Annotated in this window: 82 protein-coding genes and 2 tRNA genes; 57 read left to right on the top strand and 27 right to left on the bottom strand. The window is 64.5% G+C overall.

The window, feature by feature from the left end; all coding sequences use genetic code 11:
• Nucleotides 1-216: 216 nt before the first annotated feature.
• A complete protein-coding gene (gene ahcY / locus ABFD92_14870; GenBank protein ID MEN6505820.1) occupies nucleotides 217-1,644 on the bottom strand; it encodes an adenosylhomocysteinase in 1,428 nt (475 codons plus the stop codon).
• A gap of 236 nt (nucleotides 1,645-1,880) precedes the next feature.
• Here ahcY and ABFD92_14875 point away from each other — a divergent pair, with 236 nt between their 5' ends.
• The 3 genes from ABFD92_14875 (at nucleotide 1,881) to ABFD92_14885 (ending at nucleotide 4,584) form a co-directional block, all read left to right on the top strand.
• Entirely contained in the window at nucleotides 1,881-3,005 is a 1,125-nt protein-coding gene (locus tag ABFD92_14875; GenBank protein ID MEN6505821.1) for a uroporphyrinogen decarboxylase family protein, read from the top strand.
• Nucleotides 3,006-3,196: 191 nt separating this feature from the next.
• Nucleotides 3,197-3,535: an L-rhamnose mutarotase gene (locus ABFD92_14880; GenBank protein MEN6505822.1), complete on the top strand. Its 339-nt coding sequence runs from the start codon at nucleotides 3,197-3,199 to the stop codon at nucleotides 3,533-3,535.
• Nucleotides 3,532-4,584, top strand: a complete 1,053-nt coding sequence (locus ABFD92_14885; GenBank protein ID MEN6505823.1) for a uroporphyrinogen decarboxylase family protein — start codon at nucleotides 3,532-3,534, stop codon at nucleotides 4,582-4,584. Before ABFD92_14880 ends, ABFD92_14885 begins: the two co-directional genes overlap by 4 nt.
• An 18-nt stretch (nucleotides 4,585-4,602) precedes the next feature.
• On the opposite strand, the gene ABFD92_14890 is transcribed toward ABFD92_14885, so the two are convergent.
• Together ABFD92_14890 and ABFD92_14895 are read right to left on the bottom strand one after the other, a co-directional pair.
• Nucleotides 4,603-5,721, bottom strand: a complete 1,119-nt coding sequence (locus ABFD92_14890; protein MEN6505824.1) for a hypothetical protein — start codon at nucleotides 5,719-5,721, stop codon at nucleotides 4,603-4,605.
• A gap of 32 nt (nucleotides 5,722-5,753) precedes the next feature.
• Entirely contained in the window at nucleotides 5,754-6,854 is a 1,101-nt protein-coding gene (locus tag ABFD92_14895; protein ID MEN6505825.1) for a glycosyltransferase, read from the bottom strand.
• A 256-nt stretch (nucleotides 6,855-7,110) separates the two neighbouring features.
• On the opposite strand from ABFD92_14895, the gene ABFD92_14900 reads away from it, so the two are divergent.
• From ABFD92_14900 to ABFD92_14910, 3 genes are all read left to right on the top strand, one after another.
• Complete coding sequence (locus ABFD92_14900; protein ID MEN6505826.1) at nucleotides 7,111-7,782, top strand: hypothetical protein; 672 nt, start codon at nucleotides 7,111-7,113, stop codon at nucleotides 7,780-7,782.
• Between the two features lie 128 nt (nucleotides 7,783-7,910).
• Nucleotides 7,911-9,027, top strand: a protein-coding gene (prfB, locus tag ABFD92_14905; GenBank protein ID MEN6505827.1) for a peptide chain release factor 2 whose coding sequence is annotated in 2 segments (ribosomal slippage) — nucleotides 7,911-7,988 and nucleotides 7,990-9,027 — 1,116 coding nt in all. Because the reading frame shifts where the segments join, the coding sequence is not laid out codon by codon here.
• A 284-nt stretch (nucleotides 9,028-9,311) separates the two neighbouring features.
• Nucleotides 9,312-11,618: a DUF4159 domain-containing protein gene (locus ABFD92_14910; protein MEN6505828.1), complete on the top strand. Its 2,307-nt coding sequence runs from the start codon at nucleotides 9,312-9,314 to the stop codon at nucleotides 11,616-11,618.
• 117 nt (nucleotides 11,619-11,735) lie between these two features.
• On the opposite strand, the gene ABFD92_14915 is transcribed toward ABFD92_14910, so the two are convergent.
• A complete protein-coding gene (locus tag ABFD92_14915; protein ID MEN6505829.1) occupies nucleotides 11,736-12,914 on the bottom strand; it encodes a hypothetical protein in 1,179 nt (392 codons plus the stop codon).
• Between the two features lie 269 nt (nucleotides 12,915-13,183).
• On the opposite strand from ABFD92_14915, the gene ABFD92_14920 reads away from it, so the two are divergent.
• Entirely contained in the window at nucleotides 13,184-13,828 is a 645-nt protein-coding gene (locus ABFD92_14920) for a tyrosine-protein phosphatase (GenBank protein ID MEN6505830.1), read from the top strand.
• Between the two features lie 68 nt (nucleotides 13,829-13,896).
• On the opposite strand, the gene ABFD92_14925 is transcribed toward ABFD92_14920, so the two are convergent.
• Nucleotides 13,897-15,291 carry a hypothetical protein gene (locus tag ABFD92_14925; GenBank protein MEN6505831.1) on the bottom strand — a complete coding sequence of 465 codons (1,395 nt, stop codon included), beginning with the start codon at nucleotides 15,289-15,291 and terminating at the stop codon, nucleotides 13,897-13,899.
• Between the two features lie 64 nt (nucleotides 15,292-15,355).
• Between ABFD92_14925 and ABFD92_14930 the strand changes: the two genes are divergently transcribed.
• From ABFD92_14930 to ABFD92_14945, 4 genes are all read left to right on the top strand, one after another.
• The gene (locus tag ABFD92_14930; GenBank protein MEN6505832.1) at nucleotides 15,356-15,724 is read left to right on the top strand and encodes a hypothetical protein; all 369 of its coding nucleotides are present in this window, start codon (nucleotides 15,356-15,358) and stop codon (nucleotides 15,722-15,724) included.
• 65 nt (nucleotides 15,725-15,789) lie between these two features.
• On the top strand, nucleotides 15,790-17,148 hold the full coding sequence (locus ABFD92_14935; GenBank protein ID MEN6505833.1) for a hypothetical protein: 1,359 nt from the start codon (nucleotides 15,790-15,792) through the stop codon (nucleotides 17,146-17,148).
• A 54-nt stretch (nucleotides 17,149-17,202) separates the two neighbouring features.
• On the top strand, nucleotides 17,203-20,784 hold the full coding sequence (locus ABFD92_14940; GenBank protein MEN6505834.1) for a glycosyl hydrolase: 3,582 nt from the start codon (nucleotides 17,203-17,205) through the stop codon (nucleotides 20,782-20,784).
• Nucleotides 20,785-20,877: 93 nt separating this feature from the next.
• Nucleotides 20,878-21,564: an SGNH/GDSL hydrolase family protein gene (locus tag ABFD92_14945; GenBank protein ID MEN6505835.1), complete on the top strand. Its 687-nt coding sequence runs from the start codon at nucleotides 20,878-20,880 to the stop codon at nucleotides 21,562-21,564.
• A gap of 6 nt (nucleotides 21,565-21,570) precedes the next feature.
• Here ABFD92_14945 and ABFD92_14950 read toward each other — a convergent pair whose 3' ends face one another.
• The 4 genes from ABFD92_14950 to gdhA all read right to left on the bottom strand — a co-directional run bounded on the left by ABFD92_14950 (nucleotide 21,571) and on the right by gdhA (nucleotide 31,050).
• On the bottom strand, nucleotides 21,571-22,809 hold the full coding sequence (locus ABFD92_14950; GenBank protein ID MEN6505836.1) for a hypothetical protein: 1,239 nt from the start codon (nucleotides 22,807-22,809) through the stop codon (nucleotides 21,571-21,573).
• A 37-nt stretch (nucleotides 22,810-22,846) separates the two neighbouring features.
• Nucleotides 22,847-25,456, bottom strand: coding sequence for a PEP/pyruvate-binding domain-containing protein (locus ABFD92_14955; GenBank protein MEN6505837.1), 2,610 nt, complete (start codon nucleotides 25,454-25,456; stop codon nucleotides 22,847-22,849).
• A 121-nt stretch (nucleotides 25,457-25,577) separates the two neighbouring features.
• Nucleotides 25,578-29,429, bottom strand: a complete 3,852-nt coding sequence (locus ABFD92_14960) for a PQQ-binding-like beta-propeller repeat protein (protein ID MEN6505838.1) — start codon at nucleotides 29,427-29,429, stop codon at nucleotides 25,578-25,580.
• A gap of 283 nt (nucleotides 29,430-29,712) precedes the next feature.
• Nucleotides 29,713-31,050, bottom strand: a complete 1,338-nt coding sequence (gene gdhA / locus ABFD92_14965; protein ID MEN6505839.1) for an NADP-specific glutamate dehydrogenase — start codon at nucleotides 31,048-31,050, stop codon at nucleotides 29,713-29,715.
• Between the two features lie 514 nt (nucleotides 31,051-31,564).
• Here gdhA and ABFD92_14970 point away from each other — a divergent pair.
• The 12 genes from ABFD92_14970 (at nucleotide 31,565) to ABFD92_15025 (ending at nucleotide 51,349) form a co-directional block, all read left to right on the top strand.
• Entirely contained in the window at nucleotides 31,565-32,455 is an 891-nt protein-coding gene (locus ABFD92_14970) for a LysR family transcriptional regulator (protein ID MEN6505840.1), read from the top strand.
• 538 nt (nucleotides 32,456-32,993) lie between these two features.
• Entirely contained in the window at nucleotides 32,994-36,116 is a 3,123-nt protein-coding gene (locus tag ABFD92_14975; GenBank protein MEN6505841.1) for a tetratricopeptide repeat protein, read from the top strand.
• 13 nt (nucleotides 36,117-36,129) lie between these two features.
• Nucleotides 36,130-36,936 (top strand): MotA/TolQ/ExbB proton channel family protein, encoded by an 807-nt coding sequence (locus tag ABFD92_14980; protein ID MEN6505842.1) that lies wholly within the window; start codon nucleotides 36,130-36,132, stop codon nucleotides 36,934-36,936.
• A gap of 10 nt (nucleotides 36,937-36,946) precedes the next feature.
• The gene (locus ABFD92_14985; GenBank protein ID MEN6505843.1) at nucleotides 36,947-37,405 is read left to right on the top strand and encodes a biopolymer transporter ExbD; all 459 of its coding nucleotides are present in this window, start codon (nucleotides 36,947-36,949) and stop codon (nucleotides 37,403-37,405) included.
• Between the two features lie 17 nt (nucleotides 37,406-37,422).
• On the top strand, nucleotides 37,423-42,114 hold the full coding sequence (locus tag ABFD92_14990; protein ID MEN6505844.1) for a hypothetical protein: 4,692 nt from the start codon (nucleotides 37,423-37,425) through the stop codon (nucleotides 42,112-42,114).
• A 206-nt stretch (nucleotides 42,115-42,320) separates the two neighbouring features.
• The gene (locus tag ABFD92_14995) at nucleotides 42,321-43,430 is read left to right on the top strand and encodes a UDP-N-acetylglucosamine--N-acetylmuramyl-(pentapeptide) pyrophosphoryl-undecaprenol N-acetylglucosamine transferase (protein MEN6505845.1); all 1,110 of its coding nucleotides are present in this window, start codon (nucleotides 42,321-42,323) and stop codon (nucleotides 43,428-43,430) included.
• A gap of 334 nt (nucleotides 43,431-43,764) precedes the next feature.
• Nucleotides 43,765-45,186, top strand: a complete 1,422-nt coding sequence (gene murC, locus ABFD92_15000) for a UDP-N-acetylmuramate--L-alanine ligase (protein ID MEN6505846.1) — start codon at nucleotides 43,765-43,767, stop codon at nucleotides 45,184-45,186.
• A complete protein-coding gene (murB, locus tag ABFD92_15005) occupies nucleotides 45,146-46,021 on the top strand; it encodes a UDP-N-acetylmuramate dehydrogenase (protein MEN6505847.1) in 876 nt (291 codons plus the stop codon). The genes murC and murB overlap by 41 nt, the downstream gene beginning before the upstream one ends.
• 131 nt (nucleotides 46,022-46,152) lie before the next feature.
• Entirely contained in the window at nucleotides 46,153-47,073 is a 921-nt protein-coding gene (locus tag ABFD92_15010; GenBank protein MEN6505848.1) for a D-alanine--D-alanine ligase, read from the top strand.
• Nucleotides 47,074-47,085: 12 nt separating this feature from the next.
• The gene (locus tag ABFD92_15015) at nucleotides 47,086-48,252 is read left to right on the top strand and encodes a DnaJ domain-containing protein (protein MEN6505849.1); all 1,167 of its coding nucleotides are present in this window, start codon (nucleotides 47,086-47,088) and stop codon (nucleotides 48,250-48,252) included.
• A complete protein-coding gene (locus ABFD92_15020; protein ID MEN6505850.1) occupies nucleotides 48,236-48,913 on the top strand; it encodes a hypothetical protein in 678 nt (225 codons plus the stop codon). Before ABFD92_15015 ends, ABFD92_15020 begins: the two co-directional genes overlap by 17 nt.
• Nucleotides 48,914-49,036: 123 nt before the next feature.
• Complete coding sequence (locus tag ABFD92_15025) at nucleotides 49,037-51,349, top strand: heavy metal translocating P-type ATPase (protein ID MEN6505851.1); 2,313 nt, start codon at nucleotides 49,037-49,039, stop codon at nucleotides 51,347-51,349.
• Here the strand turns inward: ABFD92_15025 and ABFD92_15030 are convergent.
• The 7 genes from ABFD92_15030 to ABFD92_15060 all read right to left on the bottom strand — a co-directional run bounded on the left by ABFD92_15030 (nucleotide 51,305) and on the right by ABFD92_15060 (nucleotide 56,984).
• The gene (locus ABFD92_15030) at nucleotides 51,305-52,090 is read right to left on the bottom strand and encodes an RsmE family RNA methyltransferase (GenBank protein ID MEN6505852.1); all 786 of its coding nucleotides are present in this window, start codon (nucleotides 52,088-52,090) and stop codon (nucleotides 51,305-51,307) included. The two genes, ABFD92_15025 and ABFD92_15030, sit on opposite strands and share 45 nt — an antisense overlap.
• 5 nt (nucleotides 52,091-52,095) lie before the next feature.
• Nucleotides 52,096-52,689, bottom strand: coding sequence for an imidazoleglycerol-phosphate dehydratase HisB (gene hisB, locus ABFD92_15035; GenBank protein ID MEN6505853.1), 594 nt, complete (start codon nucleotides 52,687-52,689; stop codon nucleotides 52,096-52,098).
• Between the two features lie 24 nt (nucleotides 52,690-52,713).
• Entirely contained in the window at nucleotides 52,714-53,130 is a 417-nt protein-coding gene (locus ABFD92_15040) for a four helix bundle protein (GenBank protein ID MEN6505854.1), read from the bottom strand.
• An 86-nt stretch (nucleotides 53,131-53,216) separates the two neighbouring features.
• Entirely contained in the window at nucleotides 53,217-54,275 is a 1,059-nt protein-coding gene (gene hisC / locus ABFD92_15045; protein MEN6505855.1) for a histidinol-phosphate transaminase, read from the bottom strand.
• Nucleotides 54,276-54,351: 76 nt separating this feature from the next.
• On the bottom strand, nucleotides 54,352-55,749 hold the full coding sequence (hisD, locus tag ABFD92_15050) for a histidinol dehydrogenase (GenBank protein ID MEN6505856.1): 1,398 nt from the start codon (nucleotides 55,747-55,749) through the stop codon (nucleotides 54,352-54,354).
• A 149-nt stretch (nucleotides 55,750-55,898) separates the two neighbouring features.
• Nucleotides 55,899-56,162, bottom strand: a complete 264-nt coding sequence (locus ABFD92_15055) for an Mpo1-like protein (GenBank protein MEN6505857.1) — start codon at nucleotides 56,160-56,162, stop codon at nucleotides 55,899-55,901.
• Between the two features lie 12 nt (nucleotides 56,163-56,174).
• Nucleotides 56,175-56,984 (bottom strand): ABC transporter permease, encoded by an 810-nt coding sequence (locus ABFD92_15060; protein MEN6505858.1) that lies wholly within the window; start codon nucleotides 56,982-56,984, stop codon nucleotides 56,175-56,177.
• Between the two features lie 330 nt (nucleotides 56,985-57,314).
• Between ABFD92_15060 and ABFD92_15065 the strand changes: the two genes are divergently transcribed.
• The 3 genes from ABFD92_15065 to ABFD92_15075 are packed head-to-tail and all read left to right on the top strand — an operon-like array spanning nucleotide 57,315 to nucleotide 60,361.
• Nucleotides 57,315-58,892: an arylsulfatase gene (locus ABFD92_15065; protein ID MEN6505859.1), complete on the top strand. Its 1,578-nt coding sequence runs from the start codon at nucleotides 57,315-57,317 to the stop codon at nucleotides 58,890-58,892.
• Between the two features lie 46 nt (nucleotides 58,893-58,938).
• Nucleotides 58,939-59,085 carry a hypothetical protein gene (locus ABFD92_15070; protein MEN6505860.1) on the top strand — a complete coding sequence of 49 codons (147 nt, stop codon included), beginning with the start codon at nucleotides 58,939-58,941 and terminating at the stop codon, nucleotides 59,083-59,085.
• Nucleotides 59,075-60,361, top strand: a complete 1,287-nt coding sequence (locus ABFD92_15075; protein MEN6505861.1) for a diphosphate--fructose-6-phosphate 1-phosphotransferase — start codon at nucleotides 59,075-59,077, stop codon at nucleotides 60,359-60,361. Before ABFD92_15070 ends, ABFD92_15075 begins: the two co-directional genes overlap by 11 nt.
• A 25-nt stretch (nucleotides 60,362-60,386) precedes the next feature.
• Here ABFD92_15075 and ABFD92_15080 read toward each other — a convergent pair whose 3' ends face one another.
• The 6 genes from ABFD92_15080 to ABFD92_15105 form a co-directional block, all read right to left on the bottom strand.
• Entirely contained in the window at nucleotides 60,387-61,553 is a 1,167-nt protein-coding gene (locus ABFD92_15080; GenBank protein ID MEN6505862.1) for a PDZ domain-containing protein, read from the bottom strand.
• 89 nt (nucleotides 61,554-61,642) lie between these two features.
• Nucleotides 61,643-62,353, bottom strand: a complete 711-nt coding sequence (locus tag ABFD92_15085) for an MgtC/SapB family protein (protein ID MEN6505863.1) — start codon at nucleotides 62,351-62,353, stop codon at nucleotides 61,643-61,645.
• Nucleotides 62,354-62,556: 203 nt separating this feature from the next.
• Nucleotides 62,557-63,594, bottom strand: a complete 1,038-nt coding sequence (locus ABFD92_15090) for a uroporphyrinogen decarboxylase family protein (protein MEN6505864.1) — start codon at nucleotides 63,592-63,594, stop codon at nucleotides 62,557-62,559.
• A 105-nt stretch (nucleotides 63,595-63,699) separates the two neighbouring features.
• Nucleotides 63,700-64,473: a sugar phosphate isomerase/epimerase family protein gene (locus ABFD92_15095; protein ID MEN6505865.1), complete on the bottom strand. Its 774-nt coding sequence runs from the start codon at nucleotides 64,471-64,473 to the stop codon at nucleotides 63,700-63,702.
• A gap of 73 nt (nucleotides 64,474-64,546) precedes the next feature.
• Entirely contained in the window at nucleotides 64,547-68,203 is a 3,657-nt protein-coding gene (locus ABFD92_15100) for a PQQ-binding-like beta-propeller repeat protein (protein ID MEN6505866.1), read from the bottom strand.
• A 129-nt stretch (nucleotides 68,204-68,332) separates the two neighbouring features.
• A complete protein-coding gene (locus tag ABFD92_15105; protein ID MEN6505867.1) occupies nucleotides 68,333-69,448 on the bottom strand; it encodes a glycoside hydrolase family 172 protein in 1,116 nt (371 codons plus the stop codon).
• A 371-nt stretch (nucleotides 69,449-69,819) separates the two neighbouring features.
• Between ABFD92_15105 and ABFD92_15110 the strand changes: the two genes are divergently transcribed.
• From ABFD92_15110 to ABFD92_15150, 9 genes are all read left to right on the top strand, one after another.
• Nucleotides 69,820-71,334 carry a metallophosphoesterase gene (locus ABFD92_15110; GenBank protein ID MEN6505868.1) on the top strand — a complete coding sequence of 505 codons (1,515 nt, stop codon included), beginning with the start codon at nucleotides 69,820-69,822 and terminating at the stop codon, nucleotides 71,332-71,334.
• A gap of 105 nt (nucleotides 71,335-71,439) precedes the next feature.
• The gene (locus ABFD92_15115) at nucleotides 71,440-73,680 is read left to right on the top strand and encodes an ABC transporter substrate-binding protein (GenBank protein ID MEN6505869.1); all 2,241 of its coding nucleotides are present in this window, start codon (nucleotides 71,440-71,442) and stop codon (nucleotides 73,678-73,680) included.
• The gene (locus ABFD92_15120) at nucleotides 73,680-74,867 is read left to right on the top strand and encodes an ABC transporter permease (GenBank protein ID MEN6505870.1); all 1,188 of its coding nucleotides are present in this window, start codon (nucleotides 73,680-73,682) and stop codon (nucleotides 74,865-74,867) included. Before ABFD92_15115 ends, ABFD92_15120 begins: the two co-directional genes overlap by 1 nt.
• Nucleotides 74,868-74,929: 62 nt before the next feature.
• Nucleotides 74,930-76,039: an ABC transporter permease gene (locus tag ABFD92_15125; protein ID MEN6505871.1), complete on the top strand. Its 1,110-nt coding sequence runs from the start codon at nucleotides 74,930-74,932 to the stop codon at nucleotides 76,037-76,039.
• A 220-nt stretch (nucleotides 76,040-76,259) separates the two neighbouring features.
• Nucleotides 76,260-78,134, top strand: coding sequence for an ABC transporter ATP-binding protein (locus tag ABFD92_15130; protein MEN6505872.1), 1,875 nt, complete (start codon nucleotides 76,260-76,262; stop codon nucleotides 78,132-78,134).
• Between the two features lie 86 nt (nucleotides 78,135-78,220).
• The gene (locus ABFD92_15135; protein MEN6505873.1) at nucleotides 78,221-78,412 is read left to right on the top strand and encodes a DUF433 domain-containing protein; all 192 of its coding nucleotides are present in this window, start codon (nucleotides 78,221-78,223) and stop codon (nucleotides 78,410-78,412) included.
• Nucleotides 78,412-79,704, top strand: a complete 1,293-nt coding sequence (locus ABFD92_15140; protein ID MEN6505874.1) for a hypothetical protein — start codon at nucleotides 78,412-78,414, stop codon at nucleotides 79,702-79,704. The genes ABFD92_15135 and ABFD92_15140 overlap by 1 nt, the downstream gene beginning before the upstream one ends.
• Before the next feature lie 184 nt (nucleotides 79,705-79,888).
• Nucleotides 79,889-80,110 carry a type II toxin-antitoxin system Phd/YefM family antitoxin gene (locus tag ABFD92_15145; GenBank protein ID MEN6505875.1) on the top strand — a complete coding sequence of 74 codons (222 nt, stop codon included), beginning with the start codon at nucleotides 79,889-79,891 and terminating at the stop codon, nucleotides 80,108-80,110.
• Nucleotides 80,110-80,487 (top strand): type II toxin-antitoxin system VapC family toxin, encoded by a 378-nt coding sequence (locus tag ABFD92_15150; protein ID MEN6505876.1) that lies wholly within the window; start codon nucleotides 80,110-80,112, stop codon nucleotides 80,485-80,487. The genes ABFD92_15145 and ABFD92_15150 overlap by 1 nt, the downstream gene beginning before the upstream one ends.
• Before the next feature lie 153 nt (nucleotides 80,488-80,640).
• Here the strand turns inward: ABFD92_15150 and ABFD92_15155 are convergent, their stop codons facing one another.
• Nucleotides 80,641-82,353 (bottom strand): alpha-L-fucosidase, encoded by a 1,713-nt coding sequence (locus ABFD92_15155; GenBank protein ID MEN6505877.1) that lies wholly within the window; start codon nucleotides 82,351-82,353, stop codon nucleotides 80,641-80,643.
• A gap of 211 nt (nucleotides 82,354-82,564) precedes the next feature.
• On the opposite strand from ABFD92_15155, the gene ABFD92_15160 reads away from it, so the two are divergent.
• Nucleotides 82,565-84,760 (top strand): DUF4954 family protein, encoded by a 2,196-nt coding sequence (locus ABFD92_15160; GenBank protein ID MEN6505878.1) that lies wholly within the window; start codon nucleotides 82,565-82,567, stop codon nucleotides 84,758-84,760.
• Nucleotides 84,761-84,781: 21 nt separating this feature from the next.
• Here ABFD92_15160 and ABFD92_15165 read toward each other — a convergent pair whose 3' ends face one another.
• Complete coding sequence (locus tag ABFD92_15165; GenBank protein MEN6505879.1) at nucleotides 84,782-86,365, bottom strand: AMMECR1 domain-containing protein; 1,584 nt, start codon at nucleotides 86,363-86,365, stop codon at nucleotides 84,782-84,784.
• 507 nt (nucleotides 86,366-86,872) lie between these two features.
• Here ABFD92_15165 and ABFD92_15170 point away from each other — a divergent pair.
• From ABFD92_15170 to ABFD92_15190, 5 genes are all read left to right on the top strand, one after another.
• Nucleotides 86,873-89,545, top strand: coding sequence for a beta-galactosidase (locus ABFD92_15170; GenBank protein MEN6505880.1), 2,673 nt, complete (start codon nucleotides 86,873-86,875; stop codon nucleotides 89,543-89,545).
• 53 nt (nucleotides 89,546-89,598) lie between these two features.
• Complete coding sequence (locus tag ABFD92_15175; GenBank protein ID MEN6505881.1) at nucleotides 89,599-89,934, top strand: HU family DNA-binding protein; 336 nt, start codon at nucleotides 89,599-89,601, stop codon at nucleotides 89,932-89,934.
• 313 nt (nucleotides 89,935-90,247) lie between these two features.
• Nucleotides 90,248-91,342, top strand: coding sequence for a glycoside hydrolase family 130 protein (locus tag ABFD92_15180; GenBank protein MEN6505882.1), 1,095 nt, complete (start codon nucleotides 90,248-90,250; stop codon nucleotides 91,340-91,342).
• Between the two features lie 25 nt (nucleotides 91,343-91,367).
• Nucleotides 91,368-92,150, top strand: coding sequence for an SDR family oxidoreductase (locus tag ABFD92_15185; protein ID MEN6505883.1), 783 nt, complete (start codon nucleotides 91,368-91,370; stop codon nucleotides 92,148-92,150).
• Nucleotides 92,151-92,346: 196 nt separating this feature from the next.
• Nucleotides 92,347-95,580, top strand: a complete 3,234-nt coding sequence (locus ABFD92_15190; GenBank protein ID MEN6505884.1) for a right-handed parallel beta-helix repeat-containing protein — start codon at nucleotides 92,347-92,349, stop codon at nucleotides 95,578-95,580.
• 104 nt (nucleotides 95,581-95,684) lie between these two features.
• Here ABFD92_15190 and ABFD92_15195 read toward each other — a convergent pair whose 3' ends face one another.
• A complete protein-coding gene (locus tag ABFD92_15195) occupies nucleotides 95,685-96,050 on the bottom strand; it encodes a hypothetical protein (GenBank protein MEN6505885.1) in 366 nt (121 codons plus the stop codon).
• A 208-nt stretch (nucleotides 96,051-96,258) separates the two neighbouring features.
• Here ABFD92_15195 and ABFD92_15200 point away from each other — a divergent pair, with 208 nt between their 5' ends.
• From ABFD92_15200 to ABFD92_15215, 4 genes are all read left to right on the top strand, one after another.
• Nucleotides 96,259-97,965 (top strand): hypothetical protein, encoded by a 1,707-nt coding sequence (locus tag ABFD92_15200; GenBank protein ID MEN6505886.1) that lies wholly within the window; start codon nucleotides 96,259-96,261, stop codon nucleotides 97,963-97,965.
• A gap of 449 nt (nucleotides 97,966-98,414) precedes the next feature.
• Nucleotides 98,415-99,551, top strand: a complete 1,137-nt coding sequence (locus ABFD92_15205; protein MEN6505887.1) for an ABC-three component system protein — start codon at nucleotides 98,415-98,417, stop codon at nucleotides 99,549-99,551.
• Nucleotides 99,548-100,027, top strand: a complete 480-nt coding sequence (locus tag ABFD92_15210) for a three component ABC system middle component (GenBank protein MEN6505888.1) — start codon at nucleotides 99,548-99,550, stop codon at nucleotides 100,025-100,027. The genes ABFD92_15205 and ABFD92_15210 overlap by 4 nt, the downstream gene beginning before the upstream one ends.
• Complete coding sequence (locus ABFD92_15215) at nucleotides 100,024-102,036, top strand: DUF3732 domain-containing protein (protein ID MEN6505889.1); 2,013 nt, start codon at nucleotides 100,024-100,026, stop codon at nucleotides 102,034-102,036. Before ABFD92_15210 ends, ABFD92_15215 begins: the two co-directional genes overlap by 4 nt.
• Before the next feature lie 216 nt (nucleotides 102,037-102,252).
• On the opposite strand, the gene ABFD92_15220 is transcribed toward ABFD92_15215, so the two are convergent.
• A complete protein-coding gene (locus ABFD92_15220; GenBank protein ID MEN6505890.1) occupies nucleotides 102,253-104,514 on the bottom strand; it encodes a DUF5703 domain-containing protein in 2,262 nt (753 codons plus the stop codon).
• 304 nt (nucleotides 104,515-104,818) lie between these two features.
• Between ABFD92_15220 and ABFD92_15225 the strand changes: the two genes are divergently transcribed.
• On the top strand, nucleotides 104,819-106,054 hold the full coding sequence (locus ABFD92_15225; GenBank protein ID MEN6505891.1) for a tRNA guanosine(34) transglycosylase Tgt: 1,236 nt from the start codon (nucleotides 104,819-104,821) through the stop codon (nucleotides 106,052-106,054).
• 159 nt (nucleotides 106,055-106,213) lie between these two features.
• Nucleotides 106,214-106,675: a preprotein translocase subunit YajC gene (gene yajC, locus ABFD92_15230; protein ID MEN6505892.1), complete on the top strand. Its 462-nt coding sequence runs from the start codon at nucleotides 106,214-106,216 to the stop codon at nucleotides 106,673-106,675.
• 169 nt (nucleotides 106,676-106,844) lie between these two features.
• Here the strand turns inward: yajC and ABFD92_15235 are convergent, their stop codons facing one another.
• Nucleotides 106,845-109,790, bottom strand: coding sequence for a PAS domain-containing protein (locus tag ABFD92_15235; protein ID MEN6505893.1), 2,946 nt, complete (start codon nucleotides 109,788-109,790; stop codon nucleotides 106,845-106,847).
• A gap of 219 nt (nucleotides 109,791-110,009) precedes the next feature.
• Here ABFD92_15235 and ABFD92_15240 point away from each other — a divergent pair.
• From ABFD92_15240 to rplL, 10 genes are all read left to right on the top strand, one after another.
• Nucleotides 110,010-110,081: transfer RNA gene (locus ABFD92_15240), tRNA-Thr, on the top strand.
• A gap of 207 nt (nucleotides 110,082-110,288) precedes the next feature.
• Entirely contained in the window at nucleotides 110,289-111,494 is a 1,206-nt protein-coding gene (tuf, locus tag ABFD92_15245; GenBank protein MEN6505894.1) for an elongation factor Tu, read from the top strand.
• 3 nt (nucleotides 111,495-111,497) lie between these two features.
• On the top strand, nucleotides 111,498-111,665 hold the full coding sequence (gene rpmG, locus ABFD92_15250; GenBank protein MEN6505895.1) for a 50S ribosomal protein L33: 168 nt from the start codon (nucleotides 111,498-111,500) through the stop codon (nucleotides 111,663-111,665).
• Nucleotides 111,666-111,741: 76 nt separating this feature from the next.
• A tRNA-Trp gene (locus ABFD92_15255) sits at nucleotides 111,742-111,814 on the top strand.
• A 45-nt stretch (nucleotides 111,815-111,859) separates the two neighbouring features.
• On the top strand, nucleotides 111,860-112,273 hold the full coding sequence (gene secE, locus ABFD92_15260; protein ID MEN6505896.1) for a preprotein translocase subunit SecE: 414 nt from the start codon (nucleotides 111,860-111,862) through the stop codon (nucleotides 112,271-112,273).
• Nucleotides 112,274-112,302: 29 nt separating this feature from the next.
• Nucleotides 112,303-112,857 (top strand): transcription termination/antitermination protein NusG, encoded by a 555-nt coding sequence (gene nusG, locus ABFD92_15265; protein ID MEN6505897.1) that lies wholly within the window; start codon nucleotides 112,303-112,305, stop codon nucleotides 112,855-112,857.
• Between the two features lie 97 nt (nucleotides 112,858-112,954).
• Nucleotides 112,955-113,380: a 50S ribosomal protein L11 gene (rplK, locus tag ABFD92_15270; protein MEN6505898.1), complete on the top strand. Its 426-nt coding sequence runs from the start codon at nucleotides 112,955-112,957 to the stop codon at nucleotides 113,378-113,380.
• 155 nt (nucleotides 113,381-113,535) lie between these two features.
• On the top strand, nucleotides 113,536-114,213 hold the full coding sequence (rplA, locus tag ABFD92_15275) for a 50S ribosomal protein L1 (protein MEN6505899.1): 678 nt from the start codon (nucleotides 113,536-113,538) through the stop codon (nucleotides 114,211-114,213).
• Between the two features lie 7 nt (nucleotides 114,214-114,220).
• Entirely contained in the window at nucleotides 114,221-114,844 is a 624-nt protein-coding gene (rplJ, locus tag ABFD92_15280; protein MEN6505900.1) for a 50S ribosomal protein L10, read from the top strand.
• Between the two features lie 100 nt (nucleotides 114,845-114,944).
• On the top strand, nucleotides 114,945-115,337 hold the full coding sequence (gene rplL, locus ABFD92_15285; GenBank protein MEN6505901.1) for a 50S ribosomal protein L7/L12: 393 nt from the start codon (nucleotides 114,945-114,947) through the stop codon (nucleotides 115,335-115,337).
• Nucleotides 115,338-115,343 lie beyond the last annotated feature (6 nt).

The raw sequence follows: 115,343 nt of genomic DNA on the forward strand, positions 1-115,343 counted from the left end.
CAAGGCATCTTGCGTCAATCCCCCCGTGGGTGAACCACCAACTGGAGAGCCGGATGCGGGAGACCCGCCCGTCCGGTTCGGAGGGAGGGGGAACCGGTTAACAACCGGATCTCCCTACCCCTATACACTGCAAGAAAGAAAACCGGGCGGCGGGAAGTTCGTTCCGCGCCGCCCGGTTTGTTGTTCAATCGGAAATTGAAAATTGTAAATTGGAAATCAATACCGGTAGTGCTCGGCCTTGTACGGGCCTTCGGGCGAGAGGCCCAGGTAGGCGGCCTGCTTGCTGGACAGGCGGGTGAGTTTGCCGCCGAGCTTTTCCACGTGCAGGCGGGCGACTTCTTCGTCGAGCTTCTTGTCCAGGCGGTACACGCCGATGCCTCGCTCGTTCGTCCACAGGTCGATCTGCGCCAGCGTCTGGTTGGTGAACGAGTTGCTCATCACGAAGCTGGGGTGCCCGGTCGCACAGCCGAGGTTCACCAGCCGCCCCTTGGCCAGCATGTAGATGCTGTGCCCGTCGGGGAAGGTGTACATGTCGACGGCCCCGGCCGACTCGGGCTTGATCTGCGTAATTTTGATCTTCGGCCAGTTGTTGAGCTCCTTGACCTGGATCTCATTGTCGAAGTGCCCGATGTTGCAGACGATGGCCTGGTCTTTCATTTTGGCCATGTGCTTTGCGGTGATGACGTCGCAGTTGCCGGTGGTGGTGACATAGATGTCGGCCAGGCCCAGGGTGTCTTCGAGCGTCATCACGGGGAACCCCGCCATGTACGCCTGCAGGGCGCAGATCGGGTCGATCTCGGTGACGATCACGCGGGCCTTGTGGGCCGCCAACGCCTGGGCCGAGCCCTTGCCCACGTCGCCATAGCCGCACACGACGGCGACCTTGCCGGCCACCATCACGTCGGTGGCGCGCTTGATCCCGTCGACGAGGCTCTCGCGGCAGCCGTAGACGTTGTCGAACTTGCTCTTGGTGACCGAGTCGTTGACGTTGATCGCCGGCACGAGCAGCTCGCCGCGCTCCATCATTTGATACAGGCGGTGTACGCCGGTGGTGGTCTCTTCCGAAACGCCCTTCCAGTCGGCGGCGACCTTATGCCAGAACTGCTTGTCCTTCTTGAGCTGCTTTTTCAGCAGGGCGTTGATGAGCTGCAACTCGTGGTTGTCGGTGGGCTCGTCGAGGATGGCCGCGTCGTTCTCGGCCGCAAAGCCTCGGTGAATCAACAGCGTCGCGTCGCCGCCGTCGTCGACGACGAGGTTGGGCCCCTTGCCATTGGGCCAGGTCAGGGCCTTGAGGGTGTAGTCCCAGTATTCTTCGAGGCTCTCGCCCTTGTAGGCGAAGACGGGCACGCCGCTGGCGGCGATGGCCGCGGCAGCGTGGTCCTGCGTCGAGAAGATGTTGCACGAGGCCCACCGCACGTCGGCGCCGAGCTCGACGAGGGTCTCGATGAGCACGGCCGTCTGGATCGTCATGTGCAAACTGCCCATGATGCGGGCGCCGGCGAGGGGCTTCTCGCGGCCGTACTTCTCGCGGCTGGCCATCAGACCGGGCATCTCGTGCTCGGCGATGGAAATTTCCTTGCGACCGAAGTCGGCCAGCTTGATGTCCTTGACCTTGTATTGCGCTGCTGCGACTGCCTTTGGCATAGTGCTCTCCTGAAGCCGGGGTTCGAATGGGGCATTATAATCAGGGCGGTGCGATTTCCAACCGCAATTGTCTGCAGGGCCTTGGCCGTTCTGCTGGGCATGGGTCGGGGAAGCTACGTCCACGAATGTCACGAATGACACGAATGGGAAGAAGCGGAAACGCCGCCATGCATCCGACGCGAAGTCGCATCCATCATTTCTAGACAGGCGTTCGTCTTGGCGGTTACGATGGCGCCATGCACACTGCACGCGACACCATGACGCCGCGCGAACGATGGCTGGCGGCGCTGGACATGGAGGCGGTGGACCGCCTGCCGTTCTGGCCGAAGCTGGGGGGCAACTACTCCGCGGCCCAGAAGGCGCCTTTCCGCGACATGAGCTTGGCGCAGATCCACCAGTGGATCGGCTCGGACTGTCATGAGGGGGTGGGCTTGGGCATCAAGACATCCTTCGACGGCTGGAACGTCCGTGCCGAGGCGGTTGAGCCCGGACCGGATCGCATCGTTCGCCGCAGCTATGGCGGCCCCGGGGGCGTAGAGTTGACGTCGGCGGACCGGTTCGACGAGGCCTCGGGGGCGTGGCACCCGGTCGAGTTTCCCGTCAAGACGCCCGATGACATCGACGCGATGCGAGATTTCTATCTCGCCCATCGTCTCGAGCTGGACGCGCCTTCGGTGGAGATGGCACGCAAGCGCCAGCAGGAAATCGGTCCGGCGGCCAGCACGATGGCCTGCGTCGGCACCAGCGCGTTGATGGAATGGGTGCAGCACCTGGCCGGGGTCGAGAACGCGCACTTCTTTCTGGCCGACTGTCCCGGGCGGGTCGAGGCCTTGTTCGAGGCGATGCAGACCCGTCTCGAAAACGCCATGGAACTGGCTGCCCGCCATTGCCCGGCCGACACGCTGTACCTGATCGAGAACACCTCGACGACGCTGATCTCGCCCGCCCAGTACCGGCGGTACTGCGCCGGGCACATCGGCCGCTGCGCCAGGATCGCCCGTGCCCATGGCAGGCGCCTGGTGCTGCACATGTGCGGGCATTTGAGAGACCTGCTGGACCAGTTGTCCGGCGTAGGGGCGCGGGCGTTCGAGGCGTATAGCCGTCCGCCGCTGGGATCGGCCACGCTGGCGCAGGGGCGTGCGGCGTGTCCGGACGTGTGTTTCATCGGGGGCACCGGCGCGGGGCTGTGGTTGCGCCCGGCCGAGGATATCATCGCCGCGCTGGAGAGCGACCTGGCGGCGCTGCCGCATCATCGCGGGTTGGTGATCACATCGGCCGGCGTTATGCCCCCGGCGGCGACGCCGGAAAAGATCCGCCAGGTGTGCCAGTGGGTGCAGAATTATCCGGCGCGGATGACGTGAGCATCCAGCGGTGGGTGGCTTTTGGCTGGGTGGCATGGCGACACCAGTTTCATCGGGGTCGCCATGGGGCATGGAACGATCATGGCGACCCGCATAAAACAAAAACGCGTGTCGCCATGCCACCCAGGAATGCGCGTGTCGCCATGCCACCCCGGTGCGGGTGGCCATACTATCGCCAAAGGAGCCAAGCGATGCAGCGATACGGTTCAGTAATCGGCGTTAAGGAAGATCAGATCGCCCAGTACAAGAAGCTCCACGCGGCGGTCTGGCCGGACGTGCTGGCGATGATCACCGCCTGCAACATCCGCAACTACTCGATCTACCTGCGTAAGCTGCCCGACGGCAAGCACTACCTGTTTGCGTACTTCGAGTATGTCGGCAGCGACTTCAAGGCCGACATGGCCCGGATGGCGGCAGACGCCACCACGCAAAAATGGTGGAGCGTCTGCATGCCCTGCCAGGAACCCCTGGGCGACCGCGGCGAGGGCAACTGGTGGGCGGACATGGAGGAGGTTTTCCATTGCCCATGACCTCGCGACAGCGCGTGCTGGCGGTTTTCGAGCACCAATTGCCCGATCGCGTGCCGATGTGGTGCGGCGCGTCGCAGGAGTTCTGGGACAAGTGCAAAACCCAGCTCCAACTCGACGACGAGGGCTTGCGACGGCGGTTCCACGACGACTTTCGCCGTGTGCTGGCCCGGTATGCCGGGCCGCCCATGGTGCTCCAGCACAAAGACGCCGTCAGCCGCACCATCTTCGGCGTCGAGCGGCACGGAATGGGCTATGGCCAGCCGCTCGATCATCCCCTGGCCGGGGCGTCGCTGCAGCAGGTGCATGACTATCCCTGGCCGGACCCGGACTGGATGGACATCTCGCACATTCGCAGCGAGGCGGCCGCCTGGGCGGGGCAGTACGCCATCCTCGGCGGCGACTGGTCGCCGTTTTTCCATGACGCCATCGACCTGATGGGCATGGAGGGACTGTACCTGGCGATGTTCGACCACCCGGAAGTGGTCGACGCGATGATGACGCACATGGTCGACTACTATGCCGCCGTCTCGCGGCGCGTCTTTGATGCGGCCGCCGACGTGATCGACGTGTTCTTTATCGCCAACGACCTGGGCAGCATGACCGGCCCGCTGCTGAGCGCGGAGATGTTCAAGCGGTTCATCCTGCCGCACACACGGCGGCTGATCGAGCTGGGGCACGACTACGGCTTGTACGTGCAGATGCACTGCTGCGGGGGGTTCGCCGAGTTGATCCCGCTGCTGGTCGAGGCCGGGCTCGACGCGCTGCATTCAGTCCAGCCCTCGTGCCGCGGTATGGACCTGCGGGCGCTCAAGACCCTCTTCGGCGACAGGATCGTCTTCAACGGGGCGATCGATTCGCACCGGGTGCTGATCGACGGGACGCCCGAGACGGTCATCCGCGACACGCGCGAGGTGCTGGACATCATGATGGGCGGCGGCGGATACATCGGCGGGGCCAGCCACGACACGATCCTGGAACAAACGCCCGTGGAAAACGTCCTGGCGATGTTCGACACCCTCGAAGACTATGGGGTCTACGAGAAAGCGTAGAGGCGCAAAGGCCGGCGCTCAGACGCACCGGTAGACCAGATCGGTGTCGATCCCCATCGCCTTGATCTCGGGCACGATCTGCTGGTAGAAGCGGTTGCCGTCAACGTAATAGCCGGCCGTGGGCTCAAGACCGGCGATGCGCGCGGTCCAGAAGCGGTTGAACAGTTCCATCATGCACTCGCGGATGTACTTGCACAGCATCGACGCCAGCGCCACGCACAGGTGCTGGTCTTCGGCTTCGACCTGGTAGCGGATCTCCGCCACCCGGCCTGACATGGGCGCCCCGTTGTGTGGCATGGGCGTCTCGCCCATGCTCTTGCTTTGTGGCACGGGCGTCCCGCCCGTGCTCCCCGAATCGCGACCATCATGGACACGCACAACGGAGTTGTGCGTGGCACCCGTCTGGCCCTTAATGGGCGAGGCTTCCGTAATTCGGTACGCGCTGAACGTCTCGCTCTCATCGATGACCTTGAACTGCGCCTCGGGGAAAATGCGCTGCAGGCCCTCCAGGTACGACCGCCGCCCGCCCTGGCGGTCGACGTCGATCTGCACCCGCTTGCCGGCTGAAAGCTCCCACACGTGCGCCAACAGCCGCGCCACCAGGTCGCCTACCGTGGTGGCTTTGCTCCGCGTCGCCCGAACCAGGCGATTGTACTGCCCGGCCTCGAGCACCTCGCTGCGCATGCAGAGGCATTTCACCCCCGCCCGCTGCATCGCCGTGCGAAGGGCGGCCGCGGGCAGATCCACGGCCGTCGGCGTCAGGCAGGTCGGCAGGGGCAGGTCCTGCCCGGCGTACCAGGGGTACTCGTCCATGACCTTGAGCATGGCCGGGCAGACAAACGCCAGCAGCCCGCGCAGCGACTGGGGTCTCTGATCCAGCGAGCCAAGGAACGCCAGAGCGCCCAGTTCCAGGTGGTCCAGCGCGCCGGGGCGCTGGCGGTGGTAGAGCTTCTTGCTGTCGCTGACGACGATGCGCTTGCGCGTTCGCGAGACCTTGCGCGACACCGCCAGCGCCAGCGTCTGCCAGAGCGACTTGTCCAGCAGGTCGTCGGGTACCTCAAAGGCCGTCGCCGAGACTACCAGCGGTCCGAGGACCGGTCCCAGCCCCGCCTCGTCTATGCCCGCAATGATTGCCATGATTCTCCCGTAGCATGGGCGAGACGCCCGTGCTACTCCTGCATCGCCAGGTCTCGGTAGACCGCGGCGGTGCGGTCGGCGGCAGCTTCGATGCTGTGGTTCATCCGCACGTACTCCAATCCGCGCGCCGCCTGGGCCTTGGCCGTGGCGGCTGTGCATAACAGCGTGCCCAGCTTGCTATCAAGTTCGTCGCTGTTGCCGGGACGAAAGAGCGAGGCCGTCACGCCGTCGATCAGGAAGTCGCACGCCGGCTGGCGGACGCTCAGGACCGGTGCGGCGGCGGCCAGGGCCTGGAGGCAGTTGAGGTCGACCCCTCCGGGCGAGACGGGGGCGACGTAGAGATCGGCGCTGCTCATGATTCGCCCGATGTACTGCGAGGGCTGCTCGGGCACCATGGTAACCTGGGGCGCCAGGCCCCGCCGCGCCACCGCCCGCCGCAACCTCCGCTGGGCCGCTCCGCCACCGAGCACGAAACAGTGCCACCGTGGACCGTCCTTGAGCACCCGCACAAGACTCTCGATCACGCTCTCGAACGGCTCGCTCTCTTCCATCGGACCCCCGAGCACGATCGCCCGCGGGCGCAGGGCATCGTCGGGACCGTCATCGGCGCGTCCGACCGCCTCGACGCCCGGCCGCGAGAGCACCGCCTGCACGTGCTCGCCCAGCTTTGCGCGCAGGGCGTCGCAAAGCGGCTGCGAGGCGGTCAGCACCGCCGCCAGCGGCAGATTCGCCGGAACCTTCGGGGCCGCCAGGTCGTCGGCTCGGTAGATCGAGACCGCAACCGGTCGCGTCAACCGCCGCCCCAACCGCGTGCTGACGTCGATCGTCGCGCCGTCCAGGCCATGCACGACCTCCACCTTGCAGCGGGCCAGTTGCGTGGCGGCCGCTTCGATCGCGGCCGCGTGCAGCCACCAGACCTTGCGCCATCGCAGCGGGACCAGCGGCAGCGTGGTCGCCAGGGCGCCGGAGGCTGCGGGGTCCTGGCCCAGCAGGGCGATCTCGATGCCCCGCTCGCGCAGGGCGCCGGCCAGCGGGGCCAGGAACGCCCCGAGGCGCACCAGCGTCTGCGGGGCGGCGACCCACACCACGCGCAGGGCTCGCGGGGGATGCTCGATCTGTTCGGGCGGATTCACAGGGGACTATTTAACCACAGCGGGCGGCTTTGAGCTATGCGCTTTCAGCGTTACGCGTATCCCCCAGTTACCAGCGGGGGAAAAGTCGCGGCGGAGGCACTAAATGAAGAAGCAATTCGTTGTGTGAATTACTTCTTCATTTGGTGCCGTGTACCCGTGCCCAGCGCAAGTATTCATCAAAGCCAAACAACGGCTTTGATAAATACTTGGTGCCTCCGCCGCGACTTTTCCCCCGCGGCGGACCGATAACAGAGGTATGCCTACGACCATGCCATCGGCGCCGGATTTCCACCAGATGCTCCAATCGCAATTCGCCGGCGGCGGACCGGGGATGGTGATGCTGGTCCTCTGGGGATTGCTGCTGTGCTTTCTGGGATATCCGCTGCTGAGGATCCAACTGGTGATGGCGGGCCTGGTCGGGGGAATCCTGCTGGGAGCGATTTCCGCCGCGGCCCTGTACACCCAACCGACCGGGACTGACTACCTGATCTTCTGCCTGGCCGGGGCGATCCTGCTGGGACTGTTGAGCTGGTTCCTTTACCGCCTGGTGCTGGGGCTGGCGGTGCTGGCCGGCGCCACCGCACTGACGGCGACGCTGATGAACTACACGCACACATCCTGGATCGTCGGGGGGTTGATCGGACTGGTGTTGGCGCTGCTGGTGTTTGTCTACACGCGGCCGCTCGTGATCGTGCTGACGGGCGTCAGCGGCAGCGTCAACGCGGTGTTGGCCGCGACGCTTCTGGCGGTGGGCGCCGCGGGGCCGGAGGACTTGTGGCAGGTCTTTCGCGGCAACGTGTTGACGGGCATTATCGCCGCCGGGGCGGCTTTCGTTCTGGCGGCTTTGGGGTTATACTGCCAGTTCCGCCTGGCGCGAAAGTATCGGATGTGGATGGCCCCCGAGAAGGAGACCCAGGCCGCAGGATAGAGAATTGCAGATTTCTGATTTGGGATTGCGGATTGATACGGCAGGCGCCAATCCGAAATCCGAAATCCCAAATCCGCAATTGAGGGAACCAAACGCCCTTCCGGGCGTCCTACGTACAGGAGTTGTAAATGGCCGAACGAACCGAGAATCTGCGAGATTCGATCGAAACCCTCAGGGCCCGGATCAAATCCATCCGGGACTCTCTTTGACTTTGCAGGCAAGAAGTCGCGGTTGGGAGAACTTGAGACGCAGATGTCGGCGCAGGGATTCTGGGACAACGCCGAGGCCGCCAAGATCGTCGTCGCCGAGCTCAAGGCCGCCAAGGCCGTCGTCGACCCGATCGCGGCGATGACCAAGCGCGTCGAGGACGCCGCGGCGCTGGAAGAACTGGCACGCGAGGAAGGCTGCGACGAGACGATGGCCGAAGCGTCCGGCGAGGTCGACAAGATCGCCGCCTCGCTGGAGCGACTGGAACTGGCGACGCTGCTGTCGGGCGAACATGACGCCGGATCGTGCTACTTCTCGATTCATGCCGGCGCCGGCGGCACGGAAAGCTGCGACTGGGCGGAGATGCTCATGCGAATGTACATCCGATATTTCCAGCGCAGCGGGTACGCCACCGACGAGATCGACCGCGTCGACGGCGAAGAGGCCGGAATCCGCTCGGTGACCTTCAATGTCCGCGGGCCTTACGCGTACGGGTACCTCTCGGCCGAGCGGGGCGTGCATCGTCTGGTGCGCGTCAGCCCGTTCGATTCGCAGAACCGCCGCCACACGAGCTTCGCCTCGGTGGACGTTCTGCCGGAGCTGGACGACGTGGTGCTGGATATCGACTGGGCCAAGGAAGTGCGCGAAGACATTTTCCGCTCCAGCGGCCCGGGCGGGCAGAACGTCAACAAGGTTTCCAGCGCCATCCGCCTGACGCACCTGGAGACGGGCATCGTCGTGCAGTGCCAGAACGACCGCTCCCAGCACAAGAATCGAGCCGAGGCCCGCAAGATGCTCTCGGCCAAGCTGTACCAGCGCGAGCAGGCCAAGCGCGACGCCGAGTTGAGCAAGCTTTACGGCGAGAAGGGCGAGATCGCCTTCGGCAACCAGATCCGCTCGTACGTGCTGTACCCCTACCAGCTCGTGCGGGACGAGCGGACGGACCTCAAGAGCCCCCACACCGACCGCGTGCTCGACGGCGACATCCAGGAGTTCATCGACGCGGCCCTGCGGCTTCGCGCCGAAAAGGGCCAGTAGCGAAAAAATATTGGGCCACAGAAACACAGAGAACACCGAGAAGAAGTGAATAGTGGAAAGACGAGTTCTTCTTCCACTGAGTTTCTTCCTCTCTGTGAGCTCCGTGCCTCTGTGGCCCAGCCGAGCTGCGAAAAGGACCGGACCGATTACTTGAAAGGATCGGGCAAACCTGACATAATTCGATAAGCGGCTGCTGCGACCGTCGGGGGGGAACCGCCCCGGAGCCGGAGGCAGGCGATGCGGTGCCCACGGCAGTCAAACCGTCGAGGACTCAAGGTGATACCATGCGACGATTAGCCCTGATTCTCCTGTGCGTGACGCTGCTCTTTTCTCTTCTGGCCGCATCCGCCGACGCCAAGCCGCGGCGCAAGGCACGCAAGGGCGCCGAGCCCGCCGCCGAGTTCTCCGACGAGAACGTCGCCAAGGCGATCAAGTCCGCCATCGATTTCCTCTACTCCGCCCAGAACGCCGACGGTAGTTGGCCCGCCCACGGGCAGTTCAAGACCGGCCCGACCGCCATGGCCACCTACGCCTTGCTCTCTGCCGGAATCAACCCCCAGGAAGAGCGGCTCAAGAAGGCCCTGGAGTGGCTCAAGGCCAACGACTCCACGCACACCTACGACCTCGGGCTGCGATGTTACGCCTGGCACCTGGCCAACAACTCCACGCTGGGTCGCTATCGCGAGCAACTGATGAAGGAAGCCGCCCTGCTCGTGGCCTCCACCGCCACCGGCTCGTACGGGTACACCTCCGACGGTAAGCCCGCCGGCGGCGACCACTCCAACAGCCAGTACGGTCTGCTGGGCGTGTGGGCGGCGGCCGCCGACGGCATCGACATCTCCCCGGATTATTGGAACAAGGTCCTCAAGCACTGGGTTGGCGCCCAGTGCGACGACGGTGGATGGCAGTACAGCGGCAAGGCTGCTGTCGGCAAAAACACCATGACCGTCGCGGGCATCGCGACGCTCTACATCTGTTACGACTACTCCGGTCTGGCCGACGCCAATCCCGGAAAGCGGTTCGACGCCATCCAGAAGGGGCTGGACTGGTTGGACAAGAACTTCGCTCCCGGTGGCGACGGATACTACAACTACGGCGTCGAGCGCGTGGGCGTGGCCGCCGGGTACAAGTGGTTCGGCGAGCATGACTGGTACAAGGAAATCGCCAGCACCCTGCTGCGGACACAGGCGCCCAACGGCGCCTGGCCCGGTGGATGGGGCGACGTCCCCAACACCTCGTTCGGTCTGTTGTTCCTCATTCGCGGGCGACAGCCCATCCTCTTCAACAAGCTCCAGCACGGCGGCGACTGGGACCGCCGCAGCCGCGACCTGGCGGCCGTGACGCGCTGGGTGAGCCTGAACCTCGAGTCGGAAGTGAACTGGCAGATCGTGGATTTCAAGCACCCCGTCGACGAGTGGCACGATGCGTCGATTCTGTACATTACCGGCACGAGCGACCCGAAACTGACGCCAGAGCACCTGGAGATGCTCAAGAAATTCGTCGAGGACGGCGGGACGATCTTCACCGTGGTGCAGCAGGGGGGCTCGGCGTTCAACACGGCCATGCAGTACGCCTACAAGATGATGTTCCCGGATTACCCGATCCAGCCGGTTGACGCAAAGGGCGCTTTGTATAGCTCGTACTTCGACATCAAGAAGGCCAGCATGTTCAGCGAAGTCACCAACGGCGCCCGTCCGCTGGTGGTGCATTGCGACGAAGACCTCGCCGCCCGATGGACGTCCAACCGCGCTTTGACCGATCCGAAGAACCGCGAATACCAGTTGGCGTACAATGTGGCCCGCTACGCCTTGGACAAGACCAGCGACCTGCCCGCCCGCGGGCACGTGTTCTGGCCTAAAGACGCCAAGGCCGCCGCCAACGCCAAGAGCATCGAAGTCTACCGCATCAAGTACAAGGGGCGGTGGAATCCCGAGCCCCGCGCCTGGGCCCGCTTCAAGGACATGATGGCCCAGGATGAGAACATCGTCATTACCCTGCCCGAGGCGGTGACGCTGGGCGATCTGCCCGCCGGCGCCAAAGTCGCCCACATGACCGGGTCAGGCGACGGCGAGTTTTCCGACGAAGAGGCCAAGAAGCTCGCCGCCTTCGTCAACGGCGGCGGAACGCTCATCATCGACTCTGCCGGCGGAAACCCCGCCTTCACCGCTTGCGTCGAAAGCCTCCTGCGGCGAGCCTTCCCCGAACCCCGCAACAGCCTGACCTCCCTCTCTGCCGTGGCGCCGATGTTCCTCCTGCCTGACAGGGTGATCGAGAAATGCGGGTTCCGCATGCAGACCTCCGTCAAGGTCGCCGACCGCTCCCCGCAGTTCAAGTGCGTCACCGTCGCCGGCGGGCGCGCGGGCGTCATCTTCAGCCCGCTGGACCTGACCTGCGGGCTCATCGCCTGCCGCGCCGGCACCATCAACGGCTACGACATCGACACCGCCTTCGATCTGATGCGCAACCTGGTGATCTACGCCGACACCGTGCAGGCCGTGCCCGGTTCGGCCGCGTCCCAGCCGGCCGCGCCCGCCGCGCCCGCCGCCAAGCCGGTCGTCCCCGACACCAGCGGCGTCGGCGGAGCATATTGACAGCAGTGGTGTGTTGTGAGTGGTCAGTGGTGAGAAGAACGGGATGCAGTTCCCATGGCCCGACCCCGCTTGCGGTTTGGCGTTTCTTCTTGAATCTCAGATCTCAGATTCAGATTCTCAGACCCGGCGAATCGATGGTTCTGTCCCCCGGCGCATGGTCCTGCCCAGCCACACCGCCCCCGCGGCGCACGCCGCCATCCCCGCCACCCGGAATGTCCGCAGTTGCCACGGTTCCATCGCCCCGGCGCCCGTCGAGGGTTGGCTGGCCGCCAGGTGCTGCATCCCCGCCGCGGCTGTCAGCCCCAGCGCCATCAGACACATGATGAACCACACGCCCAGGGCGGCGCCGTTGCGGGCGTTGCCACGGGCCGCGCGGGCCATGGCGATCTGCGCCAGTCCCGTCACCGCCAGCAACACCAGCATGTGCATCCAGTACCCGCCCAGGTGGAACGGGAAGAAACTCTGTCGCCAAGCCGTCGTCAACGCCAGCGCCGCCGGAAGTAACGCCACGGCCACCACACTGCGCCCCGTCCCGGACAGGAACAGACCGCCGGCCAGCACCGCCGCCACCGGAACGCGCAAGTCGCCCACCACCCGCGTCGGAAGCGGCGCCTGACCGTGACTGAGCACCCACGCCACGCCTCCGCAGGCCGCCAGCGTCCCTGAAATCGCCAGGACCGCCAGAAGGCTCCACCGCCCCGCGACGGCCTTGTCGAGCGGGAGCATACCGTTGAGCAGCAGCGCCAGGACTGCCAGAAAGCATCCGCTGACCAGCACGCGACGCAGACCGTCGCTGTCGAAGCCCGCCGAATGAATCCCGTCCATCGCGCTGGTCTGCACCGCCAGTTCGCGGCCCTGGCCCAGCCACCACGCCGCCAGCACGATCAGCAGGCCCACCAGCAGCGTGATTGCCGGAACCGGACGACGCAGCAGCACCGACATAAGGCCGTTGAAGCCGCCTATTGCCGTCCCGGCCGCCGCCCCCGTCGCAATCACCGCCCAGGCCGCCCATCCGGCGTTCAACGCCGCCGCGGCGACGAGCCCTCCCACGGCCGCCACGGCCCAGACGCTCATGTCGATGGCTCCGCGCCGCATCGCCAGCAGCATCGCCATCGCCGGCGGCAGATACGGCGACGTTGCGCGGTCGGCCAACCAGATCATCGTCTGCAGCGACGACCCCTGCCACCACGGCAGCGTCACCGCCAGCGCCGACAGCGTCAGCAGGCAGTACAGATCCCGCCATACCGGCTTGGGGACCGTGGGGTGGGGCGTGAGTTTGTCTTCCAGCCAGGACAATTGCCTCTCCTTAAGCTCGACAAGTGTACCCGCCGGAGCGTATCCGAACACGCGGTTTTTGTTTATGGATCCTCACCGGCCTTGGGCGTCCCGCCCATGCTCCTGCCGTGTGGCATGGGCGTCTCGCCCATGCTCCCTGTTTTTGCGGTCAGGGACACGCACAACGGAGTTGTGCGTGGCACCCATCCCGCCCGTGCTCCCCGTGCCCATGCAACCCGCGCGGCAACTTCCTTAGCACCGCCTGCCGCCGCTTGGTACAATCTCACACTATGGCAAGACAAACCCGCCGAAGATGGTTCATCGTCGTGCTGCTGCTCGTGCTGGCCGCCGGCGCCGGCGTGCTGGGGCTGCGCGCCTTCGATATCGACCTGCTGGCCCCGCGCAGCGGCAACGACACCGCCTTCCATGCCACCCTCTCGTCCACGAGACCGTGGGCGGCGACCATGTCCAAGCCGGGCCTGCCCAACCTGCACCAGGTCAGCGAGACCCTCTATCGCGGCGCTCAGCCGACCGAGGAGGGCATGAAGCAGCTCAAGGCCATGGGCGTGCGGACGATCGTCAACTTGCGGTCGATGCACAGCGATCGCGATGAGATCGGACGCACCGGCCTGGCGTACGAGCACATTCGCATGAACGCCTGGCACGCCGAAGACGAAGACATCATCCGCTTCCTGCAGATCGTGACCGACCCGGCGCGCCAGCCGGTGTTCGTCCACTGCCAGCACGGCTCCGATCGCACCGGCACTATGTGCGCTGTCTACCGCATCGCCGTGCAAGGCTGGACCAAGGATCAGGCTCTTCAGGAGATGACCGAAGGCGACTTCGGTTTCCACGAAATCTGGCAGAACCTGCTGGTCTACATCAACGCCCTGGACATCGAAAAGATCCGTCTTCAAGCCGGAATTGTGCGTTAACCGGGCATTCCTTTTCCTTGCACTTTGTCCCAGCGAGGACGGCCCCGGTTTTGCCACGGGCGGGCGTTCTATGGTTTCTTCGGCGGATTGAGAACCCGCGCCGAGAAGACCGGGTCGTCAGCAATCGTCACCGCGACCTTATGGGTCGATATCTCGACCTCACGGTCGCTCTCATTGGGGCCTCCACGCTTGATGGCCTTCATGCGCAGGAGGAACTCCCACGATCCCGGGCCAATAACGTAGGGTTCCTGCGGATCGGACGTATCCACCAGGAACGACACCACCAGCATGCCCTCAGCCGTCTTGCGGATCTTGACCTTGTTGCCGTCGGCGTCGTTCTTGTCGCGCGAGGAGTAATTCAGGCCGATGTCCAGAGCCCTGTACCCGCCAGGGTCCAGCGGCTTGATCCAGAGCGTCTCGTCCTTCATGCGTTTGAAGCGCTCGCGGCTGGCGGCGACGGCGTCCTGGCCGGGGTTCTTCTCAAAGCCGATGCTGATCTCGTCGAGGTCCTCGGGCAGCTTGTACGCGCAGGTGATGTAGAACTTCTTGCCCAGGCTGACCTGGGCGGCGCGGCGGTCCTCTTCCGGCGTCTTGCCCAGACTGTCGGCGATCCACCCCTCAAGAAGTCCGACGGCGCCGGCCTCTCCGTCCTTGGCCAACTTTACCTGCGAGCCGAACCCCTTCTTCGCCAGGAGCGCTGCAGCATTACGGGCGATGGCGATGGCCTGCTCCTGGGTGACGGCGCCATCCTCCAAATGGAGGAAGAGCCTCACATGGAACCAGAGCTTGGCGCTGTCGAGCTGGACGTGGACCTGGCAGCCCTTGCCGTTGCTGTTGAGCATGATGAACATGTCGTTGCGGTCGAGTCCGAAACCCAGATCCTCGACGTAGCGGTATTTGTAGTAGGGGCTCTTGGGATTCTTGACCTGCTCGCGCCATCCCTTGGCGTCGCGACCCTTCCACTCGGCGATGGACTTGGCGGTGTACGGGGCGTTGATCGAGGCGAACAGCGTCATGTCCAGCCGCCGCAGGGGGCGGTTGTCCTGGACGGGCTGAGGCTGCTCGGCGTCGGGCGGGGCGTAGCGGTAGTACGCGCTGACGTGGCAGAAATAGGGAGCGCCTTTCTCCAGCGTCGAGCGCCCGGGGCGGTACGTGAAATCGGTCTTGCCGGTCTTCCTGTCGGTCTCCCAATGCCCGGAGATGAATGGGCGCCCGTCCGGCCGGGCGCCGTTGATGTTGTGCGAACACGGGACGCGGCAGAATCCGGCGTGGGGCTGCTTCTTCTGGGGAAACAGGCTACGGAACTCCTCGTCGGTCAGAAACAGCTTGTGTGCCGGCGGGGGGGCGTTTTCCCACGTCAAGTTCTTGTCCAGTGCGGCCGCCGGAGCGGCTGTCAGCAGAATTACGATAATCAGACAACACATCAGCGTCAGGTGCTCCGCCAATCGTCGAGTGGTAGTCATGTGTGGCCGCCTTATAGTCTGTTCATGAAGTGAGTATTGCCTGCTCTGTGTTCAATGCGTCTCTGTGGCCGAAGCAAAAACCGACGACGAGGACGAGGACGACGACGAGGACGATCCGCCCACGATGGCATATTCAACCTTGTTTGCGTTGAATAACGCGAACAACTTTCTGGATTCTTCCTGTGTCTCCATAGAACTGTCGTCTCAGTTGCTCAACGGCTGCGATGCGCTCTTCCGGCGGGCGCGACAGCCAGTACGCCAGGTCTCTGGCGGCTTGCGACTTGTCAGTGACATCGTGTTTGGCGACCACCCGCTCGATCATGATGTATATTATCGTCGAAAACGTGGACGCTCGGAAAGAACAAATCGTCAACCATCCCCCCTCTGCCATGGTTTTATTCTGTCCCAGAATCGCTTACACTTCGCCGCATGAATATTACTGCCGATCTTAGCGTGCGCAAGGCGCGGCCGCGCATTGGGCTGCTTCCTACGGGGCATTTGATCTATTGGGACCAGTTCCCCGGGCTCAAGCAGCGGGGGCTGGATATGTATGAGCGGTACCGCCGGCGGCTGGCGGAGATCGGCGACGTGATCTCGCCGGGCCTGGTGGATACCCCCGAAAAGGCCTGGCAGGCCGGGGCGACGTTCGCGGCCGAAAAGATCGACATCCTGCTGGTGCTGCCGCTGGGGTACACCACGGGCATCGTCGTGCTGCCGGCAGTGCGGGCCGTTGGCGACCGCCTGCCGCTGCGCATCCTCAACACGCACCTGGACGGCTCGTACGACTACAAGTCGGCCGACACGGCGACGTATCTCTATCACGAAGGCCCGTGCTGCATTCCCGAATACGCCGCGGGGCTGGTGAGCATGGGGCGCGAGTTCCGCGTGCGCACCGGGGCGTTTGGCTCGGGGCGGTTCTGGCAGCAGGTATCGGACGATTGCGTCGGGGCGGCCGCCGCTCGGGCGATGGGCGCGCTGAACGTGGGGCTGCTGGGCAACACGTACACCGGCATGGTGGACATGCCCACCGACGAGCATCGCTGGCTGCGTGCCAGCGGCCGCATGATCGTCCGCCCGGAGGTCGAGGAAATCGAGGAAGCGTACCATGCCGTGACGGCCTCGCAGACGCAGGATATGTGCGCCCAGTTCCGCCGCGCGTATGACGTGGACGCGACGGTGAGCGACGAGCACATGGAGTTCTCGGCGCGGGCGGCAGTGGCATACGAGCAGGTCATCCTTCGCCACGACATTTCGGCATTCGGGTACTACTGGTGGGGGCAGAAAGATCTGATCACGCAGTTGCGGGCTCAGTCGAACCTGGCCGTCTCGCGCCTGGCGGCGATGGGCCGCCCCGGCGTCACCGAGGGCGACGTGAAGACCGCCATGGCGATGAAGATCCTTGACCTTCTGGGCGGAGGCGGGATGTTCGTCGAGTTCTTCGCCATCGACTACGATGCGGACTTTCTGCTGATGGGCCACGACGGGCCCAGCAACATCAACATGGCCGCCGGACGGCCGAAGCTCCAGCACCTCCAGGTGCATCACGGCAAGACCGGCCACGGGTTGGGGATCGACTTCGACGTGCGGCAAGGGCCCGCGACGCTGCTTAACGTCAGCCAGTTCGGCACGGGTGAGACGTTCAAGCTGATCGCCGCGCCAGCCGAGGTCGTCGCCGGCGACGTGTTGCAGATCGGCAACCCCAACTGCCGCATCAAGGTCGAGCGCCCGATCGAAGAGTTCTTCGACGCCTGGTGCCGCCAGGGTCCCGCCCACCACATCGCCCTGGGCAGCGGCGACCATCTGGCCGAATTGGAAACCTTCGCCCAGGCGATGGGGTTCGAGTTCGTGAAGATTTGACGCAGGTGATGCCGTGAGTTTCGCAGAATTGCAGAATGACGAGGCGCCGCATTGATGAACCCGGACTACATGCAGTGGGCCTTGGCTGATGGATTGGGGTTTCCCTCCCGCAGCGGCGATCTTGACGTGATGGCCGGATTCCGTGATCCGCCGGCGGGCTATGGCGAGGTGCCGTTCTGGTGGTGGACCGGCGACGTGCTCGACGCGCCTCGGCTGATCGCCCAGATCGAAGAACTGCACGCCAAGGGCGTCAGCGGCGTGCAGGTCAACTACTCGCACTACGACACGCCCAACGACTGGCTGACCGAGCAGGACGAGCCTTCCATCTTCTCGCCGCAGTGGTGGAAGGTTTACACGCAGGTTTCGCAGGCTTGCGCCAAGCTCGACATGGGCATCGGCATGAGCACCTATACGGTGGACTGGCCCGGACCCAAAAACCTCTTCTACCAATTGTTCTACTCCAAGGCGGAGCTCAACGCCTTCGAGCTCGAGGCCGGAGAATCTCGCAAGGCCGCCAGCGGCCAGACCGTCACGATTGACTGCCCTGCCGACCAGATCGCCGCGCGGGCGTATCCCGTCGTGAACGGTCAGCTCCAACGCGGCGGCGTGGACCTGGCGCCACATATAAAGGATGGCACGCTCACCTGGACCGCCCCACAGGGCCAGTGGGATGTCCGCACGTTCCGCAGCGTGCGAAAGGCCGGCACGCTCAACCCGATGATGAGCGGTGCGGGCGAGACCGTGATCGCCGGGTTCTTCCAGAAGTTTCAGGACCACAACGGCGGCTCATCGAAGGGCCTGAACTACTTCTTCAACGACGAGTTGCACGTGGGCATGGGCAAGTTCGCGTGGAACGGCGACTTCACGGCCGAATTCCGCCGCCGCAAGGGCTACGACCTGCTCGAAGTTCTGCCGGCGATGTGGGAGGACATCGGCCCGCTCACGCCGAAGGTTCGCATGGACTACGCCGACGTGCGCATGTCGTTGATGGAGGAGCGGTACTTCCGGCCGATCTTCCACTGGCACGCGTCGCGGGGGATGATCTTCGCCTGCGACAGCGGCGGGCGCGGGCGACATCCCAACGAGTTCGGCGACTACTTCCGCGCCACGCGCTGGTACACCGCGCCCGGACACGACACGCCCGGCGGCAAGGCCGACTTGATCAAGGGCAAGGTCTCGTCGTCCATCGCCAACCTGTACCAGCGGCCGCGCGTGTGGCTCGAGGGCTATCACAGCCTGGGCTGGGGGGCTGCGCCGGAGCTGCTGATGCACGCCACGCGCGAGAACTATCTGTACGGCTGCACGCTGCTGAACCTGCACGGGCTGTACTTCACCACGTACGGTTCGCACTGGGAATGGGCGCCGCCGTGCTATCACTTCCGCATGCCGTACTGGGCGCACATGGGCGTGTTCCTGAAATACTTCGAGCGTCTGTCGTACGTGATGAGCCAGGGCTGCCTTGCCGCCGACGTGGCGGTGGTCTACCCCGTCGCGCCGTACGAAGCCGAGATCGACGCCGACGCGGCGCGCGACACCGCCTTCGAACTGGCCCGCCAGCTCATCGCGGCCGGGATCAACTTCGAGTTCATCGACAACGACTCGCTCGCGCGGGCCTGCGTTGAGAACGGCCGCCTGGTCGTCAAAGACGCCGGCGCGTCATACCAAGCGCTGGTGCTGCCGAACATGAAAGCCGTGCGCTGGGCGACCATCGAGAAAGCGGCCGCATTCGCAGCCGGCGGCGGGAACGTGTACTGCGTCGGCTCGCTACCGATGGCGTCCGATCGCGCCGGGCGCGACGACGCGGAACTGGAGCGGATGAACGCCACGGCGTTTGCCCCGCAGCATCGACTGGCCGATGCAGCGGCGGCCGTCGAGGCCATCCGCGGCACGTTTGTGCAGGACGTGCGAGGCCTCGGCCAAACCGTGCGGGCGATTCACCGCAAGATCGGCCCGCGCGACGTGTACATGGTTCTGGACGCACAGCCGGGCGCCGTCGTCGAGTTCCGCGCCAAAGGCGCCGTCGAACTGCTCGACCCGTGGACCGGCGCGGCGGCGCCGCTGCATGTGGTCGCCCAGACGGCAACCGGCACGCAGGTTGAACTGCCGCTGGAACCTTACGAGGCGCAGGTGGTGGCGTTTACGCCAGGCAAGAAGCACGTGAACCCGGCGGCGAAGGACACCCGCCCCGAAACGGCCAAGCCGCTGCCCCGGACGTGGACCGTCGAGTTCGTGCCCACGATGGACAACGCCAACGGCGATTTCCGAATCCCTGTCACGAGCGACAATAAGATGATTGGAGTCGAAGCTCGCCGTTTCGCATGGGCGGGCGAAACCCAGGCATTGGCCAAGACCGCCATGCTCCCGCAAACCGACGACAGCAGTTGGGCGAGAAATCTGCATGGGTTCGGGACGCAGTTCTACGTGCTGGGCCCGGTGCCTGCCGACGTGGACACCTTGCAGCTTGACGCAAAACTCGCCGCCCTGTCGGCAGTCGATCCGCTCGTGCCCTTGGAAATCTCGGGCAAGAGCTTCACCTGGCGGCCCTACGACTTCTCGTGGCGATATGGCAAGGAAGAGGATCTCGGCCACCAGGGTTATCACGGCCTCAAGCGGACTGTCACCGACGACTTCCTCTGCCTGGGCAAGGCGGTGGACGGTCTCAACGAGACGCGCCACGAACCAGATGGCGGCCGCTACTACCTCTGGACCTCGGCGACCGTCGCGAAGCCGACGACGGCCGCGATCTGCGTCAGCCGCGGCGCCCCGGCCGACAAGAGCCACACCTCGCCGGTCATCACGCCGGCGGCGGTGTGCGTCAACGGCGCGGCTGTAGCGGACCTCGCGCAGGGCGTGGAACTCAAAGCCGGCGCCAATCCGGTTGTGGTGCGATACGATGCCGGCGGGCGCGGGCACTTCGTGATGCGAGACCAAGCCGTCGCCGTTCCGGCTGTGCGGCAGAAGCTGGCGATGCGCTGGTATGGCGACGCCGGCGTGATCCGCTTTGACGTGACGGCCGGTCGGCAAGAGACGCAGTGGCTGCGATTCCTCTCCGCCCCCGGCACCGCTTCCATCTGCGTGCAGGCGCGGGGCAGCGTCACGGCCTGGATGGACGGGCGGCCGATGCTCGCCAAGGGCGACGGCCGATTCGTGCCCGGACGGCCTTGCCCCCGCGCGGCCGTGATTGCCCTTCGCATCAAGAGCGAGACGGGCTGCATCGGCGGCGCGACCGTGCCCGAGCCCGTGACGATCCAGACCGACGGCCGCGGCGAGATGCCGCTGGGCGACTGGTCCAAGATGGGCGTCCTGAACAACTACTCCGGCGGCGTGCGGTACAGCACCAGCGTTACGTTGACTGCCGACGAGGCCCAAGGCGCGATCACGCTGGGCCTGGGCCACGTGGCCGGCACGGCCGAGGTGTACATCAACGGCCAAAGCGCCGGCGTGCGCGTGGCACCGCCGTGGAAGGTCGGTGTCAGCGGCCTGTTCAAAGCCGGCCTGAACACGGTCGAGGTGCTGGTGTACAACACGCTGGCCAATCACTACCAGACCATCCCGTCGCGCTATCGCGGCGAACCGGTCTCAGGCCTGATCGGCCCGGTGCGACTTTTGATCGTAGCACGGGCGTCTCGCCCCTGAGTAGCATGGCCGTCTCGGCCATGTCCTTGCTTTGCACGGGCAAGATGCCCGTGCGACTCATGGGCGAGACGCCCATGCTACTGAGGAGAACAGATGCCCGACTTGGGATACAACTACCGCCTGCCGGAGTTCGCTGCCGGTAGCCGCCTGCTCTTTCAGGGCGACTCGATCACGGATATGCAGTGGGGGCGCAATGAGGCCGACCGCAATCACTACCTCGGCCACAGCTATGTGTTTCTGATCGCGGCGCGGCTGGGGGTGGACATGCCGGCGGCCAAGCTCGAGTTCTTCAACCGCGGCGTCAGCGGCAACACGTTGGGCGACTTGAAGAACCGCTGGCAGAGCGACGCCATCGACATGAAGCCTGACCTGCTGAGCATTCTCGTGGGCGTCAACGACGTCCACCGCGCCGGCGGGGCGGTGGCCTTGCCCGCGTGGGAGGCCGACTACCGCTGCATCCTCCACGCCAGCCGCAAGGCCAATCCCGCCCTGCGGCTGGTCCTGCTGGACCCCTTCGTTCTGCCTTCGGGCAAGCTGGCCGACAAGGACCAGTGGCAGCAATGGCGCGGGCAGGTGGACGCGCTCTGCACCATCGTCGAGCGACTGGCTGTCGACTACCAGGCCGTCCATATCCGCACGCAGGAAATCTTCGACGCCGCCGCGGCCGCCGTCGAGCCCGCGCATTGGATGTGGGACGGCGTCCATCCACTGCCCCAAGGCCACGAATTGATCGCGCGGTATTGGCTGCAGGAAGTCAGTGCCCGCTGGAGCGGGCGGTAGACCGTGCTACTTCAGCAGTTGCCTGCCGATGTTCTGACAGGCCGTAATGAAGCCTCTGAGGCCGGCGGGGGCTTTGTCTTTGGCGGCTTCGCCGCCGTATTCCACCAGGACGGCGGTGAGGAATCCGGTGTCGCTGAAGAGCGGTTCGGCGTCGCCCTTCTTGTCGCGCACGTGGCGGGCGCGGGCGGCTAGCTTCTGGGCGAGCCATTCGTGCTCGGCGCCGCTGGCCGATTTTTCCAGCGACTCGGCGGCCTGCTCGTATTTCCCGTCGGCGGCCAGTCGCTCGCCGGTGAGGAAGACGCTGATCGGGTTATCCGGCCAGGCTCGCATGGCACGGACCACTTCCAGGTCGGCGGACCGCAGGTCGCGTTTAGTGCAGTGATCGTACGCCAGGATCAGGTGGATGGTGCTGAGCAGTTGCGGACCGGTCATGGCGGGATTGGCGTCGCCCGTTGCGGCGCAGTGTTCAACCTCCTGCGCCCCCAGAATCGGCATGCCGTTGGCCGAGAGCGCCACGCCCCGCAACAGGTGATATCCGCACTTGAGCTGAGGGGAGGTTGGATTCGGGTTAAGCATTTCCACCTCGTACAGTGCGGCGTTCATGCTGCCGCTGGAGAGGTGCCCCACGGCCAGAACCACGCCGGTCATGGGCGGTGGCGTGTCGGCCATGGCGTTCATGTCGGTCTCGATGCCTTTCCAGTCGGGCTTGCCCTCTGCCAGCGGTTGGCGCCCGGTCGCCAGTGTGGCCAGTTCGGCGGCGGCATTGGCCAAGTCGCGCACCAGATCGCTCAGGGTGGCGGGATCCTGTTTCCCCGCCTGGGCTGCCGCCAGCGCCAAGCCCTTGAACGTGCTCGTGACGAGCGTGCGGCGCGTGGCCCGGTAGGCCCTGGCCTTCCAGGAGTCAAGCAACGCGATGAGGCGCGCTTCCTCGGCGGCCAGGTCCGCTTCGCGCCGAGCCGCCGCGGCGGCCGCGGCGGTGGCGTCATATGCTGCCGCGTCGGAGGGGGCGGTGGTGGGCTGGGCCAGGAGTTCCTTTGCTGCGTCGGCGGCTTCTGATGCGCGGTTGGCGGCCGCGGCGGCGGCTTTGGGATCTTTAGCTGCGCGTGCGGCGATGGCTTGGGCCAAGGCCTGTGCGGCGACGGCCTGAGCTTCGGCGGTGGTCTTGGGTTTTGAGCTGGAGCAACCGGCCAAAGCAATCGCCGCGGCCAGAACTAGCACGTTTATCTTCATGGTGGCGTACCCCATGTGCCTTTTCCCATCCTCTTAATCCGTTTCCAATCCGTTAATCCCGCACTCCCCGTCCCTGGGCGCGCGGGCTGCGGTGGCAGACGACCTGCTGCTTGAGGTTGTTGGCGTAGAGCAGGATGTCGTTGTCGGGGAAGTCGATCACGCGGACGATCTCGCCCAGCGGGCCGCAGTTGGGCACGATCTGTTCCAGAGCGTTGGGGCACGAGCGAAGGAAGGTCTCGTTGAGCACGTTGCCGTCCTGGTTGGGCAGCAGGGTGAAGTAGAGGATGTCATTCTCCACCAGGTCGCTGAAGTAATGCGTGCCCAGCGAGGCGCTGGGGATCAGGTCCTCGCGCATCGCCACGACCTCGCACAGGGCGGCGGCGTTGTTGATGTCGGCGAAGGCCGTCGGGATCCCCAGCGAGGGCGTGGTGGTTCCCCACCGCCCCGGGCCGATCAACAGGTCGCTGGTGTGGTGCGGGCGGTCGCCGGCGTGCATCACCTTGCCGATCAGCCGCGCGACGCTGTGGCGGTCTGCGATGGGCAGGCGGCCGTACTCGAAGGGGCATATGAAGATGATGCGGCTGACGGACAGGAGGCGGCTGGGGCCGATGACGGCGCCCTTGGTGCGCAGCACGAGTTGCTCGTCGGGAATGTGATCGGGCGGGGCGACGATGGTTCCGGCGCCTTGAACCTGGAGGGGGCGGCACTGCACGAGGTTGATCTTGTAGTGCTCGGGGTCGATGAAGTTTGCGGTGAACTCAACGTCGACCGGGTACGCGTAGGCGCGGTGGAGCACCTGGAAAAGGTTTCGCATGTCGTCGACGAAATCCGTTGCCGACAGCAGCTTCTCGAACGTCAGCACCCAGTCCGGCGGCGCATCGGGCGCGGGCGAGGCCGCGGCGCTGGCGACGGTCTCGATCGGCAGCGAGACGCCCTGGGCGACCACCTGCGGGAAACTGCTGGAGATGAGCTGGTTGGACTGCAGGTTCAGCACATCGACGCGGCGCTGGGCGTACTGGCGCACCTCGTCGAAGGTGCCCTCGGGGCGCATCTGTGGGGCGTTGAGGGCTACCACGCGCGTGTAATCGTCGTCGACGCGGTCGACGGCGCGCGTGCCCAAGCCGAACACCAGGCGCAGCATGCCCGCGTTGGGGTCGATCTCCTCGTTCCAGACGTACGGGTTGATGGAGAAGCCCACGCCGGCCACGTGCGGGTAGAAAAGTTGCCCGTTGAGCGAGCCCGATACGCGCTGCACCAGCAGGGCCATCTGCTCGTCGCTGTCCAGCAGCCCGCGCTGGGCGCGGTAGCGCAGGGCCTTCTCGCTCATGGTGCTGGCGTAGATGGTGCGGACGGCCGACATGAAATCTTCCAGCCGCTTGTCGCGAGAGCCCTGGTTGACGCAGAAGACGCTTTCGTACTTTCCGGCGAAGGCGTTGCCGAAGCTGTCCTCCTGAAGGCTCGACGAGCGGACGATGATGGGGCTTTGGCCGAAGTAGTCGAGCATGTCGCTGAACTGCTTCTGCGTCTCGGGTCCGAAGCTGCCGCGGATGATGCTCTGGCGGGCGCGCTCGGCGCCGTCCAGGAAGCTCTGCGGGTCTTTCTGGCGCTGGCGGATCCACCAGATGCCGTTGCGCACCAGGAAGGTGTAGAACACGTCCGAGCCGATGTAGAACGAATCGTGCGGCTCCAGCAGCGCCGCAAGGTGCGGCGTCGAGCGGCGCAGCACCGCGCGGGCGATCAGCATGCCCACGCTCTTGCCGCCGATGAGCCCCGTGCCCAGCATGCGCCCGCCCAGGCGGATGATCTCGGCCAGCGTCATGTATTTCTCGACCAGGTCGAACAGGCGGTCGTTGCGCGTGACCATCATGTAGACCAGGCGGCGGAAGATCTCGCGCTCGCGCTCGGGCGGGGCCTCGCCCTTGGCGACGGCTTCCATTGTCTCGGCGGCCTCGCGAAAGCTGCGACCCCACAGTCCGCTGCCCTCGGCCGACGACGCCAGTCGCCGCCAGGGCACGGCGGTGAGGATCTCCGAGATCACCGCACTTTGTGTCACCGGTAAAAAGTCGTCGCCGTGCCAGACGTGCAGGAAGTACATCGTCGGCGAGAACCGCTGCTGCACCTTCTGGGGGTGAATGTACAGTTCGCCGTTGTGGCGGTAGATGTTGATGACGACCTGGGCGGTTTCGGCGATGGTGGCCGTCGTCTCGGCGGCGTGACAATTTCGCAGCAGGCCGAAGTACGCGATGGCCTCGACGTCATAGAGGTACGGGCAGGTCAGCAGGAAGAAGTTGCCCAGCATCTGGTCGCTGTACCAGTCGGCGGCAAGGTCCGAGAGGCAGTCGAAGATGAAATATGAGCCGTGGCCGTGCTGCTCGACGACGCGGTGGATCGCCGCCAGGAACGCCTCGAAGCCTTCCTCGGGCTTGAGTTCGTAGACGTCGGCCCCGGCGTCGTCGCCCAGCAGCGGCGGGTGCTTGGCGAAGCGGAAGTAGATGAGCTTTCGCCCGCTGCGATGGGCGGCTTGGCAGCAGGGGGCGATGAACGGGCGGTAGTTCTCGACGGTATCGACGTGGAAGACGATGTTGTCGCCGGGAATCAGTCCGCCCAGCACTTTGTCAAAGCCGGCCAAGCCTGTTCCGAGATTCGCGTCGGTTTGTGGCATACCAGTCACTTCCTATGCAGTGCCCTATGGAGTGCGGCAGCCGTAGCTGCCGCTTTTGAAGTTGTTCGGCATCCGAAAAACTGCCAAAGCGGCGGCTGCTGCCGCCGCACTCCACATGCGGCTAATTAGCGGTCATGGTGATCCCGCAAAGGATCGGCATTTGCGCCTGGGAAGGCTTTTCATGCGGACTTACCAGCTCCACTGTCAGCTTGTCGGCCACGCTGACAGCGGGGAACTCCAGGACCAGCGCTTTTGCGGGGGCGCCCGCTTCTTTTACGATGTCCAGCGCCGCTCGGACCGTCTTGCCCTGGATCTTCACGTCGAAGAGGCGCGAACCGGCCTTGTCTGCCGCCGGGGCGGCAAAATGCAGGGCTATCTTATATACGGCCGGTCCGTCGCCTGCCGCACGGGCGGGGATCGTCAACTTCCTGAGCCCATGGCCGCGGGAGTTGTAGATCCAGGGCTGATCCGTCGCGGCGACGGGATTATGAAACGCGTTGCGCCGCTGCCAGGCGCCGCCTTCGTAGAACTCGGCCTCGAGCGGCAGGGCGATGCCGCCCTCGCGGAAGTTCTCCTCGACGGGGCGCGGATACGCCAGCCACAGCAGCGACTTGTCATCGCGCAGGTCGCCCATCGCGCCGAGGTTCACCGCCAGGTTCCGCACCGGCGTGATGCCCCCGCCGCGCACGTACAGAGCGAAGTTGTTGGGGGCGTCATCATGCACCATCGCCACGCTGCACTGGATCGGCAGGGCACACTGGCAGCCGGCCCCGCCGATGGGCCACAGGGCAACGCCGTCCGCCGAGATCGACGTCACCCAGCAGTTGGCGCGCTTGGCGGAAAGGTGCTCCGTTCCCTGGTCGCGCAGCAGGTCGATGTAGCCCATGCCCTCCGACCGCCCGACGATGATGCATCCCGACGCGCTGGAGATGCCGCAGTGCTTGTACGGGCGTTGGATCTCCAAAGGCACCGCGTGGCCTGTGGTGGGATGGGGCACCATCTTCTGCTTACCGGTCTTGAGATCGAACGCCCACGGTTCGCCGTAGAGCCCGTCGCCGATGATCATCGGGCGGTGGGCGTTGCTGATCGACGAGAGCCACTTCAGGTCGCCGGTGGCCGCGTCGCGCCCGGCAGCGCCGTGATTGGGATACTTGCCCACCGGCGCTGCGCCGCCTTTGTGACCCGAGACCGGCGCCTGCACCAGGATGCCATTGTGAACCATCAGCAGGCCTTGCGCCCAAGATTTGGATCGCCGGGCGCTGACGCCGCCGCAGGCGGTCCAGTCCACCGCCCGCTTCCACCGCACTTTGCCGCTGCGCACCTCCAGCGCGGCCAGCATGCAGACCAGCCGGTCTTCCGGGTCCTTGGACAGAGCGGCCTTGGCCGACTCCGGCAGACGTGCGATGAACGGGTTCATCTCCTCGATGGCCTGCTCGTGCTGCTCGGCCGTTGCCCCGTCGTGGCCGATGAAAACCAGCCCACCGCCGGCGACGACGTTCCAGTGCAGGAACAGCCCGGGCTCGTAGGTCCAGAGCAGCTTGCCGGTGGCGGCGTCGATGCCGAAGAGCAGGTCGCTGACGCGGGCGTCGTTGTAATTCTCGACGGTCATGTGCGTCCACTTGTTGTTCTCCAGGGCGGCAAAGCCGACCGTGCGCGACCCCACCAGCACGCCCTCGACGAGCATCAGCGGGCCCCACATGCGGCGCTTGCCGTCGGGGGCGGCTGGGACTTTATATTCGCCCAGCTTGCGGCCGGTGGCGGCGTCGAGGCGAATGCATGTGTCGTGAACGACAACGAAGTATCCCTGCGGGCCGACCGCTGCGTTGCCGCCGAGGCTGTCGGCGTCGCAACGCCAGGCGGCCTGCAGCGGAACCTCCCACAGCTTGCTGCCGTTGAAGGAGTCATACGCCGACACGCCTCGCTCGGAGCAGTGGAACATCCGCCCCTGGTAGGCCAGCGGCGGCGAGGCGCCCATGTGGCGGTTGGGGCCGTCGGTCGGCCCGGGCAGGCCGAACCACTGCAGGCGCAGCGGCCCGCGAACCTGCTGGTCCTGGCTGCAGTTGGTTGCCCCCGCGCTGCCGTGGGCGTGCGTCCATGCCCCGGCGCCTTCAAGGGCGGGGCGGTTGAAGACCGCCCATTTGCCGTCGGCCTTGGCTGACGCCAGCGGCGTCTGGCCCGCCCATGCCGTGAAGCCTTCGCCCTGGGGCAGCACCACCCAGCCGCGAATCGGCGCGACGATGCGGTGCATTTCTTCGGCGCTGCCGGGCAACTTTCCGCTCAACACGGCGGTTTCAGACACCACGAGGTTGGCGAAGTACTTTGTGTACGGCAGACGCTCCAGCGGCCATTGCTCTACCACGACGCGACCTCCCCAGAGGCCTGCAGTCTCTAGCATCTTTCGTGCGGCCGCCACTTTGGCTGCGTCGGGTGAGACGCCGTAGATCTTCAGTTGCGTCCGTCGCGCCAACTCCAGCGCCAGTTCGCCCGTCTCGACGCCGTAGATCACAGCGTAGCCCTTGGTCGCCTCGGGGGCCAACTGGAGGACGCGATCGGCGGCGGACTTGATCGCCGGAGAGACCGGCGGGGTGAATAGTGGGACGGGGACGAAGCCGGCGTTTTTGCTCGGCGGCGAGCCAAAGCAATAGATGCGGCCGCTGTCGGTCGAGACAAGCAGCTTGCCGTCGGCAACGGCCAGGCTCAGGGCCGAGCCTTCCACCGCGACCTTCCAGAGCTCTTTGCCATCGGCGGCATTGAGGCCGACGACGGCGTTGAGCGCGCCGACGATGAGCGTCTTGCCGGCGAGGATCACGCTCTGAGGCCCGTTGATGGCGTATTCCCAGGCCACGGTGGGCTCGGAAGGCGCGGCGCCGCCGCGGCGGGCGGCGGCTTCATCCTGCCCGCGCGGCGCGGGCACGCGCCAGGCCTGCACCTTGTCCATCAGCTCCTGCCCCTGTTTGACGCTGACGCCGCAGCTATAGATGATGCCCTCGCGCACGACGATCTGCCCGCCGGTGGGCAACCCTTTGACCTTGGGGTTGCTCCAGGAGCTGATCGCCTCGGGCAGGGCGCCATCGATGGCGAAGGTGTTGGTGCTCTCCCACCCGGCGTACAACAGCCCGCCAAAGAGCGTGTTGAACGACCCGCCGCCGGCATGGATATGCGTGCGGCAGAGCAGATCGCCGCTGCGGCGGTCGAACAGCGCCGGCGCCAGGCGGCCGCGAGGCATGACCAGCAGGCGCGCATCGGCCAGCAGGTAGCCCAGCGGCACGATCTGGGCCATCGGCTTTTCGCCCTCGCGGTCGTTCTTCCAGATCACGCGACCGCTCTTGGCGTCGACGGCGTAGAGGAAGATGCCGCTGTTGGGAAAGATGCCGGCCGCGAAGTACGCCACGCCGTCCTGCACCAGCACGCCCGTGCGCACCGGCCAGAGGGAGATGAGGTTGCCGTCGCCGGGGATCCGCAAGTCCGACGGCGCCGCTCGCAGCGACCAGACCTTGGATCCATCGGCCGCATTGAGGCAGTGCACCCAGCCGTCGTCGCCGCCGAAGTAGACTTTGCCGTCGGCCACGCCCGGCGCTAGGCGCACCGGTCCACCGGTGGGGAATGTCCAGAGCGTTTTTCCGCTGGCGGCGTCGAGGCAGCGGACCACGCCGTCGCCGACGGAACCGAAGAACACGCGCCCGCCGGCAGCGACCGCGCTGTCGCAGCGGTCGAAGTCGATCCGGCGGCGCTCGATGCGCCCGCCGAATCCGTTGGTGCCGTAGGTGAGCCCAGGCCCGAAAGCCGGCTGGGGCGCGAAGGGCGCTCGGTACTCCCACATGCTCACCGTCGGCGCGGCGGCGAAGTCTTCATCGGTGACGCCGCTTCGCGCTGCGTCGCGGCGGAAGGTCGGCCAGTCGGCCGCCTGTGCGGCAGTGGCGAAAGCGAGCACCAACATGACCAGATACACCGGCAGACGCAAAGAACTCAGCATATCCTCTCTCCGGGGTGCGATATTGCACGGACTCATTATGCGCGATCTAACGGCTGTGGCATAAAACTAAACGTCCTGCGCCTTGGATGGGTGTCGTGGCGGGAGGGCTGCGAAAGAAGCCCGACAGCCACGACGGGCCTGGGGCAGTCGTGGCTCTGGGGGCCTTCGGCCCTGCGCGCCACGGCACCCCGGACCGGTTCGCGGTTCCCAACTCACCAAAAAAACACCGGGAACCGGGCAAGTCTTACCCGGTTCCCGGTTCCGTTGTTCCCGGTTCCTGCTGTTAGACGACGCCCTGGGCCATCATGGCGTTGGCGACTTTGACGAACCCGGCGATGTTGGCGCCGGCGACGAGGTCGCCCTTCTTGCCGTAGGCCTCGGCGGCCTGTATGCACTGATCGTACACGGCGTTCATGATCTGCTTGAGGCGGTTGTCGACTTCATCGAATGGCCAGTTCAGGCGCATCGAGTTCTGCGACATTTCCAGGGCGCTGGTGGCCACGCCGCCGGCATTGGCGGCCTTGGCCGGGGCGAACGACACGCCGGACTTCTGGAAGATCTCGACGGCTTCGGGCGTCGAGGGCATGTTGGCGCCTTCGCCGACGGCGATGCACTTGTTCTTGACCAGCGCCTTGGCGGCGTCGGCGTCGATCTCGTTCTGGGTGGCCGAGGGCAGGGCGATGTCGCAGGGCACGGTCCAGATGCCCGTCCAGCTATTGGTGTACTGGGCGGTCTTGTGCTCGGCGGTGTAGTCTTTGATGCGCCCGCGCTCGACTTCCTTGATCCGCTGAACGGTGGCCAGCTTGATCCCGCCCTCGTCGACGATGTAGCCGTTGCTGTCGCTCATCGCCACGACGGTGGCGCCGAGTTGCTGAACCTTCTGGGCGGCGTAGATCGCCACGTTGCCGCTACCGGAAATCGTGACCTTCTTGCCCTTCCAGTCGGTCTTGCGGTCCTGCAGCATGCGGCTGACCAGGTACACCAGGCCGTAACCCGTCGCTTCGGTCCGCACCAGCGAGCCGCCCCAGCCGATGCCCTTGCCCGTCAGCACGCCGGTGAAGCTGTTGGTGAGCTTCTTGTACTGGCCGAACATGTATCCGACCTCGCGGCCGCCGACGCCGATGTCGCCGGCGGGGACGTCGCAGTCGGGTCCGATGTGGCGGAAGAGTTCGCTCATGAAGCTCTGGCAGAAGGCCATGACTTCATTGTCGCTCTTGCCCTTGGGGTCGAAGTCGCTGCCGCCCTTGCCGCCGCCGATGGGGGTGGTGGTCAGGGCGTTCTTGAAGATCTGCTCGAAACCCAGGAACTTGATGATGCCCAGGTACACCGAGGGATGGAACCGCAGGCCGCCCTTGTATGGGCCGATGGCGCTGCTGAACTGCACGCGGAAACCGCGGTTGATCTGGATGTTGCCCTTGTCGTCGACCCAGGGCACGCGGAACATGACCTGGCGCTCGGGCTCGACGAGTCGCTCCATGATCTTCATCTTGGCCAGCTCGGGGCGCTTGGCGACGACGACTTCGACCGACTCGGCCACTTCCCGAACCGCCTGATGAAACTCCGGCTCGTCCGGGTTGCGCGAGGTGACCAGACCCATGATATTGTCGACGAATGCAGACACGTTCAGACTCCTTCCGCTTTGATTGCCGTTTGAGACGCACAGCTCTGTCACGCGACATTGCGAATCACCTTAGCAATAAGTTGTTTTGGCGTCCAATTACTTGATCTAATACCCCGTAGACCAGATTCTAATAGCATTCAGGATGGCGCGGCGGTAGAACAGCGGATGGACGATTAGCGGCAGTAATGCCGAAAAGCTTACCACAGAGGCACAGAGGGCTCTGAGTGAACAACAAAGCAGAAACAGGAACAAAGAGAGATAAATAAAAGACCCAGTTCGGGTGGTCGCCATATGTGCGATGAGCACGAAGAAGTTTGAGCCGCTGAGGTCGCTGAGGACGCAGAGGAAGAAGAAAGCATGGAATGATGGAATGAGGACAAGGGCAATGGTTCCGGCTTCGTTTCCATTATTCCATTATTCCAGTATTCCACCATTCCTCTTCGTTCCCTTCTCCCTCAGCGACCTCAGCGACCTCAGCGGCTAATGCCGCCGCGGTAAGTTTTCCGGAGACGCCATGGACATCGCCGCATTGAAAGTGTTCTGCGACCTGGTCGAGACCGGCAGCTTCACACGCTCTGCCGAGGCCGGGGGCATTTCGCAGTCGGCGGTATCGCAGCGTTTGGCGCGGCTCGAGGCGGCGCTGGGGACGCAACTGCTCTCGCGCAGCGGGGCGGTGATCGCCCCGACGGAGGCTGGGCAGTCGCTCTATCGCGGGGCCAAGGACATCGTCCGCCGCTACGAGCAGATGCTCGGCGAGATCACCACCGTCCGCGACAGCGCTGTGGGCGTCCTGCGCGTGGGCACCATCTACTCGGTGGGCTTCTACCTGCTCGACGGTTACATCCGGCGCTTCCTCACCGAGCGCCCCGGCGTCAAGCTGCAGGTCGAGTACACCGACGCCACGCGCATCACCGAATCGCTGCTCAACGCGCAGATGGACCTGGGCGTCGTCGCCGAACCGGCCCGCCACCGCTCCCTCGAAGCCGTGCCGCTGATGTCCGAGCCGCTGGTGATGGTCTGTTCGCCCGACCACCGCCTGGCCCTGCGCCGAAGCATCGTGCCCGCCGAACTGGGCGGCGAGCGGTTCGTGGCGTTCGCCGAAGGGCTGCCCACGCGGCGGTTGATCGACCGGATCCTCGGGCGCTACCAGGTCAAGGTCAACGTCGTGCTGGAGTTCGACAACATCGACACGCTCAAGCGGGCCGTCGAGGTCAACGCCGGGCTGAGCATCCTGCCCGAAGCCTCCGTCCAGCGAGAACGCACCGACGGGCACTTGTGCACCGTGCCCGTCAAGGCCGCCACTCAGTGGGTTCGCCGAATCGACATTGTCCGCCGCCGCGGTAAGGCCCCCAGCCGCGCCGAACAGGACTTCATGACCATGCTTCGTTCGCCCCAACTACCTTGATTATAGTCACTGGACAGGTCTGGACAGGCGGGCAAAGATTTGCCGTGTCAAAACACCGGGGAAAACTGCAATTTCAAAATATTCCTTCGCGCAGTGGACAGGTGGTTTCTGCAACTCGGGAACAGTATTGTGCTGTCGGATGTCGCTGCCGGACGGGATTGTCTGCCTGGCCCCAAGTCCGGCCTGGAAATGTCCATAACATGCTTATAGATAATGTGTTACATTAACAGCCAGGATATGCAAAACGCCTGAAACAGACAAGAAAGAACAACAGGCAGACAACGGATCTTCTTCTTGCTGCGGTGACAAACCAAATGCTGCACTTGAGGTCTACCGCCTCTGTGAGCTCTGTGTCTCTGTGCCCATAGCACAAAGGATACGGCCGCGCAGGTTGTAGGAAAAATCGCAGAACCCCTGCGGTCATGTCCGGTTCAATGGGACTGGCAGGCATAGTCTGCGCGGGACGGGGCGGGGGGTTGAGTCTTGCGCCAGGGTCAGCTATGGTGTTGGGTCCTTTTTCGCACGAGGTGATGCTGTGATGAAAGACATCGCTGAAAACAGATGGTCGCTGGTTTTGACATGGGCGATTGTGGCTGCGGCCATCGCTGCCGCGCCGGTCGTTGCGACGGCGCAAGACGCCCAACCGTCGGACCCGGCGCTCGATCAGTACTACAACGCCAACGCCCTGTACAACCGCAAGCTCTTCAAGCTCGCCGTCGACGAATATGAGAAGTTCCTGCAGGCGTATCCCCAGCACGCCAAGGCCGGCATGGCGCGCTATGGGTTGGGGCTGAGCTACTACTTTATGAAGGACTGGGCCAAGGCCGCTGGGCTGCTGGACCAGTCGATGCAGGACGCCGCCGTGCCCGACAAGGACGCCGTCAGCAACAAGCTCGGGTCGGCGTACCTGGCGCTGGACAAGAACGAGCTGGCCGAGAAGGCCTTCACCTACAGCGCCGGCAACGCCAAGGATGAGAATCGCAAGATCGAGGGGCTCGTGGGCCTGACCGAATCGCGCTTCCGCCAGGAGAAGTGGGATTTGACGATCGCCGCGGCTGACCAGTTCATGGCCGTCGGCGCCAAGTCGTCTTTCGCCCCGCACGTGCAGTTCCTGGGCGCCATCGCCCGCTTCCGCACCGCCAAGTACGAAGAAGCGGCCAAGGTCTTCGCCGCGATCGTCGCCGACCAAGCGCCATCCTCTTATAAGCATCCGGCGACGTACCTGCTGGCCGAGTGCAAGCGCGAGGCCGGGGCGCTGGAGGAATCGATCCCGCTGTACACGCAGGCGGCTGTCAAGGACAGCGGCGCCTACGCTGAAGAGGCTCACTACCGCCTGGGGTACGTGTGCTTCATGCTCAAGAAGTACGATCAGTCCATCGCCCAGTTCACCACGTTCCTGGCGGCGTATCCCAAGAGCACGCAGGCGCCCAAGGCCTCGCTGTACCTGGGCCGCTCGCAGTTCGAGGCCAAGCAGTTTCCCCAGGCTGTCGCGACCCTCACCCCGCTGACGACCCTGCCCGACGTGGGGCCCGATGCCACCTTGTGGCTGGCCAAGAGCAATGCCGCCCAGAAGCAGTTCGCCCAGATCGAAACCGCATTGACCGCCGCGATGCCCGCGCTCAAGGCCTCGCCCCTGGCGGCGGAGTTGTACTTCGAACTCGGCGACGCCCAGCGCGAACTGGCCAAGTATAAGGAAGGCGCCGCCTCCTTCGCCCTGGCCGTCACGGCGGGAGGCGACAAGCCTCTGGCCGCCGTGGCCTTGTACCTCCAGGCGTTCTGCCTGCACAAGGCCGCCGACTATCCCACCAGCCTGGCCCTGTGCCAGGCGTACCTGGCCAAGTATCCCAAGGGCGCTCAGGCCGAAGACGCCGCCTTCCTGCAGGCCGAGAACCTGATGCTCACCGCCAAGATCGACGAGGCCCTGGCCGCCTACGGCGCCTACCTCGGGGCGTATCCCAAAGGACAGTACCTCGCCACCGCCCAGATGCGAACGGGCGAAGGGCTCTACCAGAAGCAGGACTGGGCCAAGATGCTCGCTGCCGTCGAACCGCTGGCGGCGGCGGCCGTCAAGGAAGAGGGTATCTTCTCGCGGTTGTGGTTCATCATTGGCGAGGGGCACTTCCGCCTCAAGGCCGACGCCAAGGCGGTCGAGGCGTACCAGAAGTTCATCGCCGGACACGCCCAGCACGACAACGCCGACGCGGCGTTGTTCAACCAGGCGATGGCGTACAAGAACCTCGCGCAGGACGACCAGTCGGCGGCCTCGCTCAACAAGCTGCTGGCGGGTTATCCCAAGAGCAAGCTGCTGATCGAGGCGGGCGTGGCGCTGGGTCGCATCCACTATATCGCCAAGCGCTATGACCAGGCGCGGGCGGCTTTGACGGCGCCGGCTGCGGCCGGCGACGCCGACGGGCAGTACCTGATGGGATGGGTCGCCCTGGCGGAGAAGAAGGACGACGAGGCGCTGGCGTCGTTCAACGCCCTGCTGGCCAAGAACCCCCAGCACGCCCTGTCGTTCGACGCGGCGCTGCAGGTGGCGGCGATCCAGGTCCGCAAGGAGCAGTTCGCCCAGGCCCAGCAGTCGCTGACGGCGCTGATCGGCGCTCAGCCCAAACACGAGAAGATTGACCAGGCGGTGTTCTACCTCGGTCGATGCATGTGGCAGCTCAAGCAGTTCGACGGGGCGGCCCAGCAGTTCACCCGCGTGTTGACTGAGTTCCCCAAGTCGACCGTCGCCGACCAGGCAATGTACGGTCTGGCCTGGTGCCAGAAGGACCTCAAGCAGGCCCCGGCCGCAATGGCCACCTATGAGAAGTTCTTGACCGCCTATCCGACCAGCGCCTGGGCGCAGGACGTGGCGCTGGAACTGGCGGAGCTGGAGTTCGAGGCCAAGGCGTACGACAAGGCCGTCACGCGCCTGACCGCCCTGGCCAAGGAGCCCCGCAAGGACCTGGTCTCCAAGATCTACTACCGCCTGGGCTGGTGCTACTATAACACGGAAGAGATGGCCAAGGCCGCCCAGAGCTTTGAGACGGCTTTGAAGGAAACGACAATCGAGCCGACGGCCAAGGCCATCGCGCTGTACCAGGCCGGCGAATCGGCGCTGAAGCTCAAGGAGTTCGAGCGGGCCAACGGCCACTTCGCCGCCGCGGTGGCGCTGAACAATCCCAAGATCGACGAACCAGCCCTGCTGCGCCTGGGCGAATGCCAGGCCCTGGTCAACCAGTGGGCCCCCAGCCAGCAGAGCTACACGCAGTTCCTGGCCAAGTATCCCAAGAGCGACCTGACACTGCAGGCGCTGTTCGGGCAGGCCTGGGCGATGGAAAACCAGAAGCTCTACCCCCAGGCGATCGAGACCTACCGCAAGGTGGTCGCCGCCGGGCGGCGAGACGCCACCAGCGCCCGCAGCCAGTTCCAGATCGGCGAGTGCCTGCTGGCGGGCAACCAGCTCGACGAGGCCATCAAGGAGCTGACGCTGGTGGATGTCAAGTACGGGCTGCCCCAGTGGAGCTCCAAGGCGATCCTCGAGATGGGTCGCATTCTGAAGATGCAGAAGAAAGACGATCAGGCCGCCGAACGGTTCCAGGAAGTCGTGACCAAGTTTGCCGATACCGACGCGGCGACGGTGGCCAAGAAGATGCTCGAAGGTAAACCACAATAAGGAAGAGCGGACTATGTCTCGATTCATGAAGTCCATATTCAGGCTGACGGTAATGATGCTGGTGCTGGGCGTGATCGCCTCGGCCACCCAGGTTCTGGCGCAACCCAAAGACGCGCCGGCCAAAGTAGGCGAGAAGGCTCTGGCCGCGGCCGCCAAGGATAAGCCAGCCGAACCCCAGGGCGAGACGCTGCTGTCGCTGGTGAAAAAGGGCGGCGTGGTCATGATCCCGATCTTTCTGGTCTCGATCGTGGCCGTCGGCGTGGCGGTGGAGCGGTTCCTGTCGCTGCGGCGCGACAAGGTCATTCCGCCGACGTTCATCGAGGGGCTCAAGGCCGTCTTCAACGGCGACCCCTCTCGCGTGAATGAGGCCATGACCTACTGCGAGGAGAATCCCTGCCCGCTGAGCGAAGTGATCAAGGCCGGCATCCGGCGCCTGAGTCACGGCTACGACGCGGTCGAAAAAGGCATTGAAGACGCCGGCGGTCGCGAGGTCTACAAGATGAAGCGCAGCCTCCGCCCGCTGATCTCGATGGCCAGCATCGAGCCGCTGCTGGGCCTGCTGGGCACCGTGTACGGTCTGATCACCTGCTTCGAGTCGGCGTCGAAGGCGACGGCCAACCAGTCGGCCGATCTGGCCAAGGGAATTTATGAAGCCATGGTGACCACGGCTGCGGGGCTGACCATCGCCATCCCGATCCTGATCGTCGTGCAGATTCTGGCCAGCAAGGTCGACTCGCTGGTGGACAACATGGACGATCAGGCGATCGACTTCCTGGAGTACTCGCTCCAGCAGAAGAGCGCCAAGTCGCCCGTAGCGTGAGGGAACTGCCATGAAAATCCCGCGCACCGAAGAAATGGATGACAATCCCGTTCAGATGACCAGCCTGATGGACCTGATGTTCATCCTGCTGATCTTCTACGTGGCGACGACGACCTTCAAGAAAGAGGAAGCGGACCCGCAGGTTCAACTGCCCCAGACCAGCCTGCAGAGCACGATCTCCGCGGCCAGCAAGCTGCTGATCATCAATGTCCGCACGGCAGACTCTTCGCAGACCGGCGACTACTACGTGGTTTCCGGGCGGGCGATGAACCTGGCGAAGCTCTCGGCTTTGGTCACCGACGAGGTGAAGAAGGATTCCAAGCAGAAGGTGCTGATCCGCGGCGACCGCAGCGCGTTCCACGGCCAGGTGGCCGCGGCGCTGGCGGCGTGCAAACGCGCCGGGGTGGATCATGCCAATATCGCCTATGACGTGATACCGCTGGGCCAGGCCGGACAGGCCGTCCAGTAAGAAGAAAGCCGCACCCAATGCCGTCCAACAGCCAAACCAGTGCCCGCCGCCCACATGGCAAGTGGCGCCTTACCAAGATCGTCGCCCTGTCCTTGCTGGCGGTGATCGTGCTCGGGGCTGCGGCCTTGCTGGCTTTCGCGCCGGGTCTGATCCGCAAGTACAGCAATGGCATGGGCGTCGAGCAGCGATACGGCGCGGGACTGGTGCGCGACGTGATCTGGGAGGCCCCCAAGCCCGCCTCGGGCCAGGTCAACGCCGAGGGCGTCAACGTCGAGCCGGGCGTCTCGGCGCGGGGCGAGGTGATGATCTTCGTCCGCAAGAGCGAAGACAACCAGGGCGACCTGTACGCCAGCTATTGGCGCGACGATCGGTGGAGCACGCCTGAGCCCGTCGCCGAACTCAACAGCCAGTATTGCGAGGGAGGCCCGGAACTCTCGCGCAACGGCAAGATGCTGTACTTCTACAGCGACCGCCCCGGCGGCTACGGCGGGTACGACGTCTGGGCCAGCTTCCTCCAGAACGGGCGCTGGAGCAAACCGTTCAACCTCGGCAAAGAGGTCAACAGCGAGTTCGACGAGATCGACCCGGCGTTGAACCACGACGGATCAAAGCTGTATTTCTCGTCCAACCGCCCGCACGAGGCCGTCACGCCCGAGCAGCGCAGGGACCTCTGGGTCAAAGCCCTCAAGGACCGCGCCAACAGCGACCACGACATCTTCTGTGCCGACGCGGTCGGCGCCCCCAAAGGCGAGAACCCCTTCGCCGACGTGAACTATCGCGAGAAGATCATCACCGCCCTGGGCGGCAGTCCGGAAACGGAAAAGGCCGTCAAGGACGCGCTGGACTGGCTGACGCGCAACCAGGAGCCCGCGGGCAACTGGTCTGCCGCCAAGCACGGCGGCGGCTGCTCCGACGACGCGGTGACGGCGTTTGCGACCCTGTGCTACATGGGCTGGGGCGCCAAGCATAACGAGGACGGCCCGTACCGAGCGCCGCTGGAAAAGGCCATCAAGTGGATGCTGGCCAATCAGCCGGCAAACGGCGACTGGACGCGCGGCACGGGCAGCGGCAACGGCATGTACTGCCACGGCGTGGTGACCACCGCTCTGGCCGAAGCGTCCACCGTCAGCAAAGACCCCGCCGTGTTCGAGGCGCTCAAGAAGGCCGTCGCCGTCATCCTCAAGGCGCAGAGCCCCAGCGGCGGATGGCGCTACACCTCGGCGCCGGCCGACTCGGACACTTCCGTCGTCGGATGGCAGGTGATGGCGCTCAAGAGCGCGGAGATGGCCGGCGTGGCGATCCCCGAGACGGTTTTTGCCGGCGCGCGGAGATGGCTCGACACCGCCGGCGGCGGCCCGCACAAGGGCCTGTACGGTTATGCCAGTCCCGGTCCGCAGGGGGCACTGGTTCCCGAGGGCATGTTCTGTCAGCAGTTGCTGGGGCTGGCGGGAACGGATCCTCGTGCGGGCGAGTCGGCTAATTTCGTGATGACGCAGCTCGCGCCGGGCCCCAACGACTACGCGACGTATTACGGTACGCTGGCGGCGTTCCAGCACGGCGGCGATCTGTGGGAAAAGTGGAACCCGGCCATGAAGACGTACGTGCTGGGCGACCAGGTGAAGACCGGCCCGCAGGCGGGTAGTTGGGAGCCGTCGGGCAAGACCTACGGCGCCAACGGCGGGCGGGTATACACCACGGCGATGTACACGCTGTGCCTGGAGGTCTACTACCGCCTGCTTCCGATGTACAACATCAAGGGCGCCGCCGGCCCGCCGGTGGCCAAGACCACCACCAAGACGGTCCAGGAACGCATCGAGCCAACGCCCGACACCGCCCCCAAGGCCCCGCCGGAACTGACTGCCGAGTGGGTCGAAGCCCTCAGCAGCAAAGGCTCGAACGACCTGGGCCTCTCGCTGACTCGCGAGGGCGACCTGGCGTACTTCAGCTCGAACCGCTCGGGCGGCCTGGGCGGCTACGACATCTACCGCGCGCGGATCATCAACGGGCAATTCCAGAAGGTCGTCAACGTCGGCTCACCGATCAACACGCGCGCCAACGAGCGCGACCCGTCGCTGCACAGCCACGGGTTCGCGATGGCGCTGGTCAGCGACCGCGGCCCGGACATCCGCGGCCTGGGCGTGTACGAGAGCATCTCCCGCGACGTCGAGGCGACGACGGACCTGTCGTGGCTCTGGACCGCCCTGCAGAAATCCTGGATGTGGCTGCTGCTGGCGATTTTGGCTCTGGCGGCGCTGATCTGGATGCTGTGGATGCTCTTTGGCCCCAAGCGCGACAAGATGGGGCTGCTGGCCAAGTGCATCCTGGCGTCGCTGGCGGCGCACTTGCTGCTGCTGCTGATCATGGGCGTGTACAACATGAGCGTCACGCTCGCTGAAGAGGCGGGGCTTGACGCCATGGAGGTCGCCGTCGACGCCGACGCCCTGGCCAGCGAGAAGCTCTCGACGAACCTCCGCGAGAACGTCACCGACATCAAGAATCCCGACGCTGAATCTAATGTCAACATGCAGACCCTGCCCACGCCCGTCGACAACCCGATGGCCATGCAGCCGGTCTCGCCGGCAGAGGCCGCCCTGCAGGTCAACCAGGCCAACATCGACGTGCGGATCCCCGTTCAGGACCAGGCCCAGCGCGAGTCGCTCAAGAGCTCGCAGGTCGTCCAGAATGTCATTGCCAAGGTGGAACTGGGAAGCGAGCAGATCAAAATCGAAGAGGCCCCCGCGACCCCGGCAGCGGCCGCTAAAGAAACGGCTGTCCCAAGGGCCGACGCCTCGGCGGTAGCCAACCAGGCCGCCACGCATGAAAGCGCCTTCTCAGACAAACCGTTGGCCGCCGCTCCGGCCGCCGCGGCCGCCCAGGCGTCATCGGCCGCCCAGGCGATGGAGTCGGCGGCAGTGCCCGCCACGGCTATCGGCGCCCCCGGCGAGCAGAAGCTCGCAGCCGCCCAGGCCAAACCCAGCGACATCAGCACTCAAGCCCCGGCGCTCGGCGGCGACAGCGGCGATCCGCTCGAGACGCCGCAGGTGAAGGGTCCCGTCGGCGGGGATAAGGCGCCGGCGGTTTCCGATGAAGCCATCGGCAGCGGCGCGCCGGTGACCCGCGGCGGCGTCGCCGCGGCGGCGCCTCAGGGCGGCGGCGCCAAGGCTGCCCCGGTGGCCGCCGGCGGAGCGACCGAACAGACCGTCGCCAGCGGCGGCGGAATCGCCTCCACCATTGGCAGCAGGGGCGCAGAACCGCTGGGTCCGGCCCAGCCCATCGGCAAGACCGCCATCGGCGGCGTGCCCGTCGACGTCGGCGGCGCCGGATCGGTAATGGAGAGCGGGCCGCAGCGGCGAGCCAGCGCCCAGCCTGAAGCCCAGCCGGGCCTGGGCGGCGTCGGATCGGTGAGCGGTCGCGTCGAAGGGCCCAAAGCTGGCGAGATGGGGTCGGGTGGCCCGCTGGGTCGTCCGGACGTGACGGCCCGGGCCGGCATGGCCGGTTCACTTAAGCCCAGCGACGCCGCCAGCGGCGGCGTGGGCCAGCAGGCCAACGTTCCGCAGCTTGCCCGCCTCGAGGGCGCCGGCGAGGCGGTCGCCCGGGCCATTCCAAAATATATGATCGGCGGCGGTCCGCGCCTCGAGGAGCGAAGCCGCAACATCGCCCCGACCATGCTGCGAGACCCCAAACTGCGAGCGGGGATGCTCAAGGGCCTCGGCGGCAGCGACAAGACCGAAGCGGCCGTCGCGCGGGCGCTGAACTGGTTCACCGCCCACCAGGAACCTGAGGGCAACTGGTCGGTCAAGAAGCACGGCGGCCAATCCAGCGACGACGCGGGCACGGCCTTCGCCACCCTGTGCTACCTCGGGTGGGGCGCCAAGCACACTGAACCGGGGCGGCATCAGAAGCCCCTGGCCAAGGCCATCGCCTGGATGATCAAGAACCAGCCCGAAAACGGCGACTGGACGCGAGGCACCGCCCACGGCAACGGCATGTACACGCACGGCGTGGTGACCGTGGCTCTGGCCGAAGCGTACGGCCTGACCAAGGACCCGGCGTTGCGGGAACCGCTCAGGAAAGCCATCGCCGTGATCCTGAAGGCCCAGCACAAGGCCACCGGCGGGTGGCGGTATACGTCAACGCCTTCCGACTCGGACACCTCCGTCGTCGGTTGGCAGGTGATGGCCCTCAAGAGCGCCCGCCTGGCGGGGCTGGAGATCGAGGAAGAGCCCTTCGAGTTGGCTCGGGGCTGGCTGGAGCGCGTCGGCGGGGGCACGCACGGCGGGCTCTACGGGTACTCGGGTAAAGGCGCCAGCAGCCCGGCGATGGTGGCCGAGGGCATGTTCTGCCAGCAGCTCATGGGCCTGCCCCCGACGCTGCCGCGGATGGAAGAGTCTGCCAAATACCTCGGCGAGAACCTTCCCAGCAAAGGCCCGCGCAACTTCTATTACTGGTACTACGCCTGCCTGGCGATGTATCAGCACAAGGGCGAAGGCTGGGACACGTGGAACGACGATATCCAGAAAGTGTTGCTGAGTTCGCAGATCATGCAGGGCGACCCGGCCGGCAGCTGGGACCCCAACGACGCCTACGGCAGCTACTGCGGACGCGTCATCACCACCGCGATGGCCACGCTGTCGCTGGAAGTGTACTACCGCTACCTGCCCATGTACGTCGACATGGCCAAGCCCAAGGACGCCCCGGCCAAACCGTAAGCGGTCCTCGGGTACGATGCCTCCGCCATGCGGGAAAAGTCGCGGCGGAGGCACCAGGTATTTATCAAAGCCGTTGTGTGGCTTTGATGAATAGCAGCATACGGCCCCAAATGAAGAAGTAAGTTCAGACAGCGAATTACTTCTTCATTAAGTGCCTCCGCCGCGACTTTTCCCCTCCTGCGCCAATTCTGGTACAATCCTGCTCGATGAGCAGCAGGATGTACATCTTCGCCGGCGGCGGGACTGGCGGGCACATATATCCCGGCCTGGCAGTGGCCGATGAACTGTTGCGCCTCGACAGCGGCGCCAAGATCGTCTTCGCGTGCTCCAACCGCGATATCGACCGGCGAATCCTCGACGCCCTCCCTCACGCCATCGTCCCCCAGCCGGTGCTGCCGCTGCCCAACTGCCCCCTGCAGGTGCTGCCGTTCCTGCGGGCCTGGTGGCGCAGCGGCCGCTTGGCCCGGCGGCTCCTGGACGACCTCAAACCCGCCGCCGTCCTCGGGCTGGGCGGTTTCGCGGCCGCTCCGCTGGTGGTAGCCGCGGCCAGAAAAGGCGTTCGCTGCGCGATGCTCAACCCCGATGGCGTCCCCGGTCGCGCCAACCGCGCGCTGGCGCGGCGCGCCGAGATTATCTTCACGCAGTTCGAAGAGACGACCGGTTCGTTCGCGGCGGCGCTGCGCCCCAAGGTGCAGGCGGTCGGTTGCCCGATCCGCCGCGTCGCCGGCGCGTCGCGGCAGGAGGCGGTGGGGCACTTTGATTTGGCTGCGGCCCGCAAGACGCTGCTGGTGCTGGGAGGCAGCCTGGGCGCCAGCAACATCAACGCGGCGGTGGAAGCGATTCTGGACGACATCGCGGCGCTCGACGATCAATGGCAGGTGCTGCATGTGACCGGTTCAGCCGCCCAGGAGGAACAGCCAAGCCGCAAGCGGCAGGGGACGACGCCGCCGGTGCGGCGCGTGGCATATTGCCAGCGCGTGGACCTGGCGTATGCGGCCGCCGATTTGGCCCTGTGCCGCGCGGGCGCCTCGACAGTGGCGGAACTGGCTGCGGCGTCAGTGCCGGCGGTCTTCATGCCCTACCCGTATCATCGAGACGCTCACCAGGCCGCCAACGCTGCCGCGATGGTGCGATGCGGCGGGGCGGTGATCTGTCCCGACGACAAAGACGCCGCCGCCAATGCCGCAAACCTGCGCCGCTGCCTGCTGCCGTTGATGGCCGACGCGGCGAAACTTGACGAGATGCGCCGCGCCGCCGCTCAAGTGGCCAAGCCCCACGCGGCGGCCGCCGTGGCGCAGTGGTTGGTGCGGTCGTAGAACGTGTCGCGGACGTCTCGCCCGCGCGTGGCAATTGGGTGCCGTGGCGGGGAGCCCCGAAGGGGCGGACAGCCACGACGGACGCGCGCCAAGAACAGGGGATCGTGGCTGTCGGGCTGCGCCCTCCCGCCACGGCACCCTTGGGTGCCTCCGGGGACGGCAGAGTCGATTGCATGGCTAAAGAAAAGTCGACGCCCCGGGCGATAAGAACAGTAGGAATTGTCTGAGCTTCACTGGTGGCACAGCCTTTCCAGGCTGTGACAAGGTTGCTGTTGCCATGCAGCGAAGACACAGGCTGGAAAGCCTGTGCCACCGATGGATGGATGTTGTCTTTATGACGCAAACGAATAACCAACCCGCCGCTGAGAGTTTCGTCGGCAAGAGCGTTCACCTGATCGGCATGGGCGGGTGCGGGATGGGCGCCATCGCCGGGGTGCTGCTGGCGCAGGGGGCGCGGGTGAGCGGGTCGGACTCGGGGGCCTCGGAGTTGCTCGACCGCCTGGCCCGCCAGGGCGCGACGGTACACGTGGGACAGCGCGGGGGCAATATTCCCGCCGATTGCGAACTTGTCGCCTACTCGGCGGCGATCCACAACGAGAACCCCGAGTTGGTTGCCGCACGGCAGCGGGGGCTGGAGGTCGTGCGTTACAGCGCGATGCTCGGGCGGTTGATGGCCCAGCGGCAGGGTATCGCCATCGCCGGAACGCATGGCAAGAGCACCACCACGGCGATGGTGGCGTACGCGCTCAAGACGGCAGGGCTGGATCCCAGCTTTGTCGTCGGCGCCATGGTCGATCAGCTCGGCGGGCCCAGCGGCGTGGGAAGCGGTCCGCATTTTGTGGCCGAGGCGTGCGAGTTCGACCGCAACTTTCTGGACCTTCGCCCGCGGTACGCGGCGATCCTCAACGTCGAGGAAGACCACCTCGACTGCTATCGCGACCTGTCGGCGATCATCGAGGCGTTCCGCGCCTTCGGCGACCTGGTGACCCCGGGCGGGGTGCTGGTGGTCAACGGCGAAGACCGCAACGCCGCTTCGGCGGTCTCCCGCGCACGCTGCGCCGTCGAGACCTTCGGCCTGACCAGCTCATGCACCTGGCGGGGCGTCAACGCCAGCGCGCAGCAGGGCATCGTCTCGATGGACGTGCAGCATGGCGGTCAACCGTACTGCCGCATCACCGTGCCGCTGCCGGGCCTGCACAACGCGTACAACACGCTGGCGGCCGTGGCGCTGCTGCACCACGCGGGCGTTCCGGCCGACCGGATGGCGGCGCTGTTGGCGGGGTTCACCGGCGCGCGGCGGCGGATGACGTTCAAGGGCGACGCCGGCGGCGTGACGGTGCTGGACGACTACGCGCACCATCCCACCGAGATCGCCGTGACGCTGCGGGCCATCCGCGAGCACTACCGCCCGCAGCGCCTAGTGTGCATCTTCCAGCCGCACCAGCACAGCCGCACGCGGTTTCTGCTTAAGGACTTCGCCCGCTCGTTCAGTTCGGCCGATGAAGTGATCGTTCCGGACATTTACTTTGTTCGCGACAGCGACCTTGAAAAAGATTACATTTCATCCGAGGATCTGGTGTCGCAGATCCGCCTGCACGGCGGGTCGGCTCGATATATTGAGGCGTTCGATCAGATTGTCGAGCAACTCGCTCTACAGTTGCACAGCGGCGACCTGGTGGTGACCATGGGCGCCGGCAACATCTGGGAAGTGGCCGATGAAATTGTTCGCAGGTTTGGAAGAAATCGTCAGGGTTGATGAACCGCTGGCCGGGCACACGTGGCTGAATATCGGCGGCCCGGCCATGTACTTCGTGCTCCCTCGCAACGTCGAGGAGCTGGCGGAGGTGGTGCGCCGCTGCCGCGAGAACGAAGTGCCCATGTACGTCCTGGGCAGCGGGGCCAACGTGCTCATCGACGATGCCGGCGTCAAGGGCGCCGTCATTCATCTGCACAAGGCGTTCCAGGAAGTCTCGGTTACCGACAACGGGCTGCGCGCCGGCGCCGGGGCCGACCTGGGCAAGCTGGTGCTGCGCTGCGTGCGCGGCGGCCTGTCGGGCCTGGAGTGCCTGACGGGAATTCCCGGAAGCATCGGCGGCAGCGTGAAGATGAACGCCGGCGGAACCTTCGGCGACATCGGCAACGTGATCGACTCGGTCGATGTGATGACGGCCGAGGGCGAGGTCTTCACCCGCTACCGCGGCGACCTGGCCTTTGCCTACCGCTCGACGAACATCACCGCCAAGTTCATTCTTTCGGCCGAGTTTCGCCTCGTCGAGGACGACCCGCACCGCATTCTCAAGCAGGTCAAGCAGATCTGGATGTACAAGAAGAACTCTCAGCCGCTGGCCAAGCGCAACGCCGGGTGCATTTTCAAGAATCCGCGCGGGCTCTCGGCCGGGGCCCTGATCGACCGCTCGGGACTCAAGAACAAGCGCGTGGGCGGAGCGTACGTTTCGCCCAAGCACGCCAACTTCATTCTGGCCGACCAGGGCACCACGGCCTCGGACATCCTCAAGCTGATCAACATCATTCGCGAGACGGTGTACAAGCAGCACGAGGTGTACCTGGAGCTGGAAATCGACGTCTGGTGAGGTTGGGCGAGTGACGCTGGGTGCCATGGCGGCCGTTGTTCCGCCGCCATGCTGGTGGATCGTTCAGGGACATGGCGGCTGAGGAACGGCCGCCATGGCACCCGGGGCATTAGGGATAGCAGGGACAACGCATGGATGCGCTGGACATAACCGTTCTGTTGGGTGGGCCTTCGCCGGAGCGCGAGGTCTCACTGCTCAGCGGCGCCGCCGTGGCCGACGCGCTGGAGCGCCTGGGCCATCGCGTGACCCGCGCCGACATCAGTCTGCGCGACACTTCCGCCCTCGATCGAAAAGGCATAGACCTGGTTTTCAACGTTCTGCACGGCGAGTTCGGCGAGGACGGACAGGTCCAGACCCTCTGCGAGCAGCGAGGCCTGCGGTACACCTTTTCCGGTCCCCACGCCAGCCGCCTGGCGATGGACAAGGCCGCCTCCAAGCAGGCCTTCCTCCGCGCGGGCCTGGCCACGCCGGCCTGGATGGTCATCGAGGACTTCCACGACCCGGCCAAGGTGCAGAAGTGGCTGACCGAACTGCCCCCGCCGGTGGTGGTCAAGCCCGTCGGCGGCGGATCGAGCGTCGACGTGATCATCGCCCGCACGCCCGCCCAGCGGGACGACGCGATGGCCGCCCTGCTGGACAAGAACGGCCGCGTCATGCTCGAACGCTACGTCGCGGGGCGCGAGTTCACCGTCGGCGTGCTGGGCGAGCAGGCCCTGCCGGTGCTCGAGATCATTCCCGACGGCGAGTTCTACGACTACCGCTCCAAGTACTCCGACGAGGCCAAAACGCAATACGTTTTTGACTCAGACATTCCGCCCGCAACAGCCGAAAAGATGCAGCAGTGGGCACTGGCCGCCCACGCCGCTCTGGGCTGCCGCGACCTGTCGCGCGTCGACTTCATGCTCGGGACCGACGCCGTGCCGCAGGTCATGGAGGTCAACACCATCCCCGGGTTCACCAGCCACTCGCTGGTGCCCATGGCGGCGCGGCGGATCGGGATGTCGTTCGACCAGCTTGTCGAAAAAATCGTGGCCCTGGCCATGCAGCGCTGAGGAACACCGGCCATGAAACGAAAAGAAAAACCCAAGATTGCCAAGCCGCCCCGGCCGCCGCGACCGCCGCGGCAGATGAGCGTCACCGGCCGGGTCGTGTTCTACGCGGTCTGCGGGGTCGTGTCGGCCGCTGCTATGGCGGCGGGCATGCGCCTATTAGAAGAGCACGTGCAGCGGCAGGATGTTGTGCGGACGCAGGAGGGGCAGATCGCCCTGGCCGACAAACCGCAGTGGATGCCTCGCCTCCTGGCCGACCAGATTTCGTCGCAGTTGTTGCCCGATTACTATTCAGAACTGAGTGTGCCGCGGGGGGCCACGAGGGAACAGATCGAGGCCGCTTACCAGAAGCTGGCTCGTTTGCTGGACCCGAAAGTCAACAAGAGCTCCGACGCCGCGCGCAAGCTGATCGAAGTCGACGAAGCGTACGCCGTGCTTTCTAACAACGCACGGCGCCGGAAGTACGATATGGGCTGGGCCAACTCCGAACTGGCCGACATCATCTATCACCGGGCGAAGAGAAATCCCTGGGTGCGCACGATCAGTCACGTTGTCGCCCGCCCCCCGACCGACGCAAAGACCTGCCAGATCGAAGTGGTCGCAACGTACCATCAGCCCAAAGCCCGCGTGCAGATGGAGCGGGATTACGCCTTTGTCTCGGCGGACGGCACGCGCCTGCCGCCACAGCAGGTGCCGCGGTACGTTGTCTCGCGGCCGATGCCTAACGGCAAAATGCAGGTGGAGTCCTACATCGGACTCAGCGATGTGCCGCCGCACGTCGAGCCCAAGCCGATTCATTACATCACGATCTACGGCTGCAAGATGCCCGCCCCGGCGATAGGGCAGAAGTGGCTCGGGCAGGACCTCGCCGACGGTCTGCGGCTGGTCGAGCTGGTCGAGAACCGCCCGTACGCGCCGCAGATCACCGTGGTCGACTTGCGCAACCACGGCGGCAGCAGCCCCTCGGGACCTCGCCTGCGCATGTGGGCGCAGGTGGGCAGGGGCAAGGCGACCGATATCCGCTTTGGCCAGTTCCCCCGATACGAGGGCGACTACCTCGTGCCTCCCGAGCGAAAGCTCGCCCAGCTTGACCAGTTCGTCCGCATACACGGCGGGCAGCTTGGCAGCACGAAAGACTGGTTAGACGTGCGATACGATCGACTCCATGCCAGCCCCAACTGACAGCCCGAGCCCCGCCGCGGCTGCCTGGACCCCCGCGACGCTGCTGTATCTGCTCGTGCTCCTGGCGGGCCTGGCGGTGGGTTTGTGGCCGCGATGGCTGTATATCCCCCTGGAAGCCTCCGCCGGACCGCTGCCGACGCTTCACGTCCTGGCCGTCGCGCAGGCGCTGTGGCTGGTGCTGATGTGGCCGCTGGTGCTGATGCGCTCCGGGCGCTCGGGAGTCAGCTTTGTTCTGGCGGCACTGGCGGCGCTGGCGGTGCAGCTAGTTGTGGCTGCCCCGTTCTATGTGGCCGCCGCCTGGCTCAGCGACGCGACCTGGCTTGACGTGCTGCGCCTGATCATCTTCCTGCTGTGCCTGGCCCCGCTGGCAATAGCGGCTGCGGCGCTGATGGCCAAGAATGCCACCGCCGCCGCCTGGACGCTGCTGGCGCTGATGCTCCTGTCGCTGGGCCTGCCGGCGCTGTACTACCTGGGTCTGGAGTTCTGGACGTACGGCGGCGGCTCTGTCGAATGGCTGTGGAACCTTGGCCCCCTCACCGCCGCCTGGTCGGTCGCAACCGCCCGCGGTACCTCCATTCTGCCCCACCCCCTGTGGTCGCCAGGCGTGCTGCTGACGATGGGCGCCATCGCCGCAACGTTGACCTTGTTGCGCCCTCGTTAGCGGTGGGTCTTGGTCCCGTGGCGACCCGCACAAAACAACAACGTGTCGCCATGCCACCCACTCATTCATCTACCCAATCATCCAATCATCCAATCACGCCGCTGTCCCCGCTACAATTCGTTCATGAACCGAGGGGGCAAGGCATCTTCTACTTTGGAGAAGGATCCCGTCTGCGGGATGGACGTCGATCCTGACGACGCGGCCGCTACAGTCGAACGCGACGGACAGACGTTCTACTTCTGCAGCAAAAGCTGCGCGGAACGGTTTGACCGCAATCCGTCGGCGTATACCGGCGGGCGGCAGGCGAAGGGCGAACCGCCAGCCCAAGAGCAGGCGGTCTATACCTGTCCGATGCATCCGGAGGTGCGGCAGATGAAACCGGGTTCATGCCCGGTGTGCGGTATGAGCCTCGAGCCGATGATGCCCGCGGCGGCTGCGGAAGAGGATACCTCCGAGCTTCGCGACATGACGCGGCGGTTCTGGATCGCCGCGGCACTGTCGGCGCCGCTGCTGGTGGCGGCGATGGGGCACATGGTCGTCGCGCTGGGCATCTCCGGCCGGGCGCGAGGGTGGGTCGAGATGGCGCTGGCCACGCCGGTGGTGTGGTGGTGCGGATGGCCGCTGCTGGTGCGCGGCTGGCGATCGGTCCTGTCGCTGCGGTTCAACATGTTCACGCTGATCGGCCTGGGCGTGCTGGCGGCGTGGGGGTACAGCCTCGTTGCCGTGCTGGCCCCGGGGGCGTTTCCGGCGTCCATGCGTGAAGACGGGGCCGTGCCGGTGTACTTCGAGGCCGCCGCGGTCATCACGACGCTGGTGCTGCTGGGGCAGGTGCTCGAGCTGCGGGCGCGGCGGCGCACGGGGGCGGCGATCCGCTCGCTGCTGGACCTGGCGCCCAAGACTGCGCGGCTGATCGAAACCGACGGGAGCGAACGGGACGTTTCACTGGACGAGGTGCAGGTGGGCGACCGTCTCCGCGTTCGACCCGGGGAGAAGATTCCCATCGACGCGGCGGTGATCGAGGGCAGCGGCAGCGTCGACGAGTCGATGGTCACCGGCGAGTCGATGCCGGTCGAGAAGCAGCCCGGCGACGAGGTGATCGGCGCGTCGGTGAACCTTACCGGCGGGTTCGTGGTGGAAGCGCGGCGCGTCGGGGCCGGCACGCTGTTGGCGCAGATCGTCGAGATGGTGCGCCATGCCCAGCGCAGCCGTGCGCCCATCCAACGCGTCGCCGACCGCATGGCGCAGTGGTTTGTGCCGGCGGTGCTGGCGGCCGCGGCGATCACCTTTCTGGTCTGGCTGGTCTGGGGACCGGCGCCGGCGGCGGTACACGCGCTGGTGGCGGCCGTGGCGGTGCTGATCATCGCCTGTCCCTGTGCGTTGGGGTTGGCGACGCCGATGTCGGTGATGGTCGCGGTGGGGCGCGGGGCCCATGGCGGCGTGCTGGTGAAGGATGCCGCCGCTCTGGAGACGCTCCAGCGCGTCGACACGCTGGTGATCGACAAGACCGGCACGCTCACCCAAGGCAAACCTAAGCTCATGAGCGTCGTGCGGCTGGGCGACCTGCACGCCAACGAACTGCTGCGACTGGCTGCGGCCTTGGAGCGGATGAGCGAACACCCGCTGGCGGCGGCAGTGGTCGAGGCCGCCCGCGAGCGGGGCATCGAGCTGCCGGCGGCTGAGGATTTCATCGTCTACGGCGGCAAGGGGGTCAGCGGGCGGGTCGCAGAACACAGCGTCGCCATCGGAAACGTCAAGCTGATGGCCGATTGCGGCCTGGATGTCGAGCGCTTCGGTGGAACCGCCGACGAACTGGCCGAGCAGGGGCAGACGGTGATGTACGTGGCGGTGGACAACCAGATCGAGGGCTTGCTGGGCCTTGCCGACACGATCAAGGAGACCACGCCCCAGGCCGTAACTATGCTGCATGCGCAGGGCCTGCGCCTGGTGATGGTTACCGGCGACACGCAGGCCACCGCCCGTGCGGTGGGGCGGCAGCTTGGGATCGACCGCGTCGAAGCAGGCGTGCTGCCCAAGCGAAAGAACGAGATCGTCGGGCAACTTCAGGACGAAGGGCACGTCGTGGCGATGGCCGGCGACGGGATCAATGACGCCGCCGCCCTGGCGCAGGCCCATGTGGGCATTGCCATGGGCACCGGCACGGACGTGGCGATCCACAGCGCCGGTCTGACGCTGGTCAAGGGCGACCTGCGCGGGATCGTGAGGGCGCGGCGACTGTCGCAGGCGACGATGAAGAACATCCGCCAGAACCTGTTCTTCGCCGTGATCTACAACGCGGTGGGCATTCCCATCGCGGCGGGGGTGCTGTACCCCTTCCTGGGCGTGCTGCTGAGCCCGATGATCGCGGCGGCGGCCATGACGTTCAGCTCGGTTTCAGTGATCGCCAACGCTCTGCGCCTGCGGCGCGTTGAACTGTGACGAAGGGCTCTGACAGAGAGCGATGGTACCCGCCAGCAGCGCGATCGCGGCTGTCTCCACGCGCATGATCGTGTGCCCCAGGCGGGCGGGGGAAAACCCCGCCTCGGCCAGCGCCGCCTTCTCCGCGGCCGTCAGATCGCCCTCGGGTCCGATGACGATGCCGATATCCCTCCCGGCGGTCCAGGCGCCCATGACCTCCCGCAGCGACGGGGCCGCGGGGTCGATCTCGCCCAGGACGTTCAGGCATCCCTGCCACGCTCGCGGCAGTTGCAGGGCGGGCAGGGGCTGATGAATCTCCGGCAGGTGCTCCAGGCCGCACTGCTTTGCTGCCGCGATGCAGTGGCCCAGCCACCGCTGGCGCGTGTTTTCCGAAAGCGTCTCGCCGCCGGCGACGCTGCGCTCGAACAGGACCGGTTGCAGTGACGCGGCGCCCAGTTCAGTGACCTTTTCCAGCAGCCAGTCCAGGCGCTTGCCCTTGGGCACGGCGAAGCCGACGTGGACCCGGGGCTCGGGGCGCACGTGACGCTGCAGGTCGTCCACGGCCACCTCGGCGGAAGTCTTGCCCAGGGTGACGATGCGCCCGTGGGCGACGACGCCCTTGCCGTCAAAAAGTTCGACCGGATCGCCGGCCCCCAGACGCAGCACGTGCCGCGCATGATGCGACTCGTCGGCCGGCAGCGCCGCCGAAATGCCCGACAGGTCCGGGCAGTAAAAACGCGGGCTTTTGGCGGGGCCGGACACGGCCGTTACAGTTTGCCCTTGGTGCTGGGCAGTTCGCGGCCGCGCGCGGCGTCGGGCTCTTTGGCCGCTCGCAGGGCGATGGCCAGGGCCTTGAAGATCGCCTCGGCGATGTGATGGTCGTTGCTGCCGTAGGGCACGCTGACGTGCAGATTGATGCCCGCCGCTGCGGCCATCCGGCGCAGGAACTCCTCGACGAGCTGGGTGTCGAACGTGCCGATCTTGTCGCCGGTGAAGGCGACCTGGAACACCGTGGCCGCACGCCCGGACAGATCCATCGCGACTTCGGCCAGCGACTCGTCCATGGGAACGCGCGCCCATCCGAAGCGGCGGATTCCCGCCTTGGTGCCCAGCGCCTTGGCCAGCGCCTCGCCCAGGCAGATGGCGACATCCTCGGCCGTGTGGTGATCGTCAACCTGCAGGTCGCCGTCGGCCTTGACCGTGATGTCCGTGAGACTGTGCTTGCCGAGATGATCGAGCATGTGATCGAGAAACCCGATGCCCGTCCCAGCGGCCACCTTGCCCGCGCCGTCCAGGTCGAGGCTCAGCTCGATGTTCGTTTCGTTGGTCTTGCGTTTGACTGTAGCTTTGCGATTGGGCATGAACTAGATCCTCGATCCTAGGTCCTAGATCCTCGGGTTCGCTCTGACGGCCGGCTGATATTTTATGGTTCGATTGCCGCTGGCAGTCAGGCTCTTGATCAGAGCTCGCAGCAGCCGCTGCACATCTTTGCACAAGCCCAGCAGGCGAGCTATTGCCTTGTCTGTTGTATATCTTAGCCGAAGGGAAAGCAAAGCTTGAGTCTCAACCTCGTTGCAGGACCCTGCGGCCATAGCGAGAAAACGCACGTAATCATCGCGAGTCATTCTGCCGTTGCCTTCGGCGATGTTGCTGGGAATGCTCACTGCGGCCCGCCGCAGTTGATTTCGCAGCCCAAACATCTCTTCCTTAGGAAACTGCATACTGACTCTATAAGCTTCTTCGACAAGTTCCATCGCCTTTTGCCAGACAATCAGGTCCTTGTAATCTCTAATCTTGTCCATAATCGTTCGTTTCTCTGTGAAAATGAATACCCGCGTAACAGGAGTAATGCGCCGAGAGCACAATCTTGTATCCCTGCCCCTGGGATCTAGGATCTAGGATCTAGGATCTTCTTTATTGCCCCAATCAGTTCCGCGTTCTGCTCTTCCGTTCCGATACTGATACGCAGCTTGTCATCCAGGCGAGGCTGGTTGAAATACCTGACCAGAATCCCGGCGGCCTTAAGAGCCTGGTAGATCTCCGAGGCGTTGCCTCGTGGCGGGCGGGCCAGGACGAAATTGGACTGGCTGGGCCAGACTTTAAAGCCCATGGCGGCCAGATCGGCTGAGAGTTTGGCGCGAGAGGCTTTGACTTTCTCTGCGTTGGCGTTCTTCCAGGGCTGGTCCTTCATGGCCGCGGCGGCTGCGGCGCAGGCGATGGCATCTACGTTGTAGCTGTCTTTGACTTTGTTGAGGCCGTCGAGCAGCGTCGGTTGGGCGAAGGCGAAGCCCATACGCAGGCCAGCCAGCGAATAGCCTTTGCTCAGCGTTCGCAGAACGACCACGTTGGGGAACTTGGCCACCAGCGACAGGGCGTTGCCTTCGGCGAAGTCGGCGTAGGCTTCATCGATCACCAGCACGCCGGCCACCGCCGCGGCGAGCTTCTCCATCTGCTCCAGCGGCACCAGCGTGCCCGAGGGGCTGTTGGGGTTGGCGACGATCGTGACAGCCGCCCGCACGCCGCGCAGGGCGTCGAAGGGCAGGGCGTAATCTTCCGGGTAGGGCACCTCGACGAACGGGGCGTTCTGGATCTTGGCCAGCGTCTGATAGAGCACATACGTCGGCGTGGGGTAGGTGACGATGCGTCCCTCGCCCAGGCACGCGCGGAACACGATGGTCAACAGATCATCGCTGCCGTTGCCCGCCAGCACGCAGTCGGCCGGCACGCCCAGCGCTTCCGCGGCCGCCCTGCAGGCCGCGCGGGCCATCGGGTCGGGATACCGCCGCAGCAGCTCCGGATCGAATGCATGCACCGCCCGCACCACCGCCGGCGACGGCGGGTACGGGTTCTCATTCGTATTGAGCTTGATGACCTTGACACCGGCAGCGGGCTGCTCGCCAGGCTCATAGCCGGTCATTGCGTCGATGTTGTTGCGGAAGAAGGTCATAAAACAGATCCTAGATCCTAGGTCCTAGGTCCTCGATCCTCGGGGTCCGACGGTCATGCTTCCTAGGATCGAGGATCTAGGACCTAGGATCTTTTCGCCTGCGAACGGCCGCCGCATGGGCAGTTAAGCCTTCACTCGTCGCGATATCTATGATATCGCCGGCATCGGCACTGAGCGACGCTTCGTCGTATCGCACCATACTGGAGGCTTTCAAAAAGTCGTTCACGCTTAGCGGTCCGGCGAATCGGGCCGTGCCGGCCGTCGGCAGGACGTGTGACGGACCGGCGTAGTAGTCGCCCACCGGCACCGGCGTGTATGCGCCCAGGAAAATCGCCCCCGCGTGGCGGATGCGCTTCAAGGCTGCATCGTCGTCGGCTGTGACTATCTGCAGGTGCTCGGGAGCGAAGGCGTTGGCCACGTCGCACGCTGAGGCGATGGTCTCGACGACGACGGCCGCACAGTACTCGTCCAGATACGCCCCGATTGCCTGTGAACGTTTCAGCGTGGGCAATTGCCGCTCGATCTCGTCAGCGACCTGTCCTGCCAGGGTGGCGCTGGTGGTGACCAGGACGGCTGAGCCCGGATCGTGCTCGACTTGTGCGAGCATGTCGGCGGCTACGAAGTCGGCGCGGGCTGTCTCGTCGGCGACGATCAGCACTTCGCTGGGCCCGGCGATGGAGTCGATGCCGACTTGCCCGAAGAGCTGCCGCTTGGCCTCGGCGATGTAAGCGTTGCCTGGTCCGACGATCTTGTCGACGGGCCGGATAGTCGGCGTGCCCCAGGCTGCCGCGGCGAGGCCCGCCACGCCGGCGGCGCGGTAGACCTCCGCCACGCCCAGTTCGCCAGCCAGCGCCAGCACCATCGGGTGGATGTCGCACGTGCAATCAGGTGGCACAGCCTTTCCAGGCTGTGCATGCACAGGCTGGAAAGCCTGTGCCACAGGGGCCGTGGGGGGCGAGACCATGACGATCTGGCGCACGCCGGCGACTTGCGCCGGCACGACGGTCATCAGAACGGTTGAGGGATAGATCGCCTTGCCGCCGGGAACGTACACGCAGACGCGGTCCAGCGGCAGGTATCGCACTGACATCCACCGTCCGCCGCGCCGCAGCGACGGTTCATCCGCGATTCGGATGGCCTGCTGATAGTCGCGGATATTGTCAGCCGCACGGCGCACGATCTCCATGAATCGTTGCTCATGGGCGCAGTAGTGGTCATGGGCGGCCTTGATGCATTCTGCGCTGACGCGCAGGTCGGCGGCCTGGAGATTGCCGCCGTGGATCTCGCGCGTGTGGGTGGCGACATATTCATCGCCCTCGCGCCGGACGCGGTCGATGATGGTCCGCACCTGGTCGGACATGTTCGAAGCGTTTGCGGCGCCGGCGACGAGTCCGCCCTCATGCAGGCGGCGGCGCAGTTCCGCCACGGCAGAGTCGTTGAGCGGATCCGATGCTGTAATGATTCGCAGGCCCATAATGGGCACACTTTAAGCTTGGCGGCAGGGATTTGCAATGAATCGCGCCAGGACGCTTGTGTGGCGCGAAGGCGAGAGGGTGCTACGCACAACTCCGTTGTGCGTGTCCCTGAATGCAGGTTGCCGGGAGCATGGGCGGGACGCCCATGCTACTTGCCGGTCTTCCATTCGTCGGCGGGTTTGCCCATCAGGCGGCGCAGGAGCATCTCCTCGCCGCTGCGGTTGCCCTCGACGAGGTGTCCGATAAACTGCAGCGCGTAACCGCCGACGAAGCAGCAGGCCGCAAGCAGCCATTGCTCCCAGACCAGCAGCAGCGGTGCGGCCACGAAGCACGCGGGGATGCCCACCATGTGCAGCCAGAAGCTGGTCGGGTTCTTGTGGCGGTCGAGCCAGTTTTTCAGGGGGTTGCCCATCGCGGCCTTTCTTTAGAGCACGATCTCGATCGGATTGAACGCGTTGTAGATGGTATTGAGGGCGATGCCGACGAAGAAGTCCAGCGCCAGGATCACCACGCAACTGGCCACGAAGCTCTCGGTGCAGGCCCGCCCGACGCCGGCGGCGCCGCTGGTGCAGCGAAAGCCCTTGTAGCAGCCGATGATGCTGATGGCCGCGCCGAAAAACACGCTCTTGATGGGACCGTAGAAGATGTCCCAGACGTAGACGGCCTGGCTGGCGTATCGCCAGAAGTCCGACGAGTTCACTTCGTAGATCTGGACGCTGACAATGTAGCCGCCCAGGATGCCCATCGCGTTGGCGTAGAGCACCAGGATGGGGATCAGCAGGATGCACGCCATGACGCGCGGCACCACCAGCACGCGAATGGGGCTCGAGCCCATCGCCCACAGGGCGTCGATCTGCTCGGTCACCCGCATGGTGCCAAGCTCCGCCGTCATGCCGCCGCCGACGCGACCGGCCAGCAGCACCCCCGCCAGCACCGGCCCCAGCTCGCGCAGCACCGAAAGGTTCACGATCGTCCCCATGCGCGAGAGCATGCCGATGCCTTTGAACTGCTGCACCGTCTGCACCGCCAGCACCGCCCCGACGAACATCCCGGTGATCATCACCACCGGAATGCTCAGCACGCCCACGCTGTAAAGCTGGTACATCAGCAGCTTGAGATTGCGCCGCGTCAGCGCCGACGAGACCAGCCACCCCAGCGACCGACCGCTGAAGCGGCACAGGTCGCCGAAGGCCTCAATGCGGCCGTACGTCCGCCGCCCGATCTGTCCAATCACATTCACGCCCCCATTGTCACAGCCCCGCCGTCGATGGTCAAGGGCATCGGGGTAGCAGAGAGCCGCTGAGGTCGCAGAGGACGCGGAGGAAGAAGGAAGGATGGAAGAACGGAATGATGGAAGAAGGGATGGGTGGATGGATGGATGAATGGATGGATGGAATGTTGGGACCGGGATCTGGGCTTGGGGCTGGGTTGCGGTCATCACTGCAATCTTCCATTATCTCGTTTCCTCAGCGTCCTCAGCGTCCTCAGCGACCTCAGCGGCTAATACTTGCACGAGCAGGCGCGGGCCACTACTGTTAGCGCACCAGGCAAAAGGACGTGACAGATGGGCCGACCGAACATTGTTTTGATCCTCAACGACGACATGGGTTATTCCGACATCGGCTGCTACGGCGGCGAGGTGCGGACGCCCAATCTCGACCGCCTGGCCGAGCGGGGGCTGCGCCTGACGCAGTTTTACAATACCGCCCGCTGCAGCCCCTCGCGGGCGAGCCTGCTGACGGGGCTGCACCCGCACCAGACGGGCATCGGGGTCCTCGTCGAAAACCTCCTGCCCGAGGGCTACGCCGGCAACCTCAACCGCCGCTGCGCGACGATCGCCGAAGTGCTGCGGCCGGCAGGCTACAACACCTACATGAGCGGCAAGTGGCACATCGCCGGCGACTGGTTCAACGACAAGTCTAACTGGCCCTGCCAACGCGGCTTCGACCGCTTCTACGGCACGCTGGCCGGGGCGGGCAGCTACTACAACCCCAACACGCTGACGCGCCAGAACGACAATATCGAACACGAGGCCCAGGCGGCAGACTTCTACTACACCGACGCCATCAGCGACAACGCCGCGGCGTTTGTAGCCGATCATGCCCGCGCCGGCGGCGAGGCTCCGTTCTTCATGTACGTGGCCTACACCGCCCCGCATTGGCCGCTGCACGCTCCGGCGGAGGATGTGCAGGGCTACGCCGGGCGCTTCGACGAGGGCTGGGACGCTTTGCGCCAGCGGCGGCGGCAGCGCATGATCGAGATGGGTCTCATCGACCCCTCGTGGGAGTTGACCGAGCGCGACCCTGCCGTGCCGCCCTGGGACGCCGCCCCGGACAAGGCTTGGGAAACGCGGCGCATGGAGGTCTACGCCGCCCAGATCGACCGGATGGACCAAGGCATCGGGCGCGTTCTCAAGAGCCTGGAAGAGACCGGCCAGCTCGACAACACGCTGATCATCTTCCTGGCCGACAACGGCGCCTGTGCCGAACTGATCCAGGGCGATTACGACTGGGCGACGCCCGGACACATCGGCCGGGCCAAGACCCGCGACGCCCGTCCGGTCAAGTGGGGCAACATGACCGACGTGATGCCCGGGCCGGAAGACACCTACGCCAGCTACGGCGTCGGATGGGCGAACCTCTCCGACACGCCGTTCCGCAAGTACAAGCACTGGGCGCACGAGGGCGGCATCGCCACGCCCTTTATCGTGCATTGGCCAGCCGGGCTCGACGGCGCGGGCGCTGTTCGCCACAGCCCCGCGCAACTGCCCGACGTGATGGCCACAGTGCTGGACGTGAGCGGCGCGGAATATCCCGCCCGCCTGGGCGAGCACGAGATCCTGCCCTGCGAAGGCGTCAGCCTTATGAGGATCCTGAAGACGGACGCGCCGCGCGGAAAACCGATCTTCGTCGAGCACGAAGGCAACGGCGCCATGCGCGACGGCCGCTGGAAACTCGTCCGCACCTGGCCCGACGCGTGGGAACTCTACGACATGCAAACCGACCGCACCGAGATGCACAATCTGGCGGCCGAGCAGGGCGACCGCGTGCGCGAAATGGCGGCGGCCTGGCAAGCCTGGGCCGACCGCTGCGGCGTGATCGACCGGGAGAAAATTCTGGAAATCTTCAAGAAGAAGCATTAACCGCAGAGAACGCAGAGGGCGCAGAGGAAGAGGAGGGAATGGATGAATGGATGAATGGATGGATGGAATATTGGGACCTAGTGTTTGGGCTGCGGTCATCATTCCAATCTTCCAACATTCCATCATTCCTCCTCTCCTTCCCTCTGCGCTCTCCGCGATCTCTGCGGTAAAAGGAACTTTGAATGAAAGCTAACGTACTGGTGGCGCAATCGGGCGGGCCTTCGCCGGTGATCAACGCTTCGCTGGCCGGCGTGGTCGAGGCGTGCCGCGACTTTCCGACCCGCGTTGGGCGCGTGCTGGCGGGCTGGCACGGGGTCGAGGGCATCCTGCTCGAACAGCTTATCGACATGGACGCCCAGGATCCCGCGGAAATCGCGCTGCTGCGGCGCACGCCGGCGGCCGGGGCTATCGGCACCTGCCGCTACAAGCTCGGCGCCGGGGCCGAGGAAGATTTCGAACGCATCGTCCAGGTCATGCGGGCGCATGATATCGGATACTTCTTTTACATCGGCGGCAACGACTCGATGGACACCGCCGCCAAGGTCGCCAAGCTGGGGCACGAACGCGGGCTGGACCTGGTAGCCGTGGGTGTTCCCAAGACCATCGACAATGACGTGGGCGACGACGAGTTCAAGCTCATCGACCACACGCCCGGCTACGGCAGCGCCGCGCGGTACTGGGCTCATATCGTCCAGAACACCAACGAAGAGAACCGCGGCATGGCGCCCTCGGAGTGCGTGTCGGTGCTGCAGGCGATGGGGCGAAAGGCCGGCTTCATTCCGGCGGCGGCGCGATTGGCCGATCCCAATCGCGAGATGCCCCTGCAGATCTACATGGCCGAGGCCAAGCACAATCTCGAATCACTTGCCGAGAACGTCAACCGCCAGCTCCGCCAGAGCGGGCGGTGCATCGTCGTCGTCAGCGAGGGCTTTGACGTCGGCGCCATCGGCGAGGCTCGCGACGCCTTCGGGCACATCGAGTACGGCGCGAGCAAGACGACCGCTGCCCAGGTCGTGGCGAACTATCTCAACGAGCACGGCCTGGCTGCCCGCGGCCAGGCCACGTGGCAGGTGCCGGGGGTGCTGCAGCGGAGCACGTCGATCTTCGCCTCGCGCGTCGACCAGGACGAGGCATACGAAGTCGGCCGCCACGCGGTCTCGGTGGCGATGAACGAAGGCGGCGGTTACATGGCGACGATCCTGCGCAAGCCCGGCGCAGGCTACAGCGTCTATTATGACAAGGTGCCGCTGGAGAAGGTGGCCAACTGGGCGCGCCAGATTCCGGCCGCCTGGCTGGCCCCCGGCGGCCTGGACGTGACGGACGACTTCGTGCGTTACGCCCGCCCGCTGATCGGCGAGGACTGGCCCGACATCCGCGTAGAAAACGGACTCCAGCGATTCGCGCGGCTGGACGTGAAGCTCGTCCCGGCGAAGCTGCCGGCGTACGTGCCGATTCATTGTAGAAAGTAGAGTTGAGAGTTCGGGGATTCCGGGGTCAGTGAACTGACCCAGCCGGGGGCGATCCCGCTCCGCCGGCGGTGCCCAGCGGTTGGAGGATGGTGAGGGGCTCGTTGTTGCGGAGGATCTGGATGGTGACGGTCTTGAGCTCGCCCGTGGCGCGGATGGCGGCGGCGAGCTCGGCGGGTTTGCGGACGGGTCTTTCGCTGTAGGCCGTGATCACGTCGCCGACGCGCAGGCGACCGGCCTGCGCGGCGGCGCCCTGGGGCAGCATCGAGATGATCTTCACCCCGCGCGAGTCGTCGTTCATCTGGATACCCAGCCGCCCGCGGTAATCCTGCCGCAACCCGGCGGGCACGGCGACTTTCGCGGTCCATTGCTTCCACCGGAGGTCGAGCCCCTCGATCGCCTGCCCGAGGATGCTCTCGAGCGCCGCCTGTCCGGTGGCGTTGCGGGGGAAGCTTTGCTTGAAGGCTGCGTACCAGGCTTCGAGTTGGCCTTGCTGATGGAGGTAGAACATCACATAACGCGCCTGCGCGTACGTCAGCGAGGGGTCCTTCATGAACAGTTCGGCGTTGCATCCGAGCAGCCACTTCAGCGGCGGGCAGCTTCCGGTGTGGATCGCCCGCTGAATGGCGCCCAGGCGGTTGTCCACCACGGGATTGAGACCCTCGGGCGTGATCTCGGCCGCCTCGAACAGCGTCGCCAGCCCTTCGGTGACCCAGATCGGGTGGACCTGCCCGGCGGCGGCCTGGTCGGCGTGATGCAGGGCGTGGGTGTATTCGTGGAGGAGGGTGCGGCCGCGGTCGATGCTGATCAGCGTGCGTTTGGCGGGGTGGTAGAAGCCCACGGCGGTGGTCCTGGGGGCGAGTTTGCGGTAGTGCTCGACGGTGGGCAGGATGACCGTGACGTACCAGAGCAGCGGCTGTTTGAAAAGGGTCTTTCGCTGGGCGTCGGTGTAGTCGGCCAGCAGGGCGACGGTGTCGTCGAGGTTCTGCTTGTCCAGGGCGCTGATGTAGATCAGGCGGCGGTCGCGGTCGATGTGCGAGACGTAGCCTTGCCCGAACTCCTTGAGGCGGGCCGCGGCGATGGCGTCGGGATCTTCCTCGCGGGCGGCGGCGGTGTCGGCAGTCGCTGGGGGCAGCGCGGCTGTCAGGGCGACAGCGGCGGCGATTGCGGCCAGGAATGTTCGGTGGCGAAGCATCGGCAAAGGCTCCCACAAGCGGCGCAGATCGAATGCGCTAATAAGGATATCGGCTGGAGGCGGGGCGGGGTTCAGTTGCGGTCGGGCGGCTACTTCACGTCCAGGCGGATGATGTCGGGCAGTTCGCTCTCGATGGCCAGAAGGTCGCTGATGCGGGCGCTGGCGGCCATGGATACCCGCATGTGGACGGTCTGCTTAAGGGCCTTGTGGTCGCGGTCGATCTGCACGTAGCTGACCTTCACGCGGCGCGATTCGAGCAGGGACTGGATGCGGGCGATGGGGCTGTCCGGCGTCAGCGGCAGCGTAACGCTGACGTTCATCGAGCGGCGCGAGGGGATGTATTTCTCCAGCCGGTCCAGCACCAGCAGCGCGAACAGCACCAGCAACGTCGAGTAGAGGGCAACGCTATACATGCCGAATCCGCACGCCAGGCCCAGCGCGGCAGTACACCACAGGCTGGCGGCCGTGGTCATGCCGCGGATGTGCATGCGGTCCTGGATCATCGCCCCGGCGCCGAGAAAGCCGATGCCGCCCATGACGCCGTACGCCATGCGGGCCGGATCGATGCGCAGAGTGCTGTCGGAGGTAGGGAATCTGAACACCTCGCCGAAGTGCAGGCTCACGACCATCGCCAGGGCCGAGCCGAAGGCCACCAGCAATTGCGTGCGGAACCCGGCGCTGCGCCCATGGTGCTGGCGCTCAGCCCCGATGACGGATCCCATGACCGCAGCGGCGCCCAATCGCAGCAGATACTGCACGGCAGGATCGAGCCCGGCGTCGGTAAGATGTAGAAGGTCCATATCCATTACCTATCGGCAGGGAGGGCGGGAGGGGTTACAGAAACAAATCCGAAATCCGAAAACACGAAATCCGAAACAAAAAGCAAACAGAAGCAAACAGAAATAAAAAGAAACAAAAGAAGAACGGGAGAGTGTCCGTTTGTTGCCTTTGTTGTTTGTTCCTTTGTTTCGGATTTGTCGTTTCGGATTTCGGATTTATTGGGCTATCGCCCGACCCAGTATGTGCGGTACTTCTCCAGGGCGGTACAGAGGGCCTCGATGTTGGCCATCGGCGTGGGGTGGTAGAGGCCGACGATGAACTCCAGCCCGCCGGCGGGGCTGCCGAGTTTCATGACTTCTTCCTTGATCAGCTCATGCACGTCGGCAGGCGAGCCGTAGGGCAGCACGCTCTGGCGGTCGATGTCGCACTGGATGCACACGCGCCCCTTGAAGACCTTCGCCAGATTGTCTATCCCGTTGACCAGGTCCTGCGGGTTGACGATGCTCAGCCCGCAGGCCAGCAGGTCCTCGGCGATGTCCATGATGTACCCGTCGGTGTGCATGTACACGTGAGCGCCGCTCTTGCGGGCGGGTTGGAACAGCCGCTGGTACGTCGGCATCAGGTAGCGCCGGAAGTACTTGGGCCCCAGCATGTGCGCCCGCTGCGTGCCCTGGTCGTCGGCGGCGCTGACCAGGTCGACGCCCTCGGCGATGTGCCCCGCTCCGGACGCTTCCCAGTACGAGGCCAGGATCTCGATGAGCTCGTCGAGGCGTGGTTCCTCGGTCGCCACGTCCATCATGAAGTTCTCGAACCCGCGCAGGTAGTAAAGCTGCATGAAGAAGAATCCGTGCGGACCGTACCCGTAGCCGGTCATGTCGCCCTTGGCCTTGGCCTCGGCGATGCGCTTGCGGTCGTCGTCGGTGAACGACGGCGGCTTGGGCGTGGTCTTCTTCCACTCGTCGAAGGCGTCCCAACGGGCCAGCGGGTGCTCGATGACCTGCCCGTCGAGGCCGCCCAGTTCATAGCGCCATTTGCAGCCCCACATGTCGTATCGGTCAGGCGCTTGCTTGCCGTACTCCTTGAATGGGGTCTGGCCCTTCTTGAAGTTCGGCCACAGCACCGGGTGGCGCAGGCAGAGATCCTCCAGTTCCTCGCCCATGTGGTACCAGAGATTGCCCGAGATATAGACTCCCATGGGGATCCACTCGTGGCCCTGCATCGAAGCGTTGCGCAAAAAATTCTCGCGGTGGGTCAGTGGCATCGGTGTTTCCGTTTCTTGGGTGCCATGGCGGCCGTTTCTCAGCCGCCATGCGTCGGGGACATGGCGGCTTGACAACGGCCGCCATGGCACCCGCTCTATACTGATCTACATTGTGCGGAGAAACTCGACGGCCTTGATGATATCGGCGGCGGGGTTCTCTCCGACTTCGCGCTCGATCGTCAGGAAGCCGTCGTAGCCGATGGCGTCCAGGGCCGCCAGGTATTTCGGGAAGTCCACGCCGCCCTCGCCCAGGGGCACTTCCTTGAGCACGCCCTTGAGCCCGTCCTTGGCGTGCGTGTGGGCGATGTACTTCTTGCCCAGGGCGGCCACGCCGCTGATGGGGTCGAATCCGAACATGCACAGGTTGGCCGGGTCGTAGTTGGCCTTGACGTAATCGCCGCCGACGGTGTCGAGGAAGACGCGGAGGTCCTCGCCGCTCTCGGGACCGGTCTCGCTGGCGAAGAGGATCCCGGTCTTCTTGCCGTGAGCCTCGATCTGGCGCATCGCCGCCAGGCCCGCCTGGTAGGTCGGGTCTGAGGCGTCCTTGGGCAGGCGGCCGATATGCGAGGTGATGATCTTCGTTCCCAGGTCGGCGGCGAGGTCCATGCACGCCATCGTCTTGGGGACGAACTCTTTGTTCGTTTCGGCGTTGAGGAACCCGCGCCCATAGTCGGCGCACAGAGCGCTGATGACCAGGCCCTGGTCGGCCACGAACTTGCGGAACTCCTTGCGCTTGGCCGCGTCCATGCTCTCGGGCGAGACCTCGCCGCCGCAGCAATAGATCTGGAACCCGTCGACGCCGATCTGGGCGGCCTTGCGGATCGAGTCCAGCGTTGGCAGGCGGAACGAGTTTGTGATCACGCCGATTTTACGTTTCATGCCATTTCCTTTTGCTTTGGTGGCACAGGCTTTCCAGCCTGTGATCACAGCCTCGAAAGGCTGTGCCACCTGTCTACTTCTGGAGGATCGCCTCGAGGCCGCAGATCAGCGCCTTGCCGGCGGCGGCTTTGAACTCGACGTTCAAGCTCTCGCCGGGGGCGATGTCTTTGAACTCCTTGACGATCCCGCGTCCGGCGCCGCCGGCAGCCTGGGCGATGTCAAAATCCTTCAGCACTTCCTTGCCCTGCAGCGAGACGCTGAAGACGCGCTGGCCGGGCTTGAGATCTTCCAGCTCCGCAAAATACAGCCGCACGGTGTACTTGACGGTCTCGGCCTCTGCACCGGCGAGAGTGAGCTTCACGCTGGTAACGCCGTCCAGGCCCGAACTGGTAACCCAGGGAAGCGGCCCATCCGTGACTGCCGTCACGTGCCGGTAAATGGTCTTGCCGCCAAAGCCGGGCAAGGAGAGCGTCTGCCTGCGCCAGTTGCCTGCCCAAGCGGGCTGACGATTGGGTTTGGCCGGCTGCAGGTCCACCTTCACCTGCGCCGAAGGGCCGCCGACGTCAGGGCAGTCGAGCCAGAGCGTGCCGTCTTCGCTGACGCGGTCGCCGGGGGCGCCGAAGTTCAGCCCGACGCGTGCCACGCGAGCCGGCGCCGCCGGGGCGCCCATCTCAAAGCTCCACGCCTCGGCTGTCGCGTCGGTGATCAGCGCCATGCTGCACTTGTTCTGGAACTGGCACTCGCACTCGCGCGTGTACTCCGGCGCGGTGACGATCCCGCCGGCGGGCACCATGTTGGCGGTGCAGCCGGAGCGGAACCCGCCCAGGCCGATCAACCGCGGCGGGCTGGAAAGCTCGGTGTACCCGGCGCTGGACCAGGCGCGGTGGAACGTCATGTACTCCCCGCCGTGGGTGAATCCGCAGCCGCCTGCGGCAGAGCCCCAGGCCACTTCCTCACCACTGACCGGTTCGGTCCGAGTGCGCAGCTTGCCGTCCTTCATCCCGATCACCTGCCCGTACTGCGGGATGATGATGTCGTGATGCAGCAGCGGCGGACCGGTGAAGCTCGGCTGCTTGTCTGCCGCCGTCGCCGGGCACCGCCACACGCGCGAGCCGTCGGAGGCCTTGTTGGCCGCCAGGGCGGTCGGGTCGCCGCCGCCGCAGCCGCTCTGGATCAGCAGTCCGTTCTCGGCGGAATATCCCAGCCACGTGCCGAAAACGTCCTGGTCTACCTTCCAGAGCTGCTTACCGGTGGTGGCATCGAAGGCATACATCGTCGAATTGACCGGCGTCTCCACGCCGCGACGCTTGGCCGCTTCGTCCGCAGAAAGCCCGTCGATGGCGAAGACTTTGCCCGTCCCTGCCGCTACGCCGCTACTGCGGAAACCCGTGGCGGCAGTCTTCACCCACAACGGTTTGCCGCTTGCGCGATCGTACGCCGCCAGATATTTCGCCGCCGCGCCGGTGCGCGAGTTGACGGTGAAGTCGCGTTTTGTGTCGAGCGGCCGAACGGTGGCGACCACCACGGCGCCGTCGACGCGGATCGTCGCCCACTTGGAATCCTTCTCGGCGCCTTCGGGCAGGGGCAGCTCGCGCGTCTGCTTTCCGGTGGCGGCGTCAAGTTGCACGCACTTGTCGGGGGTGATGACGTAGACGGAATCTTCCGAGCAGGCGTAATTGGGGCCGGTCTCGTGCGTGCCCATCTGCTTTCCGCCGGTGTTGTAGAATTGCCCGATGTTGGGGAACGGGGCTTCCCAGAGCAGTCGGCCGGTGTAGATGTCCATCGCCCGCAGCAGGTCGCAGCCCAGGGTGATCGCCCGGCCGTACGCCACCGCCGGCGAAGGCCCGCGCCCATGGCGGGGCAGCATCGGCGTGTTCGGCGGGCCGCCGAACCACAGCACGCCCAGCGGGCCTTTGACCAGCTTGTCATACGACATCATCGAGTTGGCCGCGTCGGCGTTGTTGTGCGTCCACTCAGCCGAACCTTCCGGCCCGCCCTTGCGCACCAGGGTCGCCAGGCTGCCGTCGGACTTGCTCAGGCAGATCGTCCCGCCGTAGGGCCGCAGCACGCGCATCATCTCCTTCTTGGAGGTTTCGCTGGCCAGCGCGCTGTCGTCCATCACTTCCGATACGATCAGGTTGGCCAGGTACGCCGGCAAACCATACGCCAGCGGGTTGCCCACGTGCGCGCTGAACCGGCGGCCGTACAGACCGAGGTCGTCCATCTGCTTGCGGATGGCAGCGACCTTCGCGGCGTCGGGATCGATCGCGATTACATTCAGCTTGGAACCCAGCACCAGCCCCTGCGCCAACTTGCCGTCCTTGAGGCCCAGCACCAGGCAGTAGCCTTCGGTCTGCCCGGTGGTCTTGAGGATGTCCGCAGCCGCGCCCTGGGGCTGGGCCTGGGCAGGCGCCTTGGGCGCCGAGAAGGTCTTGGCCTCGCCGGCGGCGGCGCCATAGCAGGCGATCGTGCCGTCTCTGGTGACGACGAACAGCTTGCCGTCGGCGGCGAGCATATCCCACACCTCGCCGGCGGGAAGCTTGGGTCCGGCGACGGCGCTGCGGGTGTCGGCGTCGGCGTCCTTGACGATCAGCAGTTGACCGTTCGCGCCGGGGATATAAAGGTTAGCGCCGGCCTTGATGTACGAACCGGGGCAGCGGACCGCCGCACCGGCCGGAAGGGCCAGGTTCCACAGCCCCGCGCCCGTCTGGGCGTCCTTGGCGCTGACCGAACCGCCCGAGGCGATATAGACTGCCTTGTCGGACGTGATGCCATAGCCGACGCCGTTGCGTCCGGACATGCGTCCGCTGGCGATGTCGATGCCGTTGCTGCCCATTGGTCCGGCGTAGACGTTCTTGCCCGCGCGCAGGGCGAACCAGTAGTCCTGGGGGTGGTGCGCCTCGTGCATGCCGTAGATCTCGTGGAACATCAGATCGCCGTTGGTGCGGTCGAAGAGCTGGGCCATGTTGCGACCTTGCGGCACGGCCAGGCGGTTGTCAGCCACCAGCAGGTATCCCTGTGGGCACGAGCCATGGAAGCCCGGCCGCACGAGCATGCCCGTGCCCTGCAGGGCGAAGGCGGCTTTGAAGTCGCCCAGACCGCTGTTGCACCAGACGCTCTTGCCCGTCTGGGCGTCGACAGCGTGCAGGAACGTGCCCATGAACGGCCAGATGCTCGCGCCGAAGTAGATGATGCCGTCTTCCAGCGCCGGACCGCCGCGCAGCGGCCACATGCCTACCAGGTGATCGTTGCCCAGGACCTTGCGGTTGTCGGGCCCGCCGCGGACCTGCCACTTGACGGATCCGTCAGCCGCGGCGAGGCAGTAAAGATAGCCGTCGTCGCTGGCGACGTAGACGAAGTCTTTCCAGGCCACCGGGGCGAAGCGGATTGGCCCGTCGGCGTAGAATCGCCAGAGTTCTTTGCCCGTGTCGGTGTCGATAGCCGTCAGGCGGTGGTTCAGCGACGAGCCGACGAACATGCGCTTGCCCAGGACGACCGGCTTATACGAGACGTCGAAGGTCATGTAGTTCTGCGGGATCTGGTCCGGCCAGGCCGGTTCGAGCTGCGGCCATTGCTGTGTCCACAGGAGGCTCAGGGTCTCGGGGAGTTTTTCCGAGCCCACTGCGGTGCGCTGGGCGTCGTGCCGCCACTGAGGCCAATCGTCGGCCCGCACGGACGCCGCGGAGAAGATCAGGGCAATGAGCAGGAGGGAGCGTTGGGCGCGGGTCATGAGTCACTTATCCTTTCGTGTGCCTCTATCATAGCATCTATGGAGTGCGGCAGCCTTAGCTGCCGCTTTGGAAGTTTTTCGAGTTCTAACAACTCTTAAAACGGCAGCTAAGGCTGCCGCACTCCATAATTATTTTCCCGGGGCCAGGTGGATGTCCTTGCAGCGCACATCGGCGTTGGGCAGGGTCGGAAAAGCCGCGTGCGGTTCGGTCTGGTACCAGTAGGCCACCGTGGCAAAGTCGTCGTCGCCTTTGGCCATCTTGCCGCCCTCGGGGCCCCAGACCAGGTCCTGGATCGTCACCTTCAGGTCCTGCTTGAAGTGGATCGGGTCCAGCACGTGCCAGCGGTACAGGCTCCACTTGGTGAAGCTTCGGCCGGAGGCGTCGACCGCGCAGTGCGCCAGCGGCACGCCGGAAAACGCCGTCGTGTGAGCCTCGGGGAATCCGTAGCTGCACAGGAAGTAGTCTTCAGTGCCCGTGCCGCAGATGGTCGGGAACTGCTTGTCGCCGTCCATGAAGAACATAATCTCGCCTTCGCCGAACCAGCGGTCGACGGTCTGCGAGACGGCCATGAACGTCCCGACGTAGTGCCCGCGACCCTTGACGCCGTCGAGGATGACGACGGGGTTGGCGTCTTTGCCGTTAGCGCGGCGATACTGGGCGTGCAGATACGCCGCGTCGGCAGGCACGTCGCCCTGGGCGTACGTGATCTGATACGCGATGAGGCCGTTGTCGTGCGGCGATTCGTTGGTGATGGTCACCTTGACGTGCTTGCGGAAGGGCATCGGCCAGTAGCAGTTGAAGGCGTTGGCGCGCTTGACGACCACCGGCACGGAATTGACGTTGGCGTAGATATCATGGCCGACAGCGAAGAAGTCCGTCACCGGCACTTCGATCGAGGGCGTCTCTTCGCCGTCCCAGTAGAACCGGATGATGTTCGAGCGGCCGTGAACGCCCATGCTGCCGTTGACCAGCCAGATGTGCTGAATCGTGCCCGGGCCGTCCACGTCCATCAGCGTGACGGTCTGTCCTGCCTTGCACTGCAGGAACGGGCGGATCTTCCAGCCCTGGCCCAGATGAGCGACCGACGAGCAGTGGGGCACGTCGGGGTTGCCCACATCGGGCATGGCCATGGCGCCCTTGCCCTTTTCGCCGGTGGGGTTCTCTGCACAGACACTGCGGGTTTGGGCGTTCTGGAGCAATTGCAGTCCGCCCAAGCCAATGTTGATGCCTTCAAAAGGATTCATGGTGCTCTCCGGTAGAGTGAAGGTTAGGCCGCCTCACGCGGCAGGGGGATTCTACCTTAGCCGGTCAGATGTGCAAGCGCGGGGATCGGGTGGCATGGCGACACGCGCAGCGGGTCGCCATCGGCGCGCGGGGCGGTTCGGGGACGGGAGAGCGGGATTACGCGGATTGAAGGGATTAAGAGGATTAGGAACTTTGATGAGGCGGGATTGTCCGGGTCCATGGCGACACTGGTTGTATCGGCGTCGCCATGTTCGCGGCCTCGCGTCGGACTCCCGCCACGGCACACACGAGGGAAATCGGCAACCGAAACAACGCGTCGCGATGCGCCGGGCGATGCGTTATGATTGGCCTTAACGCGAAAGGACGGCCGATGATCATGCGACGATTCCTGCTGACGTTCTTATTTGTGCTGACGTTCTGCCTGGCTTGCCCCGCCGCGGAACCGCCGGTCAAGGAACCGCCCGCGACCCAACCGGCAAAGCCCAAAGGCCCCAACCTGCTCGCCGGCGTCAAATGGTCCTTCAGCGCCGATGGCGGCAAGACGTTCGTCGCGGCCGACAAGCTCTCCGTCGACAAGGGCGCGCAGGTGATCGCCGAGGCCGAGTTGGACGTGGCCGACCCGGCGGCGTTGGGTGGGCTGGAGGTCACCATCCCCAAGGGCGGGCCCGAGATCACTATCAACGGTAAAGCCCCCGAAGGCCTCCTGCCGCGGATGACCTACACGATCTGGAGTATTGACCCGCAGAAGGCTCTGGCCAAAGGGCGCAACGTCGTGCGGGCCTCGCGGGCGGGGCTGGACGTGCAGAGCCCCGCCGTCGTGACGCACATTGAGCCCGTAAATGTCGGCGTTCAGACCGGCCCGATCCTCGGCTGCGCCGGCGAGGGGTTCTTCACCCTCACCTGCCGCACGAACATGCCGGCGGCTGTCCACGTCAGTGCCAATCCCGAACCGGGCGGGCCCGAGGCGACGGGGACCTCGCCGCGCGGGTACTACCACCGGTTGAAGATCGCCCTGCCCAAAGGCGCCAAGGCCTTCACGTACACGCTGACGACCCAGAGCGGAACGGTGAAGAACACCCTCGATCCGGTGAAGGTGAAAGTGCCCGGCACAGGTGAGACGTTCCGCTTTGTGGCCGTGGGCGACTGCCGCTCAAATCCCACCGGGTGGAAGACGATCTCCGACGCCGTCGCCGCGGCCGAGCCGGAGCTGGTGCTCTTCAGCGGCGACCTGGTCGGGGCGGGCAGAGTGGATTTCACCTGGGATCGCGAGTTCGCCGGTCCGGCCAGGACCATGCTCTCGCGCATTCCGTTCTACACCGTGGCGGGCAACCACGAGCAGAGCGCCGCGGCGTTCTTCACGCTGTTCTATGCCCCCAACGAGACCGGGCGGCCGGACAATTGGGCCCAGGCAGTCGGCGGGGTGCTGTTTATCGGCATCGACGGCGGCAAAGGCAGCGACGAGATGACCAAGTTCGTCGAGACGGCATTGGCGGCGTCAAAGGAGAAGTTCATCTTCCTGATGACGCACTACCCGGCGTATTCGTCGGGGATGCACGGCAAGAGGCCCGACGGCGGGATGGGCTACAGCAAGAAGGTCCTCATGCCGCTGCTGGCCAAGTACAACGCCACGGCCATGATCGCCGGGCACGACCACGACTATGAGCGGTCCGAGCCGCCGGCGGGGGTGGGCGTGACGTGCATCGTTGCCGGCGGCGGAGGCGCCCCGTTGTATGGCAGGCAAGGCCGCAACTCGTACTCGAAGGTCTTCCTCACGAAGCTGCACTACTGCATCTTCGAGGTCAAAGGCAACACGTGCGAGATGAAGGCGTATGACGCCGAAGGAAAGGTGCTGGACGAGACGACGTTCAAGGCTCGACGTAGTTAGCACGTTAGCGGTCGAGCTTGCTCGACGCGGTTGTTTCCCTGATCCGTGTTCGGGGGGAGAAACCACGTCGAGCAAGCTCGACCGCTGACATAAGAGAATTTGACGGTGAAGAAGTTTGCTCCCTCAGCTCTGGTTGTCGTCGCTGCCGCCGTGGGCGGATGGTTCGTGATGCGCCCCTCTGACGCTCCGTCTGCGGCTACCCAACCAGCGCCGCGGCAGTTCCCGGCGCTCGATGCGCGCGGGCGGGCGGGCGAGTTCGTCGGCCTGTGGCGCACGCCGGTTGATTACGAAAAGACCACCGGCAAGAAGCTCGGGGCGTACAAGCAGTCGCCCATGCTGGACAAGGCCGTCGCCGAGGGCAAGCTGCCGCCTGTGGCCCAGCGCGTCGGCGACGAACCGCTGGTGGTGTATCCGCTGGAGAGCATCGGGCGCTACGGGGGCACGCTGAATGTGCTTGGAGCGTATGGGCTGTTCTCGACGGCCCGGATCGTCGCCCACGACCGCGACTACCGCAGCGTCTGTCCGGACCTGGCCAAGAGCTGGCGCTACGAGAACGGCGGCAAGACGATGGTCGTCACGCTGCGGCGCGGGCTCAAGTGGTCCGACGGCCAGCCCTTCACCACCGACGACGTGATGTTCGCCTACGAGCACATCCTCCTGAACAAGAAGCTTACCACCGAGTTCCCGCGCGACCTGACGGCCGACGGCAAACCGGTGACGATCGTGCGCGACGACGCGGACCCGAAGTACACGTTTCGCATCATTGCCGCGGCGCCGATCCCGCTGATGGAGCTCTACCTGGCGCACTGGAAGGGGATGCAGGGCTGGGTGTACGAATGCGCGCACTACATGAAGCAGTTCCATCCGGACTTCGTCGGCGAGGACGCGGCCAATCGCAACGCTCGCGCCGAAGGATTCCTGGGCTGGGTCGACTACTTCCGCGCCCGTCAGCATTCAGCCGAGGGGCCCAATACCGAGCGGGGCATCGGCTGCCCGACAATGGGACCCTGGGTGCCGGTTTCGTATTCCAGCACGCAGGACGTGCTGGAGCGCAATTCGTACTACTGGAAGGTCGACCCCGACGGCAACCAGCTCCCCTATGTTGATCGGATGGTCATTAACAAGAACCTCACGGGCGAGGTCGCCAAACTCAAGATCATGAGCGGCGACGTGGACTTGGACCTGGGGCTGAATCTCTCGCTGGCCGACGGGCCAACGCTGATGCAGTATCAGCCGCGCGGCTACCGCGCGCTGGTCTGGACCGCCCTGTGGGGTTCGGTCGTGCGATTCAGCCTCAACCTCAACGCGGTGGACCTGAGCCCCGGTGCGGGCACGGCCACTCAGCCGGCGTACGACCCGGTCAAGAGCAAGATCTTCAACGACGTGCGGTTCCGCCAGGCGCTGTCGCTGGCGATCGACCGCAACGAGATCAACGACAACCTCTTCTTCGGCAACGCCAAAGCCGTGCAGGCCACTGTCGTGCCGCTGCCGCAGTACAGCCGCTATTATGAAGAGGCCTTCGGGCAATCGTTCGCACAGTACGACCCCGCCCGCGCCAACGCGCTGCTGGACGAAATGGGCCTGGCCGCCCGCGACGAGGACGGCTACCGCCTGCGGCCTGACGGCAAGCCCCTGACGATCCTGCTCTATCATCGCGGCGGATGGGATGACCGCCTGGGGATCGTGGAATTGACGCAGGAGTACTGGAAGGCCGTCGGCGTGCGCCTGCAGATCGACACCCTCGACGGCGCGGCGCTGTATTCGGTCTTCCGCACGGGCAAGTACGACATGGCGTACTGGCACATGGACGGCGTGTGCGACGTGCGATTCCCTACCATGCCCTACCACTTCGTCCCCATGGACATGCGCGTGATCTGGGGGCCGACCTGGGCCAACTGCTATCTCGGCCGCAAGCCTATGCCCGCCGACACCCCTCAGGCCGTGCTCGATCTCTTTGACGCATACCGCCGCATGGAGCAGGCGCTGACCGAGGACGAGCGGATCAAATGCGGCAAGGAAATCCTCCGCAGCCAAGCCGAGAACCTCTGGGGCATCGGGACGGTGTCAGCCCCGCCGGTGATCTTCATCGCCAACAGCAAGCTTCGCAACGTGCCCGAGCACGCCCCCCTGGCGTGGGATACCTTCTATGCCGCGCCCCTGCCCCCCGAGGCGATCTGGTTCGACTATGGAGTGCGGCGGCCAGAGCCGCCGCTTTGGATCGGCGGGCAGTCGCGGCTTGGAACTGAGCAAGAACACCAAGAGGCAGCTAAGGCTGTCGCGCCTTCGACGGCCGGGGAATCCAAAGCGGCAGCTAAGGCTGCCGCACTCCAAAGGGGGGCGCGCTGATGCTCAAATACACCCTCCGTCGCCTGGCATACATGTGCGTGACGTTGCTGGCGGTCTCGATCGTGACGTTTGTCGTCATCCAACTTCCCCCCGGCGACTACCTCACGCAGAAAATCGTCATGCTCCAGGCCACCGGCCAAGCCGGCGATGTCGAAAAGATCGAAGCCATGCGAGAAAGCTACGGCCTCGACCGCCCCTTGTACGAGCAGTACGTCCGTTGGATGGGCCTCAAATGGTTCCTGCCCATGCTCAGCCGGAACGAACGCGACAAGGCCTGGCAGAGCTATCAGCAGGCGCAGCAGCTCCACGCCCAGGCCGTGCAGAAGTGGCAGGCTTTATCGACGGCCAAGCGTGAGAAGACGCCCCAGCCCGAGGCGCCCCAGCCGCCGGGGTGGGGCTTCTTCCGCGGCGAGAACCGCGGCCTGCTGCAAGGCTACCTCGGCCGATCGTTCGAGCAGGAAAAGCCCGTCAGCGAACTGCTGGCCGAGCGCCTGCCGCTGACGATGCTGATCTTCCTGGGCTCGGTGACCGTGGTCTATTCGCTGGCGATTCCGATCGGGATCTACTCGGCCACGCACAAGTACCGGCTGTCGGATTACGCGGCGATGGCCGGGTCGTTCATCGGCATGTCGGTGCCGGGATTTCTGCTGGCGCTGATCCTGATGTTCGCGATGTTCCACTGGTACGGTCTGAGCCCCGGCGGGGTCTTCTCGCCGCAGTACGTCGGGGCGGCCTGGTCGTGGGGCAAGGTCGCCGACTTGGCGGCGCATCTGGCCGGGCCGCTGATCGTCGTGGCCATCAACGGCACGGCCGGGCTCATCCGCGTGGTACGCGGCAACCTGCTTGACCAGCTCCAGCAGCTCTACGTGACGACCGCCCGCGCCAAGGGCGTGGCCGAGTGGAAGCTGCTGCTCAAGTACCCCGTTCGCGTGGCGATCATTCCGGTCGTCAGCTCGATCGGCTTCCTGCTGCCCGGGCTCATCGGCGGCCAGGCGATCATTGAGATCGTGCTGGGCCTGCCGACGTTCGGCCCGCTGCTGCTGGCGGCGCTGAAGAGCCAGGACATGTTCCTGGCCGGCAGCGTGGTGATGATCCAGACGCTGCTGGTGGTGGTGGGGGTGTTCCTGTCGGACCTGCTGCTGATGGTGGTCGACCCGCGCATCCGCCTGACGGGAGGGTCGAAATGATCTTCCGCCGCCGCAAACGTGGCACAGCCTTTCCAGGCTGTGACTCACAGGCTGGAAAGCCTGTGCCACTCGAGGCATTCAAGGTGCTGACCTACCGCCAGCTCATGTGGCGGCGGTTCAAGCGGCACAAGCTGGCGATGGCCGGAGCGGTCATGCTCGTCGTGCTGTACGGTTTGGCGCTGCTGGCTGACTTCGCCGCCCCGTACGCCCCGACGCAGCGCGTGCCCGGGTACATCAGCGCCCCGCCGCAGCGGCTCCACGTGTGGGGACCGGACGGGTTCCACGTGCGGCCGTTCGTGTATGGGCTGGACCTCAAGGTCGACGCCGCCGGTTTTCAGCGCATCTACAGCAGCAACACCTCGCGGATGATTCCGGTCCGCTGGTTCGTCCGCGGCGAGCGCTATTCGGTACTGGGCCTGTTCAAGACCGACATGCACCTGTTCGGGGTCGAGCCGTCGGCCGCGGGCGAGCCGCCGGCGACGATCTTCCTGTTCGGCAGCGACCGCCTCGGGCGCGACATGCTCTCTCGCATCCTGCACGGGGCGCGGGTGACGCTGTCGATCGGGCTGGTGGGCATGAGCCTGTCGTTCGTGCTCGGTTGCGTGCTGGGCAGCATCTCGGGGTACTACGGCGGCGTGATCGACACGATCATCCAGCGCGTGATCGAGTTCATCGTCTCGATTCCGACTCTGCCGCTGTGGATGGCGCTGTCCGCGGCCCTGCCGGCGGGCTGGCCGATGTACCAGCGGTATTTCGGCATCACGCTGATCCTCTCGCTGGTGGGCTGGTGCGGCCTGGCGCGCGTGGTGCGCGGGCAGATTCTGCAGCTTCGCGACCAGGACTTTGTGACGGCCGCCCGCTGCGCCAGCGCCTCGGACGGCTGGATCATCTTCCGCCACCTGCTGCCCTCGACGATGAGCTACCTGATCGTCTCGATCACGCTGGCGATCCCGGGCATGATCCTGGGCGAGACCGCTCTGAGCTTCCTGGGCCTGGGCATTCAGGCTCCGGCCGTCAGTTGGGGCACGCTGCTCCAGGACGCCCAGAACATCCGCACGCTGGCGAATCAGCCTTGGGTGCTGATCCCCGGGGCGTTCGTGGTGCTGACGGTGATCAGCTTCAACTTCGTCGGCGACGGACTCAGGGACGCGGTCGATCCGCACGGGAAGTGAAACCGGAAGATTGGAATGATGGAAGATTGGAATAACGGAATGATGGGGTGGCATGGCGACACGCGAAGCGGGTCGCCATGGGTGCAACGAAAGATGGAAGAATGGAATACTGGAATGATGGAATGATGCGGCTGCAGAGCGTGCCCTTATTTTCGCGCCACGGGCAACGTAATGCGGTTTCGAGGCTCTCTTTGTTGCACGCAAGGAGGGGTACCGGCAAGTGATTCCCCTCGTGACCATCGCGGGCCTCAAGACTTACTTCAAAACCGACGAAGGCATCGTGCCTGCTGTCGACGGGGTCGACCTTGTAATCCCTCGCGGCAAGACGGTCGCGCTGGTGGGGGAGAGCGGCAGCGGAAAGAGCGTCACCGCGTTTAGCACGATCCAGCTTGTCGCTGAACCGGGGCGGATCGTTGCGGGAAAGATCGCCCTTCACGACGAACAGGGCAACGTCGACGCGGTCCTGACGGATCTCGATCCGCGGGGCAAGGTCATCCGCCGCATCCGCGGCAAGCGAATCGCCATGATCTTCCAGGAGCCGATGACCAGCCTCTCGCCCGTACACACGGTCGGGGCCCAGATCGTCGAGGCCGTCCGCCTGCACACCGACATGACCCGCCGACAGGCCCGCGAGCACGCCGTCGCCATGATGGAGCGAATGGGCATCCCCAACGCCGATCAGCGGTTCAAGTCGTACCCGCACGAGATGAGCGGCGGGCTGCGCCAGCGCGTCATGATCGCCATGGCCCTGTCGTGCCGGCCGGAACTGCTCATCGCCGACGAGCCAACCACGGCTCTGGACGTGACGATCCAGGCGCAGATCCTCGAGCTGCTGGCCGATCTCAAACGCGATTACCAGATGTCGATGCTGTTCATCACGCACGACCTGGGCGTGGTGGCCCAGATCGCCGACGAGGTGGTCGTGATGTACCAGGGCCGCATCGTCGAGCGCGGGGCGGTACGCGACATCTACGCCTGCCCGCAGCACGACTACACCAAGGCGCTGCTGGCGTCGGTGCCCAGCATCACCTCTCAGCGGCGAAGGCGGCTCAGCACCGTCGCCGACATTACCGCCGGGCGAGAGGCCGCCGGCACCGCGGCGGTCCAGCATACCGTCCGGACGGACCTGCCGCCCCTGCTGAGCGTGCAGAACTTGCGAAAGCATTTTCCCGTGCGGAAAGGCTTCTGGGGCAACGTGCCGGCCACTATCAAGGCCGTCGACGATGTCAGCTTCGACCTCTACCGCGGCGAGTGCCTGGGCCTGGTGGGCGAGAGCGGCTCGGGCAAGACGACGGTGGGGCACTGCATCCTGCGGGCGCAGCGCCCGACCTCGGGCGAGATCCAGTTCCGCATCGGCGACGACGTGCATGACGTGACGCGTGCCGACGCCGGCCGCCTGCGCATGCTGCGGCAGAACATGGGCATCATCTTCCAGGACCCGTACTCGTCGCTGGACCCGCGCATGACGGTGCAGGACATCGTCGCCGAGCCGTTGGCGCTGGCGGGAGTCCGCAGCCGCGGCGAACGGCTCGACCGCGTGCGCGAGATGATTGTCCGCGTCGGGCTCGAGCCCGAGCACCTGGTTCGCTTCCCGCACGCCTTCAGCGGCGGGCAACGCCAGCGCATCGGCATCGCCCGAGCGCTGGTGCTCAAGCCCTCGTTCGTGATGGCCGACGAGCCTGTCTCGGCGCTCGATGTCTCCGTTCGGGCCCAGGCGCTGAACCTCCTGCAGGACCTCCAGGCCGAAATGGGCCTGTCGTACCTGTTCGTCTCGCACGACCTGAGCGTGGTGCGCCACATCGCCGACCGGGTGGCCGTGATGTACTTCGGCCGACTAGTCGAACTGGCGTCGGCCGAAGAGCTCTTCGCCAATCCGCTGCATCCGTACACCAAGGCGCTGCTGTCGGCCGTGCCGGCGCCGGACCCGGGTTCGCCCATGCGGCGCATCGACCTGGGCGTCGAACCGCCCGACCCGACGAACCCGCCCTGCGCGTGCAACCTGTTCCGCGACTGCCCCGCCGACCGCGGCGAACCCATACCGCCGGCCGCGCTGCAAGAAGTGAGTGCGGGGCATTTCCTGCGATGCCACGAGTAGCACTGGCGTCTCGCCCGTGAGTCCCACGGCCGTCCCGGCCGTGGCCACCGTTGACCGGATTCTCTGGCGACCAATACAATGTGGGCATGAGCGAGCGAATCACGACCAATGCGGGCGTACACAACGGCAGGCCCTGCGTCGCAGGAACTCGGATTCCTGCCGAAGACGTAATCGAATTGGTCGATGCGGGGATTTCTTTCGCGAAGATCATCAAGGACTATTATCCTGCCCTGACCGTTGAAGATATCGAAGCGTGCATAAAGGAATCGGAGAAGTAATGAACATCGTCCTGATCGGCGCCGGTAGCGCGAGTTTTGGTCCGGGAATGGTTCGCGACATCATGATCTGCCCCGAGCTTAAAGGGCGCGGCGTGATGCTGTGGCTGGTCGATCTCAACCAGCAGGCCCTCGATGACGTGATGGCCTTCGCCCAGGAGCTCCGCCGGCGCGTCGGGGCCGACGTCGAGCTCAAGCAGACGACCGACCGCTGCGAGGCCTTGCCGGGGGCGGACTACGTCATCATCTCCGTCGCGCGGCGGCGGATGGAGCTTTGGGAGCAGGACTTCCGCGTCCCGCTGGCGCATGGCTTCAAGCACTGCCTGGGCGAAAACGGCGGGCCCGGCGCGGTCTTCCACACCCAGCGCAGCCTGCACCTGATGATGCCCATCTGCCGCGACATCGAACGCCTCGCGCCGCAGGCGATGGTGCTCAACTTCACCAACCCCGAGATGAAAGTCCTCCACGCGATCCTGACGCTGACCGAGCTCAAGGCCGCCGGGCTCTGCCACGGCATCGGCGGGGCCATCGACCTGCTGGGCAAGGTCCTCGAGCGCCCGCACGATTCCTTCCGCGTGACGTCGGCCGGCATGAACCACTTTTACGCCGTGCTGAAAGTCGAAGACCTCAAGAGCGGCCAAGACCTGCTGCCGGCCGCCAAGGCGAAGGTGCTCAGCGACGGCGACAAGTGGGGCTCCCCGCTGTTTCGCAAGATGCTCGACGTCTTCGACGTGTTCACCTTCCCCAGCGAGGACCACATCGGCGAGTACCTGCCCTTCGGCAGCGAGTTCTCGGGGGTACATTGGCACTACGGAATGGAGTGTCGCAAGCTCACCCTCGCCCAGGGCGAACCGGGCAAGCAGTGGTTCCAGATGCGCACCGACAAGGGCGATTTCCTTGACTGGGTCTACCGCCCCAGCGGCGAATTGGCCGTGCCGATCATCTGCGACATCGCCCTGAACCGCAACTGCTTCCGCGAGGCCGTCAACGTCCTCAACGTGCGACCCTACATCGACAACCTGCCGCCCACCACGTGCATCGAAGTGCCGGCGATGGTCGACAAGGCCGGCATCCATCCCATCGCCGTGGGCCCCATCCCCGAGCCCTTCGCCGAATACGTCCGCCGCCAGGGAACGATCGTCGAGATCCTCACCGAGGCCTACCGTACGCGGTCGAAGAAGATGCTGCTGCAAGCGCTGCTTCTTGACCCCAGCGTCAACAGCAGCACCGCCGCGGGCAAGATGCTCGACGAGATGCTAAAACTCCAGGCCGAATACCTGCCCGAATACGCGTAGCGTCTTAAGTTAGCGGCGGAGCTTGCTCCGCGCGTTCTGCTGCATGCGAGGTGACATCTCGCAATCGAACAACTTCCAAAGCGGCAGCTAAGGCTGCCGCACTCCACAGGGCCTTTGTGCCAGAAGAAGTTGCTTCTGGCGGGACGATAGGCTAAACTAAGTTAGCTAACCGCTGAGGTGTCCCATGAAGGCTATAAACGTCCATCGGGCAAAGACCCAACTGTCTTCTCTGTTGGCTGATGTGGAGAAGAAACACGAGAAGTTCCTGATCTGTCGCAACGGCAAGCCCGTAGCTGAATTGTCCCCGCACGTTCGCCGCAGCCGCTTGAAGACGGACCCGGTGCTTCGCCGCGTGAAAGTAAAATGCGACCTGACTGAGCCAATGACGGATTGGGAGGAGGAGTAATGCTCCTTGATACTTGTGCATTTGTTTGGCTGGCAATGGGGGAGGCAAAATTATCCAAGCAGGTTCGCCAGATGATTGAGATTGCCGACGCTGTGTTCGTTTCGGCCATTTCAGCGTTTGAGATTGCACACAAGTATGCCGCGGGTGGGCTTGAGTTGCCCATTGAGCCCGGCCAGTGGTTCGCGCAGGTCGTTAGCAAGCACAACCTGACGGAGATTCCCATTACCAGCGAAATTGCCATTGCCGCCACGAAACTTCCCCCGCTCCATAAGGATCCTTGCGACCGCTTCATTATCGCTACGGCAAAGCTGAACAGACTTCCGGTGATAACGGCGGATCGACGCTTCGACGACTATGGTATCGAAACGTATTGTTGAACCAGGCACATCAGCCATGACTCCCGCCATCGCGATACAGCGCCGCACGAAAGATCACTCTTATGGAGTGCGGCAGCAGCAACTGCCGCTTTTGCAGTTGTCAGGTCAGGGCAGAAACTTCCAAGGCGGCAGCTAAGGCTGCCGCACTCCACATTACTTCGCGTATAGCTGAAACTCGCGGATGAAGGCGCCGTCGCCCGAGACGGTGATCCGCCAGTGCCTCGCGGCCGTGGGGGCAATGGCGATCTCGTGCGTCCATCGCTGGCGGTCGGGGCCTTTGAGGCTCTTGCTGTCGAAGACCGTCGTCCACGTGCCGCCCTTGTCGCACTCGACGCGGAAACCGCCGAAGCCCTTCTTGCCGCCGGCGATTGTCTCGGTATGGGCGACCAGCACGCGAGAGACCGTCTGCTCGTCGCCGAGGTCTACCGTCAGCGATCGCGGAGCTTTGTCGCGGCTGGCCCAGCCGCTGGCGAAGTCGCCGTCGACGGCGCTGTGGGGGCCGTTGCGATCCATCGTCGCCCCCACGCCGTCCCAGGTGAAGGTCTGCGTGGCGGTGGCCTTCTTGCCCTGCGCCAGCGAGGCCTTGGGATACAGCACCTTGGCGTCTTTGGCCGGGCCGTCGAGCTCGACGGCAAAGACGGTGTCGACTGCGTCGACGGCCGCCTTGGGAACCGTCAGCGTGATGCCTTCGGGCGTCTGCTTGACCTCGACCTTGACCTTGGGGTCGTTGAGCAGCGTGACCGAGACGATCTTCTTATCCAGCCCGTACAGCTTGAGCGTCCCGCCGTCCAGGTCCGTCAGCATGTGCAGGTAGACGAAGTTGTCGCTCTTGCCGTGCGAGCTGACGCCCCAGGCCTCGGGCAGGTAAGGCCCCGGACGCGTGGCGTAGACGCTGCGCCCGTACTGGTTCAGCCAGGCGCCGACTTCCTTGATTCGCTCGACTTCGTTGGCTTCCATGCTGCCGTCGGGCTTGGGGGCCAGGTTGAGCACGAGGTTGTGCCCGCGCCCGACGCAGCCGATCAGCAGGTCGATCACCTGCTTGAGGGTCTTGACGGAGCGGCTGTGGCCCTTGGCGTCGGTGTCCCAGTACCAGTAGCCGTTTCGCAGGATGGCGGCCACCTCGACGGGGTTATACGCCCACCCGCCGGCGGGGTACCAGTGCTGGGGCGTTCCGTAGTCGCCGCCGTACTTGCTGCCGGCCAAGGCGCCGTTGTGCAGGATGCCCGGCTGGAGCTTGCGCATGTTGGCGTAGACGTCTTCGGGGGTCTTGCCCTTGGGGGCGAATCCGCCGTCGAACCAGATGCCGCGCACGGGTCCATACTTGGTCAGCAGTTCGGTGATTTTCTCGCCGGCCTCGCCGCCGGTGTACCATTCCAACTCGATCCCGGCCTTGTGAGAGGCGTCGGCGATCTCCTTGCACACGTCGCGCGGGAAGGGGCTGCCCGCCCGGGTGAGCTTGTTCTCGTGCATCTTGGTGTCCCACAGCACGAGGTTTCCGCCGGGACGGCGCTGCATGGCGCCGTTGATGCCGGTCATGAAGACGACGTACTTGGCCCCGCCGGCCTTGACGATGTCGATCCACTCGGTGGCGTCGAACTTGGTTACGTGCTTGAGGTTGGCGTAGAGGTGGTCCCAGTAGCGCTGGTCGGTGTAGTTGCCCCACTCGACGTGGCGCACCTCGATGCCGACGCCCCAGTGGATGAAGATGCCGAACTTGGAATCCTGCCACCACTCGAAGGCCTCGGGCGAGGCCCGCAGGCCCATCTTGACCAGTTCTTCGTGCGAGGGTCGGGTCTCCTGGGCGACCAGCGCCCCGGCGGGGGAGAGCATTAAAAGGATACTCGCGTGCAGAAGAAAAGATCGCATGAGGGTCTCCGTGAAAAAAATTCTTATGCATGAAGTATTGTGCCACAGCGCCGCCGTCGGAACAAGAGTCGCTCTGCTGTCGTACAATTCCTGAAATAGCTTTGCACCAGAGGGACCGCACGGACACGCTTGCGGTTTTGCGATCTCTCCCGCTGCGCCTTTTTTGGGTCAACGTTTACCGTCGCTCCCGCGATAACCGATAGAAATAAGTATGCCCGATCGATCGCCCACAGACCAACTGCGCGTCGTGCCCATCATGTCGCTGGGTCACGAGTTCATCTCCGGCGCCGACATTCCGCCGGGAATGACCGAGCACTATCTGCGCGACGAGCAGAACCCCGCCCTCGCCGCGGCGGTGCGCCCGCTGACCGGGCAGGAAGTCGACACGCTGGTCAAGAACGGAAACACGGCCGACAACTGGGCCAATGTGCAGGTGAACGATTCGTTCAACCCGCGTTACATCCGCAACTGCGAGTTTTACGGCCTGGTGCGGATCGGCAAGCTCGAGGAGGTCTTCCTCGAGTACCACGACATGCACGTGCCGGTGGGTCTGACGAACAGCCGCATCATCGCCTGCGACATCGGCGACGACTGCGCCATCCATAACGTGCCCTACCTGGCGCATTACATCCTGGGGCAGAACGTCATCCTGCTCAACATCGACGAGATGCACGCGACCAACTACGCCAAGTTCGGCAACGGCATCGTCAAGGTGCGCGAGGACGAGTCGGTCCGCGTGTACATGGACCTGATCAACGAGTGCTCGGGGCGGCGGATCATGCCCTTCGACGGCATGACGGCAGGCGACGCGTACATCTGGTCCAAGTACCGCTCCGACGCGGCGCTGATGGAGCGCCTCAAGCAGATCACCCAGCGCGGGTTCGATCCGCGCCGCGGATTCTACGGCACCGTGGGCGACCGCAGCGTGATCAAGAACTGCGGCATCATCAAGGACGTCAAGATCGGCCCGCACGCGTACATCAAAGGCGCCAACAAGCTCAAGAACCTCACGATCAACTCCTCGCGCGACGAGCCCTCGCAGATCGGCGAGGGCGTCGAAATCGTCAACGGGATCATCGGCCTGGGCTGCCACGTGTTCTACGGCTGCAAGGCCGTCCGCTTCGTCATGGGCAACGGCAGCAGCCTCAAGTACGGCGCCCGCCTGATCCACTCGTACCTGGGCGACAACTCAACGATCTCCTGCTGCGAAGTGCTCAACAACCTGATCTTTCCCTGTCACGAGCAGCACCACAACAACTCGTTCCTCATCGCCGCGCTGGTCAAGGGCCAGTCGAACATGGCCGCCAACGCGACGATCGGCTCCAACCACAACAGCCGCGCTCCCGACGGCGAGCTCATCGCGGGGCGCGGGTTCTGGCCGGGTCTGTGCGTCAGCGTCAAGCACAACTGCCGCCTGGCGTCGTTTGCGCTGCTGACCAAGGGCGACTACCCCTGCGAGATGGACATCCCGCTGCCGTTTTCACTTCTGGCCAACGACACCGCCCACGACCGCCTGATGGTGATGCCGGCATACTGGTGGCTGTACAACATGTACGCCCTGGTCCGCAACGCCGACAAGTTCGCCGCCCGCGACGCGCGGCGGACGAAGGTGCAGAAGATCGAGTTCGACTACCTTGCGCCCGACACTGTCGAGGAAATGTTCACCGCCCTGGCCCTGCTCGAGCGGTGGGTGGGCAAGGCCGCGATCGGGGCCCAGGACGACGCCGCCCTTGCGTCCGCCGGTCGCACGCTTCTGCGCGGGCCGGTGCAGGGCGTCGACACGCTGCTGGTGCTGGGCGAGGGCATGGAGCGGTCGCGCCGGGCGGTGGTGATCCAGAAGGCCCACCAGGCCTACGCCGCGTATCGACAGATGCTGGGTTATTACGCGGTGAAGAACCTGCTGGAGTATTTCGCCGCCCGGGCGGGCGCCACGCTGGAATCGATGAAGAAGGATCTGGCCGCCCCGCGCCGCAGCGACTGGGTGAACCTCGGCGGGCAGCTCGTCCTCGATGCGGACCTGGCGGAGGTTCGCCAGCGGATCCGCCAGGGTACCCTCGCCGACTGGGCGGCCATCCACCAGGCCTGGGACGCGCTGTGGCAGAAATACCCCCTCGACAAGCAGCGACACGCCTACGCCACGCTGCTGGACCTGATGGAGATCCCCGCCCTGACCGGCGCCGCCTGGGCCAAAGCCCTCACCGACGCCGTCGCCATCCAGCGACACATCGCCGATCAGGTCTACCAGACGCGCAAGAAGGATTTCGAAGACCCGTTCCGCCGCATGGCGTATTCCAGCCACGAGGAGATGGAGGCGGTTCTGGGAACGCCCGAGGACAACGCCTTCGTCAAACGCGTCGCTCAAAGCGCCGAAGCCTTCGCCGCCCAGGTCGCCATCGCCCCGCGCTGATGCGCCGCTTGAGGGTGGCAGTTACTCGCTCAGAAATGCTTCCATGGCGGCGGCGCAGGCGCCGACGCTGATCTCCGCAGACGCCGGGCACGCCCGCACGCCGTGCCGGGCGCCCTCGCCCTCGGCCAGAACGTATGTTTCGATTCCCTTGTACATCTGCATGGCGCAGAATCGCCGCGCGGCTTCGATCTGTTCGCGCGACAACTCCAGTGACGCACCGCCGCGGCCGCTGACGCACAAGCCCGTCAGGGCTGTCAGGGGCTCGCCGCCGACAGGGCCGATCCCGCCCCGGCGGTCGAGCAGCGCGCTGTGGCCATGAATCTCGTATGCCCTGGCAAGCGTCTTGGGCGCGGGCAATCCGGCGTGCGCCTTCCAGGCCTGGGCCCAGGCGTCGGTCGCGGGGGCGGCCTCGACCTGCCGGGCGAGGTTTCCCAGCCCTACGGCGAGGGCTTTGCCTTCCGGCCCGCTCTGCGGCGCGTCTTTCAGGGCCTCGTACGCCAGGCACAAGTCTTCCACGCCTGCCGCGGCGGGCGTGCTGTCCAGGCGGCAGGAGATCTCGCCCTTGCCGGCCGCTCCGGCGATGGCCGCCAGCAGGGCCGTGCGGATATCCATCGCCTGCGGCGCCGGCGGCAACTGGGCGATGATCATCGCCGTGTACGCCGTGGCGGCTAGCTGGTCAGCCGGTTCGACGGTAACGACATACGCCGTGCGTTCGGTGCGTTTGATCTGGCGGGCGACGTACGCCATGGCGGCGTTGACGCTCTTGCGGACTCGGGGGGCGTCGCCGCGGGCATTGAGCCGCGCCATCGCCAGCGTGGCGGCGAGGTGTTCGCGCAGGGGCGGGGGCTCGTCGCCGACGCGATAGGCGCCGCCGGGGGCCTGGTGGCGGATCAGGTAATCAGCCGCCGCGGCGGCAAGTGTGTCGCCGGCGGCAGCGCTGCCGCCGATCACTTTGCCGCGGAAGAGTTCTTTCGCCGGTTGCCCGGGCACGGCGACAAAATGCCGCGTGCGGAACACGAACCACTTCGGCGTGCTGGCCATCGCCGCGCGGTCGAGGGGAACCTTCATCAGGCAGGCGCTGCGCATCTGCTGGCGGTCCATCGCCTCCTCGTACGCCTGCGAGGGCAGCACGCGGGCGATCTTGCCCGCCCGTTCCATCTGCAGGCCCGTCAGGCCGCACACGGATCGCGACAGTTCCGCCTCCGACGCCGGATCCGGCGAGATGATGATCTCGACCTCCACCGTCAATGCCGCCAGCACCTCCGCCGTGACGCGGTCGGGCAGCTTTTCGCTGCGCATGGCTGCCATGGCGGCCGACGCCACGCTCAGTGGCAGGCTGTCCTTGCTGGCGATCACGCGGGCAACCAGGTTGCCGCCGCTTCGCAAGGTCACCGCCGCACTGAGAGTGTGGGGCGGGGGAGGAGTCCACGAGGCAGGAACCGGTACAGCGTCAGGGGTGCTGCGACGAGTGAGGTACTCCATCATCGCCCTGCGGGCGAAATCCGCAAGATCCGTCGCAGGGTCTTCCTTAACGTGCGGCGCAGCGGGCGGTGCAGCAACGGCAGCCGACAGAAGCATCACGCTGGCGCAAGTCAGGACAGTCATGCAACCTTTATAAGCTTCCGCGTGATGACAGTAAAGCTACAAAGCGAGGTCCCAGCACAAGAGATCGCCAACAGGAGATGACGCCGATCCGGCGGCGGCCTTGCGGCGTGCGGCTTGGCATCTGTTGATCTTCGCGGTGAAATATCCGCGGTGGAGATGGAAAAAATGCACAAGTACACGTTTCAGGGCAGCTATGGTCACAAACACTGTTATGTCATGAGTTTAAATCTAATTCCGCCGCAATGGGGCTACTGGGCCAGAGGAAAGCACTTATGCAACCGAATATGAACGTAAAGACTATAATAATAAAGGAATAGCATTAAAGAAGGCGTCAAAACGACGGTGGGGAGGCCCATGATATGGCGATGGGCACTTCGGGGGCTCGGTGGCACAAAGGCCGTTTTTAGTTGCATAACCTTCAGGGATTCTTACACTTTGCAGTGATTCAGTGTTGGAAAAGGGAACCGCCGGCTTCTTCCGCCCTTGCGGGACGCAAGGAGACCCTTAATGCCTACTGTTACATACGATGATGGCAGCTTCCTGCTGGACAACCAGCGGCTGTGGTTGGTCAGCGGAACCGTTCATTATTTCCGCACGCCATCGGCGCTGTGGCCGGATCGTCTGCTCAAAGCCAAGCGAGCGGGGCTGAACTGCATCTGCACGTACGTTCCGTGGAACTTTCACGAGCCTCTCGAGGGCAAATGGGAGATCATGGGCGATCATGACGTGTTCGAGTTCATCCGCCTCGCCGAGGAGCTGGGGCTGTACGTGATCCTGCGTCCGGGTCCTTACATCGGCGGGCAGTGGGACTTCGGCGGTTTGCCGGCGTGGCTGCTGGCCAAGCCCGGTCTGGCGCTGCGGGCCAATAATGCCACCTTCCTGCATTACTTCGACAAGTACTTCCGCAAGATGCTCCCGCGGCTGGCCGAGCAGCAAGTCACGCGCGGCGGCAACATCATCCTGGTCCAGAACGAAAACGAGTACACGCTGCGCACCATGCCCGACCGCCTGCAGTACCTCGAGTTCGTCAGCCAACTGCTGCGACGCGGCGGTTTTGAAGTGCCCATCATCACCTGCAACGACCTGACGGAACCGGCGGTGCCCGAGGCCGTCGAGACCGTACGCGGGTGGGACCGCACGATCCAGGATCTCAAACGCCTGCGGGCTCGCCAGGGCGGGGCGCCGCTGATGGTGAGCGAACTGTGGACCGGCCACTACGATCAGTGGGGCGGGCAGCATACCCGTCGCGGGGCCTCTGACGTGGCGCGCAAAGCGATGGAAATCCTCGGCTGCGGCGCCCAGTTCAACTACTATCCCTGGCACGGGGGCACGAACTTCGCCTTCAAGGCCGGTTCGCCCGGCGACGGCCCCGACAGCTTCCAGACCACCAGCTTCGACTTCGACGCCCCGCTGTCCGAAGGCGGAGGCCTCACCGAGAAATACTACACCACCCGCCTGGTGAATCTGCTGGCCCAGCACATGGGACAGTTCCTGGCCGCCTCGTACGCCCAGGAAGTCCGCGTGAATATCCACGACTCCTCGACCGTGCTCAACCTCTCCGGGTCGCGCGGACGATGGGCGGTGGTGACCAATAACGGCCGCCAGGACATCAAGCGGGCCGCCGTCTCGCTGCCCGACGGGACCGACATTGACGTGTCGCTGGAGCCGCTGGGGGCGATGGCCGTTCCGCTGGGTCTGCAACTGACCGAGCAGGTCAAGCTCGACTGGTCCAACGTCACGCCGCTGGGATTCTTCCGCCACAAGGTGCTGGTCTTCCACGGTCCGGCGGGCTGGCCCGCTCGCATCAGCCTCAACGGCGCGGTGCTCACTGCCGCCATCGGAAGCGATGACGAACCGGTGATGCTCGAGGCGCACGGCCTGACGATCGTGCTGGTCAACAGCTCGCTGGCGATGCGCACGTGGGTGTTGGACGAGACGCTGATTCTGGGTCCGGATTTCGTCGGCGTCGAGGCCGCCGACGTGGTCTTCAACCATGCCGCGCCGCAGTATGCGATGATCGCTTTCGACGGCAAGCTCACGCACAAGAAGATCAAGCCCGCCGGCCGGGCGGCGGTCAAGCCCATCAAGCTGGGCTCGTGGAACCGCACCGGCGTCAGCAAAGAGCCTCTGGGCGACGGCACGCTGGAGTGGCTCAAGCTCGACCGCCCGCGCGACGTCGACTTCCTGGGCATCCACGACGGCTACATCTGGTATCGCCTGGAAAGCACCGAAGACAAACCCGTCAAGCGGCAGTTGTTCCTGCCCGAGTGCGAGGACCGCGCCACGCTGTACCTCAACGGGAAGCGCCTGGGCATCTGGGGGCGCGGCGACGGCGCCGTTCGCACGCCCATCAACGCCGACTTCCGCAAGGGCGACAACGTCCTGACGATGCTGGTCGACAACCTCGGCCGCCCGAGCACCGGCCATAAGCTCGGTCAGCGCAAGGGCCTGGCAAACCACGTCTTTGACGCGCGGGCGCTGCAGCGGGGCAAGTTCAAGGTCAAGGCCGTCGAGGCGTTCCCCAAGCGGATCGTGCCGCGGCAGTTGCTGTTCATGCTCGACGACCTGCAGGGCGTGCCGGTCTGGGAAGCCCAGCTCGTCATTACCCTGAACAAGGTCGCGCCGATCCACTTGGCGTACACGGATCTGCCCCATCACGTGGCGATCCTGTGCAATGAGCGCACGGTGGCGTTCCTGCCTCACCAGGGCAGCGGGTTCGGCGATGCGACGCTGGGCGCCGAACTCAAGAAGGGCAAGAACGTCCTGAAGATCCTGCTCTGGGGCGATGTCAACGCCAAGCTGCTGGACAACATCAAGATGTACAGCCTCAACGAGCCGGTGACGGCCCAGGGGCGGTTGACGTGCCGCGCCTGGCAGATGCCCGCCGACGCCTCGGGCGCCCTCGGCGGCGACCGCCCGGCATGGTACAAGGCCCAGTTCAATTATGAACCCGCCCCCGAGGCGCTGTTCCTGCGCATCTCCGGTCCAGGCAAGGGCCAGATCTTTCTCAACGGGCACAACGTCGGACGGTACTGGTCGATCGGTCCGCAGGAATTCTATTATCTTCCTGAGTGCTGGTTGAAGCAGGAAAACGACGTCACGCTGTTCGTGGAAGACGGTCATCGGCCCACTGGGACGAGTCTGGAGTTCAGCGCGACGGGACCGTACGGTCCGCGCTGAGCGGCTGTGAATTTGCTTGAACGCGAGAAGTCTTTTAGCTACTATTACTTGCGATGGCAGCGGCATACATTGGTCAGAAGGGAACTACAGTGCATACGGTAACGAAAAAAGAACTCGTTGATCGCATTGCCGACAAGACCAACCAGAAGCGCGTGCTGGTGAAAGAAGTCGTTCAGGTCTTCCTGGACGAAGTCATTGCTGAACTTGGCAGCGGCAACCGTCTGGAGTTCCGCGACTTCGGCGTTTTCGAGATCAAGCAGCGCGCCGCCCGGACCGCCCAGAACCCCAAGACCCTCGAACGCGTCCAGGTCGCCGCCAAGCGTACCGTCAAATTCAAAATGGGTCGCGTCATGAAAGAAAAGATGCAGCCCGCACAAGGCGGCGCATAAAGCCGCTTGCGGCTTGGCATCTTTTTCAGGTCCGAAGATTAGGGATTTACCACAGAGTCACAGAGTCACAGAGGAAGCGGGGGAAAACCATAATGCAGCGCGACCACCTATGGATCGCGACCTATGGAGTGCGGCAGCAGCTGCTGCCGCTTTGGCTGTCTTTGGACAAGCAGCACACCGTTCCCATCGAACAACATCCAAAGCGGCAGCTAAGGCTGCCGCACTCCATATATCCTCTCGCTTTTCTCCGAGCCTCTGTGGTAAATCCCTGATCTTTCAGCGCGCTAAACTTCTGCGATAGCAGGGGAGCGCCATGCCTAATCCACTCATCCCTTCGGGGGCCGTTTCGCCGCTGGTGCGGCACCAGCGCAATCCGCTGCTGACGTCCCGCGACGTGCCTTACCCTTCGACGCTGGTCTACAACGCCGGCGTCGTCAAGTTCGCCGGGCGGTACGCGATGATGTTCCGCAACGATTACGGCCGCTGGGGCGACCCGCGGCTGGAGGGCACGAACATCGGGCTGGCCTGGAGCACCGATGGCGTGACGTGGGAGGTCGCGCCCGAACCGGTCATCACGGTCGAGAAGGCCCGGCGGTGGGTGAAGGACTACTCGCCGTACCACGACGCCGATCGCGAGTTGCTGTTCGTCAACGATCCGCGGCTGACGGTGCTGGAGGGGCGAGTGTATTGCTGCCTGGCGTTTTTCATGGCTTCGGGGCTGTGCGGGGGAGTGCTGGTGACGGACGATTTCGACCACTTCACGCTGCTGTCGATGACCGTGCCCGACAACCGCAACCTGGTGATATTCCCGCAGCGGCACAAGGGGCACTATCTGCGTTTTGAGCGCCCATTTAACAACTATGGCGGAGCGGCGATGGGCGCGGGGCGATACTCGCTGTGGCTCAGCGAGTCGCCGGACCTGCTGTTCTGGGGACGCTCGCGACGGCTGTTGTCTTACTCCGAGGTGCCTTACGCCAACGAGCGCGTCGGCGCCGGACCCCAGCCGGTCCTGACGCCGGGCGGTTGGCTGGCGATGTTTCACTCGGTATATCACGATGCCGCCTGGGGCAAGCGCGGGTGGGAACCCAAGTGGGACCGCCACTACGACGCCGGGCTGATGCTGCTGGATCTGGACGATCCGTCCAAGGTGCTGGCCGTATCCAACGTGCCGGTGCTCTCGCCGTCGGCGCCGTACGAGATGGCCGGCGGCGACACGTTCGAAACCAGTGGCTTTCGCGGAGGCGTGGTCTTTCCCACGGGTATGATTCTGGAGGACAGCGGGGAGGTGAAGGTCTACTACGGGGCGGCCGACTCGTTCGTGTGCCTGGCGACGGCGAACGTGGAAGACCTGCTGCGGTTCTGCCTGGAGAACCCCGTTGCCAGGCCTGAGGCGTCGCCGGGCGATTGATCGGCGAACAATAGAGGAGAACGTCATGACTCAGACCATCGACAAAACGCTGGCTCGCCGCCCGGAAGACTGGAAGTTCGCCCCCCAGCCGCTGGAAGGAAAGAAAATCGTGCTCTCCGGCGGGACGACCGGCATCGGGCGGGCCATCCTGCTCATGCTCACCGCCGAGGGCGCCGACGTGTTGACCTTCGCCCGCGGCAAGACCGAGCTCGACGAGGCGCTGGCGGCCGCCGATGGCGCCGCGGGCAAGGCGTACGGTCTGACAGCCGACCAGTCGCGACCGGACGACCTCAAGGCGGTCTTCGCCCGGGTCGATCGCGATCTGGGCGGGCTGGACATCCTGATCAACTGTGCAGCCGTCGCCGGCGGCAGCGTGACCGACAGCGGGTTTGAAGAAACGCAGTCGGTGCTGCACACGAACATCGACGGGTACGTGCAGTGCTGCCGCCTGGCGCTGGAGCGCATGAAGGACAACCAGGGGCACATCGTCAACATCGGCTCGATGAGCGCCCATGTGCGAGAGAGCGGCAGCGACATTTACGCCGCCACCAAGGCCGCCGTCATGGCCTTCAGCGACTCGCTACGCAAGACCCTCAACAAGAAGGGCATCCGCGTCAGCCTCATCGAGCCCGGAAGCGTCGGGTCGGACATGCAGCCGACAAGCCCCCAGGAAGAAGCCCAGCGCCAGAAACGCGGCGAAATGCTCGTCGCCGACGACATCGCCGAGGCCGTCCACTACTGCCTCACCCAACCGTCGCGATGCGAAATCATGACGCTGCAGATCAAACCGACGCGCCAGATCATATGACCGCGTTCCGGCCGCAGGTGGACACTCCCCGGCGCGATAGCGGCTTGGCAGTATTTCAAATCGGGCGCGCCGACGATATAACGTCGGATAACGCGTGAGGGAGAGTATGAGAAAGCTCGGCATATATCACTGCGCAACGGCATGTTTACTTGTGGGTTTGTCATTTTGCCATTCTCTGGCCGCTGCGGACTTCTACGTGTCTCCGGGCGGCGACGACGCCAACGGCGGCACGGCTGACAAGCCGGTGGCGACGATCGCGGCGGCGCGCGACCTGGTGCGGGCGAAGATCGCCGGCGGGATGAAAGAGGACATCGTCGTCCACGTCGGGGCGGGCAACTACTTCATCGAGGCGCCGGTGGTCTTCGACGACCGCGACGGCGGGCGCGACGGGCACACGATCACGTACCGCGGCGCGCCGAACCTGGGCAGCCGCCTCTATGGCGGGCGGCGGATCGTGAACTGGAAGAAGCACAGCGAAACCGAAGTCGCCGCCGACGTGCCGGACCTGCAGGAGCACTTCACGCTCTATGAGAACGACCGCGCGGCCAACGGCGGCATGTTCCACCAGTTCGAGGGCACGGCCGAGGGCAACTGGCGTCGCGAGGGCACGCGGCTGATCTACATCCCGCGTCGAACGCCCATCGAGGAGCAGGTCGTGGTGCTGGGGACGGCCAAGGACGTGCTGGTGATCAAGGGGCGCTCAATGGAGCAGATCGCCGGCAATCTCGTCTTCGACGGCCTGTACATGATCGGTTCGGACTTCGCCAGCCAGTGGACGCGCGGGGTGACGGACTTCATCGGCTGGGACGGCCAATACGATGGTCGGCTCTGGAACGGGCGACCGCTGGGCGTGATGGCCCCGGACATGCGCCACGCGCAGGTCTTCGTCGAGAACGCCCGCAACATCGTGATCCGCAACTGCAAGCTCTACGGCGCGGGGTTCATGGCCGGCATGTTCCATCGCTGGGCCCAGGACAACCGCGTCGAGAACTGCTGGATCGAAAACGCAGGCTGCAACGGCCTGTTCTTCCTGGGCTGGGAGTGCGGGCGCGGGCCTTTCAAGACCCTCGCCGCCTCGTACGTCAACAAGAAGAACGTCGTGCGCAACAACGTCTTCTACGACATCGGGCGGTTCGCCTTTGACGGCGGCGGCGTGTACGTGGTCTTCAGCGGCGACAACGTCGTCGAGCACAACGTCTTTCGCGGCATCACACGCTACGGCGTGGCGACCAAGGGCTGGCGGCCGAAGATGATCAACATCCTCTACCGCTACACCCAGACGCCGCAGCGGAACGAATCTGCCGAGAAGCCCTTCGACGACGCGGGCGTGAGGTACTACGACGGCTATGTGGTGACCGAAGCCAACCAGGGCGCCGAGCTGAACCATTCGCGCAACAACGTCGTGCGCTACAACGACTTTTCGCAGATCGCGCGGTCCGGCAGCGACATGGGGATGATCGAGATGTGGGGCGCGGGCACCGGCAACGTCTGGGAGTACAACGCCCTGCACGACCAGGTGCAGAATGGCGGCTGGGACGAGTGGATGCACACGCTGTTCAACGACGACGGTTCGCACGCCGCGACGCTGCGGGGCAATGTGATGTACTGGATCGTCGGCGGCGGGCGCAGCCGCGCGATCATGGCCAAGGGCAACGACCAGGCCAACGTGTGCAACATCGTCGCCGACAGCATGCTCTCCGGCGCCGCGACGATCGGGCCGTTCGTCGAGGCGGCCCACGACATGATCTGGTCGCACAACATTCTGGCCGCGCAGATTCCGACGCTCTACCACGGCGGGCACGGGCACGAGACCGTCGCCGGCGTGGCCCACCCGATCCTCAAGCAGGTCGAAGGCAACGTCTACTGGTACCAGCCGATGGGCGACCAGGCCGGCTCGAAGGAGGATCGCGTCCGCATTCAGCGCCAGGTGGAAGAGACCGCCAGGGGCGGCAAGATGGAAAAGGGCTCGCTGTACGCCGACCCGATGTTCGACCGCAAGCGGCCGTGGTGGGACGCCCACTACACCGACTATCGCCTCAAGGCCGACTCGCCCGCCCTCAAGCTGGGCTTCCAGCAGACAGACATGGCGAAGATCGGCCTGCGGAATGATTATCCCTTCAAGCTGACCGACGTGCTGGCGCACCCGGCCGGTGAAACGTGGAAGGCGGCGAACTTCACTCGGCTCTACAAGATGCACGCCGCCGGCGAGCGGCTGCGCCCCTACGCTACCCGCGGCCTGGACAAGGGCGCATGGGTGCGATATGGCAATGTCGACTTTGGCGACGGGCGCTTCAAGCTCTTCCGCGCGAGGCTGGAGTGGCTGGCGCCCAGGCAGGCCTTCGCGACGACGCTGGGCGGCAAGACGATCACCGCGATGGAGCTGGGCGACTCCTGGTGCCCGATCCCGTACTGGCAGGTCAGCCCCGCCTACACACAGGCGGGCAGGAAAGGCCCCGAACTGATCGACGTGCCCTTCGCGCCGGAGAAGGACCCCGCGGCCGTCGCGTGGACCACCGTGACCGAGCCGCTGGTCAGCCGTGCGACCGTCAAGCACCCCCTTGGCGTGATCAACTGCGACGTCGCCAACGGCGAGAACCACGCCAACAGCGCCGCGTACATGCGTTCGAGCATCTACGCCAAAAGCGGCGGCCGCACCGGCGTCGAGATCCGCGGCAGCCACGGCGTGAAGGTCTGGCTCAACGGCAAGGAGGTTTTCTCGAAGGTCGGCGGCGTGAACGACTCACCGCGGGTGGCGATGACCTTCCGCAAGGGCTGGAACGAGCTGCTGGTGAAGGTCGTGCAGGACGACAAGCCCTGGAAGCCCGACATGCACGGCTGGGGCAACTTCTGGGCCAGCGTCACGATGCATTACCGCGCCGTGGGCGATGCGTTTATCGTGCCCGGCCCGCCGGGAAAAGAACTGGCGATCCAGCCGCACCAGGGCACGGCCGTAGAACTGCGCCTCGACGCCCCCGACGGCGGGCTCATCGGCGAGTTGCAGTTCGGCCAGCCGACCTGCCCGATCAAGAAGACCATTGGCCGCCACGATCTGTTCCTAATCTTCCCCAACCAGAACGTCCAGACGCTGGACTGGTTCCGGTTCGAGGGACGCGAGGGAGATGAGCAGATCGTGCTGCCCGAGCCGGTTCCGGAGCAACCTTCTTCGATCAGCGCCAGCGGCAAGCTGCTCGTGATCAACGTTATGGGCGGCCCGGGCGAATCACGCTATGTCGCTGCCGGGCGGCAGATGAAGCTCGATGAGTTAACCGCGATGCTCAAGTCCGCCGTCAAGGGCGATCCTCATCTCAAGACGCTCATTCGCGGCGATCGGAACGCTCTACACGGCACCGTGGCCGCGGCCGTGGCGGCCTGCAAAGAGGCCGGTGTGGGAGCGGCCAACATCGCCTACGACGTCAGGCCGGCCCGGTGAGGTGCGGTTACTGAACTGATAGCAAATTTGATCCTGGGGCTGGCCAGGACCCGGGGTATGTAGCTGATAGCCGACAGGTTGCACTGCGGTGAACTCCTGCCGCCCTAGCATGCGGCCGCATTGCGCAAGACACCGTACAGGGGCATGAACATCCCGATCTCGAAGACCGCCATGGCGGCCAGTACCGCGAGGATCGCCGTGATGTTGATGATTCCTTTGACGAGCGGGTTGAAGGGGACAGCCTCTTTTCCGATCAGGATTGCGCAAAAGCAGATGAGCGGCCAATACGGCGGATGCAGCATCAGCCACTGAGTCAGGGCAGGCAGCGAAACGCCCATCTTGGCGTAGATGTCGAACAACACCGGACACATCAGCCGCGCCTTGACGAACATAAAGCACCCCAACAGCACGGCCACGGCCATCACGATCGCCGACCCAATCTGCCAACCCCTACGCGTCGCGTAGGTCATAGTCTTGCTCCTTGCGGTTCCAAGGCATCTGTCCCACTGGCCCCATCTCCTGCGCATGCAAGAACAACCACAGAATATCCGGCTGAGTTATGTGACTGATAGGAAATTACTGATAGGAAATTTGATCCTGGGACTGGGCGGGACATCGTGGCGGGAGTATCATCTAGGTCGCGTCGCAAATATGCGGCAACAGAATCGGGAGCATTACATGCGTCAACTGAACACGGTCGCCATCCTGATCCTTATCATTGCGGCGGGCTCTTCCTCGATTCAGGCTGAGGAGGCCGCCGGGCCATTCGAGAACATCAAGACCGCTCCGGTGGCGGTCACGTGGCAGTACAGCACCGACGGCGGAAAGACGTTCGCCGGCACTGCGCAGGCCGGTCCGCCGGCGGGGCCGCCGGCTGGCATCGACGTCAACCAGCAGGCCCGCCCGATCAACTCGTATGTCTGGAAGGGCACATTCGACGTTGCCGATCCGGGCAAAATCGCCGGCCTGTGGGTGCGCCTCGCCGAGGAAGGCCCCGACCCGCGCGCCTCGATCTGCTCGGGCGACCTGATCCTCGCCAGCGGCGGGTACTGGAAGGACCTGGGCTTCTGCCCGACGCTGCTCAACGCAGAGATCACCTTCAACGGCAAGGCCGTCAAGCTCTCCAACAGCGGCGTGCTCGTCTTCTGGGCGCCGCTCGAGGGCGAAATCAAGAAGGGCGCAAACACGGTCGAGGTTCGCGGCCATGTGTACACCTATTGGGGCTCCAAGCCCGCAAAGGCTCTTGACGCGCGAGTGGTGTCAGCCGCCGCCCAGCCGACAAAAATCATCAACGGCCCCGTCCTGGGCGACTTCGGCGACGGGTATTTCACCCTGTGTTTCCGCACGCAATTGCCGGCCGAGGCGACGGTCGAGGCTGCGCCCGATGGCGGCAAGGCCGTGACGGCGGCCTCGAGCGGAAAGATCTGGCACCGCATCCGCGTGGAGGTGCCCAAGGGCACGAAGAAGGTCGCCTACACCGTCACAGCCAAGGTGGGCGAGCACCAGACCCAAAGCGGCCCGTACACGATCGAGTTGCCCGGCTCGGAGTACACGTTCATCGCTTTCGGGAATGTCGGGGGCAATATCGTCGGCGTGACCAACTGGACAGCCAACGCCCGGCGCATCCTCAAAGCCAGGCCCGCGTTCATCGTCAACACCGGCAATCTGATGGAGCAGGGCTCCTGGACGTTCAACTGGGAGCCGCTGTACTTCGCCCCTGCCGGCGAGTTGATGGCCCGCGTGCCGACGCTGATCACGCCTTCGGGACGCGACTTTGCGGGCATGTCCAGGGAACTGTACTACACGCCTGCCGCCGACGGGCTGTCGCACAACTGGTCCAAGGCGATCGGGTCGGTGCGCTTTATCGGCATCGATCGGATGACCGACTGGGAAGTCGGCAACGGCAACGCCCAGTGGCTGGAGAAGGAACTGGCCGCGGCGAAGGAGAAATTCGTCGTCGTGCTGTGCGGCATCCCGGGGTACGCCTCGGGCAAGAACAGCCGCGGCATGGAGCGCGTCCTCAAGCCGACGCGCGACGTGATTCTCCCGCTGCTGGGCAAATACAAGGCCACGCTCATGCTGGCCAGTTGGGATCCGGACTACGAGCGCTGCGAGCCGACGCCGGACAAGGGCGTGACGCAGATCTGCACCGGATGCATCGGCAAGGTGTACGGCTTCAGCTTCAGCCGAGCGCAGAACTCCAATCCCTTCGGCCCCAAAAACAAACCCAACTGGGCCGGCTTCGTGGCGCCGCACTGTTGCGTCTTCGAGGTCAAAGGCGACACGATGGAAATGCGAGTGATCGGCCTGCCCGGCAACGCCGCCGGCGACGACATCAAGTCGTTCCCCGTCAACGACAAGAAAACCTTCAAGGCCAGAGAATAGGTATGGATCGCCACGAGTCCTATTTCTTCAGCACCTTGGCCAAAGCTTCGATCCGATCGGCATTTGGTTTCGAAAGGCCAAGAAGACAACTGAAAGACACGAAAACCGTATGGTGCCCCGGATAACGCAGCCAAGACCACGATCTTCTGCACTAAAATCGCGGCTCAAACCTGCTTTCCAGCGAGTTGACCGTCTCCCCTGATCCCTTCTGCCTTCCTCCATATCTCGGCCGCTCCTCTGGCCGGGATTCTCTCCCCGAGCTAGCGAGAGATCTTACCTTGAACATGCAGCTTGACAAGCATTTAGATTGATGCTTTGCTTACATAGGGTGGACAGCAAGAGCAAGTCCTCGGGTCCACTCTACGTGTATTATTGACTGCTTCTAGTCGCCTGCTGCGTAGTGACTATGCCAGCATGTTGCAGTAACTAATGATGAGTAAGGTAGCGGGATGAGTTTCGGGTGCAAATACTCGGCTGCGGCGTCGGCCTACGGATACTTCTTCCAGCTCTGCAGGGCTGCCGAACGCCTCTTGACGCACACAGACTGCCAGGCCGTCGCCCTAGAGACTCTTGACGACGTTGTTGAGTACAACTACGCAGGCATCGAAGCTGAACAGGACAAGGCTACGCTCGTTCATACAAATCCGCTAGTGGACTCAGGAAGCAACCTGTGGAAGACACTCAGAATTTGGGTTGAACTCGAAGAGACGCACGGGCAGGCACTCCATCAATATACCCTTGTGACCAACAGCACTGTGAGGCCCCAAGCCAGTAGCTTCATCGGGCGCCTGTTGGAACGCGACTCAACCGTCGCGACAGATCTCTTAGCCTACGAAGCTGCTGACGCTACGGTCCAAGAGATACTCCCATTTCTTTCCGAACATAGGGCGTCTCTGGAGAAAGTCCTCTCCAAGCTTGAAGTCTCATATGCTATTGAGGGTGACGTGAACAGCGTCGCCCGTTCGCTGCAGTGCATCGAGTCAATCAAGACGCAAGTGGCCGAATCAATCGTTGGATGGCTGTTTGCATTCTGTATGGATCATTGGCAGCGTCAGCAGTCCGTCGTAGTAGGTCGGGAGGTTTTTCTCACAGCTCTGGGGAAAATAGTTTATCGTGTCCGCTCTGAGCGATGGCGACTTCGTCCTGAAGTAGAGATTATCCTGCAGCCTGCGGATGTGGCAGGCAGCCGGAGCAAGAGATTTGTCGACCACCTCCTAAGCATCGAGCTAACTGATGACATGGTGTCCGATTCGATCCTGGACTTTCTACGTACTCAATCAGAGAAGACTCGGCTTCTCGATCAGGCTGAGGTTTTGCCCACCGACTTCGAGCAGCTAGACAAAGACAGCAGGCGACACTGGACGATGAAGAAGCACGAGATCCTTGTCGAGCACCCCGACTTCGAGGCAGTGCGGCAAGGCAAGTTAATCTGGACGCGTACCATGGCTTGTCCACAGCTTCATCTTTGTGGCGTGACCATAGGGAGTGGCTACTTTTCTTCTGGAACATTGCACTATCTTGCTGAGCAGGATCAGGTTTATTGGCATCCGCACTTCTCAGGAGATCTTCCTGTGGAGAAGGTATGACTCGCGAGATTGCAGATAACCTGCTGAATCCTGCATTGGGAGCAGTTCTCCTCGCCGCGTTTGGGCATAAATGGCAGGAACATGCACATGATGCGAATATTGACCCATGGAAGGTATTTCTTGTGCTGCCCATGGCTCTTCACCAGCCTACCGTGAACCAGATAGCGACAATGCGTTTCCAGACCGGCCTTGAGCCTGCATTGTCTAGTTGCCCTTCTATCCGCTCGGGGCTACAGGATAGAGTCTCGGCCTTCATGTCGCTTTCGATGCGATCAATACTATTCGCTGACTCTTGTGGTTGGCTGTCTTGCGGGCGCGACTGCCGGCTGCATGTTGATATCGCCGCGCACGCCGTGCGCGGTATGCACCTGCCCTCATCGATCAAACAGAGATTGAGGGCGTGTGAACGTCTCGCTGCATGGTTTCCGTTCTATTCAACACCTCAACTGTTTGCGCTGCTAGGAGTGCGGCTATGAAATGCTATATTGGGCAAATAATACTCTACCCAAAGGATCAACGTCATCGGCCGCGCGTCCTTCACCTTGAACCGACAGGCGTTAATGTTATCACAGGGACCAGTAAACGAGGCAAATCCGCTGTAGGGAAGATTATCGACTATTGCCTTGCCAGCAGTGTCTGCCAAATCCCTAAAGGAGTGATTCGTACTACGGTGGCATGGTATGGGATTGGTCTGCAACTGGCAGGCAGGTATGTCTTCATCGCGCGGAGAGAGCCCGGTGATCAGGTGGCTTCGCGTGACTTCTGTGTCTTGACCTCAGAAGGGGCTTGCAGCCCTCTGCCACAGTCCCTTGAGCGCACCAAGTCTTTCGAGGACGTTAAGGAGCTTCTGAATGCCGAAGCTGGCCTAGCCGCTATCCCCCTGGAGGCCTTCAAGAGAGCGCAAGAATCCTTCGGCGGCGCGCCAGGGTTTCGTGATTTGATTGCCTTCAACTTTCTTCCACAGCACATTGTTGCGAATCCTCAGACGCTGTTCTATCGTACAGATGATTACGTTTACTTTGAACGGCTGAAGAAGATTCTTCCCTTGGCTGTGGGCGCCGTAACGCAAGAAGGGCTTCTGGCAGAGCTCCATTACGGCGAGCTAATGAGAGAAATCAGAGACTTAGGCGAGCAGATCAAGGCACGACGGGAGGCCGTCGATACGTGGCAAGAGGAAGGCAAGACACTATATGAAAGAGCACTGGAAGCCGGTCTTATCCCCGACAACTTGGCGGTTGATGATGCCGATGAAGATATATCCTACACATCGATCCTCAGCACTGCCAAGCAGCTATACGATGAGCATAAGAGGCCATCGCCTGTCGGAATGGCTGAGCGGTTTGCCAAGCACCTTGTGCATGTGCGTCAAGGGCTAGAGCGACTTGAGCAACGACGTCAGTCGCTGAAACGCAAATTGGTACGCTGCACTCATTGGCAGGAGACAACGAAGGATTACCGCCAGAGCTTGGAGGTGCAGTTGGAAAGACTCTCCGTTGCCGATCAACTTCGACAACTTGCCAGAGGCACAACGTGCCCGTTCTGCGGATCACTTACGGCTGTAGTCCAGGACGCGCTTAACAATATGGCTACGGAAGCAGAGGCCCTCCGATCGCGAGTGGGAGATTCCGACGAGGTACAGACGGGTAGACTCTTGGCCCTCACGAAGGATGTACACGATGAGTTGCACAACGTGGAGTCGAGAATCTGGAAGCTAACCCAACATCTGAGTCAACTGGAAAGTCGGCAAAGCGAGGTAAAGATGTTCCAGGACGCGGAGAGAGTCGCGGCACGGCTGATAGGACAGATAGAGCAACTGCTTGCCACTGTCGATGTGGGCGGCGCAGCTACTTCCTTGGAAGGCAGAAAGACTGCACTCGAAACACAGGCGAAGGACATACGGGAGAAGTATGGTATTGGCAGGCGTACCAGTCGCACTAAAGATGTTCTTGCTCGCTTGTCGGCCAGTATCTCCGGCTTTGCATCGCAGCTTGGCTTGGAGTGGTCGGAAGAGAATCCAACAATTGATCTAAACCGTCTTACACTAGTCTTCTCGTCTTCTGGTGAGGGGGCATCAAGAACACTGCTGTCGGAACTTGGCAGCGGTGAGAACTGGATGGGATACCACCTAGCGACATTCCTGGCACTCCATAAGGCCTTTGGGGCGAAGGCCAGCATGTCGCATGTTCCATCCTTCTTGATTATTGACCAGCCGACTCAAGTGTATTTTCCAACGCAAGCTGATGCTTACGATAATCGCCAAGCACTTAAACTTGATAATGACGTTCAGAAGGCTAAGGCGATATTTCGGGTGTTGGCGGACAGCATCGCGTGCATGGATGTGCCGCTTCAGATCATTGTGACGGAGCACGCCGACAAGGACACCTGGGGTGAGTACGCAGTGCATGAGGTAGCGAACTGGCGAGAGGGGAAAGACGATCCCGCACTGATACCGTCGAGTTGGATGTCGGAAGGCGTCTCTATATGAGCCGCAGGTTTGCTGCCAGCGGTGTCCTGCTGTGAGGGGGCTAAAGGGTCAGGGGGCTAAAGGGACAGAAACCTTCTGATTCTGGCCAAGACCAAAGAGCACGGGGGAGTCCTTCGAGAGGCTCAGGGTGTAATGCCCATGCCGCGCGGGCGAGATGTCCGCAACACCCGAGAGCATGGGCGAGACGCCGTGCGACTCATGGGCAGGATGCCCATGCTACGGGGCCAGGATGTCTTTCAGGCGCGACTCGGGGGTGACTTTGAGGTTCTCGATCTTGCCGGCGCGGACTTTGGCCTCGATGGTCGTGTTGTACGGCGCGTGGAGCTTGAAGTCGGCGTCCCAGCCCGCCGGCCAGGCCGGCAGCAGGTGAATCTTCCGCCTGTCGGTCTGCATGAGCATGTGCTGCAGGGCGGTCATCGCCGTGCCGCCGTTGTCCATGTCCGGCCGCCAGTCGTTGCCGGCGTGCCAGAAAGCCGGGAAGCGCTGCGGCTGGGTGCTGGTCGAGAAGTGGGCCACGACGCTCTTTCGTGCGGCGGCGGCCTCGCCCGCGGCGGCAGCATGCACGGCGTCCTGGCTCCAGCAGCCGTCCTTGCGGAAGCGGCGGGCGTTAAAGCTGTCGCGCGCCAGTTCGATCTGCGGGAGGCCTGCGCCGTAGAGGCGGTAGGGGAAGAGGGCGTAAAGCTCGGCGTTTTCGGTGTTGCCCGATCTGCCGAACGTCTCGGCCGGGGCCAGGAGCCGCTTGTTGCGCCGCGTGAGCGTCGGCACGGCGGGCAGGTCGGCGAGCATCTTCGTCCACACCTGGCGCTGGGCGGGCGTGGTGAGCTTCTCCGGCAGGGCCAGCAGGCGCGGCAGGACGTATCGCAGGCCGGCGATTTCCGGCAGGGGGTTGACGGCGTCCTGCCAGGTCTCCAGCGACTGGGCGGGGTGGAAGCGGATCTTGCCGTCGGCCCCGCGTTTCCAGTGGCGGTCGAAGAACAGCATGATGCTCTCGGCCATCGGCACAAGGGTCTTGCTCGCGAAGGCGTCATCCTGCGTGTGGTCGTAGCGGTCGAGCATCATCGCGACCAGCTCGATGCCGCCCTGCCAGTAGTAGCGGATGTACGCGCTCGAGGGCTCTTTGCCGGGGTTCGTCAGGCCGAAGTCGCAGAGGTTCGGCGTACACCAGAAATACATCGTCTCGGGGAAGAACGCCCCCTCGTGGTCGTAGTACAGCCGCGTGCGGTCTTTCGCCAGCGGCAGGGCCTGGAGATACATGTCGAAAAACGGCTGCATCATCTCGTAGTCGCCGCAGGCGGGCATCGGCCAGACGAGCCACCGGTTGTTCTGGAACCAGTAGTTGCTGCCCCAGCGGCGGAAGTCGGGCTCGATGCCAGGGCCGTCGACGGTGAAGGTGGCGCCGTTGAACTTGGGCGGCAGAGGGCCGCGGCTGCAGCAGGCCAGCATGTATCGCTGCAGCGCATAGCCGCGCGTGACGATCTGAGCCTCGCTGATCTTGTCCGGCTGCCCCGCCTGCGCGTCGCGCACGACGATCCAGCTTCGCTGCCAGAAGTCCTTCCACCACTGCTGGTGCGCCTGGCGCGACTTGGCGACGTCGAGTGCGGCGATTCTTCCGCTGAGCGTCTTGATCTGGTCGAGCCAGGCTTCGGGAGTCGTCGTCTGGGCGGTCAGCACGGCGATCGAGATCACGCGCCGCGTCTGCGGGGCTGCGGACGTGAGGACCAGCGCCTGGCCGGCCGTCATGCCCGACCCCCACATGGCCGCGCCGAAAGTGCGGTTGAGCAGCGGATCGGCGTGCGTCGCGGCGAGTTTCTCCAGGTGCTGTAGCCTCAGGACCAGCGGATAGATGCTCCGCGTGTTGCGGTGGTACCAGACGATCTGCCCGCTGCCCGGCGCCGCCGGCACGACGATGTCGGCCAGGTCGACCAGCGTCTTGTCGGCCTGCGTCAGACCCTGCTCCGAATGCTCGCCGGGGTTGACGGTGTAGGGCTTCTCCTGCGTGCGCCACAACTCGACGCTCGCCGTGCAGCCTCGCGCGGCCGCGCCTTCGCACTCGACGCGGATCACCGGATTATGGGCGTCGACCCACACGCGAAGGGTCGTCGCCTGGGCGTCCTGACCGGCCGTCACGATCATCTGCCCATCCTGCAGCGCCAGCCGCTGCGAGAACGGCTGCACCGGCAGAGGCGGCGAGAACTTGACCCGCACGCGGCCGATCTTGAGCAGCCGCCCGTTCTCCGAAAACGAGTCGGTCTTGCCGATCAGCATCCCCAGCTCGCCCGAGGGCTCGACCCAGGCGTTGACGGAAATGTCCCCGTTGCCCAGGGGCATCGACCCAAGCTGATCGGCACTGGGCGAATCCCAGACGACATCGCAGCCGTCGCCGGCAGGTCCCGCCGCACCGAGCGAGACACTCGCCGCCCAAGTGAATATCAGAAGGGCAATGTTCAATCCTGTCCGCCATGCTATGTTCTTGGTCATGGTGAGATCCACGCGTGCAAATATTTGATATTATTGATCTTACAGACAAATAGCGGCCAATATCAACATAAGTCATTACTCTGCAAGATGTTAAATAGCGTAATCCGGTAAAGTTCCTCCCGCCGCCTTGCACTTCCCGCGAAGTAGCTGTGAAAAGTACAACAAAGTGCAAGGAAGAGCAAGTCAGCAGGAAAGACGCCAAGCCGCACGCGGGTACCCATGATCTCGTTGCAACGCCGGTGGTGACTCGTCAGGAGCAACAGCGCGCTTGCCTGGGGCGTTCATGTGAGTGTATCCTCACCCCATGTTCAGCTTTCAGGTAGATAAGACTGACGGCCGCGCGCGGGCGGGCGTGCTGGCTACGGATCATGGGCAGGTGTCCACGCCGGTGTTCATGGCGGTCGGGACGGCGGGCACGGTCAAGGGCGTCACGCCGGGGCAGCTTCGCGCGTGCGGGGTGCAGATGGTGCTGGGCAACACGTACCACTTGCTGCTGCGGCCGGGGCCCGATACCGTGGCGGCGCTGGGGGGGCTTCATACGATGATGGCCTGGGACGGGCCGATCCTTACCGACAGCGGGGGGTACCAGGTCTTCTCGCTGGCGCACCTGCGCAAGATCGACGACCAGTGCGTGACCTTTCGTTCTCACATCGACGGCTCGGAGGTCATGCTCACGCCGCGGCGGGCCATCGAGGTGCAGCAGGCCCTGGGCGCCGACATCATCATGCAGCTCGACGAGTGCGCCCCCGGCGAAGCCGCCCGCGAGCAGGTGACCGAGGCCGTCCGCCGCAGCGCCCTGTGGGCCCAGTTGTGCAAAGAGGCCTGGCTGGGTGGCATGGCGACACGCGAAGCGGGTCGCCATGGGGACGCCGCTGGAGGCGGAAGCGTGTGCAGCCAAACGCGCGGGGCAAGCTCCGCCGCTAAAACGGGGGGGCAGGCGTTGTTCGGCATTCAGCAGGGCGGGGTGCATCTGGACCTGCGGGCCGAGTCGGCCGCTCGCCTGGTCGAGCTGGACCTGCCCGGCTACGCCATCGGCGGGCTCAGCGTGGGCGAGGGTCACGAGCCGATGGTGGCTGTGCTGGAGGCGATCCACGAGCAGTTCCCCGCCGACCGCCCGCGGTACCTGATGGGCGTGGGCGAACCACGCGACATCCTGGCGGCGGTGCTGCGCGGGGTGGACATGTTCGACTGCGTCTTGCCCACCCGCAACGCCCGAAACGCCCAGGCCTTCACCTGGGGCGGCCGCATGCGGCTGCGGAACGCCCGCTACGCCAACGACCGCTCGCCCCTCGACGCCGCCTGCGACTGCTACACCTGCGCCAACTTCAGCCGCGGGACGATCCGCCACCTGTTCATGGCCGGCGAGATGCTCGGGCCGACGCTGATGACGATTCACAACCTGCACTTTTTTTCGCAGTTCATGGCCGCCATCCGCGGCGCGATCGTCGAAGGGAACCTGGAACTGCGTGCGCGGCAGTGGCTGGCGGCGATGGAGGCGGGCAATGAGAGTTCGAAGTTCGAAGGTCGAAGTTCGAAGTGAGAAGCGGCGAGCCAGAGTCGGTGCCCGTATCGCTTCGAACTTCGAACTGTTCTTATGCCCGGTTCTCTGGTACACTTCCTCGAAGGTCGAAGATCGACCGCGATAGAAAGGGACTACGAAATGCGGATGACGGTTGCGGCACTTGCAATTGGACTACTGATGACAGCCTTGGCCGGAGCGGTTCACGCCCAGCAGCCGGCTGACAATCTGGGCAATGGCCAACCGGCCACGGCCCCTCAGACTCCTCAGCTTCAGCCGGCGCCGGCCGGACAAACCAACGGCGCGACGCAGCCGGCGACTGGAACGCCGGAGTCGCCGGCGCAGGGCGATAAGGGTTCAGGCCCATTCATCTGGGTGATGCTCGGCGCGGTGGTGCTGATGTGGTTGTTCATGGGGCGCAACAAGAAGAAGCAGGCGGCCAAGAAGCAGGAGATGCTGTCGAACCTCAAGAAGGGCGACCGCGTGACCAGCATCGGCGGGATCATCGGCAGCGTCGTCGAGGTGCGCGAAGACGAAGTCGTGCTCAAGATCGACGACAACAGCCGCCTGCACCTGGCACGCTGGGCCATCCGCGGCGTTGGGGATGAGTCCAAGCAGGAAGACCCCCAGGCGAAACGTTAAGCCGCTTCGGTTGTAGAAAAAACCGAGGACGAGGACGAGGACGAAGTGTCACTCTGCGTCAGTCCCGCGCCCGTTCATGGCGACCCGCTTCGCGTGTCGCCATGCCACCCGGCGCATCCAACCATCCAACCATCCATCCATCCATCCATCCATCCCGCCATTCCGCCATTCATTGTTGGCCGGTGGCTTGTTTTGCGCAGCGTCGGATGGTGGCTACCAGCACGTCGGAGGCGCCACTCTTGGTCAGGTATTCGGCCGCTCCGGCGTCGCGCATGGCTTGGGCCTGCTCGGCCTGGTCGAACATGGACAGGCCGATGATCTGGATGTGCGGCAGCTCGGCGTGGAGGACTCGCGTGGCTTCGATGCCGTTCATGCCCGGCATGGAGATGTCCATCAGCACCACGTCCGGGCGGAGTTGGCGGACGATCTCGATAGCGGCATGACCGTCGGAAGCCTCGCCGACAATCTCCAGATCGGGCTCTTCTTTGAGCAGCAGGACAAGACCCTGGCGCAGCACGATATGGTCATCGACCAGGACAACGCGGATCTTGTCCTGAGCGTCCTGGCAGGGATGGGGGATGGTGGCTGAGCCCTGCCCCGCCCGCTCCGGTGGCAGTTGGCTTTGGGGCTCGATCGCCGTCGCGGCTTCAAGCGTGATGCGGCAGCCCCGCCCGGGGGCGCTGTCGATCTCCATCCTGCCGCCCAGAAGCCCCAGGCGCTCGGAGATGCTGAAGAGGCCAAAGCCCGCCGGCGCCGCACCGACGGGAAGCGAGCCGGGTTCGAACCCGGCCCCTTCATCGGAGACGACGATCTGCACAAAGCCCTGCATCCGCGACACCCGCACGGTTGCCGATTTGACGGCGGCATGCTTGGCGACGTTGAACAGGAGCTCGCGCGTGGCCTGAAAGAGCAGGACCTTGATGTCCTCTTCCATCTCCGGCGCCGCCCCCTGAACGTCCAGTTCCACCGTCAACGCGTGCTTCTCCTGCATCCACCGCGCCAGCCACTCCATCGCCGCGATAAGCCCGCCCTGGTGAAGGATGGGCGGGCTCAGTTCGGCAGTGAGCGAGCGCGAGGTCTCGATGGAATCGTTCAGCAGCTCGTTGACGTTGGAAGCCGTCGCGCGCGTGACGGGGTCCAGCGACCGCTCCAGCACGGCCAGGCGGAATTTCGCCCCGGCCAGCAACTGCTGGAGGCCGTCGTGGAGCACCTGGGCGAGGCGTCCGCGTTCGCGCTGCTCGGTCAGAGCCAGCTCAGACGCCAGGCGAGCCAACTGCTGGGAACGGAGGTGCAGTTCGCGCGTGCGTTCCTGCACCCGCCGCTCGAGCTCTTCCTTGGATTGGCGCAGGACGCCTTCGGCCTGCTTCTGCGACGTGATGTTGAGGTGCGTGATGACCGCTCCGGTTTTGCCCGCGGCGCCCAGCGGCACCACGGTCATCATGAACCATCGCTGCTGGCTGGGACTGTGGCAGGGATACTCCAGCGTGAACTGCTCCTGGCGTCCGTTGAGGACTGCTTCGATACCGGCCAGGGCTTTGGCGGCGTCGCCGGCCTCGGGCGAGGTCGTGTCGATGGCGCGGCGGCAGACGGCGCAGTAATTGGCGCCCACCGCCACGGCGGGGGAGTTGGAGGCGTCGTTGGCGTCGGCGAATTCCATCCAGGCCTGGTTGACTGCGATGATATCGCCGCGGGTGTCGATCACGGCGATATGCGCGGGCAGGGCCTGCAGGGTCTGGCGATTGAGCTCCTCGGCCTTGCGTATTTCTTCCTGGGCGTTCCTGGCCTGGGTGATGTCTTCGGTGAACATGACGATGCCGCCGACGGCGCCGCAGCTTAGATGCCAGGGATGGATCTCCCATCGAATCCATTGCACGCTGCCGTCGGTGCGTGGAAAGGGGTCTTCCTCGGCCCGCTCCACCGCGCCCTGGAGGCAGCGCTGGTGGATCTGCTTCCATCGCTGGGGTATCTCGGGCAGGACCTCGTAGTGGCTGCGCCCGTGCAGGTCCTGCCCGGCCAAGCCGTAGTCCGCCACCCAGCGCTGGCTGGCGGCGACGTATCGCATCTGCGTGTCGAACATGGCGATGGCCGCCGGGGCGTGCTGGACGAACAGGCGCAGTTGCTCCTCGCGCTGCCGCAGCAGCGACTGGGTCTCGATGCGGTGCATCGCGTCGGCGACCAGATTCGCCACCGACTCCATCACGCCGATCTCTTCAACGCTGAAGCGGGGGCGCCGCGCGGTTCCAAACGACAGCGTGCCGATGAGCGTGTCGTGGACCAGCAGCGGGTGGCAACAGTACGCCTCGATGCCATAGGACCTCACCAGGTCCGTCCGCGGGTCGGCGCCGGCGGCGATGTTTTCGGCGATGACCCGCTGCCGGTCGCGCGCGACGCAACCGCAGACGGCCACGCCGTAGTCCAGCCACTCGATCCGACGCGCCTCATCGGCGTCGATCCCCGCGCAAGTGTTGAGGTGCAGCCGCCCGCTCTCCTCGTCGGCCAGGAAGTTGAAGAACACCTGGCAATCCAGAAAGTCCATCACCTGCAGGCAGAGATCATCGAGCAGTCCGCGGGGGTCGTCGCTTTGGAGGAGCCTGGCGGCCGTCTGCGACAGCAGCGCGTTTCGCTGGTCGTTCCATCGCAGGGTTTCCTCGGTTCGTTTGCGTTCGGTGATGTCGACGGTGATGGCGACGCCGCCGGTGACGGCGCCATGTTGATCATGAACCGGCGCGGCAGACACCAGCGCAAACCACCGTTTGCCGCTGGGCAGCACCACTTCCAGTTCAACAGGCTCGATCTCGCGGTTCTCGGCGACGGCCCGCTGCAGGGGCAGGTCTGGCCCGGCCACCGGTTCGCCGTCGTGATAGTATCGGATCTGCCGCCCCGGCGCCACGGTGTCGCTCGCCGAGGCGGAAAGGTTATCCTGGGACTGAACCTCGAACTGCGCCTGCGCGGCGGCATTGCCGACGACGTGTTTGCAGTCAGGGTCCAGGGAAAAGTTGACCCCGACCGGCAGGGCCTTGAGGACGGCTTCGAGCCGCTGGTGAGCGTCGAAGGCCTCCTGCAGGAGCTGTTGAGCGTTTTGCTGTTCTTGGGGCTTTTGTTCTTCTGGACGCATGAACTAATTATCAGCGGCAAATTGTAAGCGTGATAAATATTTATTCAGAAAGTTTTTGACAGGGCCTTGGGGATTCGTATACTAAACGATCTACCCCACAACCAATAGTAGCGGTTGTACCTATATCCGGCGGTGACCACGGGGCACGGAGTTTCCGTGCGCCCGCGTTGTTGTTGTCGGTTCTGTCGAGGCTGCTGTTGGGTGGTGCTGCTGATGATCGCTGCTGTAGCTCAGTGGTAGAGCGCGTCCTTGGTAAGGACGAGGTCATGGGTTCGACCCCCATCAGCAGCTTTGATGACGGTCCGACCTGACCGTCGCAGACAACGTAATGACAACATGGCCTGCGGATGAGGCCGACCAGGATCAGGCGCTCCTGCCATGGGGCCTGCCCGGTGAATGAATAAGGTAAGCAGCGACCGATCCGCCGGTCGCCCAAGAAACGTTTTGAACACGACTCCAGTATAGTCAGGTTCATCAGGCACAGAGGAGCAAAACGCAATGGCCAAGGAAATCTTCGAGCGTAACAAACCGCATGTCAACGTAGGAACGATCGGCCACGTCGACCACGGTAAAACCACCCTGACCGCCTCGATCACGGCCGTCCTGGAAGCCGAAGGTCTGGCCAAGTACAAGGCCTATGACGATATCGCCAAGGCCTCGGAATCGCAGGGTCGCCGCGACCCGACGAAAATTCTGACCATCGCCACCGCCCACGTGGAATATCAGTCGGCCATTCGCCACTACGCCCACGTGGACTGCCCCGGTCACGCCGACTACGTCAAGAACATGATCACCGGCGCCGCCCAGATGGACGGGGCGATCCTGGTCGTGTCGGCCGCCGACGGTCCGATGCCCCAGACCAAGGAACACGTCCTGCTGGCCCGCCAGGTGAACGTGCCCAAGATCGTGGTCTTCCTGAACAAGGCCGACCTGGTCGACGACCCGGAGCTGCTGGACCTGGTCGAGTTGGAAGTGCGCGAACTGCTGAGCAAGTACAACTTCGACGGCGACAACGCGGCCGTGATCCGCGGCAGCGCCACCGAAGCCCTCAAGGACCCCAAGGGCGCCGGCGCGCAGCCGATTCGCGATCTGGTCAAGGCCCTGGACGAGCAGATTCCCCTGCCCGTTCGTGAGGTCGACAAGCCCTTCTTGATGCCCATCGAAGACGTCTTCAGCATCAAGGGGCGCGGCACGGTCGGCACCGGGCGCATCGAGCGCGGCGTCATCAAGATCGGCGACGAAATCGAGATCGTCGGACTGGGCGAGACGCGCAAGAGCGTCGTGACCGGCGTGGAAATGTTCAACAAGACCATGGACAACGGTCAGGCCGGCGACAACGTCGGCTGCCTGCTCCGCGGCGTTGAAAAAGAAGACTTGCAGCGCGGGCAGGTTCTGGCCAAGCCCGGCAGCATCACCCCGCACACGAAGTTCGAAGGCGAAGTGTACGTGCTGACGAAAGAGGAAGGCGGCCGCCATGGCCCGTTCTTTAACGGTTACCGTCCGCAGTTCTACTTCCGCACCACCGACGTGACGGGCACGATCCAACTGCTGGGCGGCGCCGAGATGTGCATGCCCGGCGACAACATCACCATGAACGTCGAGCTGCTCAACACGAGCATCGCGATGGAAGAAGGCCTGCGCTTCGCCATCCGCGAGGGCGGACGCACCGTCGGCGCCGGCGTGGTGACGAAGATTCTGGAGTAACTCATGGCCAAATCCAAGGCCCGAGAATATGTGTGGCTTCAGTGCAACGACTGCGGCGCGTTGAACTACCGTACGGAAGTCAATGTGCAAGGCGGCTCGCCCAAGTTGGTGCTGAAGAGGTATTGTCCGGTAAGCAGGACGCACACCGAACATAAGATCAAGAGGAAATAGCAAAAACCAGATCCTCGATCCTAGGTCCCAGATCCTAGGATCGAGGATCTAGGATCTAGGATCTTCTTCTGAAGATACGGCAGTAGCTCAATCGGTAGAGCAGCGGTCTCCAAAACCGCAGGTTCGGGGTTCAAGTCCTCGCTGCCGTGGTGGTGAGACCGACGGTGCAGGACGACTTACTGAGGTAGACCAGCGTGGCGTTCGAAATCTACAAGCCCGGTCAGGGCAAGTATACGAGAGTCGTGACGTTCGTGGCGGTGATGTGCCTGGGCATCATCGGGGCCTACCAGCTCAGCAACACGCTGTCGGGTCTGCCGGACAAGATCGCCGGGATCTCCATGAAGATCTATCTCCAGTACGGGATTCCGACGGTGCTGGTGGCGCTGCTGGGACTGTTGATGTTCCACATCGTCAACCGCGTCCGGTCGGCGGACTTTCTGATCGCTACCGAAGGCGAGATGAAGAAGGTCGCCTGGTCGTCTCGCAAAGAGATCGTCGGCTCGACGAAGGTGGTCATCGTGACTTCCTTCATTATCGCAGCGCTGCTGTTCGGGGTGGACTGGCTGTTCGTCGTCCTGTTCCAGAAGATCGGCCTGCTTCAGATGTAGTGGGACCGGGCAACCAAGGGAATGTCTCTATGGCCAAGCAATGGTACGTGTTGCGGGTGGCGTCCAATAAAGAGGAATCCGTCCGCGATGCCCTGGAACGTAAAGTCAAGATCGAGGGCCTCGATGACCGCATCGGGCGCATCCTGGTCCCGACGGAACGGCGCCCCAGCCCGCGCGGACGCGCCGGCGAAAAGAAATACGTCGAACGCAAGATGTACCCCGGGTACGTCTTCGTCGAGATGGAACTGGGCGAGGATGGACGAATCGGCGAAGAGGCCTGGTTCCTCATCCGCGAAACCTCCGGCGTGGGCGACTTCATAGGCGAGGCCGGAAGGCCCACCCCCATGAAGGGCGCCGACGTCGACAAGATGCTCATGCAGGTGCAGCAGGCCCAGGAAGGCGCGCCGGTTACCGTTGAGTTCGCCAAGGGCGACGCGGTCAAGATCAAGGAAGGCGCGTTCGAAAACTTCGAAGGCTCCGTCGACGAAGTGCTCGCCGACAAGGGCCTGGTGCGCGTGATCGTGACGATCTTCGGCCGACCCACCCCGGTCGAGCTGGAATACTGGCAGGTGGAAAAAACCTAACAACGGAATTATGGAAGAACGGGAATCAGGCCTCGGGGCCAAACCCCAGTATTCCAGCTTCCGGGTTTCGGCGTAACTTGGAAAAGATGAGGTTGAGATGGCAAAAGTAATCGTAGCGAAGATCAAGCTCCAGGCCGCAGGCGGCCAGGCGACTCCGGCCCCGCCGATCGGTCCGGCGCTGGGTCAGCATAACGTCAACATCGGGCAGTTCGTCCAGCAGTTCAATGCCCAGACCAAGGAACTCAACGGCATGCCCGTGCCCGTCGAGATCACGGTCTACAAAGACAAGAGCTTTACGTTCATCGTCAAGAGCCCTCCGGCCGCGGCGCTGTTGAAAGAAGCAGCCCAGATCGCCTCGGGCTCGGGCGTTCCGAATAAAGAAAAAGTCGGTTCTGTCACGCGGGACCAGGTGCGAGCCATCGCCCAGCGCAAGATGGCCGACCTCAACGCCCGCAACATCGACCGGGCCGCCCGGATCATCGAAGGCACCGCCCGCAGCATGGGCGTGACGGTGAAAGACTAGAAACGATCCTAGATCCTAGATCCTAGGTCCTAGGGCGGGAATCCCGAGGATCGAGGACCTGTTGTTGCCGCTTCGTGGCGGCCGGCCGTACCACGGGCCAAGAGCAGTGGGAGCCAATAGACCCGCCTGCGGGTCTGGCGACAAAGGGAATCGACATGCGGTCTCACAGCAAGCGGTTCAAGAAAAGCCTCGAGGCGGCGCCCAAGACGGCGTTGCCTGTGGCTTCGGCGGTCACGGCGCTCAAGGCGCTGCCGCCGACAAAGTTCGACGCCACCGTCGAACTGGTCATGCATCTGGGGATCGACCCCACGCAGGCCGACCAGGCCATGCGCGGGGCAATCTCGCTGCCTAACGGTATCGGCGCCTCGCGAAAGGTCATCGCCTTCTGCGACGGGGCAGACGCTGAAAAGGCCTTGGCCGCCGGGGCGATCGAGGCCGGCTCCGCCGAGCTGATCGCCAAAGTCCTGGGCGGCTGGATGGACTTCGACGTCGCCGTGGCCACCAAGGGCATGATGAAAGACGTTTCCAAACTCGGACGCGTCCTGGGCCCCCAGGGCAAGATGCCCTCGCCCAAGGCCGGAACCGTCGTCGACGACATCACCAAGGCGGTGACGGAGTATGCTGCCGGAAAGGTCGAGTATCGCAACGACGACGGCGGCAACCTCCACGTGCCGGTGGGCAAGGTGAGCTTCGACGAAAAGAAACTCGTCGAGAACATCGAGTTCTTCATCGACCACGTGCGGCGCACCAAGCCCTCGACGACCAAGGGCACGTACATCAAGAAAGCATGCCTGACGGCCACCATGAGCCCGTCGGTGCGGCTGGAAGTTTAGGTGATCCATGAGCAAACCCGTAAAAGAACTCGTTCGCCAGGAGTTGATCAAGCGTCTGGAAGGCGTCTCGGGGTTGGCCGTCGTCGGGTTTACCGGCGTTGACGCCATCTCGACGAACCTTATTCGCGGCCGCCTCGACGCCAAGGGCATCCACCTGATGGTGGTCAAGAACGCCTTGGCCCGCCAGGCGTTCAAGGCGGTCGGTCTCGACGCCGCCGGCGACCTGCTCGACGGTCCCTGCGCGTTGGCCACCGGCGGCGACAGCGTCGTCGACGTGGTGAAGGAACTCCTTGACATTAATAAGGATCAGCCGAACCTGATCGTCAAGGCCGCCGTACTGGAAGGTGACGCCTTTGGTCCCGATCGGATTGAGGAACTGAGCAAGTATCCCAGCCGCGGCGAGGCCATTGGCACGGTTGTCTCCTGCCTGTTGGCACCGGGGGCCAAGCTGGCCGGCTGCCTCGTCGGACCCGGCGGCGCAATCGCGGGGATTCTCAAGACCATCGAAGAAAAGTCTCCCGCCCCCGAAGCGCCTGCTGAGCCCGCAGCGCCGGCGGCCGCTCCAGAGCCCGAGCCCGCCCCCGCCCCTGAAGCGGCAGCGCCCCAGGCCCCGGTCGAACCGACCGCATAGACAGACGATAACCCCCGGCTGCCGATTGGGCCCAAGCGGGCTTAAATGGGACTATGTGGTCCCGCCTATCAGGCCGGAAAACGTGACAGGAGTTTGAGCAATGGCAGAAGTAGCCCCCAACGTGAAAGAGCTTGCTGAGAAGATCGTCGCCTTGACCCTCAAGGAAGCCGTCGAACTGGCCGGATTCCTCAAGAGCGAATATAACATCGAGCCCGCCGCCGGCGGCGCCGTCATGATGACCGGACCCGCCACGGCAGGCCCTGCCGCCGAGGTCGAGGAAAAGACCGAGTTCGACGTCATCCTCACCGGCGCCGGCGACAAGAAGATCCAGGTCATCAAGGCCGTCCGCGCCCTGACCAACCTCGGTCTCAAAGAAGCCAAGGACCTCGTCGAAGGCGCCCCCAAGCCCGTCAAGGAAGGCGTCTCCAAGGAAGAGGCCGAGGCCGCCAAGAAGGCCCTGGAAGAGTCCGGCGGGACCGTCGAGATCAAGTAGTACAAC

The organism is Planctomycetaceae bacterium (assembly GCA_039680605.1).
In the GTDB taxonomy this organism is placed as follows: Bacteria; Planctomycetota; Phycisphaerae; order SM23-33; family SM23-33; genus JAJFUU01.

Excerpts from the sequence above, each read along its gene's own strand:
- ABFD92_15085 (MEN6505863.1), bottom strand. The coding sequence starts at position 62,353 with ATGGACCTTCTACATCTTACCGACGCCGGGCTCGATCCTGCCGTGCAG.
- ABFD92_14990 (MEN6505844.1), top strand. The coding sequence starts at position 37,423 with ATGCCGTCCAACAGCCAAACCAGTGCCCGCCGCCCACATGGCAAGTGG.
- ABFD92_15020 (MEN6505850.1), top strand. The coding sequence starts at position 48,236 with ATGCCAGCCCCAACTGACAGCCCGAGCCCCGCCGCGGCTGCCTGGACC.
- ABFD92_14885 (MEN6505823.1), top strand. The coding sequence starts at position 3,532 with ATGACCTCGCGACAGCGCGTGCTGGCGGTTTTCGAGCACCAATTGCCC.
- ABFD92_14900 (MEN6505826.1), top strand. The coding sequence starts at position 7,111 with ATGCCTACGACCATGCCATCGGCGCCGGATTTCCACCAGATGCTCCAA.
- ABFD92_15090 (MEN6505864.1), bottom strand. The coding sequence starts at position 63,594 with ATGCCACTGACCCACCGCGAGAATTTTTTGCGCAACGCTTCGATGCAG.
- nusG (MEN6505897.1), top strand. The coding sequence starts at position 112,303 with ATGGCCAAGCAATGGTACGTGTTGCGGGTGGCGTCCAATAAAGAGGAA.
- ABFD92_15120 (MEN6505870.1), top strand. The coding sequence starts at position 73,680 with ATGCTCAAATACACCCTCCGTCGCCTGGCATACATGTGCGTGACGTTG.
- ABFD92_15100 (MEN6505866.1), bottom strand. The coding sequence starts at position 68,203 with ATGACCCGCGCCCAACGCTCCCTCCTGCTCATTGCCCTGATCTTCTCC.
- ABFD92_15075 (MEN6505861.1), top strand. The coding sequence starts at position 59,075 with ATGAAAGCTAACGTACTGGTGGCGCAATCGGGCGGGCCTTCGCCGGTG.
- ABFD92_15105 (MEN6505867.1), bottom strand. The coding sequence starts at position 69,448 with ATGAATCCTTTTGAAGGCATCAACATTGGCTTGGGCGGACTGCAATTG.
- rplL (MEN6505901.1), top strand. The coding sequence starts at position 114,945 with ATGGCAGAAGTAGCCCCCAACGTGAAAGAGCTTGCTGAGAAGATCGTC.
- ABFD92_15055 (MEN6505857.1), bottom strand. The coding sequence starts at position 56,162 with ATGGGCAACCCCCTGAAAAACTGGCTCGACCGCCACAAGAACCCGACC.
- ABFD92_15070 (MEN6505860.1), top strand. The coding sequence starts at position 58,939 with ATGGATGAATGGATGGATGGAATATTGGGACCTAGTGTTTGGGCTGCG.
- ABFD92_14980 (MEN6505842.1), top strand. The coding sequence starts at position 36,130 with ATGTCTCGATTCATGAAGTCCATATTCAGGCTGACGGTAATGATGCTG.
- ABFD92_15015 (MEN6505849.1), top strand. The coding sequence starts at position 47,086 with ATGAAACGAAAAGAAAAACCCAAGATTGCCAAGCCGCCCCGGCCGCCG.
- ABFD92_15155 (MEN6505877.1), bottom strand. The coding sequence starts at position 82,353 with ATGCGATCTTTTCTTCTGCACGCGAGTATCCTTTTAATGCTCTCCCCC.
- ABFD92_15200 (MEN6505886.1), top strand. The coding sequence starts at position 96,259 with ATGCGTCAACTGAACACGGTCGCCATCCTGATCCTTATCATTGCGGCG.
- ABFD92_15195 (MEN6505885.1), bottom strand. The coding sequence starts at position 96,050 with ATGACCTACGCGACGCGTAGGGGTTGGCAGATTGGGTCGGCGATCGTG.
- ABFD92_15110 (MEN6505868.1), top strand. The coding sequence starts at position 69,820 with ATGATCATGCGACGATTCCTGCTGACGTTCTTATTTGTGCTGACGTTC.
- ABFD92_15235 (MEN6505893.1), bottom strand. The coding sequence starts at position 109,790 with ATGCGTCCAGAAGAACAAAAGCCCCAAGAACAGCAAAACGCTCAACAG.
- ahcY (MEN6505820.1), bottom strand. The coding sequence starts at position 1,644 with ATGCCAAAGGCAGTCGCAGCAGCGCAATACAAGGTCAAGGACATCAAG.
- ABFD92_14985 (MEN6505843.1), top strand. The coding sequence starts at position 36,947 with ATGAAAATCCCGCGCACCGAAGAAATGGATGACAATCCCGTTCAGATG.
- ABFD92_15140 (MEN6505874.1), top strand. The coding sequence starts at position 78,412 with ATGAACATCGTCCTGATCGGCGCCGGTAGCGCGAGTTTTGGTCCGGGA.
- ABFD92_15170 (MEN6505880.1), top strand. The coding sequence starts at position 86,873 with ATGCCTACTGTTACATACGATGATGGCAGCTTCCTGCTGGACAACCAG.
- hisC (MEN6505855.1), bottom strand. The coding sequence starts at position 54,275 with ATGACCTTCTTCCGCAACAACATCGACGCAATGACCGGCTATGAGCCT.
- ABFD92_14925 (MEN6505831.1), bottom strand. The coding sequence starts at position 15,291 with ATGACTACCACTCGACGATTGGCGGAGCACCTGACGCTGATGTGTTGT.
- rplJ (MEN6505900.1), top strand. The coding sequence starts at position 114,221 with ATGAGCAAACCCGTAAAAGAACTCGTTCGCCAGGAGTTGATCAAGCGT.
- ABFD92_15180 (MEN6505882.1), top strand. The coding sequence starts at position 90,248 with ATGCCTAATCCACTCATCCCTTCGGGGGCCGTTTCGCCGCTGGTGCGG.
- ABFD92_15225 (MEN6505891.1), top strand. The coding sequence starts at position 104,819 with ATGTTCAGCTTTCAGGTAGATAAGACTGACGGCCGCGCGCGGGCGGGC.
- hisD (MEN6505856.1), bottom strand. The coding sequence starts at position 55,749 with ATGGGCCTGCGAATCATTACAGCATCGGATCCGCTCAACGACTCTGCC.
- ABFD92_14875 (MEN6505821.1), top strand. The coding sequence starts at position 1,881 with ATGCACACTGCACGCGACACCATGACGCCGCGCGAACGATGGCTGGCG.
- yajC (MEN6505892.1), top strand. The coding sequence starts at position 106,214 with ATGACAGCCTTGGCCGGAGCGGTTCACGCCCAGCAGCCGGCTGACAAT.
- rplK (MEN6505898.1), top strand. The coding sequence starts at position 112,955 with ATGGCAAAAGTAATCGTAGCGAAGATCAAGCTCCAGGCCGCAGGCGGC.
- ABFD92_15165 (MEN6505879.1), bottom strand. The coding sequence starts at position 86,365 with ATGACTGTCCTGACTTGCGCCAGCGTGATGCTTCTGTCGGCTGCCGTT.
- ABFD92_14970 (MEN6505840.1), top strand. The coding sequence starts at position 31,565 with ATGGACATCGCCGCATTGAAAGTGTTCTGCGACCTGGTCGAGACCGGC.
- rpmG (MEN6505895.1), top strand. The coding sequence starts at position 111,498 with ATGGCCAAATCCAAGGCCCGAGAATATGTGTGGCTTCAGTGCAACGAC.
- murC (MEN6505846.1), top strand. The coding sequence starts at position 43,765 with ATGACGCAAACGAATAACCAACCCGCCGCTGAGAGTTTCGTCGGCAAG.
- ABFD92_15150 (MEN6505876.1), top strand. The coding sequence starts at position 80,110 with ATGCTCCTTGATACTTGTGCATTTGTTTGGCTGGCAATGGGGGAGGCA.
- ABFD92_14975 (MEN6505841.1), top strand. The coding sequence starts at position 32,994 with ATGAAAGACATCGCTGAAAACAGATGGTCGCTGGTTTTGACATGGGCG.
- ABFD92_14945 (MEN6505835.1), top strand. The coding sequence starts at position 20,878 with ATGCCCGACTTGGGATACAACTACCGCCTGCCGGAGTTCGCTGCCGGT.
- ABFD92_14890 (MEN6505824.1), bottom strand. The coding sequence starts at position 5,721 with ATGGCAATCATTGCGGGCATAGACGAGGCGGGGCTGGGACCGGTCCTC.
- ABFD92_14940 (MEN6505834.1), top strand. The coding sequence starts at position 17,203 with ATGAACCCGGACTACATGCAGTGGGCCTTGGCTGATGGATTGGGGTTT.
- ABFD92_15220 (MEN6505890.1), bottom strand. The coding sequence starts at position 104,514 with ATGACCAAGAACATAGCATGGCGGACAGGATTGAACATTGCCCTTCTG.
- ABFD92_15185 (MEN6505883.1), top strand. The coding sequence starts at position 91,368 with ATGACTCAGACCATCGACAAAACGCTGGCTCGCCGCCCGGAAGACTGG.
- ABFD92_14880 (MEN6505822.1), top strand. The coding sequence starts at position 3,197 with ATGCAGCGATACGGTTCAGTAATCGGCGTTAAGGAAGATCAGATCGCC.
- rplA (MEN6505899.1), top strand. The coding sequence starts at position 113,536 with ATGCGGTCTCACAGCAAGCGGTTCAAGAAAAGCCTCGAGGCGGCGCCC.
- hisB (MEN6505853.1), bottom strand. The coding sequence starts at position 52,689 with ATGCCCAATCGCAAAGCTACAGTCAAACGCAAGACCAACGAAACGAAC.
- ABFD92_15145 (MEN6505875.1), top strand. The coding sequence starts at position 79,889 with ATGAAGGCTATAAACGTCCATCGGGCAAAGACCCAACTGTCTTCTCTG.
- murB (MEN6505847.1), top strand. The coding sequence starts at position 45,146 with ATGAAATTGTTCGCAGGTTTGGAAGAAATCGTCAGGGTTGATGAACCG.
- tuf (MEN6505894.1), top strand. The coding sequence starts at position 110,289 with ATGGCCAAGGAAATCTTCGAGCGTAACAAACCGCATGTCAACGTAGGA.
- ABFD92_14920 (MEN6505830.1), top strand. The coding sequence starts at position 13,184 with ATGGCAAGACAAACCCGCCGAAGATGGTTCATCGTCGTGCTGCTGCTC.
- ABFD92_15160 (MEN6505878.1), top strand. The coding sequence starts at position 82,565 with ATGCCCGATCGATCGCCCACAGACCAACTGCGCGTCGTGCCCATCATG.
- ABFD92_15080 (MEN6505862.1), bottom strand. The coding sequence starts at position 61,553 with ATGCTTCGCCACCGAACATTCCTGGCCGCAATCGCCGCCGCTGTCGCC.
- ABFD92_14995 (MEN6505845.1), top strand. The coding sequence starts at position 42,321 with ATGAGCAGCAGGATGTACATCTTCGCCGGCGGCGGGACTGGCGGGCAC.
- ABFD92_15210 (MEN6505888.1), top strand. The coding sequence starts at position 99,548 with ATGACTCGCGAGATTGCAGATAACCTGCTGAATCCTGCATTGGGAGCA.
- ABFD92_14910 (MEN6505828.1), top strand. The coding sequence starts at position 9,312 with ATGCGACGATTAGCCCTGATTCTCCTGTGCGTGACGCTGCTCTTTTCT.
- ABFD92_15135 (MEN6505873.1), top strand. The coding sequence starts at position 78,221 with ATGAGCGAGCGAATCACGACCAATGCGGGCGTACACAACGGCAGGCCC.
- ABFD92_14955 (MEN6505837.1), bottom strand. The coding sequence starts at position 25,456 with ATGCCACAAACCGACGCGAATCTCGGAACAGGCTTGGCCGGCTTTGAC.
- ABFD92_15010 (MEN6505848.1), top strand. The coding sequence starts at position 46,153 with ATGGATGCGCTGGACATAACCGTTCTGTTGGGTGGGCCTTCGCCGGAG.
- ABFD92_15205 (MEN6505887.1), top strand. The coding sequence starts at position 98,415 with ATGAGTTTCGGGTGCAAATACTCGGCTGCGGCGTCGGCCTACGGATAC.
- ABFD92_14960 (MEN6505838.1), bottom strand. The coding sequence starts at position 29,429 with ATGCTGAGTTCTTTGCGTCTGCCGGTGTATCTGGTCATGTTGGTGCTC.
- ABFD92_15215 (MEN6505889.1), top strand. The coding sequence starts at position 100,024 with ATGAAATGCTATATTGGGCAAATAATACTCTACCCAAAGGATCAACGT.
- ABFD92_15175 (MEN6505881.1), top strand. The coding sequence starts at position 89,599 with ATGGCAGCGGCATACATTGGTCAGAAGGGAACTACAGTGCATACGGTA.
- ABFD92_14950 (MEN6505836.1), bottom strand. The coding sequence starts at position 22,809 with ATGGGGTACGCCACCATGAAGATAAACGTGCTAGTTCTGGCCGCGGCG.
- ABFD92_15065 (MEN6505859.1), top strand. The coding sequence starts at position 57,315 with ATGGGCCGACCGAACATTGTTTTGATCCTCAACGACGACATGGGTTAT.
- ABFD92_15025 (MEN6505851.1), top strand. The coding sequence starts at position 49,037 with ATGAACCGAGGGGGCAAGGCATCTTCTACTTTGGAGAAGGATCCCGTC.
- ABFD92_15095 (MEN6505865.1), bottom strand. The coding sequence starts at position 64,473 with ATGAAACGTAAAATCGGCGTGATCACAAACTCGTTCCGCCTGCCAACG.
- ABFD92_15040 (MEN6505854.1), bottom strand. The coding sequence starts at position 53,130 with ATGGACAAGATTAGAGATTACAAGGACCTGATTGTCTGGCAAAAGGCG.